The sequence below is a fragment of the Bifidobacterium saguini DSM 23967 genome (assembly GCF_000741715.1).
Lineage (GTDB): Bacteria > Actinomycetota > Actinomycetes > Actinomycetales > Bifidobacteriaceae > Bifidobacterium > Bifidobacterium saguini.
In genome coordinates, this window is sequence record NZ_JGZN01000003.1 from 57672 (window position 1) to 173014 (window position 115343).

Below are 115343 nucleotides of genomic sequence, written 5' to 3' on the forward strand. Positions count from 1 at the left end.
AGGAGAGGGGTTGGAATGGCTTCAGCTGATATCACTGCTGAACCTGTGAAGGCAGGCGAGGTGCGTGTGAACAAGCATAAGGCGGATTGGCGTGGATGGAAGTTCATGTGGCCGTTCGCAGTGGTGTTCATCTTCGTGTTCATCATTCCGATTGTGTACGCCATCTACATTTCGTTCTTCAAGAAGCAGATGATTGGCGGTACCAAGTTCGTTGGCCTGCAGAACTACCAGCGTCTGCTCGTTGATCAGCAGTTCTGGAGCTCGGTCGGCCGCGTGGCCCTGTTCACTGTGGTGCAGGTGCCGATCATGCTGTTCCTCGCGGCTGCAATGGCATTGGCCATCGATTCGATGAAGCTGCACGGCACGAAGTTCTTCCGCATCTCCACCTTCCTGCCTTACGCAGTGCCCGCCGTGGTCTCCACGTTGATCTGGGGCTTCGTATACGGCGCCAAGTACGGTCTGGTCGGCTCCTTCAACGACTTCTTCGGCACCAACATTGATGTGCTGAAGCCTTCCGTGCTGCTTGCCGCCATTGGCAACATCAACACTTGGGAGTTCACCGGCTACAACATGCTGATCTTCTACAGCTCGCTCTCCACGATCCCGCATTCCCTCTATGAGGCCGCCTCGATTGATGGCGCCTCCGAATGGCAGATCGTCAAGTCGATCAAGCTGCCGGAGTTGAAGGGCTCGCTGGCCATCACGGTGATCTTCTCGATCATCGGTTCGTTCCAGTTGTTCAACGAGCCGAGCATCCTGCAGAACATGGTGCCGGGCAACGCGATCACCACGTATTACACGCCGAACATGTACGCGTACAACCTGAGCTTCTCCGGCAACCAGTCGAACTACGCCGCGGCCCTGGCCATCGTCATGGCCGTGATCACTATGGCCATCGCCTACGCGGTCCAGCTCAACAGCATGAAGGAGCAGATGAAGTGATGCGCCGAATGCTGATTGATGAAATGACTGTGACTGTGATTGTGAAGGAGCGTGCGTGATGAGTGCAGCAACAAGTGCCCGCCTGACCGAGGCGGAATTGAGGCTCAGGAGAAGGCCGCCAAGAAGGCCGAGAAGGAACGCCAGAAGCGTATCGCCCGCGATGAGGCTGCTGAGCGCAAGCGCAGCGAGAAGGCCGGCTTCGCGAACGTCAACAATCCGCGCCGCTCCACCCTGATGACCATCCTGTGCGCCATCTTCGCGGTCTACTGCCTGTTCCCGTTCGTCTATCTGGCGATTAATGCCACCAAGACCCAGGCCGATTTCACCAGTACGTTCGGTCTCGGCTTCGGCAAGACTTTTGCCCTGTGGGATAACATCGTCACCGTCTTTACCTATCAGGGCGGTATCTTCGGCCGCTGGCTGATCAATACCCTGCTCTACGTGGTTGTCGGTGCAGGCGGTGCAACCCTGCTGGCCATCATGGGCGGCTATGCACTGGCCAAGTTCCGCTTCCCTGGCCGCAAGGCCGTGTTCGCGGTGATCATCGGCTCCATCTCTGTGCCGGGTATCGCTTTGGCTGTCCCGCAGTTCCTGTTGTTCGCCAAGCTCGGTCTCACCAACACTCCGTGGGCAATGATTATCCCGTCCTTGATTTCCCCGTTCGGCCTGTACTTGATGTGGATCTTCTCCGAGCAGGCCGTGCCGACCGAATTGCTTGAAGCCGCCCGCGTGGATGGTGCAAGTGAGTTCCGTACCTTCTGGACCATCAGCCTACCGCTGCTGGCTCCCGGTATCGTCACCACCGCCCTGTTCACTATCGTGGCAACGTGGAACAACTACTTCCTGCCGTTGATTATGTTGAAGGATGCTGATTGGTACCCGCTGACCATCGGTCTGAACCAGTGGAAGGATCAGGCATCCACCGCTGGTGGCCAGGCCATTCAGAACCTGGTGATCACGGGCTCCCTGATTACGATCATCCCGCTGGTCATCGCCTTCCTGTGCTTGCAGAAGTACTGGCAGTCCGGCCTCGCGGCAGGCGCAGTCAAGGAGTAAGACATGACTGAACACCGTCCATTCAACTGGCCGCAGCCACTTGCCGGCAAAAGCCCGCGCATCTGGTATGGCGGCGACTATAACCCTGACCAGTGGCCCGAGGAAGTCTGGGATGAAGACATCGAGCTGATGCAGAAGGCCGGAGTCAATCTGGTCTCCGTGGCCATCTTCTCCTGGGCCAAGCTTGAGCCGGAAGAGGGCGTCTACGATTTCGACTGGCTCGACCGCGTCATCGATAAGCTTGGCAAAGCCGGGATCGCCGTGGACCTCGCCACCGGTACCGCATCCCCGCCGATGTGGCTTACCCAAGCCCACCCGGAGATTCTGTGGGTGGACTACCGCGGTGACGTCTGCCAGCCGGGCGCCCGCCAGCATTGGCGTGCCACCAGCCCGGTCTTCTTGGATTACGCCTTGAACCTTTGCCGTAAGATGGCCGAGCATTACAAGGACAACCCATACGTCGTCTCCTGGCATGTGAGCAACGAATACGGCTGCCACAACCGTTTCGACTACTCCGAAGACGCCGAACGCGCCTTCCGGAAATGGTGCGAGAAGAAGTATGGCACCATCGATGCTGTCAATGACGCTTGGGGCACCGCCTTCTGGGCGCAGCGCATGAACAACTTCTCCGAGATCATCCCGCCGCGTTTCATCGGCGACGGCAACTTCATGAACCCGGGCAAGCTGCTCGACTGGAAGCGCTTCAGCTCCGACGCGCTGCTCGACTTCTACCGCGCCGAACGTGATGCGCTGCTTGAAATCACCCCTGGAAAGCCGCAGACCACCAATTTCATGGTGTCTGCCAGCGGCACAGGTCTTGACTACGACAAGTGGGGCTACGACGTCGACTTCGTTGCCAATGACCACTACTTCACTCCTGGCGAAGTGCACCTCGACGAGCTGGCCTACTCGGCCTCCCTGTGCGATGGCATTGCCCGCAAGAAGCCGTGGTTCCTGATGGAACACTCCACCTCGGCCGTCAACTGGCGTCCGGTTAACTACCGTGTAGAGCCCGGCGAGCTTGTACGTGACTCTCTGGCTCATCTGGCTATGGGTGCCGACGCTATCTGCTACTTCCAGTGGCGCCAATCCAAGGCCGGTGCCGAGAAGTGGCATTCCTCGATGGTGCCGCATGCGGGTCCTGACTCCCAGATTTTCCGCGATGTGTGTGAACTGGGTGCCGATCTGAACAAGCTGGCCGACGAAGGTCTGTTGGATACGACTCTGGTCAAGTCCAAAGTCGCAGTAGTCTTTGATTACGAGTCCCAGTGGGCTACGGAACATACCGCCACGCCTACACAGGAGGTACGCCATTGTACCGAACCGCTCGCATGGTTCCGTGCGCTTGCGGATAACGGTCTCACCGCAGATGTGGTGCCGGTTCGTGGACCCTGGGACGAGTATGAAGCCGTGGTGCTGCCAAGCCTGACCATTCTTTCCGAAGAAACCTCACGCCGAGTGCGCGAGTATGTGGCGAACGGCGGCAAGCTGTTCGTAACTTACTACACCGGTTTGGTGGACGAGAAGGATCACGTTTGGCTCGGCGGATACCCCGGTTCCATTCGAGACGTTGTGGGCGTTCGCGTGGAGGAATTTGCCGCTATGGGCAATGATTTCCCCGGTGCTATGGATCATCTGGATCTGACTAACGGCACAGTGGCGCATGATTTCGCCGATGTCATCACTTCCGTGGCTCCAACCGCTCATGTGGTGGCTTCCTTCAAGGCTGATAAGTGGACTGGCTTCGATGGTGCCCCTGCCATTACCGTCAACGAATATGGTGACGGCAAGGCGGCATACATCGGTGCCCGCTTGGGCCGTGAAGGCTTGGCCAAGTCTCTGCCAACCCTGCTGGAGGAGTTCGGCATCGATACGCCTGTGGAAGACGATCGCGGTGAAGTGCTGCGCGTCGAACGTGCTGATGCTGACGATGAGAACCACTTCGTGTTCCTGTTCAACCGCACGCATGATATTGCCGTGGTGGATGTGGAAGGCGAACCGCTGGTCGCATCGTTGGCTCAGGTCAACGAGTCCGAACATACGGCCGCCATCCAGCCGAATGGTGTGCTGGTGGTGAAGCTGTAAGGACTGTGCGTATGTGCAGCGCAAGCCTGCATATACCGTAAATCCTGTCTCCTGCTCAAAGACTGGGGTTGCTGGAACTATTTCCAGCAACCCCTTTTATGTTGCCCTGTATCCACCTGAGCGGAGGAAGGCCAACGTCTTAATGACACAAAATATCTGTAAGCCAATGGGAATACAGCTGTTGTAGTGATGCCTTGCCGGTAAAACATGCACTTGTAAGTAATCTGCAGGTGAAATATGTCGAGTTAAGGGTCAAAATCATTGATAACTAGGCGCAAAATGCCTGCAGTAGGTTGTAGGTAGTAAATGTTTACTAGAAAATATCGGTTATGTTTACGATAACACGCCGAGCGTAATTGTTTGCCAATGCTTGACTCCTGTGTATACTGATAAATGTTATCGCAATCATAGTTTTGGAAATGGCGAGAGGAGCCACTTCTCGAGGTTGAGGAGAATTCCAAGGAGTTTGAATCAATCAAAGACAATGATTGCGAACGACAAACATAGTTGAATCGTTCTGGACGATTCGAGGAAGGAGAACAGAACGATGAAGTTCACTACTGCTAAGAAGGCCATCGCTCTCACTGGCGCAGTCGCCATGCTGGCTTCCGTTGCTGCCTGCGGTTCTGACAGCGCTGGTTCTCAGCCTGAGCAGGAAAAGGATGTACAGGAAATTACCGTGTGGGCTTGGGAACCCACACTGACTCAGGTTGCTAAGGACTTCACGAAGAAGACCGGCATCAAGGTCGATCTGAAGAACGTCGGCACCAACACCAAGGAATACACTCAGCTTGATAACGCCATCGAGGCCGGCAACGGCGCTCCGGATGTGGCTCAGGTCGAATACTACGCCATCCCGCAGTACGCCATCAAGGGCAATCTGCTGGACATCACTGACAAGACCTCCGGCTACTCCGACTTCTACACTCCTGGCCCGTGGGCATCCGTGCAGTTCGGCGGCAAGGTTTACGGTCTGCCGATGGATTCCGGCCCAATGGCCTTCTTCTACAACAAGGAAGTCTTCGACAAGGCCGGCGTTGATGCCACCCAGATCAAGACTTGGGACGACTACTACGAGGCCGCCAAGAAGATTCACGCTCTGGGCGACAACTACTACATCACCTCCGATACCGGCGACGCTGGCTTCTATGATTCGATGACTTGGCTTGCTGGCGGTCAGCCGTTCAAGACCTCCTCCGATGGTTCCGAAGTGACCATCAACCTGACCGGTGACGAGAACGTGCAGAAGTTCAACGAGTTCTGGCAGAAGATGCTGGACGAGGGCCTGCTTGACACCAAGACCGCTGGCTGGTCCGAGGATTGGTTCAAGGGCATGGTCGACGGCACTATCGCCTCCCTGCTCACCGGTGCTTGGATGCCTGCAAACCTTGCTAACTCCGCTGCTGGCGGCGCTGGCAAGTGGCGTGTGACCCAGATGCCGACCGCTGACGGCTCCGCAACCAACTCCGAGAACGGTGGTTCTTCGCTGGCTGTGCTGTCTTCCTCCAAGAAGGCTGAAGCTGCCTACAAGTTCATCGAGTACGCTAACCACGGCGATGGCGTGGCCACCCGTGTGGCTGGCGGCGCATTCCCGGCAGACAAGGCTTCTATGGAATCCGATTCCTTCAAGAACGCCACCACTGTGAAGAACTCCGATGGCGAGGATGTGGACTACTTCGGTGGTCAGAAGTACAACGAGGTTCTTGCTCAGGCTGCTGAGAACGTCTCCTCCGACTACCAGTTCCTGCCGTTCGAAGTCAAGGCTCGCACCATCTTCGGCGACTATGTTGGCAAGTCCTACACCGGCAATCAGAAGCTCGCTGACGGTGTCGCTGCTTGGCAGAAGGCACTGCAGGATTACGGCAAGGATCAGGGCTTCACTGTGAAGTAAGCCTCACGGTTCCAGTCATAACTTCATAAACTGATTAGCAAAAGCCTCGGGTGCAAATGTGCTCGAGGCTTTTGCTTTTGCTGTATTGCTTATGTGCGATTGCGCAGAACGCGGCTGACACGCAGGCATACTAGTAGACTCAGCACTATGAGTTTGATTGACCGGCGAATCAGAAGGATAGCAACCGCAGCAGTGGCCGCCATCCTTTCCGTATCCCTCGCATCATGCGGGCAAGCCACCCAAGATAATCGCACTGAAATCACAGTGTGGAGCTGGGAGCCCAGCATGGGCAAGGTCATCAGCCGATTCGAGAAGGCCAATCCGGACATCAAAGTCAATTGGACCAACATTTCCGGCTACAACAATCTCAACACCGCCATCCAAGACGGTTACGGCACTCCAGACGTGGCGCAAATCGAATACTATGCACTGCCACAGTATGAGGTTTCCGGCCAGCTGCTGGACCTGACCGACCGCATCGGCTCCGATTACGCGAACTTCTTTACCCTCGGCACATGGTCTTCCGTACAACTCGCCGGCCGTACGTACGGTCTGCCGATGGATTCCGGTCCGATGGGATTCTTCTACAATCAGGATGTATTCGAGCAGGCCGGCGTTGACGCCACCCAAATCAAGACATGGGACGACTATTACGAGGCCGCCAAAAAGCTCAAGGACATTGGCGTATATATTGCAGCCGATGCCGGTGACGGCAGCTTCTACGATGCGATGATCTGGCTCGCTGGCGGCCAACCATTCCACACTTCCTCAGATGGTAAAACCGTGACCATCGACTTGGACCATGATGCAGGTGCGCAACGTTTCACTGCATTCTGGCAGAAGATGATCGATGAAGGTTTGGTAGACACCACTTCGGCTACATGGTCAAGCCGATGGAAAAGCCGCGTAGGCAACGGCACCATTGCCTCCGTATTCATGGGGGCATGGATGCCATCGATGTTGCTCTCCAATGTGCCAGGCGCGGCAGGTTTGTGGCGTGTGACCACTATGCCCACATATGATGGCAACCCAACTAATGCGGAAAGCGGCGGCTCAGCGCTCGCCGTGCTGCAGCTCACACGCAAACCGGATGCAGCATACCGGTTCGTGGATTTCGTCACCCATGACACACAAGGCATCAGCGCACGCGTGGCGGGCGGCGCGTTCCCCGCGGATTATGCGACGCTGAACTCCGAGGATTTCTTGGATAAAACCACCATTACCAATGAAAGCGGTATGGAAATCCCGTATTTTGGCGGGCAGAAGTTCAACCGTGTGCTTTCCGAGGCCGCCGAGGATGTATCTGTGGGATACCAGTATCTGCCGTTCGAAGTGTATGCGCGCAGTGATTTTGAAACCACGGTGGGCAAAGCATATAAATGGTCGAGCAGCTTCCAGGCATATCAGCGCAGGCAGGCCGCCATCGATCTGGGATGGAAGGATGAGGACGGCAATCCATTGCAGCCTTTGGAAGACCCGGGCAAAAAGGTGAGCCTTGAAGATGGCCTAACCCAATGGCAGAAAGATCTGAAGGAGTACGGCTTCAATCAAGGCTTCACCATTAAATAGCGGTCGCTAGCGCATATTGCGTGCGTAAATGTGCGCCATGCCCTTGAAAATCAAGTCCGGGTCGTACACATCGATGAGATCGGTGTCGTCGGCAAACACGCGGCCCAGGCCACCGGTGGCGATTACCTTGAAATCCTCGCCATCAAGCTCCTTGCGGAACTGGTTGATGGTACGCTCCACGCCACCCAAAAACGTGTAATACAGGCCTGCCTGCATGCAGGTCTTGGTATTTGTGCCCAGAATCGTAGACGGGCGGGTGATTTCCACTTCCGGCAGCTGTGCGGTATCTCCCCAGAGGGCCGCGGCGCCTGTGCGAATGCCGGTGGTGATCACACCGGAATCGATCACACCACGAGCATCCACATGCGTGAACGTGGTCGCCGTGCCGAAATCAGCCACCAGCACGGGGCCGCCGTATTCGTTATAGGCTCCAGCGCAATCGGCCAGAATGTCCGCGCCGAGCGACTTCGGATCATCCACGCGCACGTTCATACCGGTTTTGATGCCGGGGCCAATCACCATCGGCTCAATATCAAAGAATTTGATGATTGATGAGCGGAAGGAATGCATCACCTTCGGTACCACCGAGCAGATGATCACATCATCCACATCGCGCGGAGTGAAACCGCTCATTCTCAGGAATTCAGTCAAAAACAGACCATATTCATCCGACGTATGGTTCGCCTTGGACGTGATACGATACGTGCCCACGTTCGTGCGGCCCGTCTCACCGTCCAAAAAACCAATCACAATATTCGTATTGCCGATATCAACGGCGACCAGCATGATAACCCTCCAGCGTTGAGATGGATTTCATGGCCAATTCTACGCACCTTCTACGCACCCGCGCCTATGATTGAACTTCGGTGGTCGACCCGATTTAGGCGGCCAACCGATTGCAACGAATAATTACATCAAGGAATGACAGAGGAAGAACTATGTCTCAAGACAATGGTGTGCACGCTCAGGGCGGCGCAACCGGCGCAAATGGAGCAACCACGGATGCGAGCCTGGCTTCGCGCGCCAAAAATCCGAAGAAGAACGGCCCGAAATGGTGGCTGATTTCCCTCATCGCCGTCATCGTGGCAGTAGCCGTGGTGATCGGCGTAACTCTGGCGTACAGCAAGAAGGATGATTCCACGAACGCTTCCGCTGGCAACATGTATGCGGACACCGTGACCATCGGCCTCAAACTGGCCCCCACCAACCTTGACATCCGCAACACCGCGGGCTCCGCGCTCGACCAGGTGCTGATCGGCAACGTGTACGAAGGCATTGTGGCCCGCGACTCCAAGAACCAGGTAGCACCCGGCTTGGCCTCCAGCTGGGAGGAATCCAAGGACGGTCTGACCTACACTTTCCATCTCAACAAGAACATGGCCTTCTCCAACGGCGATAAGTTGGACGCTGAGGATGTGGCATGGTCCATCAACGAGCTCATCGACAAGCAATACCATGATGCCGACGCGCTCACCGCCTTGAGCAAGGTGGAAGCCAAGGATGCCGACACCGTGGTCATGACGCTCAAAACCCCGAACTCGAACCTGTTGTGGACTCTGACCGGCCGCGCCGGCTTGGTGTTCGACAAGGACGCCAAGTATGACCTGAAGACCCAGGCCGTGGGCTCCGGCCCGTACACTGTGGCCAAGTTCGTCGAGAACGATTCCATCACGCTGAAGGCCAACGAGAAGTACTGGGGCAAGAACAAGGCCAAGACGCCGACCATCGTCATCAAGTATCTGGCTGACGACAATGCCGCCGTGAATGCGCTGAAGTCCGGTGATGTGCAAGTGCTCGCCCCAATCACCGAAACCCTGGCCGGTCCGTTCAAGTCCGACTCGGCCAAGTACACGGTGAAAGCCGGCAACGGCACCGACAAGTATGTGCTCGGCTTTAATAACGCTTCCGGCTCCAAGCTCGCCGACAAGCGTATACGCCAAGCCATCCGCTACGCCATCAATCACAAGGAGATCATCGCCTCCCGTGGTGGCGCAGACAAGGCACTCGGTGGCCCGATTCCTTCCCTCGACCCCGGTTATGAGGATTTGACCAAGCTGTATCCGTACGATCAGGCCAAGGCCAAGTCGCTGATGGAGGAAGCCGGTTATTCCGAAAGCAATCCTCTGGAATTGAGCCTCACCTACGCCAACATCTACGGCACGGAAATCGGCGACCAGCTGCGCTCGCAGTTGAAGCCGATCGGCATCGATCTGAAGGTCAACGTGGTGGAATTCTCCACCTGGCTGCAGGATGTGTACACCAACCATGATTTCGACATTTCGTTGGTGGACCACAACGAAAGCCACGACTTCTACTCTTGGGCCGATCCGACCTACTACTTCGGCTACGACAACGCTGAAGTGCAGAAGCTCTACAACGAGGGTGTGGCCGCCACCACCGACAAGGAGCGTGACGCCAAGTTCGCCGAAGCCGCCAAGCTCATCTCCGAAGATGCGCCGGCTGACTGGCTGTTCAACTACCGCATCACTACGGTTACTGCCAAGGGAGTGAAGGGCTTCCCGTTCGACCTGAACCAGACCGTCCTGCCCCTCTACAACGTGACCTACTCGCTCGCTGAATTCAATCAGCAGTAGTGTTATTCCCCGGCTCCCCTCTTTGAGGGGAGCTGTCAGCTCAGCTGACTGAGGGGAGCCAAAGATGCTGGAGCAAAGGAGCTGCATATGCGATTTGTGATTCGCCGACTGCTGCTGTTTGTAGTGGCACTGTTCGGCATATCCGTGGTGGTGTTTGCGGCTTTGCGCATCTTGCCCGGTGATGTGGCATCCATCATGGCCGGTATCAATGCACCCGCCAGCCGCGTGGCACAATTGCGCGAACAGCTTGGCTTGAACCGGCCACTGATCGCGCAATACTTCGATTGGATGGGTGCGCTGGTTACCGGAGATTTTGGTACTTCGATTCTGACTGGCCGCTCCGTTACTTCCCTGATTGGTGCGCGTGCATCCATTACCTTCCCGCTGATTATTCTGGGACTGCTGATTGCAATGGCCATTGGACTGCCGCTCGGTTGTGCAGCAGTGTTGGCGCGTTCGCCTCGCGTGCGTGCGGCATTCCATGTACTAGCTATTATCGGCGGCTCTGTGCCCGCATTGTGGGGTGGCCTGCTGCTGATTCTACTGTTCGGCAAAGGCGTTGGGGTCGTCGGTATCCTTCCTTCGCAAGGCTTCCCGTTGGACGGCTGGGAGCAACCGGGCAGCGCGATAGTGTCGTTGATTCTGCCGGCGCTCACGGTCGGCATTATCGTCGGTGCTTCGCTGATGCGCTACACGCGCGCAGCACTTGGGGATTTGGCCAGTTCCGGCTATATCGATATGGCTCGTTCCTGCGGCATGACCCGCACCCAAGCGGTGCTCAATGTTGGCTTGCGTCTCGCTATGCCGCAGTTGGTGTCGGTCATCGGCTTGACGTTCGCATCCATGATCACCGGCGTCATGGTCATCGAAAACCTTTTCGCCCTGCCCGGTATCGGCAATGGTCTGGTCACTGACGTGGGCAATCGCGACCTAATTGCTGTGCAAAGTGAACTATTCCTGCTTGCCGCATTCTTCTTAGGGATAGGGCTGATTGTGGATGTGCTGCATCGTATTCTCGACCCGCGTTTGAAGAACGCCGGCAGCGTTGCGGAGGTGAACGCATGAGCAAACAGAGGCCTAACAAGCTGGGAATTATTGTGCGATCCATCTGGCAGCGTGGCGAGGGCAAATTCACGCTGATTGTACTCGCGCTTTGGTTGGCCGTGGCGCTGGTTTCGCTGGTCTGGACGCCGCAATCATTGTGGACCACTGATGGCTACCATGTGTGGGCCAAACCGTCTGCCGCGCACTGGCTTGGCACCGACGGCACAGGTGCCGACGTGTTCAGCTGGTTGATGGCTGGCTCGCGCACCAACCTGTTGATTGTGCTGCTCACTGTAGTGGTGTCCGCTCTGTGGGGATTACTGCTTGTCGCCGCAATGGTGGCGCGTAATTCTGCGCTCGCCAGCACGTCCGTCGTGGTAATTGACGCGCTGATTTCCATTCCGACCGTACTGATTGCGCTGATTCTTGCTGTGCCGATGGGTGCTTCCATTACTGTGATTGTGATTGCCTGTGGATTTGGTTATGGCCTCAATCTTGCCCGTGTGGCTCGCCCGGCTGCTCTGCTGGCTGCCCGTTCGGCCTATGTGGAATCAGCCCTGGCCAATGGTGCAAGTGGATGGCGAGTATTAATCAGCCATATCATCCCAAATATTCTGCCGGTGCTGGCCGTGCAGTTGTCACTCTCTGCGGGCACTGCGGTGCTGGCTGAATCCGGATTGACGTACCTTGGCATTGGCGTGCCTTCCGGCGTGCCAAGCTGGGGACATTCGCTTGCCACTTCAGTCAAGCTCATCAATGTATTTCCTTTGACCGTGCTTTGGCCGGGTCTGATTGTTACGGTGGTTGTTGTGGCGTTGAACGTGTTCGGTGACGTGTTGCGCGATGCCATCGATCCAGTGGCGAATCCAGCCTTGCGGCAGACGGCTAGCGTTGCCGAGAAAGAAGGCAAGTGATGAGCGTTACCGTAGAAGGCTTGAATATTGCCATCGGTAGTAAGCCGATTGTTGCTGATGTGGATTTGAACATTGCGGACGGTGAACGAGTAGGACTTATTGGCTCTTCCGGCTCCGGTAAATCCATGATTTCCAAGGCTATGCTGGGATTATTGCCGCTGAACGCCACGGTATCCGGTTCCATTACTTTAGGAGATGCTCAGGTTGTAGGCGCTCCCGAGCGTGAGCTTGCGGACTTGCGCGGCCGTTACGTGGGCACGGTATTTCAGAATCCAGCCGCTTCGCTGAATCCGGTGATGACGGTGGCTCAGCAGATGGGACTGCCGTTGAAGCTTCACTATGACCTCACTGAAGCCGAACGATCTGAGCGCGTGGCCGCAATGCTTGGCAAAGTCGGGCTTCAAGAAGAGGTTGCAGGCAAGTATCCGCATGAGCTTTCCGGTGGCCAGCAGCAGCGCGTTGGCATTGCCACGGCATTGATTACCTCACCGCGATTCATCATCGCCGATGAGCCGACTACCGCCTTGGACTCGATTACGCAACGTCAGATCGTTGATTTGCTGACCTCACTGGTGGATGATGCTGGCGCCTCGATGCTGTTCATCACCCATGATTTTTCCGTGCTCGCGCACGCCACCACGCGCTGCTATGTGCTGGAATCCGGGCGTATTGTGGATTCCGGAGCGACTGCCGACGTGCTGGCAAACCCGCAGACGCCCGAATCCAAGCGCCTGGTCTCCGCAGCCCGCAGCCTCACCCTCCGCAACACCAAGGAGGACCTCCATGAGTGATGAATTACTGCTTGCCGCGCGCAATATCAACGCATCCTTTGCGGATCGCAATATGCGTCGTGGACTGTTCGATTTCGGCCGTACGCCTCGCCGCCAAGTGCTCTTCGACGTCTCCGCGGAAGTCAAAGCGGGGGAGTGCTTGGCCGTTATTGGCGCCTCCGGTTCGGGCAAAACCACGCTGACTCGCATCATGCTTGGCCTTGCCGCCGCTGATTCCGGCCAGATCGAATACCGTGGCGCTGAAGTTCGTCACGGCTCGGAAGGTATGCGCACATTGCGAGCCGAATCCTCCATTGTGTTCCAAGACCCGTTCTCCTCGCTCGACCCTCGTTGGACTGTCGAACGCTCGGTCTCCGAACCTTTATGGCTGCGCCGCCGCGCGCTCGGATTTGCTGCCGACGAAGTCGAAGGCAAAACCGCACAAGCATTGGCCCGAGTCGGGCTCGACCCGCGTGAATTCATGGGCCGCTATCCATGCGATCTATCCGGAGGCCAAGCCCAGCGTGTAGCCATCGCCAGAGCCATCGTCAACGAACCGCGCCTGATTCTGGCTGATGAGCCGATGAGCGCCATCGATGTGGCCGCCCGCGTGCAAATCCTGGAAACCTTCCAGTCGATTCTTTCCGGCGAAGGTTCGCGAGCCATAGATTCAAACACTGGTCAGCCCATTAAACCGGCCATCATCATGGTTTCGCACGACCTTGGCGTAGTACAGCACATCGCCGATCGTATTCTCGTGCTGCACGAAGGCAAAGTAGTCGAATCCGGCACCGCCGAAACCGTGCTCAATAATCCCCAATCCGACTACACCCGCCAACTCATCGCCGCAGCCTCGCTATAGTCGGTGCTGTAGCTTGTGGGAGGCAACGTTAGTGAATGCATGGGTGATAGGGAAGTGTGCGGATGAGTGAACAGTCGGTTGCCCAAACGGATGCTCAGAAGGATTTGGCGGGCAAACCGATTGTTCCTCTGGTGCTCTCTCTGGCTGGCCCGGCGATTGTGGCACAGGCGGCGAATGCACTGTATACCATTGTCGACCGTCTGTTCATCGCGCATATTCCTGAAGTCGGTGATATGGCCATTGCGGGTATCGGCATCTGTTTTCCGGTGACCATTGCGGTGACTGCGTTCGCGTTGCTGATTGGTTCGGGCGGCGCGCCACTGGCTTCCATAGCATTGGGCAAAGGCGATGTACGAGGTGCCGAACGAATCCTCAGCACTAGTACCGCGACGCTGATTGCCATATCGCTTGCGTTGACCGTGCTGCTGGAGCTTACCAAAGAGCCGGTGTTGCGAGCGTTCGGTGCTAGCGACCACACGTTGCCATACGCTTCGGATTTTCTGAGCATCTATCTACTGGGTACGCTGTTCGTACAAATCACACTTGGCCTCAATACCTTTATTTCCGCGCAGGGCAAGGCAATGGTGGCGATGGCATCGGTGCTGATCGGCGCCGGTACGAGCCTGATTCTCGATCCAATCTTCATTTTCTGGCTTGATATGGGCGTGCGCGGCGCTGCAATGGCCAATGTGATTGCTCAGTTCCTGTCCGCAGCCTGGATCATCGCGTTCCTCGCTTCGCCGCGCAGTGCCATACGGTACCGATCAGTGCGGCTGACAATTAATCGAACCGTGTTGCCGGTGCTGGCGCTGGGCGCCTCGCCATTTGTGATGCAGCTGACCGAATGTGCGATCAACGTGGTGTTCAACAGTCAGCTTTCCCGGCTCGGTGGCGATGATTATGTGGCCGCCATGACCATCATCACCAGCATCATGCAGCTGATCTATGTGGTGAACAACGGGTTGCAACAAGGCTTGCAGCCTGTCATCAGCTACAACTATGGTGCTCGGAACTACGAACGTGTGAGATACGCGTATCGGTTGGGAATAGGGCTATTGCTCGTGGTGATGTCCGCTATGGTGACGGTAATTGCGATGGTTCCCGAAACGTTCGCGCGATTATTCACTGCCGATGCCAACATTATTGCCATTGCCGGCTCGATGATGCCGCTGTTCGTATGCGGCTGGGGAATATTCGGCATTCAATGCGGTGTGCAGTGCACGTTGGTCGGCTTGGGATTAGCAAAACCGTCGCTGTTTCTGGCCATTTTGCGCAAAATCATCCTGCTGATTCCGCTGGCATTTATCCTGCCGCAATTCATCGGTGTGGTGGGCGTCTTTGCCGCCGAGCCCATCTCGGATATCACCTCAGCATTGGTATCAGTATTTGTGTTCCGGCATGCTGTTGCGCGGGTTGTACCGCGGACTGGGGCTCTTAGTGAAGCAGCAAGTCAAGCGGCGTAAATGATCTCGGCTTTGCGGCACAACAGCGACTTGCCGCGTATGCACTGGCCCGCGATTTGATTCATTGCGAACTTGACTGCTGCTTGCTTTGGTTATATGGTTAGTTACATAAGTAACTAACTGATGAAGTGGTTGCTCTGCTATTTCCATGAGGTCAGCCGAGTGATATCGGTCAGACTGTTCCTACCATCGTTGATTCCAATGCCAAACCACAGTCGCAGGAGGTGAACCAAACCTTGCACTTCGATGATTCCAGTGGCGAGCCACTGTTCAGGCAAGTGGCCGACCAGCTGAACGAGGCCATTGTGCTGGGCCTCTATAAGGAAGGCGACCAAGTACCGAGTACCACTGAGATATCCACTACCTACCGTATCAATCCTGCCACCGTGCTTAAAGGCATGAACTTACTGGTTGAGCGAGGATTGCTGGAAAAGCGCCGCGGTCTGGGTATGTTCGTGGCTCCTGGTGCGGTGATGCGGGCGCGCGATGACAAGCGCGAGGAGTTTCTTTCTAACCAACTACCGCAATTCATTGCCGAAGCGCGGCGTCTGGGCTTCGGCCCCAAAGAACTCACCGAGCTGATTGAGAAGGAGTATGCATCATGAGCGCAAGTGAATACGCTACGGCTGCTGCGGATGCAGTCGCCGCTGTGAAGCTCACTATTACTGACTTGCACAAACGATACGGCTCAACTGTGGCATTGAATGGCGTGAATCTTACGCTACGGCCCGCGATTTACGGTCTCTTCGGGCGCAATGGAGCCGGCAAATCCACGTTGATGGGCATCATAGCCAATCGTCTACTGCCGGGCGGCGGTTCGATTGAGCTGGACGGTGCGAGCGTTTTCGAGAACGAAACTGCACAATCGCGCATCTACCTGCTCAATGAAACCGTGCCATTCATGGTGGGCGTTCGACTCAACACGATTTTCAAGCGAGAAGAACGGTACTATGGTGATTTCGACTGGGCGTTCAGCGCACGCATGCTCGCCAAATTTGGCATTATGCCGGGCAGCTTGTACGGCCAGCTTTCGCTTGGCCAGCGCATGATCGTGCGATTGGTAGCCGCCCTGTGCGTGCCGGTGGACGTGTTGCTGCTGGACGAGCCTGTGCTTGGATTAGATGCCGCCAATCGTGAATTGTTCTACAAGTTCCTGCTCGAATCGTTCAGCGAGCATCCGCGCATCATCGTACTTTCGACCCATATCATCAGCGAAATCGCGCACGTGGTGGAACGAGTCGCCATCCTCGACCAAGGCAGAATCATCGATGAATTCGGTGCCGAATCGGTGGGTTCGAGGGCAACCGTGCTGGTCGGCGAATCGGACCGTGTGAATATGGTTATCGCCAGTAATCAGTTGCAAATCATTGCTCGCGAGCAGATGGGGCATTTGGTTTCCGTCGTGGTTCGTGGACAGGTCGATACATCCGAATTGCCATCCGATGTGTCTGCCAACCGACTCGGGTTGCAGGAATACGTCATACGCGCCACATCGGCAACCGACATCCAGAAAGGTCAATGACATGACTGGCAAAACCCAAGGATTGAGCAGGCAGTTCCTTTTGACGTTGCGCCGATGCCTTACGGTATATGGCGTGGTGCTTGCGGTAGGGTTGCTACTGTTCGTGCCACTGTGCTATCAGTCGGTAATGCTCGGATATACCGGTTCGAGCGCGATTGTGTTTCCCGGAATCAACGATGTTGAGCTATATTTCCGCCCCATATTGTTATTCACGGCAATGGCATGGCAGTGGTTCTTCTTCGATTCGGCACTCTGCCACGGGGTTTCGCGTAAATCGTACATGAAAGCGACCGCGATCAGTGCCGCCGTGGTACCGCTGTTGCTATCGGTGCTCTATCTGATGGCTCGATTCGTGGTTATCGCAACAGGAACGGCGATTTGCTATGAGAAATCGGATGGATGCCGGATCACTGGCCCGTTCTATGCACATCTGTCCGAACAATTCATGTATGCGTGGGAACGCATGGATTGGAATCGGGCTCCTTCGATGTGGGAAGCACAATATTCTCCGGCCTTGCCGGCTGGGCCATTGTTTGTGGGACTGAAGTTCTTCTCGCTGATGCTTTCATATACGGCGATTGGTGCACTGATTGGTGCGGTGCTGGCTTGGCTGGCTCGCAGAGGAATCTGGGCAGTCTCCATCGGTGTTGTCGTGCTTTGGTATGCGGCGCAACAGTTGAGTTCTTCGCCCTCAATGCTGATATACATGCCCAAAATGCAGGTGATAAGCAATTTCTATGAACTAGGAACTGCCCAGAACCGATTGGTGCAGGCCATGTCTGGGCGCGTAGTCAGCTATACGGCTGATGGTGTGGAAATCGGCACCTATGTGGTGTGGATTCCACTCGCTGAATCGCTAGTGCTGTTCGTATTGTGCATGTGGATTATCTGGATGTTCACCAAACGCCGAGAAATCCACCCCGCACGCCAGCGCGGGTGATGAGAGTTGCGGCTCCCCTCTGTTCAAGAAGAGGGGAGCCGTTTCCGCAATATGAACGCCGGCGACACGCGCATGCCGCAACCTGTGCTATGGTGTGAGGCATGCAGATTTTCTCATGTTGTTGTCGCTAACCGACGCCCCTGGGCGCACGGTCAGTGACGCATAACTTGAGAACGAGCATTCATATCGCAGCAGGATGGCTGCGAATCTTTCCATAAACTTGAACCGCGGAAGTTGGCGCGGTGTGATGGTTCGCATCACAACACTGGAAACACAGAATTGCAGCATAACCCTTAGCGAATGAAGGGGTATGGATGCTCCAATCAACATAACGTCAATGTCCGCTCGTCCGGGAACGTCGGTTCACGAAAGCAACAGAACCGAATCGCTTACAACCTAACCCAGCAACCTAATAACAACCCCGTAAACTCTGGACCAAAGGACTTCACATGACCATCCACAACAGCCTCGCGGAACTCATCGGCAACACTCCGCTCGTCAAGCTGAACCATATTCCCCAGGCGGCTGGAGTCAAGGCCACCATCGCCGTCAAAGTCGAATACTTCAACCCGGGCGGCTCCTCCAAGGACCGCATCGCCGAGCGCATCATCGACGCGGCCGAGCGGTCGGGCCAGCTGAAGCCCGGCGGCGTCATCGTCGAGCCCACCTCCGGCAACACCGGCGTCGGACTGGCCCTCGTGGCCCAGCAGCGTGGCTACCGTACGATCTTCACCCTGCCGGACAAGGTCTCCGAGTCCAAGCGTGCAGTGCTGCGCGCCTACGGTGCCGAAGTCATTGTGACCCCCACTGATGCCGGCCCGGACGACCCGCGTTCCTACTACCAAGTGGCCGAGCGCCTCGCCAATGAAATCCCCGGCGGCTTCCGCCCGAACCAGTACGACAACCCGAACGGACCGGAAAGCCACTACTACACCACCGGCCCGGAAATCTGGGAAGCCACCGACCACAAAGTCACTCATTTCGTTGCCGGCATTGGCACCGGCGGCACTATCTCCGGTACAGGACGTTACCTCAAGGAAGCTTCGAACGGAGCGGTCAAGGTCATCGGCTCTGATCCGGAAGGCTCCATCTACTCCGCCGACTCGCTCGCCGACGTGCACCAGTACGACATCGAAGGCGTGGGGGAGGACTTCTACCCCAAGGCATTCGACCGCAACATCACCGATGACATCGTCAAAGTAGGCGATGCCGAAGCCTTCGAAATGACCCGCCGTCTGGCCGGCGAAGAAGCACTGCTCGTGGGCGGCTCCTCCGGTATGGCTGTCGCCAGCGCCATCAAGTACGCGCTCGCCAACGATCTCGACGAAAACCAGCTTGTTGTGGTGCTCGCACCGGATTCCGGCCGCAGCTACATGGAGAAGATCTTCAACGACGACTGGATGCGCGCCAACGGCTACGGCGACGTGGTGGACCGCACCACCAAGCCTTCCCTCGCCGAGCAGTACCTTGCTCAGGCTCCCTCTGATGAGGGAGCTGTCAGCGAAGCTGACTGAGGGAGAGACATGCGACGTAGTCGCATTAAAAAACATAATCAACCTTGCAATAACCCGATATCAATAACACCAATACCAACACACGCCGCACAAGCCGGCAGCTGTCGTACTCTCGAAGGCAGCACAATGGAAAGGAACATTACAACCATGTCCGCTGAATACAATGCCAAGTTCGCACAGAACGCCCTCGCCACCCGTGCCATCCACGCTGGCCAGGAGCCTGACCCCACCACCGGCGCTGTGGTGACACCGATTTTCGCTACCTCCACCTTCAAGCAGGATGGCGTTCTCGGCTTGCGCGGCGGCCATGACTACTCCCGCTCCATCAACCCCACCCGCACCAGCTTCGACGAGCAGCTGGCATCCGTGGAAGGTGCCAAGTACGCGCTGAGCTTCTCCTCCGGTCTTGCCGCCATCGACGTGTTGCTGCGCTCCACCATCAAGCCCGGCGACAACATCCTGCTCGGCAACGACGTGTACGGCGGCACCTACCGTCTGCTTTCCAAGGTGTTCGTGCCGTGGGGCGTGGGCCTTGACGTGGTGGACATCACCGACCTTGCCGCCGTGGAAGCCGCTCTGTCTTCCAAGCATTACGAGTACGTGTGGGTTGAAACCCCATCCAACCCGCTGCTCAACATCACTGATATCGCCGCTACTGCAGAAGTGGCGCACAAGTACGGCACCAAGGTTGCCGTGGACAACACCTTCGCATCCCCGGCCCTCCAACACCCGCTCGCCGATGGTGCCGACGTGGTGGTCTACTCCACCACCAAGTACATTGGCGGCCACTCCGACGTGGTCGGCGGTGCCGTGGTGTTGAACGACGAGGAGACCCGCGAAAAGGTGGCGTTCCTGCAGAATGCCGCCGGTGCTGTGCCCTCCCCGTTCGACTCCTGGCTGGACATCCGCGGCCTGAAGACCTTGGATCTGCGCGTCAAGCGCCATAGCGCCAACGCGCTGAAGGTGGCCGAATGGCTGGAATCTCAGCCGGCTGACGTGATTGAGCGCGTCTGGTACCCGGGTCTCGAATCCCATCCGGGCCACGAGATCGCCGCCCGCCAGATGCACGGCGGCTTTGGCGGCATTGTTTCCGTGCAGCTTGCTGCCGGTGCGGAAGCCGCCAAGCGCTTCGTGGACCACACTCAGATCTTCACGCTGGCCGAATCCCTGGGCGGTGTGGAAAGCCTCATCGAGGTGCCGGCAGCCATGACCCACGCTTCCGTTGCCGGTACCACCTTGCAGGTGCCCGCCAATCTGGTGCGCATCTCCGTGGGCATCGAAAACGCCGACGACCTCATCGCCGACCTCAAGCAGGCCCTCGAGCGCCTGTAATACTTTGTGACACAACGCGGCGCTGCATTCGATGCGCTATGGTGGGAGCCATGACGGCACAGGATGCAGCGCTCGCCGCGCTCAAACAGTATTACGGTTACGATTCATTCCGGCCCGGCCAGCAAGGCATTGTTGAAGCCTTGCTCGCCGGCCGTGATGTATTGGGTGTAATGCCCACGGGTGCCGGCAAATCCGTGTGCTATCAGATTCCTGCGGCCCTGCTGCCGGGTGTCACTTTAGTGATTTCGCCGCTGATTTCCCTCATGCGCGATCAGGTGGATGCTCTGAATGATATTGGTCTGCCGGCCGCATTCGTTAACACCACACAAGACATGGACGAGCAGGCTATGGTGCTTGCCCAAGCCGCTGCAGGGCAAATCAAACTGCTGTATGTGGCTCCGGAACGCTTGGAAACTGGGCGATTCCGCGATTTTGCCGCCCGTACGCCGATTTCCTTGATCGCAGTAGATGAAGCCCATTGCGTTTCCCAATGGGGGCAGGATTTCCGCTCTTCATATCTCGGGATTGGTGAATTCATCGCCGGGCTCCCCAAACGCCCGCCGATTGGCGCATTCACCGCCACCGCCACTGAAGATGTGCGGCGCGATATTATCCAACTGATTGGTCTACGCAATCCTGCGGTCACTGTGACCGGTTTCGACCGGCCGAACCTGTTCTTTGACGTAGTCAAGCTCGAAACCAAATACAAGGCCGCATGGGTGGCCTCTTATATTGCCGAGCATGCGGATGAGTCCGGCATCATCTACTGTGCTACGCGAAAGACCACCGAAGAAATCGCCAGAACCTTAAATGATATGGGTCATACGGCAGTCGCCTATCACGGCGGCATGGCCGCTGATGTGCGCGAACGTGCCCAGCGTGATTTCATCACCGACAAGGTGCCGGTGGTAGTGGCCACCAACGCGTTCGGTATGGGCATCGATAAATCCGATGTGCGCTTCGTTATCCATTACAATATGCCGGAATCCATCGAAGCCTACTATCAGGAGGCCGGCCGTGCCGGGCGAGACGGTGAGCCGAGCCGCTGCACGTTGCTGTGGAATGAATCGGATATTGTGACCCGTCGCCGTTTTTTGGACGATGACTACGAAAACGAGCGCATGACTCCCGAACGGCAGGAGAGGAATCGTCAGCGTAAACGGTATTTGCTGAATTCCATGATTGGTTATTGCCGCACCACCGACTGCCTGCATCGGTATATGACTCGGTATTTTGGTCAAGAGCTGGATCTGACTGCGCCTGATACTGCTAATAGCGGCAATGGCAAGTGCGGTGCATGCTCCAACTGTGAAAGCAAGTTCGATACCACGGATGTAACTCGCGTGGCGAAAGCCATCAGCCGTTGCGTACATGATGTGAATCAGCGCGTTGGCTCGGGCAAGATCGTCAAAATATTGCGCGGCTCTCAGGCTCAGGATTTGGCATGGCTGAATCCCGAACAGCTGCCTACATTTGGCATGCTGAAAGATGTCAATACCGCATTGATTCGCGATGTGCTGAATCAGATGGCCACAGACGGTTACCTCTCCATTGCCGAGGGGCGATTGCCCATTGTGCAATTCGGTGAGCATGCTGCGAAAACCGTTGCACCTGATTTCCATTACGAGATTAAGAAAGTGGACCACAAGCCAACACCTCACGCAGCGAATCGTGGCACATACGCTGGAGGAGCGGCCGATGGCAGTGCATCCGGCTCTGATACGCCTCTGAGCTCCTATGTGCCGGACGGTGATGCTGAAGCACTGTTCCAGAAGCTGCGTGAACTTCGCCGAACCATTGCGCAAGAGATCGGCAAACCGCCATATATCGTCTTTTCGGATAAGACGTTGCGTGATATGGCTGTGATTCGGCCGGTTACCAATGCGCAATTCCTGGCTGTGAACGGTGTGGGCGAGCATAAGCTTGAGCTCTACGGTAAGAGATTCATGGAAGTTGTTGCCGCGTTTAATGCTGGTAATGCGTAAGCACTCGTAATAAGCATCAATAACAAACGTCTATAGCGAGCCTGCAAGTCGCGCGCGCACAAGCCGTTATTGCTGGCTACGATGGTCAAACAGAGCAAGTGCAAACACAGTAGAAAGGTGAAGCATGGCAGAAGAAACTCAGGAAAAGCCTGTTGTCGAGTCGTTCCAGCTTGATCATACGAAGGTCAAGGCTCCATATGTGCGTTACATCGATACCGAAAAGGGTCCGCACGGCGATGTGATCTCCAATTACGATTTGCGCCTGACCCAGCCGAACAAGCAGGCTATTCCGACCGGTGGTCTGCATACCATCGAGCACACGATTGCCGTGCTGCTGCGCGAACGTATTCCGGGCTACATCGACTGCTCGCCGTTCGGCTGCCGTACCGGTTTCCACCTGCTGACCTGGGGTGAGCATCCCACTGAGGAAGTAGCCAAGGCGTTGAAGGAATCATTGGAATTCATTGCCTACAAGGCAACTTGGGATGATGTGCCGGCCACTACCGAGAAGAGCTGCGGCAACTACCGTGATCACAGCTTGTTCACCGCTAAGGAATGGGCGAAGCAGATTCTCGAGGAAGGCATCAGCTCCGATCCATTCGAACGCAAAGTTGTCTGATTGAATTTTCGCTTGTTAGCTGAGCGTCTTTGAGACAATCCCCGTCCACGCTATGACGTGGGCGGGGATTCCTATATCAACGTCATGATAGGTTTACCGTCAGTTCAACCATTCGTTTTTGCATGATGGGCAGTATGCGAACGGCACAGAAAAGAGGTAAGAGGTGACTCAGGCGAATATTGCGAATAAGGCGACGGGCCGCCGATTCCGCCGTGCCACAATGCACGACTTGCCTCAAATGCAAAAGATTTACGCACATGCGCGCGCACTCATGGCTGCGAATGGTAATCCTACGCAATGGGGTACGGAATTTCCACGCGAATCTGTGATTATCGATGACATTGCCAATCAGCGCACGATGCTGCTGGTCGATGTGCATAATGGTCGCGAACGGATTCTGGCCCAGTTCGCCCTCTGCCCGGGCGAAGACCCGACGTATGCTTCCATCGATGGCGCGTGGCTTGATAATGACACGTACGTGACCATTCACCGTATCGCCTCATCCGGTTTGGTGCGCCATGCCGCGCGCGACTGCATTACTTGGGCATTGAAGCATTACGGCAACGTGCGCGCCGATACGCACCCGAATAATAAGGCCATGCAGCATGTGTTGGAAACCGCAGGATTCGCCCGCTGCGGCCTGATTCAACTGTTGGATCGCCCCACGGATACCACCAGAATTGCCTATCAAAGACATGAATGGTAGTAATAAAGCCCCTCAAAATGAGGGGCTTTATTACTACCATTCAGCGATGCTGATTATTTGGTTGTCTCAGCTTCAGCGGCTTCGACATAATCATCGGTAACTTCAGGTTTGTTGTCATGCTCCAGCTTGGAGCGCTTGCGGCTGTAGCCGAAGTACACAATCAGACCCAAGCCGAACCAAATGGCGAATCGCACCCAAGTCTCCCAGTTCAAACCTGCAATCAGCACCAAGCAGAACACAATGGAGATAATCGGTGTGAACGGTACGAGCGGAGCCTTGAAACCGCGGTGCGCATCCGGCTGCGTCTTGCGCATCCACAGAATACCTGCGGACACAATAATGAATGCAGACAGTGTACCGATGTTCACCAGCTCGAACAGCACGTTAATGTTGATGAAACCACCGGCGATAGCGGTCAGAATGCCGAAGAACCAAGTGCCCTTGAACGGGGTGCGGTACTTCTCATGCACATGGCCGAAGAACTCCGGGAACAAGCCGTCGCGGCTCATGGCATAGCAGATGCGGGACTGGCCGTAGAGCTGCACGAGCATCACCGTGGTCATACCGATTAGAGCGCCGAGGTTCACGATCACGGCCAGCCAGTTCAGGCCGGTGGCCAGAATCACGCCGGCGACCGGAGCGTCGATGAAGTTGGCGAACTCCTTGTACGGCACCACACCGGTCATGATGAACGTCATCACAATGTAGAGCACCGTGGAAATAGCCAAGGAAAGCAGAATGCCCTTCGGCAGTGTCTTGTTCGGGTTCACGGTCTCCTCAGCGGAGGAAGAGACTGCATCGAAGCCGATGAAGCTGAAGAACACAATCGAAGCGGCGGGCACAATGCCATACGGCTGAGTGGAACCAGGCTGGAAGGTGTAAATGCCATACGGAGAGAACGGCTTCCAATTGGCCGGGTTCACAAACCATACGGTGCAGACGATGAACAGCACAATAATAATGAGCTTGATCATCACCATAATGTCGTTAGTGCGCTTAGTTTGATTGATACCGATGGACAACACCCAGGTAATCAGCAGCACAATCACGAAACCAGGCAGGTTGAAATACGTGGTGACGCCCGGAGTCGTGCCATAAGCGGCGGTCAATTCAACTGGCAGATGCAGGCCGAAGCCCTCGAGCAGTTTGTTGAAATAGCCAGACCAGCCGGCAGACACGGTGGCCGCCTGCAGAGCGTATTCCAAAATAAGATCCCAGCCAATGATGAAGGCGATGAGTTCGCCGAACGCCAGATAGGCATAGGAGTAAGCGGAACCGGAAACCGGTGCCATAGAAGCGAATTCGGCGTAGCACAGGCCTGCAAAACCGCAGCAGATAGCGGCAAGCAGGAACGAGACGGACAGTGCCGGGCCGGCGGTAAGCGCACCCTTACCGGTAAGCACGAAGATACCGGTACCGATGATCGCGCCGATGCCAAGCATCGTCAGATCAAACGTGTGCATAGTGCGCTTTAGAGGAGTGGATTCAGATACAAGCTGATCCACGCTTTTTTTGCGGAAGAGATCCATGTTCTTCTCTCATGAACTTGGTTTATGGGGCTAAACCGGACGGATTTCCGGGATCCCGGCACGCCTCAACGCCGGGAATCAAACAACGGGTCGCGTAATTGATTGGAATTATGCTTAAGAACCGTATAGTTCGGTAAGTCTACGCTGCACTTGCGGACAACAATGTTTCAAGTCCGCGATAAGGGCCGTTTATGTGTAACTTTTGGGTTACTTTTCGTTCAAAGTTTGCTGAAATGTGGCCTTACGCCCCACACGTCACATTGTCGCGCAAGAATAGGGACTCATGAGCATGAATGCAGCACCTGATATTAGTTTTTCCGGCGAGCAGGGCAAGGTCAATTATGCGGCCGCCCGTCGCCAATACCCCGCACAGGCCATTGTGGATTTGAAGGCCTTGCGAGACAACATGGCACATCTGGTTTCCGTGGTTGGCGGCCCGAACTCCGGTACTGCGGTGATGGGCGTGGTGAAGGCGGACGCATACGGCCACGGTCTGCTGCCCGCTGCTTTGGCTGCTTTGGCTGGCGGCGCCACTTGGCTGGGCACTGCGCAATCGCATGAAGCATTGCTGCTGCGCAAGCTGGGCATCGGACCTGACCGCTGCCATATTTTGACTTGGGTCTATAACGGCACTGAAGTTCCGTTCGATGAGCTGATTGCCGCCGATATTGATGTTTCCGTGGGCTCTCTGCCGGGCATTGATGCCGTGGCTGCCGCTGCTCGTAAGATGGGTAAGCCGGCTCGCGTGCATGTGAAGGTGGACTCCGGCTTTGGCCGCAATGGTTTCACTCCGGCTGGCTTTGAAGCGGCGCTCGCCAAACTGGTGCCGCTCGCGAAGGAAGGCGTGATCCAGATTATTGGCCAGTGGAGCCATTTGGCTGTGGCTGATTCGCCGGATGTGCCGGAGTTTGTGGCTTCTACTGATCGTCAGATTGAAACGTTCAAGGATTTCACCCGCCGTATGGAAGCCGCTGGCATTCCGCCGCAGATTCGCCATTTGGCCAATACCGCGGCCACATTGGATCGTCCGGAGATTCACTTCGAACTGACCCGCCCGGGCATTGGACTGTACGGTTATGAGCCGGACCCGGCTATGGGCACTCCGCGCGATTGGCATCTGACCCCGGCCATGCGCCTTCAGGCCCAGCTTGGCACCGTGAAGGATGTGGAAGCCGGCCACGGAATCTCCTATGGCCGCACTTATTTGACTCCGGACAATACTTCCACCGCCATCGTGCCGCTCGGCTACGCGGACGGTATTCACCGTTCGGCTTCCGGTTTTGATATGGAAGGCGCCAAGCATGTGGAGAAGGAAGGCGGCCCGGTGCGCATCATGACCACTCAGGGTCCGCGCCTGTTGCGCGTGTGCGGCCGCGTGTGCATGGACCAGTTCATTGTGGACTTGCACGGTTCCGCCGCTGAGCTTGGCGTACATGAGGGTGACACGGTGGAATTGTTCGGTCCTGGCCGCGGTGAGGACTTTGCCGAGCCGACCGCCGATGATTGGGCTCGCGCCGCCGACACCATCAGCTACGAGATCTTCACTTGCTTGAGGAACCGCATCCCGCGCCTCTACGAGCACGCCGCTGAGGTGTTGCCGCCTGAGGATTTGGCCAAGCTCGACGCTGCCACCTTGTTGTAAAGCGGTTGAGTCTGAGATTGGCTCCGGTGTAGGGGAATCTTCCTGAATTTTGGACACTGAGGTTCTGTCAGCGTCCAAAATTCGGGTAAACAACGGTAATCTCCCGAAATCTTTGTACTGAGTCCCTCTCAGTACAAGGATTTTGGGTAGTGTGGCCTATTCTCCCGAATTTCTTGTACTGACGGACTCTCAGTACAAGAATTTTGGGAGGTGTGGACTCGCTGCCCGAATAAGTTGCGCTCTGCGGTAGGGAAGATGCACTTAGCGGCGGTGGGGAGATGAATATAGACCGGTGATTGGAATAAAGGCCGGAAATGGGGTAAAGACCGGTGATAAATACAAGACAACGGTAAACACAAGGTAAATTACTCCTTTATATAGAGTTACTCGAGGTCTTCCGATATATTCGGAAGACCTCGTTGTGTTTTGCGGCCAACACTGCTATTGTTAGCGAGTGCTCACTAACAAGATGTGTGTAGTGATTGCGCGCCACGCCGGTGAGCGTTTCACATTTTGTGGTTAATTTCACGTAACCCCCTATGAGAGGGTGTCTCTTAATACCCCTTGCGATGTATGGGTAACCCTGCGTAAAAGGGGGTATATTCACATTTCTTGAGTCATTTTAGGGGGCTGTAAACCGCTATTTTAAGCCGTTACGATGCGTTTTGTATGAGGCCTTGAAGAGGTTGTGCATACCCGTTGAAGGGGTAAAACTTCGGGGCCCGCAAGAACGAGAACGCTGACGCATGAAAATGCGGGAAGAGAAGAGACGGCAATGCGGAAGATTGCGGATCTGCTGAACGCGGCGAAGAAGAGGACCAGTACAACCGTCAACCGGGCGACGGCTGCAATTGTTGCGCTCGCCATGCTGGGCACGGTTGCCGGCGTAAGCGCTACGGCTATGGCCCAAGACGAGAATGCCTCTGACGCTCAGACACAAACCACTCAAGCTCAGACCGTGGATGGTCAGGCTGCGGATGCCCAGAATGCTCAGACAACCGAAAATACGGATGCCAACGCGACACAGTCCGACGATTCGGCTGCTTCAAACACATCGACCGAGCAGGTCTCGAACACTGCGGCTGATACGCCGTCTGCACAGGCTGATGATGCATTCGACGCGCACACGGTGACTGGTTACTCTCCTACGAACATCACCACCGACCTGTTTGACTACTGGCTGACCGGTCAAAACGACCAAGACAACAATGACGATATTTCTTCTACGTTGAATGAAGGTATCAATGCCGGCCATCAGCTGAAGTTCCTGCGTAAGAGCTATGGCTCTGAAGGTGGTAATTTAGGCCGCAGCGCTAACAGCGGCAGCATGAATGCTTGGACCGGTAAAAGCTCCAACAATCAGGGCGGTCCGTTTGCTGGAATGGTTGAATCTGACCTTCAACCTAATGATGATGGTTATCCGCAATTGAAGGCTGGCCAGTATTACGAGGGCCAAGATACCAGGAATAACGGTAATCGACTGTCCACCGATACGGGTGCCACTACTTCGCAGGAGTCTTTGGCCTACCTGTTCAACAACTCCGCTGCCGACGGCAAGGCGGTGTACAGCAACGTCAAAGGACTGTTCCAAATCAATGATGATGGCTTGTACACCTATGACAGCCAGAAAAATTTTGCTAGCTACGATCAGACTTCCAATTCGTTCAAGCTGTATGACAGCGCTGCCGTGAATACCGATAACTCGGTGGCTGATCAGTCTAATGGCCAGTTCTTCCCGTTTAACACGGCTAATCAGGTGTTTAATACGCCGACTGACGGCCAAAAAACTTTGACAGCCAAGGATGGCTTATACTCCACTAACCAAGTAATGAATCATTACTTTGGTCTGCACATGCGTTCCGAATTCGTGCAGCCGACCGGTGGCAAGGTAAACGGCAAAGACATGGTCTTCAACTTCTCCGGCGATGACGATGTGTGGGTATTCATTGATGGCAAGCTTGTTGGCGATGTTGGTGGTATGCATGATCGTCTGCAGTTGAGCATCAACTTCGCCACGGGTATTGTTTCCGTGACCAATGGTGCAAGCTACGACGACTCTACTACGTGGTCTCAAGTCAACACCACGCTGCGAAAGGCGCTTGGCTTGAATTCCACCACCTTGGAGAACGATAGCGAACACACGCTTGACTTCTTCTACCTCGAACGAGGCAACGGCAATTCCAACTTGAAGCTCGAGACCAACCTTGCTACTCGCCCAGCTAATGAGCTCATTAAGGTGGACCAGACTGGTACCGCGATTCAAGGTGTTCACTTTGATTTGTATCAGGCAGATGCCAACTACAACAAGACCAGTGACACTCCAGTTGCCGATGGTACGACTGATCCCAATGGTCAGTTTGATTTCACCGAGAGTGGTTCCAACAAGCTGCTTTCTTTGAGTGAGCTGTACGGCAATGGTGCTCATCCGTATTACGTGGTTGAGGAAAATGCGGCGCCTAAGGGTTATCGCAAGGCGCAGCCTATGCAGTTGAAGCTGCAGACTGATGCCAAGGGCAATGTGTATGCCACGGCTGCCAATAAGTTCCAGACTGGAGCTATTGCATCGCCTCGTGTACAGACCACGATTACTGCCACCAGTATTACTGGTAAGGCTGAGGGCAAGGCGGACTCCACTTCTACGGCCGTTACGGATGACATGCTGAAGAACGGCAAGATTGTTGCTGTCCCGATGCGTTTTAATACGAGCACGTCCTGCCCTGATGGCAGCACCGGTAAGAACTGCTGGGTCGCAGTCACTGGCGATGCGGAAAACGGTTGGACCGAGGTCACGGATTCCAATGGCAATGTGTTGACGGGCTTCGCCAGCATTCTTGCTGCAGCTCAGCTTAACTACAAGAAGCATGGCGCTCTGTACAACACGTTTGCCAAGAACGAGAACGCTCAATGGTCCGTTGATGTGAACGATCTGCCCGGCGAAATCAATGAGTATTATTACGCCGCCACCAATAATGCAGACATCAACTATGCCATTGGCTACTTCTACATTCCAACGAGTTCCTTGCAAGGTGGTTCCAGCACTGCTGGAATGTACCACTTGGATAGTGAGAATTACGACCGCAAGTACGCGAGTGTGCTCCAAATTCCGAACATCAAGAACATTCTGGTAGTGCAGAAGACCGATGCGGATGGTCAGGTCATCAAGTCCGGTGACAAAACCACGGACGCTTCTGATGACGAAAAGGCAACGTTCGCGCTGTATGCCGATAACAATGGTCAGCCAGGAGATAAGCTTTCCGACAAGCAGACCACGGATCAAAATGTCGCTGATGGTCGTCTCGGCTTGGCCGGTGCGGTGAGCTTCCCGTCAGATAAGAATGATACGGCTTCTCTTCTGGAAACCGGTAAGACCTATTGGGTAAAGGAAACTGCTCACCCGAAGGGCTACCTCATCAATGATCACTGGATCAAGGTGATTGTGGATGACGCTGGCGTACACGCGGATGCCACTGGTTATGTCCAGAATGCCGATGGCTCTATGAGCCAGGTGAAGGCTGGAACCGACGATAACATCACGGTTAATGTCGGTCTGGGTACGTTGGTGCGAACCATGACGCAGTGGGCTGGCGATGGTGGCGACGATCCGTTGCAGTTCGTAAACGGTCTTAAGCAAACCGGTACGGAAAACAACGGTGCAATCACTTGGATCGATGCCGATACGAGCAGTGAGACCATCCGACACTTCCAATATGGTTATGGTGCCGATGCCGACGTGCCGCTGTTGAAGTACGGTTACTTCGCCCTCGATCGTGGCTGGAATAGGTACGCACATCAGACCCTGTTGGAGACCACTTTTGAATCGGAAGATGGATTCTCCGATGTCAAGGTGACGCCGTGCCCATCCAAGAGCACCACTCCTGACGGATGCAATGCTCCGGCTGATTTGCAGAATGCCTCGCCTCTCTTCACTGGTTCCACCATCATTCGTGTGGCCGATGAAACCACGGATGCTCACGCTCGTGTTGAGATGAACAAGAAGGTTGAAGGTGGCGACTGGTCCGGAGCGAATGGCAAGAACTTTACGTTCACGATGATTCGTACTGACAACGAATCTGGAGACGTGACGGTTCCTGGCAATAATGCGCCTCAAAAGCTGCTGAAGTGTGATGTGACCGGTCTTGATTGGTCATCTTGCGACACTGCCGATACCCAGAACAATACGGTCAAGAAGATCGCTGCTCATACGGTGGGTGCGATCAAGAAGGACAAGACTCAGACTGTTGGCTTGAATGCTGATGGCACTGCTACCGCTGGCGCTCTTCCGGAACTTAAGTTCACCGCTGCAGGTACTTACACGTTCTTGCTTAAGGAAGATACGGCCAACGCCGAGAAGAACTGGAAGTATGACACTTCGAGCGTGAACGGTGAAAACGGTTATTCCGTCAAGATCACGGTTACCAGGAACGACACTACCGGCGAGCTAACTGCGGTTATTACCTATGGAGATGCAACTGGCGAAGCCGTGAACGGCGTGATTGGTGCCGCTCCGACCTTCGTGAACCATTACATTGCTCCGGTTTCCGCACTGCCGCTGACTGGTGGTATGTCGGCTCGTAACTGGCTGATCTTCGGCGGGCTTGCTGTGGTTGCCGCTGCGGTGGCCGCGATGATCGTCAACGAGTATCGCAAGCGCAACGGGCTGATGCTCTGACCTGAATATCTGTGGTCTCTGGCTCCTCTCCCTGAGGGGAGCCGGCACCACAGGCGACTGAGGGGAGCGGCACACGCTTATCCCTCGCACAATCAAAGATTTGCGGATCGCGAAGGCGCATGGGAATGGGCCCGAGCCTCCGCGATTGCAAGAAAACACCTGCCGGTGGTCTCCTCTGCCGGCACAAGTAGTAAATAAGGAAGAGAGGATTTCTCATGAAGATGAGGAAGCTTTTCGCGGGTCTCGCCGCTGCGGCGACCCTGCTCGGTGGCCTGGCCATCAGCGCCACCACCGCTAACGCGGCTAATGGTGATGCTGTCACCGATAACGCCACTTTTACGTTCACCGCTGAGACTGCAGAGCAGCTGACTGGACGTAGCGTTACCGCATACAAGATTGGTGAGTATGTGCAGTATGGCACCGGCGACAATGCCGCCTATGCTGTGCAAACTGTTGCTGGCAATGCCGAGGCTGTTAAGACTGCTCTTGAGGCTGCTGGCCAGACGGATGTTACGGCTGATTATCTGGCTAATGCTCTTGCTGCTGGTTTCCTGGATAAGTCGGGCACTCGTGCATGGACTGATGGTACCACTCGTAAGTTTGCCAACAACCTTGCCGTAGCTACTTTGACTGGTGGAGAGCCCGTTACTTTGAGTGATGCTGCTCCAGTTGATGGTGGCACTGGCGATGGGGCTTACTCTGCAACCGTGGATCTTCCTGCAGGCATTTACCTGTTTGTGGACAATACTGCTGCCACCGGTGAAATCACCAAGGCTGTTCCAATGGTTGTTGCTTCCGGCACTGTCACGAACGGTGCTATCACCAGCCCGACTGCTGGCGCAACCGTGAACTTCAAGAACTCCAAGAACACCGACAAGACCAAGATTGCTGACAAGAACAGCGTCTCGGTTGGCGACACGATTGAATACACGCTGACCGGCAAGGTTGCTAACCCGGCACCCGCATCCTTCGAGTTCACCGATCGTCCGGGCACTGGCCTGACCGTCGCAGCAAACATTGCATTTACGGTTACCGCTGATGGTACTGCTGTACCTGCTGATGATTACACTGTCACTGGTCTTGATTCCGAGCTTGTAGGCGATGGTACGAAGACCTTCGCTGTTTCCATCAAGGCCGATAAGCTCGCTGATTATGCGGGTAAGACCATTGTGGTGAAGTACTCTGCAACTGTTAACAGCGCAGCCGCAAATCAGGATCAGGTTGTCAACGAACTGCAGGGCAACGATGGTACCTACAAGCAGACCACCGTCAGCCTCTTTGAGTTCTCCATCCACAAGACCGATGCTGCCGGTAACGCTCTGGAAGGTGCTGGCTTCACCCTGTACAACGAAGATGGCACTGCTGCTATCCAGCGTGATGGCAAGGATTACGTACTTTCTACCGATGCAAATGGTGATTTGACCTTCTCCGGCTTGGCTGCTGGTACGTACACGGTCAAGGAAACCTCGGTTCCGACCGGTTACCTGCAGAACAAGCCTGAGTTCAAGGTCACGATTGCCGAGAATGGTGGTGTGACTCTGGCACAGGGTGATGTTTGGGGTCTCGTTACCCTGAATGACAAGACCTTCACCGTCAAGAACGTCAAGTCCATCACTCAGCTGCCGTTGACTGGTGCTGCTGGCACTGCACTGTTCGCCGTTGTGGCACTGCTGCTGGCTGGCGCTGGCGTGACCGTGTTCACCAAGAGCCGCGGTACCAAGCGTGCACTGAACGCGTGATGCATAGCATGTAGCTTGTTTGTCACGAGCAAGATGCATGTGTAATAAGGAAAAGGACGCGTCAGCCAAATCGGTTGCGCGTCCTTTTCCGTATCGTAATTAATTTTGTTGCCTTTTTGAATTAATTGTCCTTGCATACTTAGGTTCGTTATAGATACCATCTAGATATCTAAACGATTGCAGTGCTTGGCTGACACAGCTATGCCAAGCGACGCATTCCGAACATATTTTCAATGTGATGCGAGTGAGTCGAACGGAGGCCGCTGTGGAAATCGGCGAGTTCACGAACGAGGAGATTGCTTATCTGCGTTCGTTGCCGGCTGTAGAACGCGTAACCAACGGGCGTATACGGTATACGGAGCAGTTTAAACGAGAATGTATCCGACGCTATCTGGCTGGCGAATCTCCTGCGCGTATTTTCCATGATTCTGGGCTGGATTCATCTTTGATAGGGTACAAGCGCATCGAACGTTGTATTGCTCGATGGCGTGCCCATTACGGTGATGAGGTGGCTGCTGAGCCTATCAATGCTGATGCTCACTCTCAAGTGGAAAGCTTTGTGGCTGACCGTACCAATGAACGTACGTTCACGCCGAAACTACGAGTACGTAACGGTAAACGGGATTTACGTGATCTTCTGATTGCACAACAGGTGCGTCGCATCGCCGAACTCGAGCACGATCTTGAAGAGACCAAGCATGAGCTCGAAGAGGTGCAGCATTTCCATCCCGTCGAAATCCACGATGCCGCTGGCGAAGAGACCGCACCCGGCGAGACCGAAAATTGGCCTGGGGGGGGGTATCCGATTAAGGCTTTTTTGCGGGATGTGGTGGAAATCTGGTTAGTTTCGTTCTTAACGTGTGTCCGGTTGCCCTCTATGCTGGGGTTATGGAAACAACACGGGATGGGGAACCGGTACTGGTTAACGAGGGGTACAGTGCTTTCGATGAGGAGCGTTGGGCTCCGGAACCTCCTAAATCCAAGTCGCGCACCGCTTTCGAACGCGATCGTGCGCGACTCATTCACTCGTCTGCGTTGCGGCGGCTCGGTGCCAAAAGTCAGATCCTGGTGGCCGGCACCGATGACTTCGCCCGCACGCGGCTCACTCATACGTTGGAAGTCGCTCAAATAGGTCGCCAAATTGGGGCATTGCTTGGCTGTGACCCGGATGTGGTCGATTGTGCGTGTCTTGCTCATGATCTCGGTCACCCGCCATTCGGACATAATGGCGAACGAGCCCTTGCTGAAATCGCAAAAAACATTGGCGGATTCGAGGGCAATGCGCAAACCATGCGCATCCTGACCCGTTTGGAGCCTAAAGTATTCCACCCGGATGGTCGCTCGGCTGGCGTGAACCTGACCCGTGCCGCGTTGGATGCGGCAGTCAAATATCCGTGGACTCTGGCAGAAGCCGATCAGCACCCGAAAGGGGAAAGGTCCAAGAAATTCTGCGTCTACCCAGATGATGAGCCTGTATTCCGTTGGCTGAAGCAGCGCGCTCCTAAGGCTGCTAAGCCGATGGAATGCCAAATCATGGATCTTTCCGATGACATTGCCTACTCGGTGCATGATGTGGAAGATTCCATCGCCACCGGTGCGTTCGATCCGATTGTATTGGCCGACCCGCAGATTCTCGACCATATTATTGAGCAGACGCGAGCCTGGTATGGCACGAAATGGGATGCCGATAAGCTACTCGCCGCATTCATGCGATTCCGCCGCGAACATGTGTTCCCCGCACACTTCAACGGGTCGCGGCAGGCTTTAGCGCAGCTGAAGAACATTACATCCGATTTGATTGGACGATTCTGCTGGTCGGTGGAAACCGCCACCAGAGACACGTATGGGAACGGTCCGTTGACGCGATATTCCGCCAATATCGTGATTCCCGAGGAAACCAATTACGAGATTGTGGCACTCAAAGGCATTGCCGTGTATTTCGTTATGGCACCGCGCGAACGCGAACCGTTCCATGAGGAAGAACTCAAAATCGTCGAAGACCTGATTGACGTGCTCATGGCTGATTCTCCAGCTCCCTCAGACGCCTTGGAAAGTCAATTCTTGGAAGACTGGAACGAATCCACCAATGACGACGAACGACTACGCGTCGCCGTCGATCAAGTAGCCTCCCTGACCGACGGCTCCGCCCTAGCCCTCCACTCCATTTTGTGCTGACATAACTTCTTTCATCAGGATTGAAAGCGGAGGGCAAAATTTTACCCTGTCCGTAATCAGGCGGTAGTCTAGAGAACTATGGTCGGGATGATTAAGAAAGAAGACGTTGAGAAGGTGCGCGCTGCCGCGGACCTATATGACATCGTATCCGCGACCGTAACGCTGAAGCCATCCGGCACTGGTACGTATGTAGGTTTGTGCCCCTTCCATGACGAGAAAACCGGCAGCTTCAATGTGCGCCCTTCGCTTGGCGTATGGCATTGCTTCGGCTGCGGTTTGGGCGGCGACGTATTTAAATACGTGGAGCAGTCCGAAAACATTGACTTCCGCGAAGCCGTGGAACTGCTTGCGGATAAATACCACATCGAACTGCATTACGAGAACAGCGGCAATGCCGCAAGCCGTCCGGACGGCACCGGCTCCAAACGTACGCGTCTGCTGGAAGCCTGCGAGGAAGCGCAGCGGTTCTTCGTCTCGCAGATCCTGACCCAGGAAGCATTGCCCGCGCGCAAGCTGCTCGGAGGCCGTAATTTCTCGCAAGCCGACTGCGAACGCTTCGGCTGCGGTTATGCGCCGCAAGGCTGGGATAATCTCGTACGCCATTTGGCGTCCAAAGGCTTTACACAAAAAGAGATCCTTGACGCCGGTCTGGCACGCCAAGGCCAGCGCGGTATCTACGACTACTTCCGCGGCCGTGTAACCTGGCCTATCCGCGATTCGACCGGCCGAACGCTCGGTTTCGGTGCCCGCAAACTCTATGAGGATGACCAGATCGCGGCGAAATACATTAATACGCCGGATACACAGCTGTACCGTAAAACCCAAGTGCTGTACGGCATTGATTTGGCCAAATCCGCGATTGTAAAAAAACGCCAAGTGGTGATTGTGGAAGGCTACACCGATGTGATGGCCATGCATTTGGCCGGCATCGACACCGCCATCGCCACCTGTGGTACCGCATTCGGTGCCGAACATGCCAAAATCGTGCGTCGCCTCATCGCCGATGATTCACTGGGTGCTGTGCAATTGGTTGGTCCGCTTAAGGTTAAGGACCAGCCGTTGAGCTCGCGCATCGTATTCACATTCGATGGCGATGCGGCCGGTCAGAAAGCCGCATTGCATGCATTCGGCTTGGACTCGGCATTCCTTTCCCAAACGTTCGTGGCCGTGGCCGATGACAATCTCGACCCTTGCGATTTGAGAATCGAACGAGGCAATGAGGCAGTGCGCTCGCTCATCGCCCATGCCAAGCCGCTCTACGATTTCGTGATTGATGCCGCCATTGCGCGCTTTGACCTGACGTATACGCCCGGCCAAGTGGGTGCAATGAAGGCGGTGGCACCGCTCGTGGCGCAAATCCGCGACCGTTCCCTTTGGGATGCATATGCACGTAAAGCCGCAGGACGCATAGGCGTGGATTTGGAAGTAATGCGCCGCGAAGTCATGACCGCACGCCGCCAAATGCATGTGCGCGACGAAGACGCGTACGCCGCCAAACGCCGCTTCCAAAACGAAGCCCCGCGTGTGGAACCGGGCACCAATCCATACGCCAACCCAGCTGCTCGCAAAGCATTGGAACGGCAAGATGCCAAGGAGCAAGCGTACTTCAAGATTGATGATGCCGTATTCATTGCCGAACAGCAGTTCATGGCCACGCTTATTCAAGTGCCGCGCGCCATTGACCGCACGATGTTCAGTCAACTGACGCTCGACCATTTCATGAGCCCGGTGTTCCGCACCCTATTCCAAGCGATTGCGGCAGCAGGAGGATTACCCTCCGATGACACTCCGCAAGGCCTGTGGATGCATAACCTCACTAAGGCCGGTGGCCCCATGCTCAATCAAGTAATCAATGAGCTGGCCGTTATGCCATTGCCATTGCCGGGAGATGACACAGGTAACGGAGCTCAGCCTCCGCAACCCAACGTGCCAGGCAATGCTGCGGCTGTGCAATTGCGCCCCGCCACCAAGGAAGAGCAGCGGTATGCCTCCGAGCTGCTCACTAGATTGTTGGACATGGGCTTCATGCGTCAGATTGGTTTGGCCAAACGCCGTATGGCCCAACTGCCGGACGGTGAAGAGAAGATTGCGCTGCTTGGGCAGATCACTCGTATGGAAACCGCGCGCAAGGATTTGCAAGCACAGGTATATGGCAATACCGTCGGATAATGAGTAATGCACATATGAACAATGGTTGTACACGTTGAAAATCAGTAGCGCGATTATTTCGCGCTACATCTTTCAGTGCTAAGCTCGAGCTCAACGTGAGTAATGTCACGGCGGTACAGAACGAAGGGGTTTTCCGAAGTATCTCGGAAATATTGAGAAGGGCGAATCACCGTGGAATCGCAGCAGCCACACAACGACAACAACCAACCATCCCAGCCATCCGGGCAATGGCAACAAGGTCCTGGGCAGAACACCGGCGCGAACCAGTGGCCGCAGCAAGGACAGTACAGCTCACAGGGCCAGTACGGTCAATACAACCAATATGGTCAGCAGCCGCCTCAACCTGCGCAGCCGCAATATCAACCAGTGCAATACGCGCAGCCACAGCAGCCGCAATATCCAGCACAGCCGCCATACCCCGCGCAACAGTACCCTCAGCAATACCAGCCCAACCCGGCACAGCAGCCCAACCCGCAACAGCCGCAAACCCAGTGGGCGCAGTCTCCTCAATACCCTCAACAACCTCAATACCCACAAGGGCAGCAGCCATACCAGCAGTATCAAGCCGCGCAGCCGGGGCAGCAACCGTACCGGCCACAGAATCCAAACCAGCAGACTAGCTATCCAACCCAAGCACAGCCCGGTGCTCGGAGCACTTCACACAAAGCCAAGCATCCTCAACGAAACAAGACAGGACAAGCTAAGCCCAAAGGCCAAAAGCGCAAGCCGAAATGGTGGGTCATTCTCATCGCCATCGTTGTGGCGTTGGCCTTGGTATTCGGCATCGCATCCGTTGCCGGATACTACATGCTGAAGGCGGACGGTGCCATCGACGGCATCATGGCCGACTCCACCATGCCCAACAAAGAGCAGGCCTATGCCGGCATGCCCAGCGATAAATACCAGTTCAAAGACCCCATTGCCGTAGATACCTATTATGAGTTCGAACTCATCATGAAGGATCCGGTCAAGATCAAAGACAGCGTCAAGTGGGGCGAGGCCCAGATGACGGGCGTTGATCTGAGCCTTGATGATTGTGTTCGCGTCTACCAGGATTCCTCATTCGGCGTGCCAGTGCCCACATCGACGATTGCCACCGAACCATTTAACGACAAAGAAGGCACGGGCACCATCACGGTGTCGGGCAACATGGATTTGCCGAAAGACATGCAGCACGGTGATTCCATCGGCAAGGAGCGCGGTTTCCTGCCTTCGGACGGTTATTACTACGTGCAATATGTGGGCGCGAACGGCAAGAAACTCTCCAAGCCCATCGTGCAGTTCTTCCGCGTCAAGGAACACACGGATATCACCCGCTTGCCGCAGGTGAACAATGTGACGCCGGTGGTGAACAAAGACGGTGGCGTCGATATTTCCTGGGACAAGGTCGATGGCGCGAAGTCGTACAACGTATATGCGTACATTCGATTCCAGGCGCGAGGTAACGAGGGCGACGAGAACTACTCGCCGGAGCACTTCAGCCTGGAGAAGATTGGATCGTCCAGCAAGACGCAGCTGTTGTCCGCCGACTACGACAAGCCCAAGGAATACAAGGATGATACGCTCGGCACTAGCGTGTTGAAGCAAAACATGGCATTCCAGTCGCTGGCTGTGGAAAGTCAGGATTACCTGAATCGATGCGAGAAGGACACGTCTGAATATTGTGCCGAAGCGTTGCAGGAAGCAGGCGGCGGTTGGGATGCCGAGTCGGCCGGCAAGCTGTACTTTGTGGTTACGGCAGTGGATAAGGATGGCCACGAAGGCCGTTGGCATGCTATTGACGCCAATAATCTGGTGCCCACCATACCCATCGGGCAGGCAACGCAGGCTCAGACCGATCAATGGTCTTACGGTCTGAAAGGTGTCTTTGGTGAAGACAACACCGTTGAGGAAGACATGCAGGCCTACGTGTACACGTTCGTGGAAATGGCGAACGGAGCCACTGTGGCTGTTCCCAGCGAATTCAGTGATTTGACGAGTAACGGCCGCAATGGCTGGAAATTCATTTACAGTGCTCCGGGAACTAAGATTAAGAACACTGGAAATTTGTATTACGAAGGCGACCTCACTCAGACCTTCAGCCAAATCACCAAGGCTGCCACGGATGCGCTGCCTAAGGCTGGTGGCGTCTTGGATCGGTTGAATTCGGTCGGCAAAACGGACTGGACCGGTTACGACAAGAAGAAGATTGATTCCGACACCAAGGAATCGCCGTTCTTCAGCTACGCGTCCACTGATTTCGGCAAATATCTGGCGAACAATATTCTCAATGGCCATGAAGTGATTGACATCACCAAGTATGCCAGCGACGAATATCAGACCAGCACGCAGGATGTGATGTCCGAGGTGATTTACCAGAATCCGTATATTGCCGTCGATTCGACGCGTGTGAGTTACACGGTTCGTAAGAATGGCGATAAGACCGTGATGTGGGTCAAGTATCCCGAGAATTACCAGCAGCGCCAGAAGGAAGTCGAGTCTTTGGTGAACTCCGTTAAGGGGCAGTTCCAGGGCTCCGACAGCGACAAGGCGGTTGCCATCGACCAGTACCTGGCTGGCAAGATGGAATATGACTATGACTCGATTAGCACGCTGGGAGACAAGAATACTTCCAAGAGTACGTTTGACAACAGCAATACTGATGTGCTGGAGAAGTATCCGAACGCATGGAGTGTGTACGGCATGGTTAGCGGCAAGGGCGTGTGCATGTCTTACGCCTACGCGTATCAGGTGCTGGCCAAGGCTGCGGGATTGGATAGCCGTGTGGTGGTCGGCTCCGTATCTGGAGCGAAGATATCTCACGCGTGGAACTACGTGCATATCAATGGTGAGTGGCTGCTCATCGATTCCACATGGGATGATACCGGCAGCACGGCCTACGACAAGTATCAGCTCAAGAAGCCGTCCGACGTGACCGACCATTTTGCCTTTGAGCAGGGCTGGACTTTGGCCTCCGAAGCTGGCAACTACAAGTAGGCAATAGATGCGGCGTTGTAATACTGATGTGCTGCAACGTACCGTCGCCTCGTAATGCGTCTCCTCTGCCCTCTGCAGAGGAGACGCATTTTTGATTCCTGCCGATGATGATGTTCTCAAAATTGAGAAAAAGTTCAGATTTGAAACATTCCCGCAATTATCATGTGGCCGAACGTTTTGTGCGCCGATGGCGCACAACAATCGCACATGAGAGGGAAGACATGACAACATTGCGCAATGCTGCCGCATGCGGCATAAGCATCGCGCTTGCAGCCGGCCTCTGCCTAGCAGGTCTGGCATCAAGCGCGCAAGCAGAAACAGCCTCCACTGTGGTTTCGCCAGCCGCCCAAGAAGACGGCGTGCGCAACTACGTGCTGAACCTGCCGGAAAACACGTCTGCAAATCAGCTTGCCGCAGTAGTGAACGCGGCCGAACAATTGGGCGCCAAGCCGCTTATGCAATATCCGCAGCTGCACGCCGTGTTCGTTCAGGCGCAAGCCAAAGATTTCGCACAGCAGGTTGCCGCCGCTTCTCAGAAAGCCGGCGTCACATTGGATTCGGTTGGAGCCACGCGTACCGCAGTCGTCACCGGCCAAGAGGATTTGTTCGGTGGCGATAGCAGCAATGACAGCTCCGGTGCGGACACTAGCGCTGATGTGAGCGCACAGTCGGAAGCAAAGCTGGAAAACGAGGAATCGCAGTCCTATAAGACCGCCAAGAATTCTGCGCAATCCAAGGATGCTGATGCTTCCGATACCGACAGCACGAATGCCAATGGGCCTACGGCATCCAGCGAATCGGATCCGGATGTGACGGAAGACAAGGCGTGGGGTGTTATTGCCACCGGTGCAAGCCAGGCATTGCCGGTTATCGAACATAATGTGAAGCTCGCTAAAACCGTGGTGGGCATCCTTGACTCCGGTGTGGACGACACCCACCCGGATATTGCGCCGAACTTCGATGCCGCCGATTCCGCCAACTGCAATGTGAACGGTATCCCGGATAATTCCTATGGCGCATGGCGCCCGACTTCGAACGCGCACGGCACGCATACCGCAGGCACTGTGGCCGCTGCGCACAACGGCATTGGCGTGGACGGTGTAGACCCGCAGGCCACCATCGCCGCAGTAAAGACCGGTAATGATGATGGTCTCCTGTACCCAGAGTATGTGACCTGTGCAATGGTGTGGGCTGCCGACCATCATTTCGCCGCCACCAACAACAGCTACAGTGTTGACCCGTGGCTGTACTGGGTGCCGAGCGATCCCACGCAGACCGCCGGCTATGAGATCATTCGCCGTGCGGTGGCATACGCCACTTCGCAGAACGTGGTGACCGTGGTGGCCGCCGGCAATGAAAACTCCGATCTGGACCACCCGACCACCGATTCCGAAAGCCCGTATGACGGCACCGCCATCCCGGACCGTGATGTGAGCAATGGTGTTCAGCTGCCATCCATGCTGCCCGGAACGGTAATCGTTTCCTCCAGTCGCAAGGCTTCCGTAACCAATCCGGGAGCCGGCATGTTCCCATTGACTCGCCCGGATGACCCGTATGGTTCCAACTACGGTAAGAAGACCATTACCGTGAACGCTCCTGGCGACCGTATTTATTCCACGACTCCGGTCACGCCGGTGGATTGGAATAAGGCTTCGTACGACACCTTCAGCGGCACTTCGATGGCCACGCCGCACGCTACCGGCGTGGTGGCGCTGATTCGTGGCATTCACCCTGATTTCACCGCCGCTCAGACGGTTGAATTGCTCAAGAAGCAGGCCGGTTACGATTACGATCTCATCGCACCGCCTACCGATGGTGCTGAATTCCGCGGTGCCGGCTTGGTGAACGCCTATGCTGCCGTGACCAAGGATCAGCCGCAGCCCAAGGTGCAAAGCGTGGAATACTCCACGGACGGCGGCAATACGTGGACTGCATTTGCTGATGGTACGCGACTGACCGGTACGGTTGAAGTGCGAGCCACGGTGGGCGGTTCGGTGTCCGCGGTTACGCTCAGCAGTGGAGACACCAAGGCGCAAGGTACTGCGGAAGCTGGCGAGCCGGTTACCGTGACGCTGAAGCTTGACTATTCGAAGCTGGCCAAGGATGCGGACAGTGAGCTCTCCATCGCCGCAGACGGCTTGAACTCTGCGCCTGATGCGGACGATGACATCAGCCAATCCGTGCATTTCGTGGCCGCAGCTGCCGATAAGGGTAACAGCGGCAACAAGCCGAGCGCTGGCACCGGGGATGCAAATAAGGATCATGCCAATACGGCAAAGCCTTCTGCCAAGAAGCCGGGCATGCCGCTGACCGGTAGCGATATCGCCGCTATTGCCGCGGCGGTCGCCGTGCTGGTGGTTGCCGGTGGTGTGGTGCTGGCGGTTCGTCGTCGTGCATGATACGGCAGATTAATGCCCTCGATGGCCGACTGATTGGTTGGCTGGCCAACTGATTGTCGGTGGTTTGAAGCGGGAATGTGCTGGGTATTGGCATATTCCCGCTTTTGCTATGCGGAAGCTGGCGGAATTGGATGGGTGAAGAGGTTGGCGATTGGCCCCATCCAAATTGGACTGGTTTGGTGGTGTGCTTATATGCGTGCCTAATAATGAGCGGGACGATAACGTTCACTTTCAAACGAAGGGGATACTCATGGCAGGCAATCGTGCGGAACTCAACCGAAACTTGGCTCAGATGCTCAAGGGCGGCGTCATTATGGATGTCACCACGCCCGAACAGGCGAAGATCGCCCAGGATGCAGGCGCTTGCGCGGTCATGGCGCTGGAACGTATTCCGGCCGATATTCGTGCAGCTGGCGGTGTTTCCCGTATGAGCGACCCGGCCATGATCAAGGGCATTCAGGAAGCCGTTTCCATTCCGGTTATGGCCAAGGTGCGTATCGGCCACATTGCCGAAGCCCGCATCCTGCAGGCCATTGATATCGATTACATCGACGAATCCGAGGTGCTCTCTCCTGCTGATGATGTTTACCACATCGATAAGAACCAGTTCGATGTGCCATTCGTGTGCGGTGCCAAAAACCTGGGCGAGGCGTTGCGTCGTATTGCTGAAGGTGCTGCCATGATTCGTACCAAGGGCGAGCCCGGCACTGGTGACGTGATTCAGGCCGTGCGCCACATGCGCACGATGAACAAGCAGATTCACGAGCTCGTCTCCCTGCGCGATGACGAAGTATACGAGGCGGCCAAGCAGCTCGCCGTGCCCTACGATTTGGCCAAGTACGTGCACGACAACGGCCGTCTGCCTGTAGTGAACTTTGCCGCCGGCGGTGTGGCCACCCCGGCCGATGCCGCACTGATGATGGAACTGGGCGCGGAAGGCGTGTTCGTAGGCTCCGGCATCTTCAAGTCCGGCGACCCGGCCAAGCGTGCCGCCGCCATCGTCAAGGCCACCGCCAACTGGCAGGATGCGGATCTGCTCGCCAAACTGTCCGAAAACCTTGGTGAAGCTATGGTCGGCATCAACGAAGACGAAATCCAGACCATCATGGCCGCCCGTGGAGAGTGACAATGGTTGTAGCTGTTGAATACATATCCAAAGAAGAATCAGATGATGCCGAATCCACTTCTCACGGCGTAACCGGCATTCTGGCTGTGCAAGGCGCATTCGCCGAGCATGCCGCCGTACTGGACAAGCTGGGGGCTCCGTGGAAACTACTGCGCTCGGCCGAGGATTTCGATGATTCCATTGACCGTGTGATTTTGCCGGGCGGAGAATCCACCACGCAAGGCAAGCTGCTGCGCTCCACTGGTCTATTTGAGAAAATCGACGCACACATCAAGGCCGGAAAACCAGTGTTCGGTACCTGCGCCGGCATGATTCTCTTGGCCAAAAAGCTCGATAACGACCCGAACGTGTATTTTGGCGCATTGGATGCCGTGGTGCGCCGTAATGCGTACGGTCGCCAACTTGGCAGTTTCGCCGCCACCGCGAATTTCGGGCAGCCGGGTTCACGGGATTATATTGCCGACTTCCCGCTGGTGTTCATTCGAGGCCCCTATGTGGTGTCCGTTGGTCCTGAAGCCTCCGTGGAAACCGAAGTGGACGGTCATGCGGTCGCTTTGCGCCAAGGCAAGATTCTTGCCACCGCGTTCCACCCGGAATTGACGGACGATACGCGCATCCACGAGCTGTTCCTCGCGCTGTAATCTCCCGCAGTGGAATAATTGCAGCTAATTGCAGCACGGTAGGGAAGGGGAGACGATTATGCAGTTGCAGCTCAACCGGCGCAGCAGCGTGCCGCTGTATAGGCAGCTGGCCGGTGAATTGCGTGAGCAAATCGTCTCCGGCGCTCTTGCGGAAGGCTACCGCTTACCTCCCGAACGCGAGCTTGCAAAACGGCTGGAAGTCAATCGCACCACAGTGTTGCAGGCATACCAGCAGCTCAAAGATGAAGGATTCATCGCATCCAAAGTCGGCAAAGGCACATTCGTATTGCCGCAAACGGTTACTGGCGATTTGCAGCCGGCGACGGATGATATCGAACCAACCATCATCCGCCCGCCGTGGTCCGTATTGTTCAGCGATTACTCCAACCGATTCACGTACCATGACATTGCTGTGGCGAATCGTGCGCAAAATGGTCAATCACTGATTGACTTCGCCACCGGTTCGCCAAACCCAGCTGATATTCCTGATGATCTGCTGCGCTCGGTGAGTTTGGAAGCATTCTCATCACACGAATTCGACGGTCAGCCGGAATCCCCGATTGAAGGATTCCCGGAACTGCGCGAACTATTGGCTGAACACATGCGCTCCCGAGGCGTGCATTGCAATGCACGCAATGTGATGGTGCTATCAGGTTCCGAACAAGGCATCGATCTGTGCGTGCGTGCATTCATCAACCCCGGTGACTGCGTACTCGTAGAACAATCCACGTTCTTCCCGGCTCTGCAAGCCTTCCGGTCAGCCGATGCTCGAATCGTGGGCGTACCCGTGGATGCATACGGTATGCGAACCGACCTATTGGAAGGCTACTGTGCCCGGTTCCATCCAAAATTCATCTACACAATCCCAACCTTCCAAAATCCGACTGGCTCAACAATGCCGGCAGCACGCCGCAAAGAACTCATCGATGTGGCGCGACGCTATCAGTGCCTCATCATCGAGGACGATGCATACGGGGAACTCTGGTATGGGGGAGCGGATGCAGCAAATGGTGATGTCAATCGCCCGGTGCCGGTGAAAGGTATGGAAAATGCAGGATACGTAATGTATCTCTCCACCTTCTCAAAAACCGTAACATCAGGATTGCGAACCGGATGGATTGTAGCGGACCCTCATGTGATCGGGCGATTGGCCGCCTTGCGCCGCATGGTCGATCAGCATACGAGCACATCATCGCAACGCATCTGTTTGGAACTGCTCAAAGAAGGACGCATCGCCGAGCATGTGAAAACATTGACGGTCGCTTATCGCAAGCGACGAGACATGGCGGTGGCGGCATTGAAACGCTATGCGACTGGCGGCATGACATGGAATGTACCGGAAGGCGGCTACTACATTTGGGTGACGTTGCCTGAAGGCGTGCGCTCGCTGGATGTACTTGACCGATGCCGTGCGAAAGGCGTCACGTTCATGCCAGGAAGCGTTTTTGATGTTGACGAAACGGATGATTCACATATCCGCTTGAATATGGTGCATCCGGATGCCGCTGATATTGAACACGGCATCCGGATGATTTGCGAATCGATTGCTCAGGCAAGCTGAGCGAGGAGAGTCGGCAGCTCGGCCATCGTGTCGATTACGGCGTCGGCGCCAGCATTGACGAACGCGTCGCGTGCGGCTGCGCGAGCTTTGGCCTTATCGGCATCAGACAATGCGTTGAACTCGTCCTCAGAGAGCGCCATTTGGGAGCTGCCCTCCGTCACGCCGATGGTGAAGACACCGGCATTCCTGCCTTCGCGAATATCGGAAAGCGTGTCTCCCACCTTGGCGGCCTTGCGCACATCAGTGACGCCCAACTTCTCAAGATTCCTGAACACCATGTAAGGGTACGGGCGGCCGAAACCGTTCGTACCGTCCGGGCTAATCCAGAAATCCGGAGCATAGCCATTCTCGGCGGCCTTCGGAACTACAATCTCCATCATCTTATCCGTGTAGCCAGTGGTGGAACCGATCTTGATGCCGGCTTCACGCAGTGCGGCGACCGCATCCACCACACCCGGCTTCGGGTCGGCGAAACCATCGAGAATGGAAAGCAGCTTCGGCTCAAAATGGCTGTAGACGGCATCCACATCCGCATCGGTGGGGGCTTCGCCATGCTCATCCTCCCAAGCGCGAGCAATGCGATTCATGTGCAGCATCGTATTGATATGGTCATGCTTCAGCATGCCCATCGGCTTGCGGGTCTCGGCCATCGTGGGCTCGATACCGAATTCCTTGAACGCCTCCTGGAAGGCACGGACCGGAGCAAAGCAGCCATAATCCACAGTGGTGCCGGCCCAATCAAAAATAACAGCTTCAAAACGGTTGGTCATGTGAGAATTCCTTTATCGTTGAATGCGGTATGTAAGGAAGGCTTGGTGATGTGGTGTGTGCTTTCCGACTGTAAGCAGCGCAGGCGTGTGCTAAGCTCTGCGAGCACGCGCCGGAGCGAGGCCAAACGGCCTTGAGTGTGTCGGGAAGCACACACCACATCACCAAACCGGCAATAGTCAGGCGGTGAGCTTGACGTTGGCGGGGGCGGCGGCTTTGATTGGTTCGCCGGCCTTGTCCATAGCGGCAATGGCTTCCGGCACGGAGTCGGAGCCGGTAGCGGCCTGAAGCAGGCCGCGCTCACCCATGTAGAGAGCCAGCAGCTCGGTCACTTTTTCAATATCATCGGTGTAGATTTCACCGATGTTGCCCAGGCGGAAGGTGTCTTCGTTGGTGAGCTTGCCCGGGTAGATGGCGTAACCGCGTTCCTTGATGAACTCGTACATGTCGTGGAAGTCGAACTTGGTGCCTTCCGGGTAGAGGAAGGTGGTGATGATCGGACCCTGATGGTCCTTGAGGAACACGCGGAAGCCAAGTGCCTTCATGCGGGCGATAAGTAGATGGTTGTTGAGCGTGTAGCGAGCGGAGCGGGCCGGAATGCCACCTTCGGCGAACATTTCATCGAGAGCCTTGGAGAAGGCGAGCACAACGTGGGTGGGGGAAGTGTAACGCCACTTGCCGTTGGCCTTCTCGAGGGTGTTCCACTGATCCCACAGGTCAAGGGAGAGGGAACGGGCCTTGCCCTTGGAGGCTTCCAGCTTGGCCTTGTTGCAGATGATGAAGCTGAAGCCGGGCACACCCTGAATGCACTTGTTGGCGGAGGAGACGAGGAAGTCGATGCCCCAGTCGGCCACCGGAATATCCACGCCGCCGAAGGAGCTCATGGCATCCACCATGAAAGTGCAGCCGTGCTTCTTGGCCACGGTGGCCACGGCCTGAATGTCGTTCAGCAGGCCGGAGGTGGTTTCGGAGTGAATCATCGAAACGTGGGTGATGGTCGGGTCGGCGGAAAGGTATTCCTCAACCTTGGCGGCGTCCGGGATTCGATCGTACGGTTCGGCGTACTGGGTGTAGGCGATGCCGGCGTGGTCGCAGATCTTGGCCTGACGGTCGCCGTAAGCGCCGTTGGTGCACAGCAGCACCTTCTCGTCCTTGCCGATTACGGAGGTCAGCACGCTTTCCACGCCGAAGGTGCCGGAGCCCTGCATGAGCACGGCGGTGTAATCGTTGGCGTTCACATGAGCGAGTTCGAGCAGCTGGCGGCGAATCTTCTGGGTGATCTGCTGGTAATCCTCATCCCAAGTGCAGTGGTCGAAGAGCATCTCTTCCTTGACCGTGCGGGTGGTGGTCAGCGGGCCGGGGGTCAGCAGCTTGTATTCGTTTGCCATTGGTGGATTTCCTTTCTTGGATTCTGCGGCCGAGTCTAATCAGCCATGTAGTGTCTGTAATCTTCTACGTAGTTTTATAAAGACAATCGGAGTGTCGTATGTAGTTCTGTATGTGATGAGTGTTGGCGCGTTTGGTTGGCATGTATGATGCCCGACACACTCAAGGCCGTTCGGCCTCGCTCCGGCGTGTGCCCGCGGAGCTTAGCACACGCCTTCGCTGCTTACGGTCGGGCATCACACATCCCAACCAAACGCTGCGCAATGCATGATTTGTAGAATCAAGACCTGTGATTATTCGCCTTGGGCGAGGCGCTTGCATTCGGACGAGAAGTCTTGGTGCTCTTGCAACAGGTCTACGGTCAGGGGCTTCGGGAAGGTCTTGGAGCGCTTGGAGGCGTTCGCCGGAGCTTTCTCGCCCTGGTAGAGCGGCGTCGGATAGGTCTTCAGCAGCTCCTTGCGTCCCTTGTCGATGATCACGCCGGCCATCTTCTGTGCCTTCGGGTTGGTCTTGGTGCCCTTATCGAGCACAGCCACCGATTCAGTCAGCGAGTAGTTGCCTTCCTCAGGGTCCACGTAATCGATCGGCAGGCCCTTCTTCTTATCGGCCACGGCCTGGTGGCGCAGGCCGAAACCGATTGCCACTTCGCCGGAACGCACGGCCTTCAACGGTCCTGAGCCGGACTGTTCAAGGTGCGGGCCCGCGTTGCGGTAGATGGAGGTCAGAATCTGCTTGCCTTCATCGCCGGTACCATAGGCGTCGGCGATGGCCTGAATCATCAGCCAACCGGTGGAGGAGCCTTCCATATCCGGCACGGAGATGAGACCCTTGTACTGTGGGTCGGCCAGATCCTTGAAGCTCTTCGGCTCGGGCACTCCGGCTTCCTTCAGCGCGGTGGTGTTCACGATGATCGCACCTTCTTGCGCAGTGGTGGGGGATCGGTAGGCGGGAGCCTTGGAATTCTCGGAGGTGCCGAGCAGCTTGGAGTGCACGTCGGTCAGATCGGCGAACATATGGTTGCGGTCCTGCGCAGAATCCACGTAGTAGGAGCTCATGGTGAGCATGTCCGCTTCGAGAGCCTTGCCTTCGGCGAGCATCTTGCCGCCGAGTTCGGAGGTGCCGAAGCTTTGGATGATGTACTGGTTCTTGAAACCGTTGTTATCCAGAGCATGCTGGAAGGCCACTACAGCCTCATCGTCGGCGTTTGTGTAAATCACCACTTGACCATTGGTGCTTGCGGTCGCCGTAGCACCGAAGCCGAAGCCGACCAGCAGTACGGCGAGCACCGCGGACAGCCCTGCAGTGAAGGCGTTGCGAGCCTTGCGGTTGCCGGAAGTCGGCAGCGGGAAGTCAGGCGTACCGTTGTGTGCGGCCTGTGCGGCAGCGGTCAGTCGCGTATCAGCGGCGACTGTGGAGCGAGCGGCGGCCAGCTGCGGGGTCTTTACTGTCGCGCGGGCGGCAGCCTTGGCACGCTCGGCAGAACGGTCGCGTGTGGCGAAGGCAATCACACCCTTGACCACCAGGTTGGTGACCAGAATCAGCAGCGAGAGCACGAACACATCATCGAACTTGGCGATGTGCTGCAGCGCGGAGATCTTCGTGGTGATTACCTGCGTGCGGGCGCCGGTCAGGAAGACCACTGCGGAAATCGTCACCATAGCGTTGACGAAGTAATAGCCGAAGACCTGCAGGATCGTGGGCCATGCGTTTGGTGTCACCACACGCACAATCGTCTTGATCCAGTTATCGCCCATGAGCTTGGCCGTGGTCTCCCAGCCGGCGTTCATCTTGGAGAGCGAATCCTTAATCATCTGGTATGGGGTGGCGAAGTAGTGGATGATGTTCGCAATAATCAGAATCCAGAACGTGTTCTGCAGCGAGGAGCCGGAGAAGGCGAACAGGAAGGCGATGCCGAGCACCATGCCAGGCACGGTGTTGATGATTGCGGAGATTGCGTCCACCGAGCGCTTCGCCCAGTTCGGCAACTTGGAGCGGGAGGTCACGAGACCCGCGGCGTAAGCGAACAGGCAGCCCACGATGGCGGTCATCACGGCCACGTACAGCGAGTTGGTGAACACTTGCGTCAGTTCGGAGTCGGTGAACATGTTCGTAATGTGCGAGAAGGTGGGCGCCACGTTGAACGGCCATTCGGTGACGAACGGAATCAGCAGAATCACGGCGAATACCGAGAGCGTGCACACCAGCACCACCACGGAAGCGATGCCGCACGCCCAATCACGGCGCTTGCCCTTCGGCAGTTCAACCTGGCTGATCTGCTTGTAACGGATGGCGAAACGCTCCAGCACGGTCATCAAAATGATGGAGATGATCGAAGGAATAAGCATGAACACGGCGATCACGGCACCACGGTTGAAGTTCGGGATGGAGCCGAGCATCTGGTTGAACAGGGTCATGGCCAGCACGTCGTACTCGCCGCCGACCGAGGTAGGAATGCCGTAGTCGGTGAATGCGAGGAAGAACGACTGGATGAACGCCACCGCCATCGTGCCGATCAACGGCCTCAGCACGGTGTTGAGGAACGTTGTCAGCGGCTTGTCTCCCATGATGTGCGAGACGATGATGAATTTCTTATCTACGAACTGGAAGCTGTTGTTGATCAGCAGGAAGCAGGTGGGCAGTGTGTAGATTACGTAGCCCATCAACAGGCCGTTGAAACCATAGATATCGAACAGCTGGTGCCCGAACAGGCGGGTGATCAGGCCCTGCTTGCCGAACGAGTAGATGATGGCGAAACCGTAGGTGATGGTCGGCAGCAGCATCGGCAGCTGAGCGAGCAGTGCCACGGCTTTCTTAAAACCAGCCGGCACATTCGTGCAGTTGATGGTGTAGGCCAACAGGAATGCGAGCAGCACGGCCACCAATGCGGAGGTGGCGGAAACGGCCAGTGAGTTAGTGATCGAGCGGGTGAACTCCGGGCGGGAGAGCACGGCCGCATAGTTGGAGAGCGTTGCGGCGCCGGAAGCCGTGGTGAAGGAGCGGATGATGACCAGCACCATCGGCACCACGAGGAACGCGGCGAAGCAGATGGCCACGATGGCCAGCAGCGTCCATAATTCAGTCTGCTTCGGCGTACGCGGGCGGCGCTCATAGTTGACGATTTCAGGGCGGATGTTAGGCAGCTGCTTGCCTGCCTGAATGGATTCGACGGACATGGCTCAGGCCTCCTGCCCTGCGAGCGCGTGAGCTTTTTCGTCGGCCTCGGCTTCGTTGAACAGCGAGTAGATGTTGTTGCGCTTCACCTCAAGCTGGTGCAGGATGAACTTCTTGACGAAGTCGCTCGCCGGATGTTCGATGATGTTCTCCGGCGTATCGAACTGGGCGATTTTGCCGTGGTTGATGATGAGCACCTTGTCGCTCATCGTGCAGGCTTCCTCGGGATCGTGCGTGACCATGATGGTGGTGAGCTTGTACTGGTCCACGATCTGCTTGATCTTGGCCTTGATGGATTCCTTGATCACGCCGTCCAATGCGGAGAGCGGCTCGTCGAGCAGCAGCAGCTTCGGCTTCATGACCAGTGTGCGGGCCAAAGCCACACGTTGCTTCTGACCACCGGACAGCTCGTCGATGTGTTTGTTCAAATGCTCTTCCAAACCGAGCAACTTGATAAGCTCCTTGATTTCCGCTTCGGAGGAGATGCCGGGGTTGTTGCGCAGACCATAGGTGATGTTCTCGTAAGCGGTGAGGTTCGGGAACAGGGCATAATCCTGGAACACGATGTTGAATCCGCGCTTCTCCATCGGCACCTGGGTCAGATCCTCGCCGTTGTACAAGATCTGGCCGCTGGTGGCATCGGTAATGCCAAGAATGATGTTGAGCAGCGTAGTTTTTCCGCCACCGGAGGGGCCAAGGATGGACATGATTTGGCCATCGCCCAAGGTGAGGCTGATGCCGTTCAACACATGAGTGTCACCGAACGATTTGGTGATGTTTTTCAGTTCGAGCATATTTCCCAACTTGCCTTCCGCAGCTCACTGCAGAATTGAATTTTTCCGGATATTCAACATTCAGTTATGCGCGGCCAAAACCGCTAGGTCGTACTTTCATAGTCCGGCAAAAGTGGGTGGCGTGAATCTTACATTGGGGAAAGCTCAAGGAAGTGACGGTGAACAGTAAGTAAAACTACATGTTTTACCCGTAGTCGCCGTAGTTTGTCGATAATTGCGTAGGTGCGCTGCCTCGAAAACGAATGAGCTGAGTTCTTGCCAACGGCCTTACTTCCAACAACATGCATATATCTGCAATTTGCTATCCGTTCACCCTGCTGTAAACAAGGCTCTAATAAAAAAGTCGGGAGCGCAGCCCAATCGCCAGTAAGGATAAGCGCCAATTTGCATAAAAAAGGTCGGAAAACAGCACGCCGAGACTACGTACTAGGCAAGGCGTTCCGATACTATTAACCACGTCAGAATGGCTTAAACACGGAGGATTCATGCGGCGCTGGCTGATCAAGCTGCTGAAGAACGAGACGATTCTGGTGGTCGCCGCAGTACTCGCACTCATCTCCTGTTTCATAGTTCCGCCAGATGCCGACTACAAGGGTTACATTCACGCCAGCACCATCAGCCAGCTCATCTGTCTGATGATTGTGGTGTGCGGATTCCAGCGCATCGGCGTCTTCCGTATCATCGGCTCGCGTCTGCTGGAGAAAACCAGCACAATGCGCGGCCTCGTCATCACACTGGTGTCGCTCACCTTCTTCTCCGCCATGCTCATCACCAATGATGTGGCGTTGGTGACATTCGTACCGTTCGCAGTAGCCGTGCTCATCATGGCCGGCCAGCAGGAGCGCACGATCTTAGTGGTCACGCTGATGACCATCGGCGCCAACGTGGGAAGTATGCTCACCCCGATCGGCAACGCGCACAACCTGTACTTAAAAGCCCTCACTGGCATGCCGACGCTGGAATTCATCGGCATCATGGCTCCATATTCCATCGTTGCCGCCATACTGCTGGTGATTGTGGCCAGCGTGGTATTCGGCAAGCAGCCGGTCGGCAATCTCGGCAACCTTGAAACCGGCGTACTGGCCCCTGAACGCAACAAGCATCAGCCTGACGAAATCCGCATCACCGGCTATGGAGCCGGCTACGGCGGCTGGCGAACCGTGGTCTACACGCTGCTGTTCGTGGTCTGCCTGCTCGCCGTCTCCGATGTGATTCCGCTGTGGGCCATGTGCGTGATTGTGATAGTTGTGTTCCTGTTCACCGACCGCCGCGTATTCCGCTACGTGGATTGGGGCCTGCCGCTCACCTTCTGCATGTTCTTCATCTTCATCGGCAACATGAAGCGCGTGCCTGAATTCTATGAACTGGCACGCTCACTGGTCGGCGGCCATCCGCTCGAAGTGGCCGTGGCTTCCAGCCAGGTAATCAGCAACGTACCGACTACAATTCTGCTTTCCGGCTTCTGCGACCAGTGGCGTGAACTGATCATCGGCACCAACTTGGGTGGTATGGGCACATTGATCGCTTCAATGGCTTCGCTGATTTCCTACAAGAACGTGGTACGTCAGTATCCCGATAGGAAAGGCCGTTATCTGGCCATCTACTCGGCAGTCAACGTACTGTTCCTCGTAGTACTCGTAGGCTTGAGCTGGATTATCGAATAGCGATGATTTGATTTACTGCCAGCGAGCGGTGACCACAGTCAGGCTGTAAGGCTTGATTTTCATTGCCATCAGCGAATTCGTGGCAGGCAAAGATACTTTGCGAAGCTCTGGAACAATAGCGCCCTGCGCCTCACCGCGATAGTCGATAGTGGTTTTGGCTTTCGGCGCGGCGGCCAGCGTCTCAATATCAAGGTGGACCGCACCCGTCCTATTGGAGCTGCTGCCCAATACCGCCAATCCGCGTTCGATTTCCAACGTCACATCCACGGCAGTGGCACCAGTGTTGACGATTTTGATATACCGATAGTTGCCAGGCTTGTTGCCGCCGGTCGCGCTCACATACAAGTGTTGCGCTTCCTCGGTCTTTTCCGTATCCACCCGATAGGTCAGCTCGCCCACATGCGTGGAAAACATGCGTTCCGCCTCATAGTTCAACGTGGGGTTCACATGCGCCGGATTGAATTCAATAAGATTCTGTGCCCAACCCTTCGCTGGAATATGAGCCAGTAGTGGAGCATAAGACGTCATCTCCACCACATCCGAATTGCGTTCGCAGCCAGTCAAAAACGCGGCCTCGCCAAGCGCCGACCTCCACGTATTCGCGCCTTGTTCGGTTTGTGGCTGGCCTGCAAAATACCCGTTCGCGGAGTATTCGCCAAAATACACGCCGGCACCGCAACGCGGGTAATGGTCAAAACGATAGGCTTGCGCTTCAAACCATTGTGCCGAATGATAGGAATGCTCATCCACGATGATTGCATCGCCGGTGGCGGAATCCTGCGCTCCCTTGCCGGTGGATGCCTCAGTGCGCGCATAATCCCATGTACGTTTCATTGCAGGCTGGAATGGGAAAAGACCAGCGCTCATCACGCACAGCATATGCGGGTAGCGTTCATGAATCGCTTCGCTGATACGCGTGAACTTCGCCACATAATCCGTGCCGAAATTCTCATTGCCCACGCCAATCATGTCCAAACCAAACGGTTCCGTATGCCCCATGTCTCGGCGAACCGCAGCCCACGGGCTCGTATCCGGGTTCCCATTGGCGAATTCAATCAAATCCAGATAATCCTGAACCACATTGTGCCGGAACGCTTCGGAATCAATATCCATATGCTTCGGATCGCGGCCGGGAGACTGGCATGCAATACCGGCAAACAACGTCGGCAGCGGCTTGGCACCCAAATCCTCGCATAGGCAGAAGTATTCATAAAAGCCGATTTGATAACTCTGGCAGTAGCTGGAACCATCCGGCATTTTGAACGACCACATGGAATACTGCGGGCGCCGAGCGGGAAGCGCGCCGATCGTATCCTTCCAACGATATTCATTGCCGGGAGTGACGCCTTCCACAATGCAGCCGCCGGGGAATCGCATAAAGGTTGGATGCAACGCCTGAATGGTTTCCACCAAATCACGCCGAAGCTTGCCATAGCGCCATTTCGGGTCTCCCGCGCCCCAATAATCGGCATCCATGAATTGCACTGTGTCCAGATCAAACATAACACCAGTGCGGATAGGGGTAGTAGGGGAGTCGGCGGCGGTCGGTGCATCATCGCTTGATGTGTAGTCATTGGGCACAGTATCGTCTCTGGGTGCCGGCTCAACGGCAATGCGCAAAATGCCATAGTCGGTCCCCATGCCGCGCACCTGGCTCTACAGTGCACCCAGCTGCTCTGCTCGCCAGCGTAATCCTTGGAATCCTCGGAATCATGGTGAGCCTTATTGCCGGAGTCAATGGAATGCGTGGCGACGCAATCAAATCGGGCGACTTCAGTCAGTGGATTGCCCTGCTCATCAATCACACTGACGTCCAGCACAGCGCGACCCAATACCGGGCGCAACTGGAAGTCAATGTCATAGGAATGCCCGTCAACAATGGAAAAAGCAGGCTCGTTGCCGTTGCTGCCGCCGCCGTTATAACCAAAGTTTTCAATGCAAACAAACTCGTCCGAACGAGCGGTGCCGACAGCATCGGTTTGACAGCTATATGCGGGAAGCGTGGCGCGCACGCGTGCGTACCGACTGTGTGCATGAATCGGAGGATCAGGGCAGTATGTGGCAAGTATCTGACCATGCTCGCCGCGAATTTCCGTGCCATAACTTTCAGCGGAACAGTTGATGAAATGCCAGAAGCGTAACGGGTCGGCTTCGGTACGCCAACGATCAGAGCCGGAAAATCTCCAAGTGTGATGGTCGAGATAGACGCCGTCGAAACTGTAATTATTCACCATATTGGCGTTCAGGCCACCATCGGCACTGTGATTGATATCTTCGAAAAAGACGCCGTACAGCCGCTCACTCGTACGATGAGTAGGGTCTGAGACCGTAATCCGAACCATGCCTCCAATTGTAGGTGCTGGCTGCGTGATGGCATGGCGAAGGTAAACGAAAATAGTTCGCTCACAGTTCATATTGCGGTTAATGCAAATCGGGGGTTTTCCACTTGCGAGCCGGTACGCTCGAAGGCAGTGAATAATTAATGATGGCGACGATCAGGAGCGGGCCTGTGCAATCCTCGGTGGGAATACGCGAGCGTATCGACCACGTATATCCAACATTACGTCCGGCCGAACGAGCTGTGGCGCAGTATATTCGCGATCACACGGATGAGGCTGCCGAACTCACAGTAGGACAGTTGGCTGATGTGGCGCATGTCAGTCAGCCCACGGTTATTCGTTTTTCTCGCAAACTTGGTTTCGGCGGTTACCGTGAATTGCGTTATGTGCTGCGGCATCCGACCGCCGCGCATGAGGTGACGTTCGATCCGCTGTCCGGGTTCGATTTGAATCCGTGGGACAGCGTTGACGAAATCCCATCAAAGGCTGCGGATGGTGCCAAGGCGCTGATTGATGAAATGCGCGGGGCATTGGATGCCAAAGCGTACCGTAAGGCGATTGAGATTATTGCCGAAGCGGGATTAATTGATATTTTCGGCGTGGAGAATTCGCTGACGCCGGCTATGGATCTGTTCACGAAGTTCGAGTATCTGGGGCTCACATGCCGCCTCAATACGGACGCTTACCTGCAGCAGATCGGTGCCGGACACCTGACTCATGGCGATGTTGCCATCGCATTCTCCCACTCCGGAAGCTCAGCGGATACGGTCAAGGCGCTTCGGTTGGCGAAGTCGCGTGGGGCGAAAACCATTGCGATCACCAACGCGATGGGGGCTCCCTTGGCCAGCTGGGCTGATGTAGTGCTTGTAACGGGCCGCGATTCGCATGCCATCTACGGCAATGCGATTTTCTCGCGTGTGGCCGATACCGCCCTCGTAGACATGCTCTACATGGGTGTGATTCTTTCCGATTACGGCCGTTTTTCCACCGCATTGGACGAATCCGGCCGCATGATTCGCGACCGTGTGTTCGAAGGATGATATTGGGGGGCGAGGCTGCGCGTCTCGGCTGGATAGTATGTTTGTCCGCTGATGCCCCTGTAGCTCAATGGATAGAGCCACGGCCTTCTAATCCGTCGGTTGCCCGTTCGAGTCGGGTCGGGGGCACATGTAAGGAAGACTGCGTTTCCGTTGGCTTGTTGCGAAGGAAACGCAGTCTTCTTGTTTTTTGTTGCACCTGGCGGACCTGTTGAACCGACACGCTCAACGCGCTCAGGGAACACCCCTAGGGGGTGCGATGACGGCGCTGCCGCTATAGACTTGCTGAAAGTCATCTGAAGAGAAGAGTTCCAAAAACAGTGGTGCAGCCCGCTCGCCAAAGGCGACGAACGAGAGAAGAAGGTGCCTATGGCGCAACATGATCTTCGCCCCATCATCGAGGTGCGCAACCTGCGCAAGGAATATCCGGTGGAAGATGAAACGGTGGTGGCTTTGGAGCGAGTGAATCTCACTATTCCCCAAGGGCAAATCTGCTGTATTTTCGGTGAATCAGGCTCCGGAAAATCCACATTATTGAACCAGCTTGCAGGCATGGAAAAGCCCACGCGCGGCGGAGTCAAAATCGGGGGAGTGCCAGTCAGCAAGCTGAACGAGCGCGAACTGGCCGCCTTTCGGCAGAAGCATATCGGCTTCGTGTTCCAGTCCTACAATCTGCTGCCGAACCTCACCGCATTGGAAAATGTGGCCATGCCGTTGATGTTCCGCGGTGTTTCCAAAGACCAACGTGAACGCACGGCGCGAGCCGTACTCAAACGCGTGGGCCTTGGCCATCGACTGAGTCACTATCCGAGGCAGATGTCTGGCGGTCAGCAGCAGCGCGTTGGCATTGCCCGCGCATTCGTCACCAAACCCGAAGTAGTGTTCGCCGACGAACCCACCGGCAATCTTGATTCCAAAACCAAAGCCGAGGTCATGGCAATGATCTGCTCATTCGCGCGCGATTTCAACCAAACCATCGTGCTCGTCACGCACGACCCGCAAATGGCCTCCTACGCTGACCGCATCGTCACATTATTGGATGGCAACATCGTCAGCGATCGAGCGAATCAGCCGGCCATCTCACCCTCAACTCCCGCTCCAACACCAACCCAACCATCCATAATCCGTCAACAGTCAACTATCTCAACCAATCAAGGAGCCTCGCGATGAACATCCACACCAACCCATCCGGTCAATCCGGTACTCACGCAGGCTTCCTTGCCGCACAATTCGCCGCACCCGCAGTGCGCCGCATGTGCGCCGCCGTGCTGGCCATGCTGATGGCTCTTGCATTCCTGTGCGCAGTAGAATTCGCACCAACCCACGCATTTGCCGATGATGGCGACGATTCCACAAGCGGCAGCACGGTGGCCGCTCCCGTGGCCGGTCCGGTGCCGAACATCATCGTGACCAACTTCACCTACGGCGGTGACTCCGTGGCAGCCGGCTCCAAATTCGATCTGGCGTTCACCTTCCAGAACAAAGGCCAGGTGGCGGTAACGAACATGGTGGTCACTGTGGACGGCGGCGAAAGCTTCGCCATCGCAGGCGGCACGAACACCTTCTACGTGGACGCGTTATGGGCCGGTTATTCGCTGACCCAAACCGTGCCGATGCAGGCGCTCGCTTCCGCAACGAGCGGTGCGCAGCCGGTGAGCATCAGCTTCAAATACGAGTACCTTGATTCCGGTTCACGCTCCTCCACACAGTCCGATATCAAGATTTCCGTGCCAATCAGCCAACCCGACCGATTCGAAGTGAGCGACCCGGTGCTTCCCGACCAGTCCATCGCCGGCCAGGAAACCACCATCACGATGGAATATGTGAACAAGGGCAAGGGTGATATTTCCAACGTGGAAGCCACGATGGAAGGCGAAGGGTTCGACGCCACCATGAAGAACCAGTACGTGGGCAATGTGGCTTCCGGCGCTACAGGCTCCATCGGGTACGCGTTCACACCGCAGGCTTCCGGCGAGCTGAACGCCACTATCAAAGTCACGTATGAGGATTCCGATGGTCAAAGTAAAACCAAGGAATTCCCGGTCAAGGTCAATGTGGAAGACGCTCCTGTGATGGACGGCACTGACATGGACAATATGGTTGTAGAACCTGCCGGCCCGGTGGTGCCCGTGTGGGCGTGGGCAGTTGGTGCCGTGGCTGTAGTGGTGCTGATCGTGGTGATTGTGCTGCTGGTGCGTCGTCATCGCAAGAAGAAATCAAAGAGCAAGCTCGACGAAGAATGGGACGATTGGGCAGAGGGAACTGCTAAGGGTGACTCGGCTGCTGACGCTGCTGCTACGCAGTCAGCTGCGGCATCAGACAATGCTGCTGTGCCGGCTGGTGCGTCACCGAATGATTCAGCACCGACCACCGTGCTGGAACCGGTTGCTGCAGTCGATTCCGCGGCAGCTATCGCCGCCGATTCCGCAACACATCGCAAGTAGGGAGCCGACCATGCGATTCGGCGACATCTTACGACTCTGCCGGCAGAACCTGTGGCGGCGCAAATCCCGCACGATTTTGACCGTGCTCGGTGTGATTGTGGGCTGCTGCTCGATTGTGCTCATGATTTCCCTCGGCCAAGGCATCAACGAGCAGAATGAGAAAATGCTCAAATCGATGGGCGATCTATCCATCGTCACCGTATACACCAATGGCGGATACGGCGGCATGATGATGGGCAGTGGTGCATCATCCTCATCCTCATCTCAGGACGTCAAACTCACCGATGAATCTGTGGAATCATTCCGCTCGGTTCCTGGAGTTGCCGGCGTGACTCCGGTGATGAACTACAACTACAATTCCAGCGCCAGAACCGGTGCCGGTGGACGATACCTCTACGATTACGTGCAGATCATGGGCATCGATATGTCGCAATTCGACCAGATGGGTTTCAAACTCAAAGATGGTTCGATGCCCATTCGTGACGGTGAAGTGCTCGCTGGCGAATGGCTTGCCTATGATTTCATGGACACGCTCAAAAACGGTGAGATGCGCGAAAGCTCACGTGGTGAAGGCTGCATGTGGAATAACGACACCGCCCAGTGCGAGCCGTATGAAGACGAGGATCCGTATTTCAAGCTCATTGGCACGCAGCTCACCTTGACCACCGGCGCCAATTACCAAGGTGATCCGTATACGCAAAACCTGTATGGCACTGGTGGCGGCTCGTCTAGTGCCGGTAATGCAAGTGAATCGCAGAATGTCACTGCGGATATGCGAATCACCGGTGTAACCGTTTCCGACTACAACAAGGGCTTCGCCACATCCGATGGCATTGTCATGGATTTGAAGTCATTGAAGGAACTCATCGCCAAAGTCGATCCGTCCGTGGCGAAGCAACGAACCACTAATTACGATCAGGTGCTGGTCAAAGCACAGGATATGGCTTCGGTGCCGGAAGTCGAATCACAGATCAAGGCGCTCGGTTATGAGACGTCCTCCTATGAGGACCTGCGTAAGTCGTTGGAAGAGCAATCCCGTGCAATCCAGCTGATTCTAGGCGGTATCGGCGCGGTGTCGCTCTTGGTGGCGGCTATCGGCATCGCCAATACGATGGTGATGTCGGTAACCGAGCGCACGCGCGAAATCGGCATTATGAAAGCGCTCGGCTGCTATGTGCGTGATATTCGCGTGATGTTCCTGACCGAAGCCGGTGCCATCGGATTCCTCGGTGGACTGATTGGCTGCATTATCAGCGCGATATTCTCGCTGGGCATCAACATAGCGGGCATGTCATATCTTGGCGGAGGCATGTCATCCAGTTCGGGCGGTGACGGTTCCAGCGGCTCCATATGGACGATGCTCTGGCAGGCGACGGTTGGTGGCGATGACGTGACCCGTTACTCAGTGATTCCGTGGTGGCTATATGCGTTTGCCATCCTGTTCGCCACACTGATTGGTCTGCTCTTCGGCTTCGGCCCAGCCAACAAGGCGGTGAAAATCCCGGCCCTAGACGCCATAAAAAACAGCGAGTGACGCGGTATCGGTGTTGTACCTGTTTCTTGGCTCCCTCCGATGAGGGAGCTCCCGGCGTAAGCCGGGTAAGGGAGAGAAGTCGCGTAAACGCTAGCCTCGCGAAGTAATATATCGGTCAAAGACCAATTCCATTTACCGGTTGACTGCACTCACAATGTTGTCTACGGTCAGGCCATAGCGCTTATTGAGCTCAGCCAGCGGCACGCGGTCGGTAAATTCCTTGGTAGCGCCGAAGTTCAGCACGCGCGGATTTAACGCAGATTCGCTGTGTTGCCAATGATTCGCGTAATAGGAGGTCACCTTTTCGCCCCAGCCGCCTTCAAGCTGACCATCTTCGAGCGTAATCACCAGCGCATGATTCTTGCGCAAGGATTCCAGCGCATCAGTATCCAACGAAGTGCATTGCCGCGGATCAATCACCGTGGCAGTAATACCATGCTCGGATTGCAATGCCGCCGCCGCTCGTTCCGCCAGCGGATACGTATTGCCCAAGCCGAGAATCGCCACCTGAGAGCCGGACTGGTTAATACGCCACGACAACATGTCAGAAAATACCGAGTCGACCGGCTGAGAGGCAGCGGTCTGTGCGCCGGTAATCGGACGCAGCGTTGCATCACGTTCAGCGGCCAGTACGCCCTCACCCGGCACACGAATCACCACTGAACCAGTGGGTGCATTCTCAGCATTAGCCGGCAAAGTAGCCCAAGCCAAATCATCCAAAAAATCACGGCCGGAAGTCGGCACCAGCATCGTCACCTGAGGAATATTGGCGAACATCGCCAGATCATAAGCGCCAGAATGCGTATTATCCGAACCGGAAAGCCCACCAAGAAAATCAAGCACTGTTACGCGCGAACGATTGAGGCTCATCTCCTGGAAGAACTGGTCGTAGGCGCGCTGGAAGAAGGATGCAGTCGTGGCAACCACAGGAGTGCCGCCAGCGCGAGCGATGCCGGCTGCAAACGCCACCGCATGCGATTCGGTAATACCAGTGTCTACATAATGCGCACCCGCGCGCTCGCGGAACTCATGCGTAATGCCATTGGAACCTGGAGTCGCCGGAGAAATCACCACCAAACCTGGCTCAGACGCAAAACGCGGCTCGAGCGCTGCCATAGCCATTTTGCCGTAATACTTGCGCGGATCCTCTGGCTTGCCGAGTGACGCATCAGGATTCTGCCAATGCGAAGCCTCGCACTGGCCCTCATGCGGCTCATGGTCGGAGAGATTGCAGTGATCGGAATGCCAGGGCTCATCGTGAAGCACATTATTGGTGGAAGGAATGCCTTCGGCCTTGTCCGTCGCAGTGGTGTGCTGGAGCTGTTGGTGAGCGGCATCGACGGTGTTGGTCTTGCCCTCGTAGCCCGCGCCCTTCAGCGTATGGATATGCACCACCACCGGGTGATCGATATCACGGACCTCTTCAAAAGCCTTGATCAGCGCGTCCACATCATTGCCGGCTTCAACATAGCGGTAATCTAATCCAAACGCATTGAAAATATTGGGCTGCGCAGTGCCGCCGGACGCACGCAGGCGGGCAAGCGGACCATACATGCCGCCGAAATCGCCTGCGATGGACATCTCGTTGTCGTTGAAAATAACAATGAGATTGCCGCCCTGCTCGGCCGCATTGTTCAATCCTTCAAAAGCCACGCCGGAGCTCAAAGAACCATCACCGATGACGGCCACCACATTGCCGATGCTGCTGGTGCCAGTGGCGCTTATTTCAGCGTTGCGTGTTTTGGCAATACCGCAAGCCAGCGAAATCGAAGTGCCGGTGTGGCCCAGTACGAACTGGTCATGCTCGCTTTCGGCTGGGTTGGTGAAGCCGGTGACATCATTGAAATGCTGCGGTTCGAGGTAGGAGAGGGCGCGGCCGGTCAGCATCTTATGCACATAGCTTTGATGGGAAACATCGAAGACAATACGGTCGTGCGGGGAGTCGAATACGCGATGCAATGCCACCGTGGCCTCCACCATGCCGAGATTGGAGCCGATATGGCCACCATGCGCATGGCCATAATTCAGCAGCGTGGTACGGATTTCGCGGCACAGCTCCTTGAGTTGAACTGCGGGCATGGCTTTAACGTCGGCAGGAGAAGTGATGTTGCGCAGGAGCGGGGCGTTGACTTCGATGTTTGCAGCGTTGGGTGTAACGACAGCGGCATAGGGGGTAGTGTTCATAGCGTCGGAATCGGCAGTATTAAGCCTTTGCCCAACATCTCGCTCATACCCTCGTGACTCCCCTCTCATAAAACTTCCGAATTCGACATGCTAGTGCCATGTGTGGCCGGACATGTGAGCCACACGGCAATACCCCCAACATCTCCGTATATTCATCAAATCAACCCCTTGTAGAGCAGATAGCATGCGAGTGCTTCCACATAAACCGTCCCAGTATGGAAGAATGAGTGCTAGCCGTATTGCAGCACATCATTCATAAGGAGCGAAGCCAATGAAGGCCGTATACGCATCCACCGTTAATAACGACGATCCGCTGAGCGCGCTCGCAGTGGGCGATCAACCAGCGCCAGCGCAGCGGCCGTATTGGTCCACTGTTTCGGTGCGAGCCGTGAGCGTGAACCATCATGATCTTTGGTCTTTGAAGGGTGTGGGGCTCGCCGCTGAGCAGACGCCGATGATTCTCGGCACCGATGCTGTGGGCGTTCTGGATGAAGACATTCCCGGTAAGCATGGGCTGAAAGCCGGCAGTGAAGTGGTACTGTACACATTCGTTGGGGCGGATGGGAATGGTGTAGCGCCAGGGGAGCGGCGTTCGATTCTCTCCGAGAAGTATCCAGGTACTATGGCCGAGAAAACCGCTGTGCCTTCGGCCAATGTGTTTGCCAAGCCTTCGAACCTAAGCGTTACCGAGGCGGCTGCGCTTGGAACTAGTTGGTTGACCGCATACTCGCTACTGTTCAATGCAGCCGGCATCAAGCCAGGTGACTCCGTTCTGATTCAAGGTGCGGGCGGAGGAGTGTCCACGGCGGCGGTTCAGCTCGCCCATGCTGCAGGCCTTGAGGTATTCGTGACTTCGCGCGATGCGGAGAAACGCGCCAAAGCTTTGGAACTGGGGGCGGATGCTGCGTTTGAATCCGGCGCACGTCTTCCTCGTAAAGTGGATGCGGTGATTGAATCCGTGGGCGCGGCCACATGGAGTCACTCGATTAAATCTGTGCGTCCTGGCGGCACCATCGCCATTTGTGGTGCCACCACCGGTGACCAGCCGGGCGCCGAATTGACGCGAATCTTCTTCCAGGACATTCGTGTACAAGGCAGCACAATGGGTTCAAGGGAAGATTTTGGCCGTCTGCTGCGATTTGTGGAACACAGTGATATCCATCCGGTAATCGATTCCGTCTTCGCCGGACTCGATGCAGTGCCTCAGGCCTTCGCTAAGCTAAACAGTGGCGATGTATTCGGCAAGGTGGTGATTGAACTTTAAGGGTCTCGCGGCGCATCGTCCGGAATTCCTTGCACTGAGTGACCGTCAGTGCAAAGAATTCCGGAAAACAGGCGTGATCTCCCGAATTTCTTGCACTGGGATGGTTAATCAACTAACGGATATCGACGAGTTGATAGGGGCATCAGCTCATAACGGACCGGGTGTCAATTCAATAGGTAACATTCGTCAACAAGTTTCTATGGCGGCAGTCAGATGAGTTTCATCGAACTTTAGGTACCTTGGCTGCACTCAGAATCATATCCAAGCGTTGGAGATCGGCAACATCCTCATAGAACAGGTGATTTACGCTCGTAACCCCTTCTTCTTTGAGATGCTGGTCGCGCCGTCTCTCATATTCGAGTTTTGCCTTGATACTGGCTCTATTGAGATTGCTGGCGTCTTTGTATTTGGCAACGCCATCATATTCGACAACAATGATCCGTCCGTCATGAAGTTTCCAGCAGAAATCAACACGATAGGGAGCATTTGGGTTATCCGGATTATTGAAATTGACCTGAAACAGAGGTCTTGCATACCTCAGTTGCATCATGTGTGCATACGCCCATGACTCACCTCCGTTTTCTCGTAAAGGATTTGCGTGCCGAAGTAGGGTCTTCACTGCTTGCTCATCGCAAACGCTTTGAAGCATCAAGGTTTCAACTTCAAGTTTGGTGGTGTGTTTGCAGCGCAGTGCCGAATCATAGATAGACAGAGCCCTGTCGAATGGTAACGTGGCGCAGTCAATGAGAGTGTGGGCTGGGGAAGTTACCGGAATGCCGCGATATAGGTAACACTTCATATTATTTGGCGCATATATACGGTGTAGACCTTTACTGTCGTGTTTGTTGGCTCCTCTGGTCGAGGCGATGTTTACCGTTCCGTCATGTAAGGTGTGGGAATGGTCGTACTGGTAGACGCAAGCGGCACTGAGACCGGTGAATATCCATTTGGGGTGAAGCTTTGCCAGTGCACGAATCATGTGCATGGATTGCTGCTCGAGGCTTAAGGCTGACCAGTACGAAGCAGCGGCAAACAGGTTCGGATATGGTGAGGTGACTTCACCGCACTGAACTCGTCGCCTTAGGGCGTGATACAGTTTTCCGCCATCGCCGATAGCGCAGCGTTGCTCTCGCTCTGCGGTTCGTAACAGTTTTTCCACTTCTTTGTGTGTTTTCATATATTGACGCTAAGACGGTTCGTTTGATGTGCGCAAGCCGAATCGGCCTATGTGGTTCTAGCTTGCCGAGTTATCCACATTGACAGTCGTAGTTGAACGATAAAAGTTGGGGTTTGGACGTGCTTTGGAGCTGTGAAAGGATATCAGGAAAACGATTGGCGCCAGATTGTCAATGACGTTGTAAATTCCGCGCAAGAAATTCGGATACAGAGCCTATCTCTCCCAAAATCCTTGCGTTGACTGTGCCTCAGTGCAAGAATTTCAGGATATTAGGGCTGTTTTCCCGAAATCTTTGCACTGAGAAGGGTTCAGTGCAAGGATTTTGGGAGATATGGGTTCCGTGCCCGAATTTCTTGCGCTGAAAGAACGCCGCAGGTGCCACCATGTGCCGATGCGAAATGCCCTAGTGGCGAGTTCGCAACAGGGGAGTCAGGGGAGTACAGTGAGGGCATATTCTCAATAACTAGGGAGTAAATGATAATGGCAAATGAAACCAAGCCCCAGGTCGCCGTGGTGATGGGCTCCTCCAGCGACTGGGAAACCATGAAGCGCGCCTGCGATATCCTCGACCAGTTTGGCGTGGCCTACCACAAGCAGGTCATTTCCGCACACCGCACGCCGGAACTTATGGCGGACTTCGCTCACAATGCTCGCAAGAACGGCCTTAAGGTCATCATCGCTGGTGCTGGTGGCGCTGCCCACCTGCCGGGCATGATTGCCGCTCAGACCACGTTGCCGGTGATTGGCGTGCCGGTCCGTTCCCACGCCTTGTCCGGCTGGGACTCCCTGCTCTCCATCGTGCAGATGCCGGGTGGCATCCCGGTGGCCACCACCGCTGTGGGCAACTCTGGTGCCACCAACGCCGGCCTGCTCGCCGTGCAGATGCTCTCCGCTTTCGATGAAACCCTGGCTCAGAAGCTTGAAGACTACCGCAACGAACTGAAGGAAAAGGTGGCCGAATCCAATGCCCAGCTTGTCTGAGGAAACTAACGGCCGCGTCTCCATGCTGATGCCGGGCTCCACCATCGGCATTATTGGCGGCGGTCAGCTTGGCCGTATGATGGCCCTGTCTGCTCGCTACATGGGATTCAAGGTCGGTGTGCTTGACCCCACGCCAAACTGCCCGACCGCTCAGGTGGCTGATTTCCAAATCACCGCTGAGTATGACGACAAAACCGCCATTCATGACCTCGCCGTCCAGTCCGACGTGCTCACCTACGAGTTCGAGAACGTGGACGCTGACGCCATTGATGAGGTGCGTGGCATTGCCGCCGCTCCGCAGGGCACTGATCTGCTGCGCGTGACTCAGCATCGCGTACATGAGAAGCAGTTCATCAACGATCACGGCACCGCCACTGCTCCGTGGCGCGCGGTCAACAACTTCGATGAGCTCGATGCCGCACTGGATGAAATTCACTACCCGGCCGTGCTGAAAACCGTCTCCGGTGGCTATGATGGCCACGGCCAGATGGTGCTGCGCTCTGATGCTGATTTGGAGAAGATTCGCGCCCGCGGAGATCGCGGCGGTGGCTTCCCACCGAGCATCTTGGAAGGCTTCGTAGACTTTGCGTTCGAGGCCTCGATTCTGGTCTCCGGCAACGGTAAGGACTATGTGACCTTCCCAATCGTGCGCAACGAGCATCGCAACAATATTCTGCACATGACCATCGCGCCGGCAAAGGTGAGTGAACATGTGGCGCGCGAGGCTCACGAACTGGCTATCCGCTTGGCCAAGGGCTTCGAGCTTGCCGGCACGCTCGCCATCGAACTGTTCATTACCAAGGACGATCAGGTTATCGTCAACGAGCTCGCCCCGCGCCCGCACAACTCCGGCCACTACACCATCGAGGCTTGCTCGATGGATCAGTTCGATGCGCACATCCGTGGCATCGCCGGTTGGCCTATGCCTGAGCCGAAGCTGCTGAGCCCGGCCGTAATGGTGAACGTGCTCGGCCAGCATGTGGAGCCTACGCGCGCGCTGATCGCCAGCCACCCGGAGTGGAACGTGCACGACTACGGCAAGGCCGAAGTGCGTCACGACCGCAAGATGGGTCACATTACCGTGCTTACCGATGATCCGGAACGCACGGTCGCCGACCTGGAGGCCACTGGTTGCTGGGATGACCTGAAGAAGAAGGCGTGACCTTATCGCATGGTTGAACATATCGAACGTCAAACCAAGCAAAAGGACGCCATCCGTGCGGCATTGGCCGATTGTGAGGAGTTCATCTCCGCTCAGGATCTGCACCGCAAGTTAGAGGATGAGGGCTCGAAAATCGGTTTAGCGACCGTATACCGCCAGCTGAATGCATTGGCGGATGCGGGCGCCGCGGACACGATCAGGCTCGATGGCCAACAGCTGTTCCGCTTGTGCGGCGATGATGGGCATCACCATCATCTGGTGTGCAAGAAGTGCGGTCGCACGGTGGAAATCGACCCGCCCAGCGAATCTTGGCTGCGCAAGGTGGCTGAGGGGCATGGTTTCACCGTGGAATCCCACACGCTGGAGGTATTCGGTTTGTGCCCGGAGTGCCAGAAGCCGTGATTGGTGATTGCTGCCCGAATATTTGATTGAAAGCCGGACTCTGCATCTGCAGGGGCCGGCTTTTGTGTACTACTGCGACACGCCAAAAAGAACTGAAAATGATAATGGTTCTCAATAGATGCTATAGTGCAATATGTCAACCGCGGTAATCACAAGGTAGAAGAGGAAACAACGGTATGACTGCATGGAAGAAGATCACGGCATTGGCTGCATCGGTATTGATGATTGCTGGATTGGCGGCATGTGGATCAGGTGATTCAAACACTGCTGAGTCAAACAGCGGCAAGCTTGAGGTTGTGGCATCCATCAACCAGTGGGGCTCCATAGCTGAAGATCTTGGTGGTGAATATGTCGAAGTCACCAACATCATGAGCAAAACCAATGTGGAAGCCCATGATTACGAGCCTACAAGCCGAGATGTGGCCAAGTTCCACTCCGCTCAGGTATCTATTGTGAACGGTGCTGATTACGATGCCTGGGCGGTGAAAGCTGCCGAATCAACCAACACTAATTTGGTTAATGTTGCCGATGCTGCAGGTATTGAAGACGGTGGGAACCCACACATCTGGTTCTCTGCCAAAGCTCGTTCCGCTGCTGCGGATGCCATCACCGCCGCCTATCAGGAAGCGGATTCAGCGCATAAGGCTGATTATGCCAAGCTCAACAAAGACTGGCATGCCAAGGCGGACAAGCTTGAAACCAAGCTTGAGGAAGCGTCTGCAAAAACCAAGAATCTGCCATACGCTGCGACCGAATCCGTGGCATGGTACTTGGCCGACGACCTCAAGATGAAAGATGCCACGCCGAAGGGCTACGCGCAGGCTTCCGCCAATGAGAGCGAACCAACGCCCACCGATATCAAGAAATTCCAGGATGCGCTGAAGTCTGGCGGCATCACCATGCTGGTGCTCAATACCCAGGAATCCAATTCGACTAACGAGCAGATCACGACTGCTGCGAACAGTGCTGGTGTGCCGATTGTGGAACTTACCGAGCAAATGCCTGCTGAATACAATGATTTGCTTGACTGGATGAGTGCGCTGGTCGACCAATTCACCGAAGCTGCAAAGTAAGTATTGAATCAAAGCTGCACCAAGCTCTGTGCTGTTTCTGTGCGGATATGAAAGCGAATACGGAGTCAATAGGCAGTGCGCTGGGAAAGCCATTGTGCATATTCGGGTGCCTTGGAAAAATCCAAGGCACCCTTTGCGTTAGGGTGAATAGTTAGGAAACAGTGAGGAAAACTGTGCCGCTATGGATTTTCCAAGGTTATGCGGCCACAATATGCCATTGGAAAAGTAACCGAGAAACTGTAGGCGAATGAGCGAGAACATTAGGAATACGAGTAGTAACACTGCGTCCAAGTTCCGTTGGAGGCTCTGGGAGAGTCGAGCTGAAGCGGACGAGGTCACGCCTAAGCATCCGCATAAGCCATTCCCCGGCTGGCTATACGGCATCTTGTTCGTTGTTTTTGACATTGTTGCCGTTGCCGCGCTTGAAATCGGCGTTTCCTCCAGTTCCACCCGTGTGCAGGTTTCCAGCCCCACGGTCGGATTCGGATTCGTCAGCAAGATGTGGACGGAAGGTAATTTCGTTTTCCTGCTCAACGTGATACTCGTTGGACTTTTGTATCTCATGCTGCTGATGCTGTTCAACCGATTCTGGACAGCAAGCATTGTGATTATGGGTGCTGGCATTATCGTTGCGGCGATTGAGCATTTCAAAGTGGAGATTCGTTATGAGGCGATTCTGCCTGCGGATCTTGGATTCCTCGGCTCCAACACCGGTAATATGCTCACGTTCATTCCGGCTGGTGCGCATGTGACCATTCTTGTGGCGCTTGGAGCATTCGCCGCACTATTGGCGTTCGTGTTGGTATTGCGCCATTTCGACGGACGCAAGGGGCGTATGATTCAGACCAAGAACATGAGTCTGAATCTCACGTCTCGCCTCATTCTGGTGCTGTTACCGTTGCTCGGTTTTGCGCTGTATTGCATGCAAGTGAGCACTACTGATTCCTGGGCCAACAAGCTTTCTCAAGGCATGGGCGATAAGCCGTCCATGTGGGATTCGGTCTATGATGCGCAACGTAACGGTCCGCTGGTGGCTTTTACCCGCCAGCTCAACCCGAAAGTCATGGAAAAGCCGGATAACTATTCCGAGGAAACCATGAAGGAGGTTGCGGCTCGATACACCAAGACGGCCAAGCAGATCAACGCCTCCCGCTCCAACAACCTCAACGATTCCACTGTGGTGTATGTGCTTTCCGAATCCTTCTCGGATCCGAGCCGAGTGCCGGGTCTTAAGGTCAATAAGGATTCGATGCCGAATATTCGCAAAATCAAGGAGAACACCACTTCGGGCCTTATGCTTTCCTCCGGTTATGGTGGCGGCACGGCGAACCTTGAATACATGGGGCTTTCCGGTCTGAGCATGGCTAATTTCGATTCTTCCTTGACCAGCCCATACCAGCAGCTGGTACCGAGCGCGCATTGGACACCGACCATTAACCAGATGTGGGGTGCGCCCGCCAATTCGCTCGGCTACCATCCGTATGAGTCCAGCATGTATTCGCGCGCCACGAACTATAAGAAGTTCGGTTTCTCACACTTCTATACGCTGACTGGCCCGGACGTGATCAAGTATCAGGACAAGATCGACGATTCGCCGTATGTTTCGGATAAGTCTTCGTATGATTCGGCGCTCGAGGGCATCAAGTCCGGCAAGTCGAACAAGTTCATCCAGATCATCACGATGCAGAACCACATGCCGTATCACGAGTGGTACAAGAACAACGACTACACTGCCGAATCCACCACGGGCACGCCTCTGGAAAAGGATGAGCAGGAGTCCATCGAAACCTATCAGAAGGGTGTGGAGATTACCGATCAGGCCACACAGGAATTCCTGGATGAGCTCGATGCGCTCGACAAGCCGGTCACCGTGGTGTTCTATGGCGACCACTTGCCTGGCATCTACTCTTCGGCTAGCGAAGACGAGAACAATTCGTTGGCCTTGCATTTGACCGACTACTTCATCTGGTCGAACAAGGCTTCCAGTTCGCAAGGCAATAAGACGGATGATGCCGCCTACTCTTCGCCGAACTTCTTCGTGGCTCAGGCCGCCGAGCATATGGATGCCAAGGTATCGCCGTATCTTGCATTCCTGACTGAAATGCACTCCAAGATTGCTGCTATGGAACCGCCAGTGGTCAATAAGATTCAGGGCTGGGACCGCATTCCTGAAGGGCAGAGTATTTATTTGGATCAGGAAGGCAATCCGATGAGTGAAGAGGACTTCGACGAGGAGACTAAGCAACTGCTTGCCGATTACAAGCTCATCCAGTATGACATCACCGCTGGCAAAAACTACCTCAAAGACACCAGCTTTATGACGTTGCCGTAAAGCAAACAACCCGGTGGGTTGTTTGTAGGCAACGTGGCGAGCCGATAGGCGAGTCAGCAGAATGCGGGCGTAGCCCGTCCGAAATTGCAGTACCGTTGCCGTAAAGCAAACAACCCGCCGAACCGTAAAGCGGACAGTCCGGTGGAACTATGGAATCATTGCAATAACAGTGGTTCCATAGTTTCATGCAGTCTTGAATGGTTGCTAAACTTGTTGCTATGAAACCATTTCAAACAATGCATAACAAAAGAATACAATGGTGTTGTAAATGGAAACAAGACGGCGCATGGCGTTATGTTTACGATGATAACAAAAAGCGTTGTATAGAAAAACAACTCGCACGAGTGGCAAAACTGGGCAATATCAGTGTCGATGAACCAGTAGTTAAGAAACCAGTACCGGTAAAAAAACCAGTACATACCATTGATTTTGTGTTTTATGAGCGGTTGGAATCAATGGATAAAAAGCATGAAATTAGTGAAAAACATTATAAGAACACTAACAACATGTATAAGAAACACATAAAACCATATTTATCAGATATGGATATCAGTGTTGATTCAAAAACTTTAAACAAGTATTTCAATGAATTAGAAACAACTGATAGCAATAAGAACAAGATTTATAAGTTATTACATGCACTATTTGAATATTCAATTAAGAACGGTTATATCCAGTTCAATCCTACAAACAGTGTTAACAAGCCAGCATATAATAACAAAACTCGTGCATTGGAAATAGATAAGACAAATCAGATAATACTAACATTAAAAGGTATCATCAATATGCTGTCTTACGAGCAATGTAAATACCATGAATACTACAACATGTTTTTATTGCTCACATTAGGATTAAGAGCCAGTGAGCTAATAGGATTAACACAAGAATCATTGAATTATGCTGATAGTAGTTTAACAGTATCAACACAATTAAGAAAAGAAAACGGCGCTTACTATTTGAAATTAGGAACAAAAGGTAAGCTAACAGATTTTCATTCAAGAACAATACCAATTGGCAGGCAGTACAAACAAGCAATACTTGATGAAACCAATAAACATAAAGACGCGGTTTCACTACCTGTTAAATTGAATGATGAATACATGAAAAATGAAACAAGGCATGCACTGTTCATTAAGAATAACAAACCGTTTGATTATAACAATCTAACTTACATATGGAAAAGAATACAAGATGAATACCATCGAATTATGCTACATGATGATACTAAACCAACATACATAAGATTGCATGCATTTAGACACATGGCAGCTACACAATTAGCAGAACAAGGCGAAAACATTCAAATAGCACAAGCAATCCTTGGACATATGAACCCGTCCATGACTGAATACTATACACACTTAACAGCATCAATGATGAAAGCAACGGCGGAACGATTTGAAAACAACATGCTACACGAAATGACAAGTTTGAACTATGGCATAGAACAAGCAATGAACATAGATACCATGTTAAACGAACAAAAAGGGGTCATAGAACGGCGTTCACACACTGACACGGCTAATGACATGGATTGATAAAGAAAAGGCCAGCATGGGCGCTTACAGGCTTTTTTGAAACGGCCGCGTAAAGGTCCATGCTGGTCCTACTGTTCTATGAATGATGAATGCTAACAACACTGTTAACCACTAACACATAATAATATATCTCTTATAGGAATAAAAGGTCTACCAACAGCGTCTTATTTTGTTGGCTTTTACACGCTTTCATTGATTGCAAATGAAACAGTTTATTTTTAATGGACGGCTCCGCCTTGTACCTCTACACGCCTGACTGATTTTAACAACCGTCCTACTTACAACCAACACATATACCACCATCGACCATCCGGCTGATTGTAAGCCCCCGCGTTTCAGATTACCACTAACAAGAACAGATATAAACAAACTATTCAATGTCAGTTTCTAACAGGCTGGTTCAAACGCTGTAATCATTGAGCTACTTTTAAGACAATCGTCCGCTTTTACAGGCATCCATTACAATTCTTGAACCATTCAAAATCCTACGCCTATCAGTTATACATGAGTTAGAAAATCATGCATACATCAATGACTTGCATTCAGTTTTCATGCTGATGTGAAAAAACAACCTGAACTTACTTTTATGGGATTTGTCAGGGATTCACCTATTAAACCTGTTCTATAAAACAAGAACTCCGGCGCACTCCACCATTGCTATGAAATTATACTAACAACTTAAAACAGGCCTCTTCAACAGCAGTCATAAACCACTATCTTAATCCGACCAGTCCAATTCAATGGACGCCGTTGTTTCAAGTTGTAATCAATAATATCACATTCAAACATATTTATGAAAATGAATTATCAGCAGGTTATCTATCAAACACTGTTTTTGGTTCAAAAATAGCACTATCAAAAGTTTACAACATTTGATAGATAGATAAAAGACAATATTTAATCAAAAAACACACGATTTTACAGAAAAATCTTTATTTTTTTCAAAAATATCAAAAATGTATGGATTTTGATTGATATTTAATAATTGAAACTTAAACACAACTTTAAAGGGGGTTTATATGAAATATGGATATATAAGAGTTTCAACTAACAAACAAACAAAATATGGTTATTCACTTGATTATCAAAAGGACGCCGTTATAAAGGCAGGCGCAGAACATGTTCTATCAGATGAATCAGTAAGCGGTAAAAACATGCAACGCCCCGGTTTCAACACATTACAGATTGCATTACACCCGGGGGACACCGTTATTGTTCACTCACTCGACCGTTTAGGTAGAAACTTTAAAGACATAGTGAACATAACTGATGATTGGAATAAAAGGGATATAACGCTCATAGCTCTTAAAGAGGGCGTTGACACCAGCACACAGGTTGGAATCACTTACTTACAAATCATGGCATCAATAGCCCAACTTGAACGACGCATGATCATTGAACGAACAGAAGCAGGCCGTAAAAAAGCCCATGAACAAGGTAAGACAACCAACCGCCCACCAACATGGACTGACAAGGACGCATTGAAAGCATTGGATTATAGAGAAAACAAGGATTTTGATATCTGTGATCTATGTATCAAGTTCAAAAAATCAGAAGCAACGATTTTCAGAATGCTACGCCGTGCAAGAGAAATCAAACATGAAAACACAACCAATGACAAAAAGGACAAACAAAAATGAGAAACAAAAAAAGAAAAGTCCACAAATGTAGACAAACCATCACAAATGGTAAGTGCAACACTGTTAGCTCAAACATTCAATGCTGACTATGAACTAATGCTAACAGCAATCGAGTACTACCCCAACCGAACAAAACCAACATGGCAGAAACTGATTTACGAGGGGGCTACAAACGGTTTAACAGCTAATCAAGTGTTAGAACAAATCATTACAAAAGGTCAACCAATGGGATTGATAAAGAGAAAATAAAAGGCGGTATGCATGAAAAAGATACTAACACTAACAATTGCATTCATTGCAACACTGACCGTGCTCACAACGGCGCTGTTCATAGAAACCAATCATGCCATTGCTAATGGCATATGCAATAACATAACTGATTGCAATGGTTTCTACTATGACTTGAACGGGGTCAGATACAACGCGGATGGAATGAAACAGATTGCAGATGATATCAGTAAGAATGGTAATAAAAGCCAATGGTATGAAACCATATTGAATAACAGTGGCGGTGGCAAAGTTCTTATAGATAACAAACAATACGATGTAGCAATGCCATATGGATTGAACACCGATGATAAAGCAAGCGACCCCAGTAAGAAAACAGCACTGACATTTGAAATATATTCATATTCAAACAATCCTGAACTGTTCGCAGTTGATACGACAAAAACAGCATTATCAACATGGCGTGATTCTGAATTAAGAAAGAAAGTCAACATCGAGGTTTTTAACAAACTACCAGTCGACTTACAAAAGAACATAATACCAACCGTTGGAATGAGAAACACAATATACCAATCAGCTAATTGCAACATGGTCGGCGTATATTGCAATCCACTTGAATCGGATATAAACAACACGGCAACCATTGACAAGATTCACATATCAACATATTCATACCAACAAGGTAAATACCTGGGCGGTTATTACATATTCAACATGTGATTATGGGAATAAAACTCACATCATGCCAGTTGAATAATGTAGCACAAAAAAATCATGCACAAGATTTATACGCACGATTAAAAACATGCTAACATTGAAAACAACTACGAACGAATAAACACAAGAGAACGGATTAAGTTATGTTAGAAAACAAACACTTAAATGATAATGAAAACGACCAGTACGATGATGTCATTCAAACCATCATTGACAATAATGAGGGATGGAATGATAGCATACCAGCTGATGAATCAGATTTGTCATGGTTTGAAACCAGTACCATCAAGGAACTAATGGAATGGATGAGTGATGAAATCAACATCTACTATGAAAACATTGATGAATATGATGAACCTGATGATGATGAATTAGAACAATACAAACAAGCCACTAAGTTTCTTGAAAATCTATATACAAGAATCAAAAACGAGCTTACAAACAATGTTCAAACATCCAATTATTATGGATTCAATGACAAAAAAGAGTTTGATGAATTAAGTCAAGTGATGGAATCTTACGACTGGATTACTATCAAATAGCTATATGGGATTCGACCTTTTCAGATGTCAACTATGATGTCAACTCGAATGTCATATTTGATGTCATTCACTGGTGATGTATGAATAAGTAAGAAACCGCTTTAAAAGTGGTTTCTTATTTTTATATCCACAAAAAAGCCAAACAAACAAACCAATAAATAGAATAGATGAATTACATAAACAGCAGTGAATAAAAATGCTAACAATGACAGGCATTGAACGCACTTATATTAACTACTGGATAGCTTTAAGAACGCAGCGGCGAAAAACGCCCTACCACTCTCGCAACTATTACATTCATCACCGTAATTTATGATGGTTGTGTTTGAATCGTGTGCTGAAAATGCTGGACGCGTGTCATTTTATCTTTTTCTTTTTTTCTTTTTTCAATTTATTGAAAACGGGTTGCAATAAAACCATGCACACATGATATTATAAAAGTAAGTGAAGGAATATATACTAACAACTTATAAGTTTCTCTATACAACAAACAGTTTCAGTAATTGATACCAACCCCCGGCGTTCAAACCGGGGGTTATTTCATACATGGTTCTAAAACACACAAAAAGGGGTCATAGAACGCCGTTCATGTAAAACAGGTATCATTTATCATGCTCAGGCTAACAGGGACAACAGCGGCTGTTTAATGAGTTTTAGATAAAACCGTGCAATGATTAACAGGGGGCATGCAATAAAACAATGCTCACATGATATTAAATAATTGTAATGACTTGTACCCCTAATCAAATCATTATGTATGTCTTATATTGGCTTGATATAATTAAAAACAAACAAAATGAAACCACGGCATCGACCACCGTGGTTTTGTTTTATCTGACATCAGATATTACAAATAATGTAAACTGAAAAGTCATAAATATTTCTTCTATGAATGAACCCCCGGTTTTAACGCCGGGGGTTCATTTTATGTATTCATGTATAGTAGCCCACAAACCCCGTTTTTCTTGATTTTCATCGGCGTGTTCACTTATATGCACTGATAAACCAGCTATAATAAACGACATCGATTTTAAGAACAAGAATGGTTGCTAAATATGGTTGCTACTTAAAACATCCTTGAAAACCGTTGGAATTATTGATAATCAAAATCCCGGTGGACTGTCCGTAGGTGAGGGGAGCGGCTGTGCCGCGACGGAAATCCATACGGATTTCGGTTTGTAGGCAACGTGGCGAGCCGTCACGAGAGTGCATAAACTCGCATATTGCTATCGTGTGGCACACGCCATAGAACGGCCTACAATAAAGCCATGAAGCGCGTCAATATCAACTCCGGTTGGCAATTCCGTTCCATAAGCAGTGCAGGCAAGGGTGCTTGGCAGTCCATCACGCTTCCGCATGACGCGATGATTCATGAGCCGCGCACCCCGCGCACAGGGAACGGCTACAATACTGGCTACTATCCAGGCGGCAGTTACGAATACCGCACTACGCTGGACTTAATCGACCTGCCGGCCGCATGCCTCATGGAATTCGAAGGCGTTTATCCAGGGGCCACGGTGCTGGTCAATAATGAGCCAGCCGGAGAACTCGCCTACGGTTATGGCGACTATTACCTCGATATCGCCGATCTCCTGCACACCGGTTCCAATACCGTCACCGTGCTCGTGGATAACTCCCATGTGCCGAATTCCCGCTGGTATTCCGGTTCCGGCATCTATCGTCCGGTATGGCTATGGATTGGGGAGCATACTGATGTGATTCGCCCGGATACTGTGCGCATTGACACTGTAGTGAGTGCGGGCGCAACGGCCAGCGCAACGGTAACTGTCAATCTCGATAATCCACCGATTCTCGGCCAATATCTCAACACGGCCATCATCGATGCCAATGGTGGTACGGTGGCTGAATTTCAAGATGATGCGGGCATCATTGACTCTGCGCAACTATGGTCGCCGGATTCGCCGACGTTATACACCGCACAGCTCACGCTTCATGATGCCGATGGCACGATTCTCGACACACATACGGAACGTTTTGGCATCCGTACATTAACCTGCGATGCTCAACATGGCTTATGCATCAATGGCAAACGCATCATCCTCAACGGTGGCTGCGTGCATCATGACAATGGTATTCTCGGCGCCGCAACCCTGCCGCAGGCCGAATACCGTCGCGCCAGAATCATGAAGAACCAAGGATTCAACGCCATTCGATCCGCCCATAATCCACTCTCCAAGGCCTTCCTTGACGCCTGCGATGAACTTGGTCTGCTGGTGATGGATGAAGCATTCGACATGTGGTGGATGCATAAAACCAGTTACGATTACGCCGGCTCTTTCCGGGAACATTACGCCGAGGATTTGGCTTCGATGGTGCGCAAAGACCGCAATCATCCCAGTGTAGTGCTGTATTCGATTGGCAATGAAATAGCGGATACCAAGTCGCCGCGTGCCGCTGATGCCGCACGCTCAATGTGCTCCATTATCCGAGGATTTGATTCAAACAGACCAATCATCGACTGCGTAAATCCAATCTCTCTGTCTTTGGCTGCTAAAACCCAGGCTGATATGGACCAGCATGACGCTGCAGTGGAAGGAGAGCCTGGCCTCAACACCACGCTCGAACATGCTTCCGGCCCGGCAATGCTCACGGTTGTGGACAAGCTGATGCCCGCGGCGCTCGCTACCAGCATTATGGATAGGCAAACCAACGCGGTATTCAACGAGGTTGATGTGGCCGGATTGAACTATTGCCGCCAAGGTCCTGAGTATTTCCACCGCAAGCATCCTGATCGTGTGTTTTGTGCCAGTGAAACCTACCCTCAGGAGATTGCCTACACTTGGCCTGATGCCAAACGATTGCCGTATTTGATTGGTGATTTTGTGTGGACCGGGTGGGATTACATTGGCGAAGCCTCGGTCAGTGCGTGGGCGTATTCCCATCCTGAGCCGTATGGTTGGATGCGCGAATACGGTCATCGTATGGCCATTCGCGGCCGCGCCACGGGCCCGTATCGTCGTTATCCGGGATTGCTGGGTGGCTCAGGCCTTATCGATATCACTGGCATGGCAACCAGCCAGATGCTGTATCGGCAGATTGTTACCGGGGTGCGGCGCGCGCCGGCCATCACCGTGCGGCCCATGCAGTTGCTCTATGGGGATGGCGCCACTCGTGCCGGGCGAACGTTGCGGTTCATCGAGCGTGGGCATGACGGCGTGGAAAGCTGGTCATGGAGCGGCTATGAGGGACGTGACGCGATAGTGCAAGTGTTTTCAGGCGGCAAAACCGTGCAGCTGACGCTCAATGGCAACGTGGTCGGCACCGCTCCGGTACGCCAGTGCATGGCTGAATTCCATGTGCCGTATGAGCCAGGGAAACTGGTTGCCACGGCTTATGATGCTCATGATCGCGCTATTTCCAGCAGTTCGCTGGTTTCCGCAAGTGCCGAAATGCAAGTCACCACGCAATTTGAGCATGCGTTCAACCCGTATCCGCAGGATGATTCGCGATGGGAGTCAAGCGAACTGATTTATGAGTCCATTGCTCTGACCGACGCTCATGGCATTGTGCATGCTACCGATGATCGCCGTATTACCGTACTGCCAGATGGCAGTGTGATAGTTGACGCGGCGGTATCGGATGATGCCGATGGTGTGAGCCGCCGACAGTTTGTTTCACATGATGTTTCACGCGACGATATGCCGGTAACGCAGGCCAGCCGTGAAAAGGATTTGGCTGCGGCGACAGAAGGCGTGCTTGCGCATACCTCATCTGCAGATGCCGAATTGCGGGAACTGCTGAGCCAGGCGGAACTTCTCGGTGTGGCCAGTGCTAATCCGATTACCGCGGATGCGCTCGCCGGCAATACATGCACTACGTACTTTGGCCGCGCTCAAGCCATTTGGCGTGTTCCTTCATACCTTGCCGGCTCTACGTTCTGAAAGAACGGTATGCTTATGTTTTCTGAATCCGTTACCCAGCTTAAGCATGCCTATGCGTCCGGCCGCACTCGGCCGCTGGCTTGGCGCCGTGCGCAATTGGATGCACTTCGACGCATGATTGCAAAGCATACGCAGGATTTCATTGCAGCTGAGACTGCCTGATCTTGGTAAGCCAGCTGCAGAAACCGTGCTGATGGAATTGAATCTGGTGTCGTCGGAGGCCAGATTCGTTCGCCATCGGCTGCGCAGTTGGACTGCTCGCCATCCTCAGCCTATGCCGTGGGCACTGCAGCCAGCAGCAGGATGGACTATCGCCGAACCGAAAGGCGTGGTGTTGATTATCGCGCCGTGGAATTATCCGGTGTTGCTGGCTCTTGAACCGCTTGCTGACGCATTGGCAGCGGGTAATGCTGTGTGCATTAAGCCTTCCGAACTTGCCCCGCATACATCACAATTGATTGCCAAGCTGGTTCCGCGATACTTGGACGGCGAAGCCATCACAGTTGTGGAAGGTGGCGCAGAGGAAACCGGCAGACTATTGGAATGCGAGTTCGACCACATCTTCTATACGGGTGGCGAACGAGTCGGCAAGATTGTCATGACTGCTGCAGCCAAGCATTTGACTCCGGTCACGTTGGAGCTTGGTGGCAAGTCGCCATGTTTCGTGGATAGTACTGTGAACCTGAACGTTGCTGCCCGGCGCATTGCATGGGGCAAGTTCTCCAACGCTGGCCAAACCTGTGTGGCTCCCGATTATGTGCTTGCCACTGCGGATATTGCGCAAGCGTTGGCGGAGCGAATTGCGCTGGCGGTAACCGAGTTCTATGGGGAAAATCCTGCAATGTCGCCTGATTATGGGCGGATTGTCAATGATCGTCATTTCGATCGATTGTGTGGTCTCATGTCGGATGGTCGTGTGGTATGCGGTGGAACGGCCGACCGGGAAGCACGGTATATTGCGCCGACCGTACTTTTGGGCACGCGGCCTGATGCGCCGGTGATGCAGGAGGAGATTTTTGGCCCGATTCTGCCGATCCTGGTGGTTGAAGATGTGGAATCCGCTATTCGGTTCATCAATGATCGTCCGCATCCACTGGCCGCATACGTGTTTTCAAACCGCCGTGCAGTTAGGCGTGCGTTTGAATGTCAAACGTCTTCCGGTGCTCTTGGTTATTCGTTGACGTTGGCGCAGTTGCTGTCCAGCCGATTACCGTTCGGTGGGGTAGGAGCCTCCGGTATGGGTGCCTATCATGGCAAAGCTGGTTTCGATACGATGAGTCATATCAAAACCGTGGTTTCCAAGCCGCAATTTCCGGATACGCTGCAGATGATTTATCCGCCATTGCATACAGTACGTACCGCGTTGATTACATTGCTGTCCAAGTTGAGCTGAAACCTGGGAAATAACAGCGAGGGGTTAATGAGCTGTGTGATACTCATTAACCCCTCGCTGTAGGAATTGGAATTATGCGTTGATGCTTACTTCAGCACGCGGTAATACTGCATGCCACTCATGACTGCGGTGACTCGTGTGCCGAGAGCCGGAGTCATGGCGTGAATCATCAGACCATTGCCGATATAGATGCCAGCGTGTGTCGAACTGATCATCAGATCACCAGGCTGCGGGTCGGACACCAGTGTGCCGGCAGAGCCTTGGCTGGCGGCAACGCGGGGGAGCGTGATGCCGAAATGAGCGAACACATAGGAAGTGAAGCCGGAGCAATCCCAGCCATCAGGAGTGGTTCCACCGTATACGTATGGGGAACCTTGGAACTGCAGTGCATACGCTACCAAATCAGAGGCGCTGCCGGACACCGGAACGTCGCTGGCGGCAATGCTGGTACGGCTGGAGCTGCGGCTGGCTGCTTCAGATGCGGCTTGTGATTGAGCTTGAGCTTCAGCGTCTTTTTCTGCCTGAGACTGGGTCTGCGGAACGTTCAGGGATTCAACATCGCCCCAGTTGCCGTCGCTTTCGGTGGCAACGGATTCAGTGCCTACCGAAATGTGGCGAGTGGTTTTGACTGCGGGGAATGCGCGGGCGGAGGTCGTGGTAACGGCTGCGGTATCTGCGGCGGTGGCCATAGGCACAATACCCAGCGGAAGAGCAAGAGCTGCGACAGAGGCGATAATGGCCGCAACTTTACGAGTACGGGTAGAGGGGGGGACTTCGTCATGAATACAGTAATTCCTTCCGAACAAACTGTCGTCAACTATAACTTTGCCCCTGTACCTATGTAGGCACAGGGGCATGCGTTGTGTTCGCTACCTCAGCTCGCTGAATGTGTGATGATGTGTGCGGTAGCAAGGCGCACCGAGGGAAGCGGTACAACGGTACCGCGACCGAGGAGCAACGCAGCAGATGCGTTGCTCCTCGGTCGCACATTCAGGTTCCTGAAGTAGCAGAAGTAGTGCAGCTGCAAGGCGCGTCGAGGAAGGCGTACAAAGGTACGTCGACGAGACTGCAACGCGGCAGATGTGCTGCTTCTGCTACTTCAGGGCTTTGAAGCCGATATCGTGGCGATAAAACAGTCCCCGCAGTTCCAGCTTGTCAATGATTGCGTAGACCTTATCCTGGGCGGACTTGATGTCTGGGGCGGAGGTTTCAACGAGGAGTACGCGGCCGGAGTTGGCGATGAGACCACCCTTGTCGTCGGAGGTGACGCCGGCGTAGTAAACGTGGGAATCCTCATCAACGTCGATTTCGGGAACGTGGGCGCCCTTGATGACGTTCTCCGGGTAACCCTTGGAGGCGATGACCACGCCGAGAGTGGCGTTGGACTCGTTCCAAGTGAACTCGGGGTTGCCGTTGTTGAGAATGGCGTTGATGCCGGCACCGAGGTCGGAGGTGAGCTTCGGGAGCACGACTTCGGTTTCCGGATCGCCGAAACGAGCGTTGAATTCGATGACCTTCGGGCCATCGGCGGTGGCGATCAGGCCGGCGTAAAGAATGCCGGTGAACGGAGTACCTTCCTCGGCCATGCCTTCGACGGTGGGGCGTACGATCTTTTCGATGGCTTCGTCGATCACGGACTGCGGAATCTGCGGAACCGGGCTGTAGGCGCCCATGCCACCGGTGTTCGGGCCTTCGTCGCCATCGTAGGCGCGCTTGTGGTCCTGAGAAATCGGCATTGGCCAGAATTCGGTGCCGTTGACGAAGCTCATCAGGGAGAATTCTTGACCCTCGAGGAAGTCTTCGATAACAACCTTGGCGCCAGCGGAGCCGAAGCGATGGTCGACGAAAATATCTTCCAGTGCGCGAATGGCGGTATGCAGGTCCATAGCCACGGTCACACCCTTGCCAGCTGCCAAACCATCGGCCTTGATAACAATCGGGGCACCATGATCGTTGACGTAGTCCTTGGCAAGCTCCAGGTCGCTGAAGGTCTGGTACTTAGCGGTCGGAATGTTGTGACGCTCCATGAGCTGCTTGGCGAAGTCCTTGGAGCCTTCGATCTGAGCAGCGGCCTTGTTCGGGCCGAATGCCTTGATGCCAGCTGCTGCGAAGTCGTCCACAAGACCTTCGATCAGCGGTACTTCAGGGCCAACGAACACCCAGTCATAATGGTTTTGCTGCACGAATTCGATGAGTGCGGCATGATTCGACTGGCTCAGGTGCGTGATATGAATACCGTCCTTGACCATGCCGGGGTTGCCCGGGGCCACGGTGACTTCATCGACGCTTGCACCCTTGAGCAGGGTGTATGCGATGGTGTGCTCGCGTGCACCGGAGCCGATGACGAGAACTTTCTGACCCATGATTGTCCTTTCCAATGAGTTGGCTCCCCTTCAATCAAGGGGAGCCAAGATACGAATTGCTGAGCGTTACTTAAGCGTGATCTGAGAACCGTCGGTATCCTTGGTGATCTGGCCGATGACGTAGCCGGTTTCACCGTTGGATTCGAGCAGTTTCAGGGTTTCGTCGGCGCGCTCTGCCGAAACGGCGAGCACCATGCCGATGCCCATGTTGAAGATGTTGTACATCTCCTTGTGATCGATTTCGCCGGCCTTCTCCAACACGTTGAAGATCGGCAGCACAGGCCAGGAGCCGAGGTTGATTTCGGCGGCGAGGCCGTCCGGAATCATGCGCGGCACGTTCTCGATGAAGCCGCCACCGGTGATGTGGGCCACGCCCTTGACCACGCCGGCCTTGAACAGCGGCGAGAGAGCCTTGACGTAAATCCTGGTCGGGGTGAGCAATACGTCGCCGAGCTTTTCGCCACCAAGTTCATCCAGTTCGGTGTCTACGGTGTAGCCGGCCTGCTCGAACAGGGCCTTACGCACCAGAGAGAAACCGTTGGAGTGCACGCCGGTGGAAGGCAGACCGATGAGCGTATCGCCTTCGGTGATGGTGGAGCCGTCCACAATAGCGGACTTTTCGGCTACACCCACGGAGAAGCCGGCCAGATCGTATTCGTCTTCGTCGTACATGCCCGGCATTTCAGCGGTTTCGCCGCCGACCAGTGCGGAGCCGGCCTGAACACAGCCATCGGCCACGCCGGCTACGACCTGCTCAAGTAGGGCCGGATCGTTCTTGCCGCAGGCGATGTAGTCGAGGAAGAACAGCGGTTCAGCACCCTGAGCGGCGATATCGTTGACGCACATGGCCACGCAATCGATGCCGATGGTGTTGTGCTTGCCAACCATCTTGGCCACCATGAGCTTGGTGCCCACGCCGTCAGTGCCGGAGATCAGCACCGGCTCCTTGTAACCCAGGGAAGCCAGATCGAACAGGCCTCCGAAGCCGCCGATGCCGCCCACCACACCGGGACGGTTGGTGCGAGCCACATGGGACTTGATGCGCTTGACGACTTCGTATCCGGCTTCAACGCTTACGCCGGCGTTCTCATATGCTTTTGGCATGAAAGGGCCTTTCTGATGCCCCTGGCTCCCCTTGTCAGGGGAGCTGGCTCGCGAAGCGAGACTGAGGGGTGGTCGTTATTGATTGAAATTTGAATGGTGTGCTGTTGCTGAGGATAGATGAAGAAAGCTGTCCTGATTATTCGTTTTCAGGCTGCACGGTGTTGTATTCGTTGCCAATGTACTTGCTCTTGTACAGAGCGAATTCAGGCAGGCGAACACGGTCTTCCGGAGTCAGCGACTTCAGGAAATCAGCCTCGTAATCATCAAGAGCGGTGGGGTAGTCGCCATTGAAGTAAGCCACGCACAGGCCTCCGTACGGGGCATCGGCGTTCAGGCCAATGGATTCCACCAAGCCGTCAAGCGAGAGGTATGCCAGGGAATCGGCGCCGATGTAGTCGCGGATTTCTTCCACGCTCATCTTGGCTGCGATAAGTTCCTTGGTGGTAGAGATATCGATGCCATAGAAGCAAGGGTACTTGAGCGGCGGGGAGCTGATGCGCATATGCACTTCGGCGGCACCGGCTTCCTTCAACAGTTGCACGATACGCTTGGAGGTGGTGCCGCGCACGATGGAGTCATCGATAACGATGACGCGCTTGCCCTTGACCACACCGCGTACAGCGGAAAGCTTCATACGCACACCCTGCTCACGCAGCTCCTGTGTGGGCTGGATGAAGGTGCGGGCCACATATTGATTCTTAATCAGACCCATCTCGTTCGGGAGCCCCGCAGCTTCCGCATAACCGGATGCGGCGGAAAGGGAGGAGTTCGGCACGCCGATGACCATATCGGCTTCGACCGGGGATTCTGCGGCGAGGCGTGCTCCCATGCGCTTACGAGCGGAGTGCACGTTGACGCCGTAGATGTTGGAATCGGGGCGTGCGAAGTAGATGTATTCCATCGAGCAGATGGCCAGCTGCGTGTTGTTGGTGTACTGCACGATCTTGTAGCCGTGATCGTTGACCACCACGATTTCGCCTGGGCGAATGTTGCGCACCAATTCGGCGCCGACCACGTCCAGTGCGCAGGTTTCGGAAGCGAGCACATAGGCGCCGTTCTTCATCTTGCCGAGGGAAAGCGGGCGGAAGCCGTTCGGATCGAGTGCGCCGATCATGGCGTCCTCGGTCATCAGCAGGTAGGCGAAACCGCCGTGCACAGTGTTGAGCGCTTCCTTGAGCTTGTCCATGAAGGTACGCTGCATCGAACGGCGAATCAAGTGCATCAGCACTTCGGTATCGGAGTTCGAGTGGAAGATAGCACCTTCGTCTTCGAGCTTGCGGCGTAGAGACGGGCAGTTCGTCAGATTGCCGTTGTGGCACAGGGCCACATCGCCATCATGGAAACGGAAGATGAACGGTTGGATGTTGTCCGTGGTGCCGGAACCGGCGGTGGCGTAACGCACATGACCAATGGCGCGATTGCCCTTCAGGCGTTCAATTTCACGCTCATCGCTGAACACCTGGGTAAGCAGGCCGAGTCCGCGATGGCCGGTGAGATGGCCGTTATCGTTGGAGACAATGCCGGCACCTTCCTGGCCGCGATGTTGCAGTGCGTGCAGGCCGAAATAGGTGAGTCGGGCGGCGTCGGGATGGCCCCATACGCCGAAGATGCCACATTCCTCATGAATGTCTTCGAGTTCAGCCGACAAGCCAAAGCTCCTTTTCAAGCAGGGGGATTCACTACCTGTTAACCCTACCAATCGGCGGCTACATCACCGTGTTTTCTTGCACGTTGCCTTGTAGAGACACTTATGGCAAGAACATCGAACAAATGTTCGACTACCTTGCTATGATAGGACCACTGCTGGCGGAAGGAGGTGCAGAGATGAATGATCAGCGTGGCCACGTGTATTTGGCCATTGATTTGAAATCCTTTTATGCCTCCGTGGAATGTGTGGCGCGCGGGCTTGACCCACTGACCACGCATCTGGTGGTGGCGGACGAAACGCGCACGGATAAGACCATTTGTCTAGCGGTCTCTCCTTCGCTGAAGGCATATGGCATTCCGGGGCGCCCACGTCTCTTTGAGGCCAAGCAGCGATTGGCCCAAATCAATATGGAACGGGCGATTCATGCTCCCGGCGGGCGGTTTGTGGGGGCGTCCTATCGCGCTCGCGAACTGGCCTTGGACCCAAGTCTCAAGGCCACTATGGTGATTGCGCCGCCGCGTATGGCGCATTATTTGGAAGTAAGCGGCCGAATTTACGGCATCTATCTGAGGTATGCCGCGCCTGAAGATATTCATGTCTATTCCATTGACGAGGTGTTCATTGATGCCACGCCATATTTGAAGACATTGGGCATGACGCCACATGAGATGGCCATGACCATAGTGAGGGACATTCTTGCCGAAACCGGCATCACGGCCACTGCTGGTATCGGCACCAATATGTATCTGGCCAAAGTGGCGATGGATATCGTGGCCAAACATATGCCCGCCGATAAAGATGGTGTGCGTGTTGTCGAACTGGATGAAATGTCATATAGGCGATTGCTGTGGGGGCATCGGCCGTTGAAGGATTTCTGGCGAGTGGGGCACGGTTATGCGCGCAAGCTCGAGAAAATCGGTCTGCTCACTATGGGGGATATCGCTCGATGCTCGTTGGGACGTGCTTCGGACTATTACAACGAAGATCTGCTCTACCGAATGTTCGGCGTGAACGCGGAACTGCTGATTGATCACGCGTGGGGTTGGGAGCCATGCACGATGGCGGATATCAAGGCCTATGAGCCGGAAGCGCACAGTACCAGTATCGGTCAGGTGCTTACCGGGCCTGCGGTCTGGCATACAGCCCGGCTGATTACCAAGGAGATGGCGGATGCGCTCGCGCTTGACTTGGTGGATAAAGGTGTGAAAACCAATCGCCTCACACTGGTTGTGGGGTATGACATTGGCAGTCTTGACGCTGATAAGCTCGACGATTGCGAAGATCGTGACATGCGCATTTTGGCGAAGCGGGCTGCAAAGGAATATCACGGGCCGGTGGCCTATGACCATTACGGGCGCAAAGTGCCTAAACCTGCAATGGGCTCTATCGGATTAGGCGATTACACGGCATCCACCGAACGTATTCGAAAAGCAATGGCATTGCTGTTCGAGCGTATTGCGGATCCATTGCTATTGGTGCGGCGCTTGACGGTGGTTGCCGATGACATAGCCACGCCGGCAGAACTTGCGGCAGGCAAACGGTATGAGCAGCTCGATTTGTTTGAGCAGGCGAAGTCGAATATTGAGGGCAGTGCGGGGTCAGTGGTGTGTTCAGAAGGAGATGCCTCAATGTCGATGTGTCTGAGTGATGAGCACGGTCGAGCTGAGAGCGATGAAACCATTGAACGCACGCTGCTTACAATCAAGCAGCGTTTTGGTAAAAATGCCGTCGTCAAGGCCATGAACATGGAAGAAGGCGCTACGGGCATGGAGCGTAACGGACAGATTGGAGGTCATCGCGCATGACATTACGAGAAACCCATGCGTATGACGACATCATCGGTTTGCCTCATCATGTGTCACGCAAGCATCCGCAGATGCCGCGAAGCAAACGCGCTGCACAGTTCATGCCGTTCGCGGCGCTGACCGGATATGAGCAGGTGCTCGATCGGACAGCCAAAAACGCCGCAACCGCCATTGCCAAGGCTGAGGCGCAAGGCGATAGCAATTTCGGCGCGTAGACCTCTATGCATGGGGCTTGCAATGCATGACTGCAATGTGGTGGTCTCATTGTTCATGTGCTCGTGGGGTCGGGTATGTTTCCCGCACCAGCTGCGAGAATGATTCGCTGGCGAGGCCGAGGAAGGCTCCGGTGATGAGCTCGACGGTAAAACCGGTGGGTAGCTCGCTGTCGTCGGCCAATGTAGCCATCAGTGTGCCGAATTTGTCGGGTTCGTTGTTCCATATTGTCGACATTTCATGCAGCGTCATGAGTTTGGCGAGTAGTTCCTTAAGCCGCGGTGAGGAAAGGAACTTGTTGAGTGTATCCGTGCGGTAATGCTTCATGACGGCATCGTTAGCATCTTGGAAAATCCACTGGCGCACAGCTTCGATTGAAGCACTGTCTAAACCGGTGTAAGCGCACGCTTGACTCATGTCAAAGGTGCGCTCATCGGTCTCACCGGTCAGGTACCCGACGTCCACGTCAAAGAAATCGGCAATCATCGCCATTGTTTCGTATTTGGGGAAGCCGATTTCTCCCGAAGCCGTGCGATTGCCGGTGTTTAGCCAGCGGCTGACATCTTTCTGGTGATATCTGGTCAAGTACTGCTTGTTGAGTTGACTAACAAAAGACAGCTGCGTCAACCCGCGTTCCTCCATGCATTGCTTGAGTCGTTCTCGCCAGATTGTTGCGTTCTGCCGATTTATATCATTCATGGTATATAAAAGCCTTCTTTTAGCGGTGTATTTATAACATATTATGTCATTGACATAATAACTTGCCGCCTTCACGATGGAACACAGAAGTGCAGAGTAGGGGTTCTTAACAAAACTCAGTACGTGACTGAGGCGCTACTGTCCCTCCTCTCATAGCGTCAGGAGGGTGCAAGTTGGATTCACGGTGGGCGCATAGCATGGGCGAGCTCAATGGTGGCTCGCCGCTTGTGCGTACGCCTGATTCTGTTCGCAATGCCTGGCACCTATTAGGTAGTCCCTTGCCTGTGTCATTCGGAGGGGACGAATGACACAGGCATTCACGCAACTGGCAACTGCCATCCTCCACGGTATGCGTGCGGTCGATGATGCCGCACGTGATATATCCGAAAAGCAATCGGACGAAACCTCCGATACGGGCAAAGGCGTAGATGCCAATTCCGCTGGTACCGGTTTGCAGCCACTGAAAGGAACTAATCATGACCATGTCTGATGCGCAGAATGGGGCAGAACCGACAGTTCAGCCTAATGGACGGGTGCTGATGACATTCAGCTTCGAAAATGATGGTCAGCATGTGTATGACGCAATGCGCAATATGCTGTCTTTTAGTGCCGAATTCATGATGAAATCTTGCGATGATGCGTCTCGGTCTATAACTTGTGCGGCGTATGACGGCGGCTGTGACCTTACTGCAGTAGTTTCCAATGAGGGAAATACGTCTACAGTGACTTTGTATGCAGCCGATCCTGACGATGGCTTGGCGCACAAGCATACAGAGCGATTCCGCAACGATTTGACGGCGCAATTACAGGTCAACTCACCAACATGGGCCGGCCCAACGCCGCAGCGGTTCGCATCCGCGTCTGTGCCAGTGCAGACGGCACAAGGAAGCTCCGGCAATATGAATGGCACAACAGGAGCGCGGAGCAAGCCGGGAATTGGAACGATGATTGTAGCTTGGTTTGCTGGCTTGGACCGTAAAGGGCGGACTACGTTGGCTTGGATAGCCGCTGGCGTGCTGTTTGTGCTGATTCTCATAGGCGTTGTTAGTTGCGGCATTGCCAGTGAACATGCACCGTTACCGGAAGGCATGTCTCGAATGCCCGAATCTGCCGCCACGTTCGAAGGGCAGAATTATGAGGATGTCGTCACACAGCTGAAGAATGCCGGATTCACCAATATTGAAACCAAAGCTCAGGAAGATCTCATTACCGGATGGATGACCAAAGAGGGCGAAGTGGACAAGATTTCAGTCGCCGGGGAAACCGATTTCTCCGCTTCGGAACAATTCAAGTCCGATGTGAAAATCGTCGTGACCTACCATGCCTTCCCCTCGGGCAACAGTTCCGGTGACAATACATCGTCGGATACTTCCAGCGGCAACGAAGAATCATCGCCTTCAACTGGCACTGACACTACTCAAACTGAGAACCCATCGGAAACCGATACACAATCCAGTGAATCTGCGGAGAGTGCTGGCATGACCGAACAGAACAATCCTGAATTTGCGGCTCTGCTTGCCGGTCCTGATATGGGTTCATCGGTAAGCGCATTCGCTACGAAATACGCAAATCACGTAATCGAATATGACGGTTACGTAGCTAGTGTGGCACCACATGGTAATTACAAAACTCGTTTCGATTACTTGATTCTTGCCGGAGATGACGATGCCAGTGCGCATGGTCCGAATTTCCAGTTCGCTGACGTGAATTATTCGGATTTGCATCTCAGTGCAAATGCTCCCGATACTTTCAGTTTGGGATTGAAAGTGCATGTCAAAGCGAAAGTGAAGTCATACGATTCCTCCACCGGCCTGTTCCAGTTGGAATCAGTGGCCATTTCCATGCGTTAGTTGCCACACGACGATCCAAGAATTTGCTTGGTAATGAGGGGCAAAAGGAGCGGAAGTGAAGAATTTCCATTTATATTCCGATGAAGCTGTGTTGCTGCAGACCAATAGCGCGAGGTGCACAAGCTTGGAGTCAGGTTCCACTGATGAACTGATTCTGACTAACCGGCGCATTATCCATCGGTGGAGCATCCCAAAGCTATTCTCCAAAAACATTGAACACGTTGATGAATACCCGCTGGACCGCATCAAAATTGTTGATGGCAAGGTTCAGGCACAATATTGGCGCAATGCCGCAAGCGAAAATGATCAGGAACTGCGATTGTTCCTACGCGATCAGGAATTGTTCTTTATTTTTTGGTCGGATAAGCCAAGAGAAGCTCGCAATGAGATTTTTCAATGGATGGATGCCATTAGTATGCAGTTGACAGGCGTTCCAGCGGACAAGCCTGCGGATTCAAGCGCTGCCAAAGCCATTCCTGGCGTTGCCTGGCTGGCCGACACCATCAAAGGCACAGTAGATACGGTACGTGAAACCTGGACTGGGCAGAGCGCCAAGCAGCCAGTACCTGTTGTGCGCAAACCTATCAATAAACAGTGCAAGGGATGCCACGCTCCGCTGTCTGGAATCCCAGGTCAGCTTGTGGTGTGCAAATACTGCGATACCAAACAGACGTTGTAAATACATAATTTTCTCAATCAAGGAAACATCATGGGCGTATTGAGAGCACTGGGCGATTCATTCTCGGGAACGCTCGCCGATCAGTGGAAAGACATCTTCACTGCAGGAAGATTTGATGAACACGTCGTAGTGGCACCGGGCGTGCTGCAGAGTACGAACCGTGGGCGGGGTGCGAATGTACGCGGATCCGAAGGCGTTATTACCAGCGGTTCGCTGATTTATGTACCGGAAAACACGGCAGCGTTTATTTTCAGTGGCTCCGGTATCGAAAATGTGATTTCTCAGCCGGGCACATACGAGTACCAGAATGGACAACAATCGATTTTCAATGGTGGCGGCATCGGTGAATCACTGTTCAGCCAAATGGGCGAGCGCCTCGGTTACGGTGGTATCAGCGGCGATTACAAGCGAATCGCATTCGTAAACTTGCGGGAAATTCGCGATATTAAATTCGGCACCCGCGGCCCACTGATGTATAACGACAAGTTTTATGGCACGGATTTGGAAATCTTCGCGTATGGGTCGTTCGCTATCAAAGTGATTGATCCAGTGCGTTTCGTTCGTAATTTTGTGCCGCCGAACGTTATGTCGTACACGTTTGATGATCCTGCTGCGCGCTCCCAAGTGCTTTCGGACTTTCTGCAGTCGTTTATTGTGGCTGTTAATTCGCTGTCTGCAGAATGCCGCATTTCGCAATTGCCGGCAAAAGCCAATGAAATAGCACAATGCGTTCATTCGGATCCGGCAAATGCTGGAACATGGCGTGAGCGTTTCGGATTTGACTGCGTCAAAGTCTCTATTGAAAACATTGAATTCTCGCCGGAATCGCGCGAGCTGGTCAAACAGTTCTCGTCCAATAAGATGAACGTCAAAGCATATGAGGGCGTTTCTGTTGAAGCTGGCAACATGGCGGCTCAGCAGAAGATCGCGCAGGGTATTCAAGACGGCGGTTTGGGCGAGATGGGCGGCATGCTATTCGGCATGAACATGGCGCAAGGTCTTGGGCCGGTGGGACAGATGCCGGGTACTCCTGGAGCTGGTGCTTGGCCGGGGCAGCCAACTGCCGCATCGGTAACGAATCCGTCTTCTGAGATTGCACCTGCTGAACCAGCTGCATCAGCGTCTGCTGTGAAACCGCAGGCTTTGTCGCTGGACGATCAACTGAATGCGGTGAAAAAGCTTAAGGAATTGCTGGACGCTGGCATTCTTTCTCAGGATGAGTTTGACGCCAAGAAGAAACAGATTCTTGGGTTGTGAGGTGAGTACAACGCAATAGGTTTGCGTCATATTGGTGCTCTGAGAGGATGATTGCAACAAACAAGTGCCGCGACCACGCGATGATTCGCTATGGTCGCGGCACTTGCTCTATGAGGGCTGTGGTAATCAATCAGCCCACGTGACGCTCGAAGCGGTGGAAGCCGGTGATTTTGTCGATTTCGGTCATGGCATCAGCCGGGATTTCGAAGCCCGAAGCCTTGATGTTGTTTTCCAGCTGGCTCGGCTTAGATGCGCCGGCGATGACGCAGCTGATTTCCGGATGCTGCAGAATCCAAGCCATTGACAGAATCGGCAGGTTCGTGCCGAGTTCATCGGCCACCTTGCGCAGCTGCTCGACCTTGTCGAGGTTTTCGTCGGTCAGCAGGTCGTTGATCTGATGGTCGGACTGCCAGGTTGCACGGGAGCCGGCCGGCAGCGGCTGACCCTTGCGGTACTTGCCGGTCAGCAGGCCCTGAGCCAGCGGGGAGAACGTGGTGATGCCGATGCCGAGCTTGCGGCAGGTGCCCATGATTTCATGCTCGATGTAGCGGTCGTTCAGGTTGTACTGCGGCTGCACCACGGTGATCGGGTACAGGTTGTAGCGGTCGATGATGCGCTGTGCCTCTTCAAGACGAGCGGAGCCCCATTCCTCGGAAACGCCGTAGTAGAGCACCTTGCCCTGAGCCACCAGATCGCTCATGGCGCGCAGGGTTTCGGTCAGATCGGTGGTCTCGTCGAAACGATGGCAGAAGTACATGTCCAGGTAATCAAGCTGCATGTTCTTCAGCGTCTGATCAATGCTCTCGAAGATGTGCTTGCGGGACAGGCCGCGGTCGTTCACGCCTTCGCCGGTGGGGAAGAAGACCTTGCTGGAGATGACCAGTTCCTTGCGTGGATATTCCTTTAGCACTTCGCCGAGGAATCGCTCTGCTGCACCACCTGAGTAGGCGTCGGCGCAGTCGAAGAAGTCGATGCCGTTATCGTACGCCAGCTTCACGGTTTGCTTGGCTACATCTTCGGCGGCGGTGCCCTTGAGGTCGGTGACCCAGCTGCCCAGTGCGACCTCACTGATTTTCAGACCGGACTTGCCAACGCTGCGATACTTCATTGTTGCTCCTTCGTTGTTGAGTACTTGCGCGGTGTGGTTTGCGGTGGCTCCCATACGCGCACATGCCATTTATCGATAATATCACGGTGTCTCCGTGAGCGCTAACAATTCATATTGAAACAGTTCAACCACACTTGAACGCAAGCTGACATGAGTTGGTCGCGCGTGTCGTGCCTGATATGGACATTGAACGCTATGGCAGCCCCGTGATTGTTATCTTGGTGTGCGGTTACGCCGATGAAAGGAACAATATGGCGGAAGCGGCGACGATAGCAGTGTTTTGCGTGGCACTGTTCGTCAGCGTCGGATTCGGATGGTCGATTATTCCAGCGTTGCTTATCGGCGTAGTGGTATTCACCGGTTACGGTTTGGCGCGAAAAGTTCCATTGAGTGACATAGCAAAGCAAGCTGCCGGTAGCATGCGCGCCGCTTCAACGGTACTAATTACATTCGTACTTATCGGTTTGCTGACTTCACTATGGCGAGCAAGCGGCACGATTGCCTATATCGTGGCTCATGCGGCGTCGGTTATTCACCCGATTACGGTGATTCCGCTCAGTTTTCTTTTATGTGCAGGCATGTCCGTGCTTACCGGATCATCATTCGCCAGCGCAGCCACAATGGGCACCATCTGCATGTCGCTCGGGCTGACCATGAACGCAAATCCAATCATGTTAGGAGGCGCGATTCTAGCAGGCGTGTATGTAGGCGATCGATGCTCACCTGTATCCACGAGTGCACTGCTCGTAGCCCAGCTCACGCACACTAATCTGTTCAACAATCTTGGACGCATGGTACGCACCGGTGCCGTACCATTTGTGATCAGTTGTCTGATTTATGTGGCGTTTGCGGTGCTGGATACGGTGTCCGGAACGCAATCATCAGGCTCCATTGGCAAGGCTGGCTCGTCAATAAACAGCTCGGCAAGTATTGCTGCGCTCTTTTCCTCGACCTTTCATCTCCATTGGGTAACAATCTTGCCGGCTGTAGCCGTAGTAGTGCTTGCGCTGATGCGAGTGGATGTTCGCCTCATCATGATTACCAGCATTGCCGTTTCGGCGGTGGTCTGTGTTGCATTGCAGGACATGGGAGTGGTCGATTTGCTGCACCTGCTGGTATTTGGATATCGTTCCAGTAATCCTCAGGTCGCCGTGCTGCTCAATGGCGGAGGCATGATTTCCATGTTTACCGTGATGGCCATCGTATGCATTTCCGCTGCCTATTCAGGCATTTTCGCGCAAACGCATATGTTGAATCATCTACAAGACGCGATATTGGCATTGTCGGAACACGTTGGAACGATTACGGCCACTGTTATTACGGCGGTGGGCGCAGCCATGCTGGCCTGCAACCAGACCTTGGCCATCATGCTCACGCATCAGCTCTGCGAAGGATTGTATCGTTCACCTCAGCAAGCCGTGCACAGTGGGAATCCCTCTGATGCCAAGCGCGCTGCGGCAGCCGATGCTGATCGTCGCTCTCGGTTGGCGCTCTCCATCGAGGATTCGGCCGTGGTAATTGCGCCGATGGTACCGTGGGCGATTGCCGGTGCCGTGCCATTGGCCACCATCAATGCGCCCACGTCCAGTCTTATCGCAGCTGTTTTTCTCTATGTACTGCCGCTGTCGCGCATTATCGAGGAACTATGCTCAAAGCATAGGTTGTTTATAGCTGCACGAACACGGTAGGAGAACCAGAAGGAAGATCAGCAGTGCGCGTAGGTGTGCCATCGTCATCAAGCTGGAATACGGTCACATTATTGGAAACCTCATTCGCTACCAGCAGTAGATTGCCGAGCGGTAGAATATGGCGCGGACGACTACCGACACAATCAATGCCGTGACCTTGCCAGCCTGGCCTTCCTGTCGGAGCCAAACGATGCAATTGCTCACCATCCCAGCCCAGTGCCACGATACGCTCCGAACCGCGGAGTCCAATATAGGTAATTCCTGCAATCTTGCTCGCCGCAGCATTGTCAGGTTGCAGCGAGCGCCAAGGCTCAAAAGCTAGTGAAGCCGCTTGGTCAGCCGGGTCTCCACCAAGCTCAACGGTTTGCAGCACTTGGATATCGATAGGCGTGTCTGCGTCGGCGGTAGGGCCAAGCAATGTGACCGTATTGCCCCACTCGCCGACTACTGCCACACGCCAGTCGTGTGCAGTAGTGCTGCCGGCTACCGGCAGAAGATGCATATCGCGCGGGCCGGTGCCAGGTGCTAGATGCACGGCACCATCGCGTACCAATTGGCCGGACTCCCAGTGATGCACATAAATACGGTCGGCACCCAGATCAGTGGAGAGCACGCGGCCATCAGGCAACGGAAGAATCCAATGTGCATGAGGTCCTTCCTGAGCAGGCAGCGGGCCACGGCCCTCTCCGGTCAGCACCTGCGCAGCCTCCAGCACCGCACCATCGGCGGCTATCGGATGCACACAGACATGACCGTCGGCGTAGCAGGCCACGATGAGATGCTTGTTACCTGAATCATCCGCGCAGATCACGGCATGGGTGGGGCTTGCTCCCAGTGTTGCGACGTGGGAAAGCTCGGTAAGGTGCACGTTGTTGCTGTTGCCCTGTTCAATGCGGAATGCGGCTACCTCATTGGTGTCTTCAAGCACGGCATAGAGCAGATTGCCGTCGCGCTCAATCCAGGTGGGGGAGGGTATGGCGGCCAGCACGCCCGCTTTGCGCAATGCAATCGAAGGAGCGTTATTGCCGTCGTTTGCTGCCGAAGCAAAAATCTCTAATGCCTCTATACCGGGGCAGTGCGAGCCGCGAATACTTCCAAAACCGCCAGTAAGCGTCGTTGCATAACCATTGTTGTTCATCGCAGTCGATTCAGTCATGATGCCTAATCTACTCATGTCAGCCCCGAATGTGTATTGGCTGCCTCAGATAATTGCCTGTCGACATAGAAGAACTACTAATATATGAGTAATTCTTGGTATTTAAGGCCTAAATCACTCATATATTAGTAGTTCAACGCAAGGTGTTCCCGCTGGAAAGCGCTGCGATAGGCGGCGATAAGGTCCGGCAGTCGCATCGAGGCATTGGCTGGGCTGGTGGAGGGCAGTTGAATCATGCCAATGGCGATGCCGGATTCGACAAGGTGCGGCTCGATAAGTTTGCGATAAAGCTGTGCGGCTTTCGCGCCGGTAGTGAAGATATGCGATATTGGTGCGTTGCGCAGAATCGGCACTAAATCATTGGGCACTGCATTGCGAATACTGGCATCGCTGGCGCCGGTGATATCGCAGGAGGCGATGACATCCCACAGTGCAATGCCGTGGCGCAAGGCGAATGCGCGGCGGGATTCAGCCGAATCGCCTGCACGATCGTTCAGGTTGGCGGGATCGGCGAATAGTGCTTCCATGACCGGCCAAAACCGATTGCGCGGATGCATGTAGTAGAACGCCGCTTCGCGGGACTTAGGGCTCGGCATTGACCCGAGAATCAGGATTCTCGATTCGCTATTCCACACTGGTCCGAATTCATGCTCCACATGGATGAACTGTTTAGCCGATGCTGCATTCATGTTGTCCATCCTAGCTATCGATATTGGATGGTATTTGCCGGTGAAGGTTCGACCACGAGATTTCTAGCGTTGTACCAAGTACATGGAAAAACGACTCTGGAAAGAGGCATGCTTCCCGCAGATTATCCCGTTAACGAATCCGATTCCATACTGGTTCGCCAAGCATCCGGTACTTATCTACCGGTACTCGTTATCGGAATATACGGTTCGACACATGAGTGGAACCGGGAGTTTTGTACACCTGCACAATCACACGCATTATTCGCTATTGGATGGTGCGTCTAGAATCCCTGATCTGGTGAATCGGGTAGCCGAACTTGGCATGCCGGCCGTTGGCATTACCGATCACGGCAATATGCACGGCGCGTACGAACTCTGGCGCACTGCTATAGACCGTGGCATCAAGCCGATCATCGGTATTGAAGCGTACATAACGCCGGAAACAGCGCGTCAGGATCCTATGCGCGTCAACTGGGATACGAACTGGAACCCTGATCTTGACGAGAAACATCGCCGCCGCAACCCGAACGACGTGTCTGGAGGCGGCTGGTATACGCATCTGACCATGTGGGCGGAAACCGACGAGGGGCTTTCCAGCCTCATCAAGGCATCCTCTATCGCAAATCTCGAAGGACGAGTGGCGAAATATCCGCGCATGGACAAGGATGTGCTTTCTCGATATTCGAGGGGCGTGATTGCCTCGTCGGGTTGTCCGTCGGGCATTGTTCAGACTCGTCTGCGGCTTGGTCAGTTCGACGAGGCGTTGCGTGCAGCGGGCGAGCTGCAAGATATCTTCGGCAAAGACAATTTCTTCATCGAGTTGATGAATCACGGTCTGGAGATTGAAAACCAGGTATCCAATGATTTGCTGATGATTGCGAGGAAACTGAAGGCGCCGTTGCTCGCCACAAATGATTCACATTACGTGCGTGCCGAAGACGCGAGTGCTCAGGACGCGATGTTGTGTATCAATTCGGGTGCGCGTCTGGCCGATCCAGACCGGTTCAAGTTCGCTGGTGCGGGCTACTACATCAAGTCGGCCGAAGAAATGAGCGAGTTATTTCGGGAATATCCTGAGGCCTGTGCCAATACATTGGCTATTGCCGAGCGCTGCAATGTCATGTTCGATGACAACGAAGACGGAGCGTTTATGCCGAGGTTCCCCTGCCCCGATGGTTGGGATGAAACCGGCCTGTTTTTGAAGAAGGTTGAAGAAGGCCTTGAACATCGCTATGACGGTAATCCGCCGTTGGAGGTGCTGAAGCAGGCGGATTACGAGTGTGGCGTAATCTGCCAGATGCAGTTCTGTGGTTATTTCCTGGTGGTGGCGGACTACATCAATTGGGCTAAAACGCACGGTGTAATGGTCGGCCCAGGTCGCGGCTCGGCCGCTGGTGCGATGGTGGCCTATGCACTGGGCATCACGGAGCTGGATCCGTTGAAACATGGATTGATCTTCGAACGTTTTCTGAACCCGGAACGTGTGAGTTTGCCTGATATTGATGTGGATTTCGACCCGGTCGGCCGTGCGAAGGTGCTTGAATACGTGGCTGACAAGTATGGGCATGACAAAGTGGCGCAATGTGTGATTTACGGCACGATTAAGACGAAACAGGCTCTGAAGGATTCGGCGCGCATCATGGGCTACGACTTTTCGGTGGGTGATGCAGCTACCAAGGCGTTGCCTCCGGCTGAAACAGGCGGCAAGGACATCAGCCTGCATGACATTTTCAATCCGAATGCGGAACGGTATGCTGAGGCACGCGAATACCGTGAACTGTACGATTCCAATCCGGATGTCAGGCGCATCACCGAGGAAGCTCAAGGAATCGAGGGGCTAATTCGTCAAACTGGCGTGCACGCTTGCGCCACCATCATGGGCAGCATTCCCATCACCGATGTCTCACCTTTGCTGGAACGCAAGGATGGCACTATCACCACTACGTTCGAATACCATACGTGTGAAACATTGGGCTTGGTCAAGATGGATTTCCTGGGTTTGTCCAATTTGACGGTCATTCGTGACACGCTCAGCAATATTGAGGCGAATGGTAAGCCGGCCATCGACTACACGAAGATTCCGTTAGACGACAAGCCGACCTATCAGCTGCTCTCTCGAGGAGACACACTCGGCGTATTCCAGCTCGATTCCGATGGCATACGGTCCTTGCTCAAAACTATGAAACCTACCTGCTTTAATGATGTCGCCGCGTTGATTGCCCTGTACCGGCCTGGCCCGATGGGCATGCGATCGCACACCATGTACGCGAGACGCAAGAACGGTCTGGAGCCAGTCGAACCCATTCACCCCGAACTGGATGAACCGTTGAGACAGGTGCTGGATGAAACGTACGGTCTGATTATTTATCAGGAGCAGGTGCAGTCCGCCGCTCGAATCTTGGCAGGCTATTCGCTTGGCAAAGCAGATGTGCTGCGTCGAGCGATGGGTAAAAAGAAACCTGAAGTACTGGCTCGCGAGAAAGTGCCGTTCTTTGCCGGTATGAAGGAACATGGTTATTCCGAGGAAGCAGCTGAAGCCATCTGGAGGATTCTGGTTCCGTTTTCTGAATATGCGTTCAACAAGGCGCATTCTGCTGCGTATGGCTTGATTTCCTACTGGAATGCCTACCTGAAGACTCACTACCCGGTGGAGTTCATAGCTGCTTTGCTGCAAGGCGCGGCCGCGAACAAGGATAAGACTGCCTTGTATCTCGGCGAAGCGCGCCGCATGGGCATCCAGGTGCTCTCCCCGGATATCAACGAGTCGGTTTATGAGTATTCCGCTGTAGGCAATGACATACGCTTCGGCCTCGGAGCAATCCGCAACGTAGGCAAGCAGGCCGTTGCCGAAATCATTGCCGAACGTGAAGGGCCACGCGGCCAATACAAGGATTTCATGGATTTCATCCGTCGTATTCCGTTGATGGTACTGAGCCGCCAGCTGATTGATTCCCTCATCAAGGCTGGTGCGTTTGATTCCACCGACTCCAGTCGTCGTGCTTTGAACGCTGTGAGCGATGCTGCTATTAATGTGATGATTCCAATCAAGCGCAAGCAGGAGCAAGGCCAGTTTGATCTGTTCTCCGATGATGAGGCTGGCGGGGTTGATGCTATGGGTGATGCTGGTATTACCGTGCCTGATGTAGAGGAGTGGGATAAGAAGATCAAGCTGAATTTCGAGCGTGAGATGCTTGGCCTGTATGTGTCCGATCATCCGCTTTCTGGTTTGCAGGCAGTGTTGGCTGGCTTGCGTGAGATGTCAATCACGCATTTGATTGATCGGGCTAAGACGATGCCTGATGATCAGCAGGTCACGCTTGCGGGTTTGATTACCGGTGTGGATCGGCGTATGTCGAAGAAGGGCAATCCGTGGGCGATCGTGACAATCGAGGATATGGAAAGCCGTATCCAGTGCATGTTCTTCGGTAAAGCGTATGAAGCTGCGGCCTCCGAGCTGGCTTTGGATTCCGTGGTACAGATTCGCGGCTATGTGGAATTGCGCGATGAGACTGTATCGCTACGTTCCACAGAGTTGCAAGTCCTTAACCTAGAGGATGGCAATACGCGCTCACTGACTATCATCTTGCCGTGGAACGCAGCCCATCGCGCGAACATGAACAGGCTCAGGCCAGTGCTGTTGAAATACCCGGGGCTCTGTGAAACTCAACTCGCTCTATTGGATGGGCAAGGCAATGCTCAGGTGCTCACACTTGGCGATCGGTTCCGTGTCAAACGAGACGCAGCGCTGTTCGCCGAACTCAAAAGTCTTTTCGGACCAAGATGCCTCGCTAACTGACTGCTGATTGTTTTTGCTGCCGATAGATGTTTCGTTACCCGCTGCAATGGAGAGAAGATAGAGGCCATAGTTTTTGCCAGATTGAAAGCAGCGGTCGTAGCTGACAAAGCCAATTTACAATAAAAATACTTGCAGAATCCTTTGATAACAGGTTGTGGTGAGGAGGCTCATAGCAGAGATGCCTAATACATATATCCGATCTTTGGCCGACATAAGCGAAGATGGCAGATACCGATATGAACTTAGTCGTACATGGGATGATGCGTTGCCATCCATCGCATTCATTTTGCTGAACCCATCGACTGCAGATGCATATACTGATGACCGTACAGTAGAGCATTGTGTTGCATATGCGAGGCGATGGGGATACGGGACCGTCAGCATGTACAACCTCTACGCGTATAGGACAACGTATCCTAAAGAACTTGAAGCACAAGGCTTTCCTATTGGACCCCAAAATGATGAAATCCTAAAATCTGTGGCCGCGAGTGGGATTCGTATCATTGTTGCATGGGGCAATAATGCTCCTGCCGAACGAATTAATGCGGTTATGGCAATCATCGGACGTCCTGTCGAATGCCTCGGAATCAACAAGAATGGAAGTCCTAAACACCCTTCACGTCTTTCTTACAACCTTCAGCCGCAAGCGTGGCCTTACTAGGCTGGATAAGCCAACAATGAAACAGCAATAGGGGAGGGGCTTCCGCATAAGTGGAAGACCCTCCCCTATTTACTCGCATCGACTGAATAGTCGTGATTGCTTACGCGGCGAAGTACTCCACGCCGGCTTCGAAGATCGGCTGGTACTTATCGCCGGGCACGTTCACGTACAGGCCGTTGCCGGAACGCTCGGAGTGACCCATCTTGCCGAACACGCGGCCGTCTGGGCTGGTGATGCCTTCGATGGCCAGGAGCGAACCGTTCGGGTTCACGTCGAGATCCATGCCGGGCACGCCCGCCTCATTCACGTACTGGGTGGCGATCTGGCCGTTAGCCTTGAGCTGAGACAGCACCTCGTCGGAGGCCACGAAACGGCCTTCGCCGTGGGAGATGGCCACGGTGTGCACATCGCCGACCGAGGTCTTGGACAGCCACGGAGACAGGTCAGAGGCCACGCGCGTACGCACCAGGCGGCTCTGGTGGCGGCCGATGGTGTTGAACGTCAGCGTCGGGCATTCGGCGGTCATCGGCACGATGTCGCCGAACGGCACCAGACCCAGCTTGATCAGCGCCTGGAAACCGTTGCAGATGCCGAGCATCAGGCCATCGCGGTTCTTCAGCAGGTCGCGCACCGCTTCGGTGACGGCCGGAGCGCGGAAGAACGCGGTGATGAACTTGGCGGAACCGTCCGGCTCATCACCACCGGAGAAACCGCCAGGGATCATCACGATCTGGCTCTTGTTGATTTCCTCAACCAGAGCGGCGGTGGATTCGGCCACAGCGGCCGGAGTCAGATTGTTGATCACCAGGGTATGAGCCTCGGCGCCAGCGCGCTCGAAAGCGGCAGCGGAATCATATTCGCAGTTGTTGCCAGGGAACACCGGAATAATGACGCGCGGCTTAGCCACACCAGTACCCGTGTACACGGTCTTCTTGATGCCAGCGGATTCAGTATGGAAATCAACGGTTTCCACAGTCTGATCCTTCTCAGCACCCTTAGAACGATACGGGAACACGGATTCGATGCCGCTCTCCCAAGCGTTTTGCAGTTCGTTCAGGAAGATGGTCTGGCCAGCTGCGGTGAACGCGTAGGACTCAGTGGTCACACCGATCTCGCCCACTTCAACTAGGTTGGAGACAGCCGGAATCTTCTCGTTATCCTTCAGCTCCACGATGAAGGAACCGTAAGCCGGAGTGAACAGATCATCCAGGCTGATGCCATCGTTCAGCGAGACGCCGATGCCATTGCCCACAGTCATCTTGAACAGAGCCTCAGCCGTGCCACCGTAACCCGGAGTGGAAACAGCCAGAGCAGTGTGGAAGTCGGTGAGCTCCTCAACCAGCGAGAATGCATCGAGCAGCGCATCCTTATCCGGAGTCAGGCCATCGGCCAGGTAACGCGGAGCAATACGCACGATGCGGTGGCCGGCACCCTTGAACTCAGGGGAGGTGGCGCGCTTCATGTTGCCCACGGCCACAGCGAAGGAAATCAGTGTCGGCGGCACATCCAGATTCTCGAAGGAACCGGACATGGAATCCTTACCGCCGATAGCGCCAGCACCGAGATCGACCTGAGCCATCAGAGCGCCAAGCACGGCAGCGGTGGGCTTGCCCCAACGTTCCGGCTCGTCACGCAGCTTCTCGAAGTACTCCTGGAAGCTCAGGTAAGCCTTCTCATGTTCGAAGCCAGCGGCGACCAGCTTGGCCAGTGACTCGACCACAGACAGGTAAGCACCAGTGAACTGGTTCTTCTCCATAATGTACGGGTTGAAGCCCCATGCCATAGCGGAAGCGGTGGTGGTTTCGCCGAACACCGGGAACTTGGCCACCATGGCCTCATTCGGGGTAAGCTGCTTGACGCCGCCGAACGGCATCAGCACAGTGCCGGCGCCGATGGTGGAATCGAAACGCTCGGACAGGCCCTTGTTGGAAGCCACGTTCAAATCGGTGACCAGGGCGTGCATGCGCTCAGACAGGGAACCGGTGGTCCAAGCGGACGGCACAGCGTAAGCCTGCTGGGCTTCCACGTGCACGATCTGATGCTTGGAAGCACCGTTGGAGGCCAGGAATTCGCGGGAAAGGTTGACGATTTCGTCGCCATTCCAGGTCATCACCATGCGAGGATCCTCGGTCACCGTGGCAATCACGGTAGCCTCAAGGTTCTCTTCACGGGCGTAGGAGAGGAACTCGTCCACATCCTCGGCGGCCACGTCCACAGCCATACGCTCCTGAGATTCGGAGATGGCCAATTCGGTGCCGTCCAGGCCCTCGTACTTCTTCGGCACGGTGTTCAAGTCCACGAACAGGCCGTCAGCCAGCTCGCCAACCGCCACAGACACGCCGCCAGCGCCGAAATCGTTGCAGCGCTTGATCAGACGGCATGCGTCGCCGCGGCGGAACAGGCGCTGCAGCTTGCGCTCCACAGGAGCGTTACCCTTCTGCACTTCAGCGCCATCAAGCTCCAGCGACTCCACATTGTGAGCCTTGGAAGCGCCGGTAGCGCCGCCGATGCCATCGCGGCCGGTACGGCCACCCAGCAGGATGATCTTGTCTCCCGGAGCCGGAGTCTCACGGCGCACATGGTCGGCCGGGGTAGCGGCAACCACAGCACCAACTTCCATGCGCTTGGCCACATAGCCCGGGTGATAGATTTCGTCAACCTGACCGGTAGCCAGACCAATCTGGTTGCCATAAGAGCTATAGCCAGCGGCGGCAGTGGTCACCAGCTTGCGCTGCGGCAGCTTGCCTTCCAGAGTCTCGGAAACCGGCACAGTCGGATCTGCAGCACCGGTCACGCGCATAGCCTGGTACACGTAGGAACGGCCGGACAGAGGATCGCGGATGCAGCCGCCGATGCAGGTAGCTGCGCCACCGAACGGTTCAATTTCGGTGGGGTGATTGTGAGTTTCGTTCTTGAACAGGAACAGCCAATCCTCGTCGTGGCCGTTCACATCAACCTTGACCTTAACGGTGCAGGCGTTGATTTCCTCAGACTCATCGAGACCAGTCAGGATGCCGTTCTTCTTCAGCCACTTGGCGCCAATGGTGCCCATATCCATCAGGCACACCGGCTTGGCATCGCGGCCCAGCTCGTGACGCATCTCAAGGTAACGCTCGAAAGCGGCCTTGACTACGGCATCATCGATGTTCACTTCATCCAGCTCAGTGCCGAACGTGGTGTGGCGGCAGTGATCAGACCAATAGGTGTCAATCACCTTGATTTCGGTGATAGTAGGCTCGCGGCCTTCCTCGGAGAAGTACTTCTGGCAGAACTCCAGATCGGCGAGATCCATGGCCAAGCCACGCTCATCGATGAACTTCTGACCAGCTTCAGCATCCATCTCGTTGAAGCCCTTGATGACTTCCACCTTGCCGGGCACCGGCACCTGAGTCTTCAGGGTTTCCTTGGTTTCCAGGCTGGCTTCGCGAGCTTCAACCGGGTTGATGACGTAGTGCTTAATGGTTTCCACGTCTGCATCGGTCAAGTCACCTTCGAGCGCGTACACCTTGGCGGAACGCACGGTCGGGCGCTCACCCTGGGAGATGAGTTGGATGCACTCTGCGGCGGAATCAGCGCGCTGATCGAACTGACCAGGAAGGAATTCGGTGGCGAACACCTTGGCGTTGCCGAAGTCAGGCAAATCGTAGGAGACGTTGTCCACCTGAGGTTCGCTGAACACGGTGGGCACGGTCTGGTTGAACAGGTCTTCGGAAATGCCTTCGGCATCGTAACGGTTCACGATGCGCAAATCTGAGAGCCCGCTTACGCCCAGAATGGTCTTCAGCTCGCCGGCGAGCTGCTGTGCCTCGACATCAAAGCCGGGCTTCTTCTCCACGTATACGCGGAAAACCATGGGAGTCCTTTCTTTTGATTAAAAACAAGTTTGGCTCCCCTCTGGAGGGGGAGCCAGATAATGTGCGAATTACTCAGGCGACTTCGATGCCTTCGGACTTGGCGAGCTCAGCCAAGCGGCCTTCAATCTCTTCGTAAGCCGGGATGATGGAACCCAGACCACGGCGGAACAGGTCCTTGTCAAGGTGCTCAACCTTGTCAGAGTGGTCGCGCTGATCCCACAGGCGGCAGGAATCCGGGGTGATTTCATCGGCCAGCAGCAGGGTGCCATCGGAAGCGCGGCCCATTTCGATCTTGAAGTCCACGAGCTTGACATCAATCTTGGCGAAGATATCAATCAAAGCCTCGTTAATCTTGCGGGCCAGTGGAGCGATCTCGGCGAGATCCTCACGGGTGCACACGCCCAGAGCCACCAGATCATCATCGTTCACGAACGGATCGTGCAGGTCATCGTTCTTCAGGAAATATTCGAGCACTGGCTCCTTGAGCGGCAGGCCTTCCTCAACTCCCAAACGAGAGCAGAAATGGCCGGCGGCAGTGTTACGCAGCACAATTTCCAGCGGGAACATGTCCATCTTGCGCACCAGCTGTGCAGTGTCGTTCACACGCTTGACGAGGTGGCTGTTGATGCCGCGAGCCTTGAGCAGATCGAAAATGATGGTGGTGATGAGATTGTTCAGACGGCCCTTGCCGGTGAAATCTTCTTTTTTCTCACCGTCGCCAGCGGTGGCGGTGTTCTTGTATTCGACCCACAGGATGTCGGGATCGTCGGTTGCGTACAGTTGCTTGGCCTTGCCCTCGTAGAGCTTTTCCAGCTTCTCCATAACTCGCCTTTCAGGAGTGGAATTCTGGGTGAACTAACGGTAAAAGGGTATCAACGATAGCTGACACTCTTGCAGTTACTACCGCACGGTAATGGTCAGTGCGTCGGCCACGTGGGCGGCTTTGGCACGAGCGTCGGCCTCATCATCTCCAATGGCTAGTGCAACCGCCATACGACGATGGCCGTGCACTTCAGGCTTGGCGAAGATACGCAAATCAGTGCCCGGCTCCACCAGAGCGCCAGCCACATTCGTGAATTCGGCCTCGCCGTCGCCCTCCACCACAATCGCATGGCTGGCGGCAACAGCGTCACTCGGAATCGACAATGCCACATGTTCAGCGGTAATCGGCAGGCCCAAAATCGCACGCGCATGCAATGCGAACTCACTCAACCGCTGAGAAGCCATCGTCACCATACCAGTGTCATGCGGTCGGGGAGAAACCTCGTTGAACAGCACCGAGCCATCAGTCAGCACAAACAGCTCCACGCCAAACACACCCCAGCCGGTTTCCCCAGCGGCCTGAGCGCGAGTCACCAAGCCTTCCACCGCGCCGCGCGCAATTAATTGAGCCTGAGCCAGCACCACATCAGCCGCAGTGGCCGGCTGCCAGGATTCACGATAATCACCAGATTCCTGACGCTGACCAATCGGCGCACATGTCACAATGCCAGCCGAAGAACTTACCGTCAGCACAGTTAGCTCATAATCCAGCGGAGCCAACGCCTCAACAATCACGCGAGACACATCGCCTTCATCGGCGGCACGACGGCCTTCCTGAGCCTCAACCCAAGCGGCATCAATCGCATCAGCCGAACGAACCACAGACTGACCATGGCCAGACGAGCTCATCACCGGCTTTACCACACACGGGTAACCCACAGCTTCAGCGCCCTCGCGCAGCTCTTCCACAGAACCAGCGAAACGATACGGTGTAGTCGGCAAACCAAGCTCCTCATGAGCCAGCACGCGCAACCGTTCGCGATCCATGCAAATTGCAGCAATCTCAGCGCTTGGCACTACCTGAGCGCCAGCTGCAGCCGCTCCGGCTAGCACGTCGGTGGCAATAGCCTCCACTTCCGGCACAATAATATCCGGCTTTATCTCATCGAACAGTGCCTGCAATTCATCAGCATTGGCCATATCCAACACGCGATACTCATGCGCCACCTGCTGAGCCGGAGCTCCGGCATAGGAGTCGCGGCGCACACCCAAGCGCCCAAGCGCATCAGCTCAATGGTGACTTCCTTGCCCAACTCGCCGGAACCCAAAAACAGTACGCGGGTGGCGTGCTTGCCCAGCGGAGTACCAAGCGGACGATGAGCGGCAAAGGAAACAAGAGAGTTGGCAACAGTATTCACAGCAGTCTCAGTCATACCCACATTGTGCCATGCCACACGAATTTTATTGCCTGTAACCTGCCATAAATACTGCATATAGACACGCCGTTGCACTGGCACAAGCAGTGCCGTACCTTATCAACTACCGGCCGATTTGTTCAGCGCGGTCGGGCCAACGTTTGAAGGGGAACACTTGCGAGGCAATGCGCTTGGAAGCTTCGCAAGTGGATGAACGAGGGGGATTGGACATGCCGGTGCAATACGAGGCACTGATTTCCAAACGAGCGGCCAATCTGCCGGGTAATCCCTTCGCCGAGGCAGATGCGAGAGTTGCGGCCGCTATCGCTCAAGGTCATGACGTTATTGACTTAAGCAAAGGCAATCCAGACGGGCAGCCTCCCGTGTTTGTTCAAGATGCACTTGCTGCCGCGGCGCATGACCCATCTGAATTCCGCTACCCTCCGTTTGATGGTTTGCCTCAGTATCTTGACGCTATCGCAGGCTGGTATGAGCGTGAGCATGGAGTCAATGTTGATTCTGCCGCCAACCTGCTCGCCACCTCCGGTTCATCAGTAGGCATTGCCACGGTGATTCAGGCGCTGATTGACCCAGGGGACACGGTGGTGGCGGTGGACCCATACTATCCGCAGTATGAAGGTTCCACAGCGGTTGCGGGCGGTCGATTCGAAACGATCCCAGCCAGTGAGTCACATGGTTTTCTGCCTGATTTGGAAGCAGTGGATTCGGCACTGTGGACGCGGGCCAAACTACTGATTTTGAATTACCCCAACAATCCGACTGGTGCCGACGCAACCCCTGAACTGTATGCAACTGCTGTGCGGCTGGCTCAGCAGTACGGGTTTATTGTGCTTAATGATTTTGCGTATGCAGGGCTTGAATTTGGCGGTGCGCGCTCGCTGAGTGTGTTGGAAACTCCGGGTGCTCTTGACGTGGCTTTGGAGTTGGGCTCACTTTCCAAAATGTATATGGTGGCTGGCTGGCGCGGTGGGTTCGTCGCCGGTAATGCTGATGTGCTGGCTGCGGTCAAGGCCGTGCACCGGCAGACTGCTGTGCTTGCCTCCAGTGTGATTCAGCATGCAGGAGCCTTGGCATTGAACTCCGACCAGTCCACGGTAGCGGAGCTGGCAGCGCAGTATCAGCATCGTTTCGAAGTAGTGCGCGATGGTCTCAGCGGTAGTGGTCTGGAAGTCAGCCAATCGCATGGTGGATTATTTGCGTGGGCGCGTGTGCCGGATGATGCCGGCGATTCGGATGCGTTTGTTGACTGGCTGCTTAAGAATGCCGGTGTGGCTCTGATTCCGGGTTCCTGCTTCGGCACAGTGGGCGATTATTGGGTTCGTATCAGTTTGCTAAGGCATACTGCTGAGCTGTATCAGGCTGTTTCGCGAATTCGTCGCGCATTGGAAACTTTGACTAAAAATTAGGCAATGCGCCTTGCAGCACACTATTTTTCGAATGTGTGCTAGCGTTTGCTCCCGCCACATGCCGGGCGATGTATGGACGTGGCTTAAGATGAGGCAATGCGTGAAAACGGGAGTGAAGAGAGCATTGACCGACCGCTGACTATCGCTTTGGTGGTGGATACGGTAGGAAATCAGGGCAACGGTACATCGAATTCCGCACTGCAGTGGGCCGCTGAACTTGAACGTCAGGGCCATCATGTGCGATTGGTGGGAGTCGGTGCTCCCGAATATCCCGCACGAGTGAACAAAGTGCCGCTAGTGTCTTGGGTGGCTTCCAAGCAGCTGATGCAGTTTGCGCAGCCGAGCGATACCTTGTTCCGTACTGCTTTCCAAGGCGTGGATGTGGTGCACATTTATATGCCGTTCAAATTCGGCAGGCATGCCGCTAAAGTCGCTCGCCAAATGGGTATTCCGGTGACTGCCGGGTTCCATTTGCAGCCTGAAAACGTGTTGTATTCCGCAGGTCCGTTGCGCCATATTCCAGGGGTTTCGAGCTTCTTGTACTGGCTGTTTAAGCATTGGCTGTACAGGCGCATTGACCATATTCATGTGCCTACTGAAATGACCGCCAGCTTGCTGCGTGCGCATGGGTACAAGGCCAAGCTGCATGTGATTTCTAATGGATACTCGCCAGCTTATAAGCCGTTGAAGTCGGTTGATCCTGCAGCTCCTACTCCAGTGCCATTCCGCATTATCGCCTCCGGCCGACTGGCTCGCGAAAAGGATCAGATCACGCTGATTAAAGCAATTTCCATGTCTCGCCATGCTGCGGATATTCAACTGGTGATTGCCGGAACTGGGCCGTTGCGCCGGTACCTGTCATTCCGTGCTGGGCGACGCTTGGCGCGTAAGGCAGATATTGGTTTCCATAAGCATGCCGAAATGCCGGAATTGCTGCGGTCAGGTGATTTGTTCGTGCACTGTTCGATTGCGGATATTGAATCCGTAAGCGTTATCGAAGCGATGGCCTGTGGCCTTGTGCCGGTGATTGCCGCTTCCGAATTGTCTGCGGCAAGCCAGTTTGCGTTGCTGGATGAGTCGCTGTTCCCCGTGCGTGATGCCGCTTTACTGGCGCGTCGCATCGACTGGTGGATTTCACATCAGCAAGAGCGCGCCGAGTGGAGCGCCAAATACGCTGAGAATACCAAAGCTCATTATTCTGTGGAGGCCTCGGTCCACAAGTTCGTGGACATGGAACGTGAGGCTATCAGGGAATAGCCTCACGTGATTGAGTGCTCAATGACCGTGGCGGTTGTAATGCACTGTATGCCGGACACGCTCCGGGCCGCTCAGGCCAAGTCTTTACGGTCCGGCACATAGTGCATTACAACCGCTACTCCGTTAGTGTCAATGTGTTATTGGTGCGCCTGTTTACAGCAGCTCGATAAGCTGATTGACCTCTTCTTCGGTGGTGGACCAGCTGGTGCAGATGCGCATCACGGTGTGGGTATCATCGGCCTTTTCGGTGAATCCAAGCTTCACATGCTGTGCCAAACGGTCGATGGTCGGCTGATCGAGAGTCACGAAAATCTGGTTAGTCGGGGCCTCGAAGGTGAGCTGGTAACCCTTGGCTTTCAATGCTTCACGGATACGGTCGGCGGCAACATTGGCATTGCGGGCGATGTTGAGGTAGAGGTTGTCGGTGAACAGTGCATCGAACTGTGCGCCCAGCACGAATCCCTTGGCCAGCAATGCGCCATGCTGCTTGATTTGCGTGAGGAAATGCTTCGGTGTGTTGTTCTTGGTGAACACCACGGCCTCACCGAACAGCGCACCAACCTTGGTGCCGCCGATGTAAAACACATCAGCAATGCGGGCCAGATCGGGCAGGGTCAGATTGCTGCCGGTGGCAGTCAGCGCATAGCCAAGGCGCGCTCCGTCCACAAACAGCGGCATGTCATACCGATGTGCGACTTTGGCTAGTGCCTCCAGCTCGGCTTTGCTATACATAGTGCCGTATTCGGTGCTTTGTGATACGTACACGCAGCCGGGGAAAACCATGTGCTCGTAATTGCCGTCCGCATAGAAGGTCTTGCAGAACTCATCAAGCTCATTCGCATCCATCTTGCCGTTGTGATGGGGGAGCGTGAGTACTTTGTGCCCGCTGAATTCAATAGCGCCGGCTTCATGCACGTTCGGATGGCCGGAAGTCACGGTGACTACGCCTGCGTAGACGGGAGTGATGGTGTCAATCACCACTTGATTGGTTTGCGTGCCACCAACCAGGAACCAAACGTCGGCGTCTGGGCAGTCGCAGGCTTCGCGAATCTTTGCCTTGGCCTGAGCAGTCAGTTCATCTGAGCCATAGCCGGAATACAGGTGTTCATTAGCCCGTACCACGGCATTGAGCACAGACGGGTGAGCGGCGCGGGAATAATCATTCTCAAAAGACAGCATTGCGAATCTTTCTTTTTGTGGCTCGTAAAGCAATAGCCTCGAGTCTACAACGCTGGTTTGTATGGCGCAGAAAACGAAAAACCCCTCCGACTTATCGGAGGGGTACTGGGGTGGCCAACGCGGCTCGAACGCGCGACCTTCTGAACCACAATCAGATGCTCTACCAACTGAGCTATGGCCACCATCGATGCACAATCACACAGTGCTTTTGCGCAACAGATGGATACTATACACGAGTTTCTCGTGCTGTGCGCATCGGCGTGTCGTGATGGGTGCTGTTGTTCGAAAAGCTCATTGTTGCAGCGATTTTTCACTGTTTGTTGCCTTTTCCGATGCGGATGAGTGCAGCCATGCCGCAGAGCGGGGATATGGGCTACCTCGACGTGAAAGGAAAGTTTGCGATGTTTCATGCGTGATACATCCGCATTGTTCAGGCAAATGTGACTACGCCCACAATGTGAACACTGTGTTTCGCCTACGTCTTTGCTGGCCTACTTTCGTACCTTGACATTTCCAAACGAGAGAGAGAAACACTATGGAAAAGGTTAAAGCGTTCGCCGATTGGCTGACCAAGTGGTTCACGGTCATCGTGATCGTGTGGGCCGTGTTTAACTACTTCGTGCCGCAGGCCAGCCTGTGGGGTAAGGCATACACCGGCTACATGCTGGGCATCGTGCTCTTCGGCATGGGCCTGACCCTGTCTCTGGATGACTTCAAGCGCATCCTCACCCAGCCGCTGATGGTTATCGTCGGCACCATCGCCCACTTCGTCATCATGCCGCTTATCGCTGTGCTGCTGTGCTGGATCTTCCGTCTCGATGGTGCTCTGGCCGTCGGCGTGATCCTCGTCGGCTGCTGCCCGTCCGGTACCTCCTCCAATGTGATGAGCTACCTGTCCCGTGGTGACGTGCTCTGGACGTTTCCATCGGCATCCTCTCCACCTGTGCGCTCCGTTCATGATCCCGCTGCTCATGCAGTGGCTGGCTTCCCAGTACGTCACTGTGCCGGTTGAGTCCCTGTTCCTCAACGCCGTCAAGGTGGTGCTCTTCCCGATCGCCCTGGGTGTGATCTGCCACATGATCTTTGGTAAGAAGATTGAAAAGGTCACTGTGGCTCTGCCTATCGTCTCTCAGGTCGCCATCCTCCTGATCATCGGCGTTGTGGTTGCCGCCAACGGCCCGAAGCTGTTCGTCGCTTCCTCCCTCATGGCTATCCCGGTGGTCATTCTGCACAACCTTTCCGGTTACGCTCTGGGCTTCGGCTTCTCCAAGCTGATGTACAAGATCTATCCGAAGGGCTTCCGTTACGCTCAGCAGAAGGCCATCACCTTCGAGGTTGGCATGCAGGACTCCGCTCTGGGCGCAACCCTGGCTCTGGCTTCCTTCGCTTCCAACCCAATCGCCGCTGTGCCGTCCACCTTCTTCTCCGTGTGGCACAACATCTCCGGTTCCATCCTTTCCAGCTGGTGGCGTAACCACGACGACAAGCACGAGATTCACTGGGATTCCGATAACGGTGAAAAGGGCTCCGCAAAGGGCGCTGACTCTGTGCATGCCTTCGATGCCGACAAGGCTGCTGCCAAGGTCGAGGCCTGATTCAGCATTGGTCTGAAACGGTAAAGCTGCACGCTTCAGACTGATTGATCTCTGAACCGCTCCTGCTTACTCCCGATTGATGTATCGGGCGTTTTGCAGGAGCGGTTTTGCTATACTGGGAACCGCGGAAAACATTGAAAAGAAACGGCGAGGATGCCGGTTCCGCAAGCGGTTTCCATAACAGAACAACCAACAGGCAACAGTAGTTAATTAGGTGATAGCTAGTTAAGTAATGGTGTTTCCCTCCTTGGCGGTGCCCCCGAGTGACATGGACTCCTCGGGGGCATCTGCTGTTTGGGGGAATTGTGGGGAAAGTTCATAATCCACACGGAGCTGGATGGTTGGGGTAACCGTTGTGAGACCGTAGGCTTGGCCGAACGGCCTTGAGTGTGTCGAACAACGGATACCTCAACCATCCAGTGGTCAATTGCGGATTGATCCGGCGCGTCGTTGTCTGGCCAATCCGTAATATAGATATTCGTGTGTGCCAACGGCATGCCTTATGTAACAGGTGTGCGCGCTGGGATATCCTTCAAGTCGATGATCGCACGCAGCAATGCGAACGCGGGAGGCGGGGAGGCCATCGGGCCGGTGGACTGGGCTAACTTTTGACTATTCGTCAGACGCGGATTTAATACGCGTGAGAGCGATTCAGTGAAAAGTGTGGGCGCAGTGCGGCGGTCACACGAAAGTAAGAGAAACCACTGAATCGGAGAATTCAAGTTGCCTACTATTGAACAGCTCGTCCGTAAGGGACGTCAGGCAAAGCCGAAGAAGTCCAAGACTTTGGCACTGAAGGGAAGCCCGCTGCGTCGTGGCGTGTGCACCCGTGTCTACACCACCACCCCGAAGAAGCCGAACTCGGCTCTGCGTAAGGTTGCCCGTGTGCGCCTGTCCTCCGGCATCGAAGTCACCGCCTACATTCCGGGCGAAGGCCACAACCTGCAGGAGCACTCCATCGTGCTCGTGCGCGGCGGCCGTGTGAAGGATCTGCCGGGTGTGCGTTACCACATCGTGCGTGGTGCACTCGAT

Annotated in this window: 78 protein-coding genes, 2 tRNA genes and 4 pseudogenes (1 of these 84 only partly in view); 62 read left to right on the forward strand and 22 right to left on the reverse strand. The window is 54.5% G+C overall.

Translation table 11 applies throughout. From position 1 onward, the window contains the following. Nucleotides 1-15 precede the first annotated feature (15 nt). The 5 genes from BISA_RS00360 (at nt 16) to BISA_RS00380 (ending at nt 7543) form a co-directional block, all read left to right on the forward strand. Complete coding sequence (locus BISA_RS00360; protein WP_033889540.1) at nt 16-942, forward strand: carbohydrate ABC transporter permease; 927 nt, start codon at nt 16-18, stop codon at nt 940-942. Nucleotides 943-993: 51 nt separating this feature from the next. Next, nucleotides 994-1998, forward strand: a complete 1005-nt coding sequence (locus tag BISA_RS00365) for a carbohydrate ABC transporter permease (protein WP_051917231.1) — start codon at nt 994-996, stop codon at nt 1996-1998. 3 nt (nt 1999-2001) lie between these two features. Next, a complete protein-coding gene (locus tag BISA_RS00370) occupies nt 2002-4083 on the forward strand; it encodes a beta-galactosidase (RefSeq protein ID WP_033889541.1) in 2082 nt (693 codons plus the stop codon). A gap of 547 nt (nt 4084-4630) precedes the next feature. Then, on the forward strand, nt 4631-5974 hold the full coding sequence (locus tag BISA_RS00375) for an ABC transporter substrate-binding protein (RefSeq protein WP_033889542.1): 1344 nt from the start codon (nt 4631-4633) through the stop codon (nt 5972-5974). A 147-nt stretch (nt 5975-6121) separates the two neighbouring features. Continuing rightward, nucleotides 6122-7543 (forward strand): ABC transporter substrate-binding protein, encoded by a 1422-nt coding sequence (locus BISA_RS00380; protein WP_033889543.1) that lies wholly within the window; start codon nt 6122-6124, stop codon nt 7541-7543. A 6-nt stretch (nt 7544-7549) separates the two neighbouring features. Here the strand turns inward: BISA_RS00380 and BISA_RS00385 are convergent, their stop codons facing one another. After that, nucleotides 7550-8329, reverse strand: coding sequence for a type III pantothenate kinase (locus BISA_RS00385; RefSeq protein WP_033889544.1), 780 nt, complete (start codon nt 8327-8329; stop codon nt 7550-7552). A gap of 152 nt (nt 8330-8481) precedes the next feature. Here BISA_RS00385 and BISA_RS00390 point away from each other — a divergent pair, with 152 nt between their 5' ends. The 14 genes from BISA_RS00390 to BISA_RS00455 all read left to right on the forward strand — a co-directional run bounded on the left by BISA_RS00390 (nt 8482) and on the right by BISA_RS00455 (nt 23808). Beyond that, nucleotides 8482-10137: an ABC transporter substrate-binding protein gene (locus BISA_RS00390; RefSeq protein ID WP_033889546.1), complete on the forward strand. Its 1656-nt coding sequence runs from the start codon at nt 8482-8484 to the stop codon at nt 10135-10137. An 87-nt stretch (nt 10138-10224) separates the two neighbouring features. Continuing rightward, complete coding sequence (locus tag BISA_RS00395; RefSeq protein WP_033889547.1) at nt 10225-11202, forward strand: ABC transporter permease; 978 nt, start codon at nt 10225-10227, stop codon at nt 11200-11202. Beyond that, entirely contained in the window at nt 11199-12095 is an 897-nt protein-coding gene (locus BISA_RS00400) for an ABC transporter permease (RefSeq protein ID WP_033889548.1), read from the forward strand. Before BISA_RS00395 ends, BISA_RS00400 begins: the two co-directional genes overlap by 4 nt. Then, a complete protein-coding gene (locus BISA_RS00405) occupies nt 12095-12886 on the forward strand; it encodes an ABC transporter ATP-binding protein (protein WP_033889550.1) in 792 nt (263 codons plus the stop codon). The genes BISA_RS00400 and BISA_RS00405 overlap by 1 nt, the downstream gene beginning before the upstream one ends. Next, nucleotides 12879-13727 (forward strand): ABC transporter ATP-binding protein, encoded by an 849-nt coding sequence (locus BISA_RS00410; protein WP_033889552.1) that lies wholly within the window; start codon nt 12879-12881, stop codon nt 13725-13727. Before BISA_RS00405 ends, BISA_RS00410 begins: the two co-directional genes overlap by 8 nt. Nucleotides 13728-13789: 62 nt before the next feature. After that, the gene (locus BISA_RS00415; RefSeq protein WP_051917232.1) at nt 13790-15190 is read left to right on the forward strand and encodes an MATE family efflux transporter; all 1401 of its coding nucleotides are present in this window, start codon (nt 13790-13792) and stop codon (nt 15188-15190) included. A 224-nt stretch (nt 15191-15414) separates the two neighbouring features. Then, complete coding sequence (locus tag BISA_RS00420; RefSeq protein WP_237746043.1) at nt 15415-15795, forward strand: GntR family transcriptional regulator; 381 nt, start codon at nt 15415-15417, stop codon at nt 15793-15795. Then, nucleotides 15792-16712 (forward strand): ATP-binding cassette domain-containing protein, encoded by a 921-nt coding sequence (locus BISA_RS00425; RefSeq protein ID WP_051917233.1) that lies wholly within the window; start codon nt 15792-15794, stop codon nt 16710-16712. Before BISA_RS00420 ends, BISA_RS00425 begins: the two co-directional genes overlap by 4 nt. Before the next feature lies 1 nt (nt 16713). Next, entirely contained in the window at nt 16714-17652 is a 939-nt protein-coding gene (locus tag BISA_RS00430) for a hypothetical protein (protein WP_033889554.1), read from the forward strand. A gap of 449 nt (nt 17653-18101) precedes the next feature. Further along, nucleotides 18102-19166 (forward strand): pyridoxal-phosphate dependent enzyme, encoded by a 1065-nt coding sequence (locus BISA_RS00435; RefSeq protein WP_033889555.1) that lies wholly within the window; start codon nt 18102-18104, stop codon nt 19164-19166. A 147-nt stretch (nt 19167-19313) separates the two neighbouring features. Beyond that, on the forward strand, nt 19314-20498 hold the full coding sequence (locus BISA_RS00440; RefSeq protein ID WP_033889556.1) for a cystathionine gamma-synthase: 1185 nt from the start codon (nt 19314-19316) through the stop codon (nt 20496-20498). Nucleotides 20499-20548: 50 nt separating this feature from the next. Next, nucleotides 20549-22483: a DNA helicase RecQ gene (recQ, locus tag BISA_RS00445; RefSeq protein ID WP_033889557.1), complete on the forward strand. Its 1935-nt coding sequence runs from the start codon at nt 20549-20551 to the stop codon at nt 22481-22483. A 124-nt stretch (nt 22484-22607) separates the two neighbouring features. After that, nucleotides 22608-23102 (forward strand): S-ribosylhomocysteine lyase, encoded by a 495-nt coding sequence (locus tag BISA_RS00450; protein ID WP_033889558.1) that lies wholly within the window; start codon nt 22608-22610, stop codon nt 23100-23102. A gap of 163 nt (nt 23103-23265) precedes the next feature. After that, a complete protein-coding gene (locus BISA_RS00455) occupies nt 23266-23808 on the forward strand; it encodes a GNAT family N-acetyltransferase (protein WP_033889560.1) in 543 nt (180 codons plus the stop codon). Nucleotides 23809-23861: 53 nt separating this feature from the next. On the opposite strand, the gene BISA_RS00460 is transcribed toward BISA_RS00455, so the two are convergent. Then, nucleotides 23862-25337, reverse strand: a complete 1476-nt coding sequence (locus BISA_RS00460) for an APC family permease (protein WP_051917234.1) — start codon at nt 25335-25337, stop codon at nt 23862-23864. Nucleotides 25338-25620: 283 nt separating this feature from the next. Between BISA_RS00460 and alr the strand changes: the two genes are divergently transcribed. The 10 genes from alr to pdxR all read left to right on the forward strand — a co-directional run bounded on the left by alr (nt 25621) and on the right by pdxR (nt 46434). Continuing rightward, nucleotides 25621-26979 carry an alanine racemase gene (gene alr / locus BISA_RS00465; protein ID WP_033889561.1) on the forward strand — a complete coding sequence of 453 codons (1359 nt, stop codon included), beginning with the start codon at nt 25621-25623 and terminating at the stop codon, nt 26977-26979. A 775-nt stretch (nt 26980-27754) separates the two neighbouring features. Then, complete coding sequence (locus BISA_RS00470) at nt 27755-31648, forward strand: SpaA isopeptide-forming pilin-related protein (RefSeq protein WP_033889562.1); 3894 nt, start codon at nt 27755-27757, stop codon at nt 31646-31648. A 215-nt stretch (nt 31649-31863) separates the two neighbouring features. Next, nucleotides 31864-33387, forward strand: coding sequence for a SpaH/EbpB family LPXTG-anchored major pilin (locus BISA_RS00475; RefSeq protein ID WP_033889563.1), 1524 nt, complete (start codon nt 31864-31866; stop codon nt 33385-33387). Between the two features lie 888 nt (nt 33388-34275). Beyond that, on the forward strand, nt 34276-35562 hold the full coding sequence (locus BISA_RS00480) for a deoxyguanosinetriphosphate triphosphohydrolase (protein WP_033889564.1): 1287 nt from the start codon (nt 34276-34278) through the stop codon (nt 35560-35562). A 78-nt stretch (nt 35563-35640) separates the two neighbouring features. Beyond that, on the forward strand, nt 35641-37731 hold the full coding sequence (gene dnaG, locus BISA_RS00485) for a DNA primase (protein WP_033889566.1): 2091 nt from the start codon (nt 35641-35643) through the stop codon (nt 37729-37731). Nucleotides 37732-37902: 171 nt separating this feature from the next. Then, nucleotides 37903-40707: a transglutaminase domain-containing protein gene (locus BISA_RS12115; RefSeq protein ID WP_051917235.1), complete on the forward strand. Its 2805-nt coding sequence runs from the start codon at nt 37903-37905 to the stop codon at nt 40705-40707. Between the two features lie 221 nt (nt 40708-40928). Then, nucleotides 40929-43106, forward strand: a complete 2178-nt coding sequence (locus BISA_RS00495; protein ID WP_051917236.1) for a S8 family serine peptidase — start codon at nt 40929-40931, stop codon at nt 43104-43106. 250 nt (nt 43107-43356) lie between these two features. Continuing rightward, the gene (pdxS, locus tag BISA_RS00500; RefSeq protein ID WP_033889567.1) at nt 43357-44232 is read left to right on the forward strand and encodes a pyridoxal 5'-phosphate synthase lyase subunit PdxS; all 876 of its coding nucleotides are present in this window, start codon (nt 43357-43359) and stop codon (nt 44230-44232) included. A 2-nt stretch (nt 44233-44234) separates the two neighbouring features. Then, entirely contained in the window at nt 44235-44873 is a 639-nt protein-coding gene (gene pdxT, locus BISA_RS00505; protein ID WP_033889568.1) for a pyridoxal 5'-phosphate synthase glutaminase subunit PdxT, read from the forward strand. Between the two features lie 58 nt (nt 44874-44931). Further along, nucleotides 44932-46434, forward strand: coding sequence for a MocR-like pyridoxine biosynthesis transcription factor PdxR (gene pdxR, locus BISA_RS00510; protein WP_033889570.1), 1503 nt, complete (start codon nt 44932-44934; stop codon nt 46432-46434). On the opposite strand, the gene phnX is transcribed toward pdxR, so the two are convergent. The 4 genes from phnX to BISA_RS00530 form a co-directional block, all read right to left on the reverse strand. Continuing rightward, nucleotides 46422-47204, reverse strand: a complete 783-nt coding sequence (phnX, locus tag BISA_RS00515; RefSeq protein ID WP_033889571.1) for a phosphonoacetaldehyde hydrolase — start codon at nt 47202-47204, stop codon at nt 46422-46424. The two genes, pdxR and phnX, sit on opposite strands and share 13 nt — an antisense overlap. 177 nt (nt 47205-47381) lie before the next feature. Next, nucleotides 47382-48590: a 2-aminoethylphosphonate--pyruvate transaminase gene (phnW, locus tag BISA_RS00520; RefSeq protein ID WP_081889938.1), complete on the reverse strand. Its 1209-nt coding sequence runs from the start codon at nt 48588-48590 to the stop codon at nt 47382-47384. A 291-nt stretch (nt 48591-48881) separates the two neighbouring features. Then, entirely contained in the window at nt 48882-51761 is a 2880-nt protein-coding gene (locus BISA_RS13250; RefSeq protein ID WP_202806941.1) for an extracellular solute-binding protein, read from the reverse strand. Between the two features lie 3 nt (nt 51762-51764). Continuing rightward, complete coding sequence (locus BISA_RS00530; RefSeq protein ID WP_051917237.1) at nt 51765-52553, reverse strand: ABC transporter ATP-binding protein; 789 nt, start codon at nt 52551-52553, stop codon at nt 51765-51767. A gap of 485 nt (nt 52554-53038) precedes the next feature. Here BISA_RS00530 and BISA_RS00535 point away from each other — a divergent pair, with 485 nt between their 5' ends. Next, a complete protein-coding gene (locus tag BISA_RS00535; RefSeq protein ID WP_033889572.1) occupies nt 53039-54217 on the forward strand; it encodes an anion transporter in 1179 nt (392 codons plus the stop codon). A 12-nt stretch (nt 54218-54229) separates the two neighbouring features. Here BISA_RS00535 and BISA_RS12725 read toward each other — a convergent pair. Next, a pseudogene (locus BISA_RS12725) lies at nt 54230-56451 on the reverse strand (alpha-L-arabinofuranosidase C-terminal domain-containing protein). Here BISA_RS12725 and BISA_RS13465 point away from each other — a divergent pair. The 6 genes from BISA_RS13465 (at nt 56410) to BISA_RS00565 (ending at nt 61571) form a co-directional block, all read left to right on the forward strand. After that, entirely contained in the window at nt 56410-56541 is a 132-nt protein-coding gene (locus tag BISA_RS13465) for a hypothetical protein (protein ID WP_272945241.1), read from the forward strand. The pseudogene BISA_RS12725 and the gene BISA_RS13465 sit on opposite strands and share 42 nt — an antisense overlap. 185 nt (nt 56542-56726) lie before the next feature. After that, nucleotides 56727-57596, forward strand: a complete 870-nt coding sequence (locus BISA_RS00545) for a MurR/RpiR family transcriptional regulator (protein ID WP_033889574.1) — start codon at nt 56727-56729, stop codon at nt 57594-57596. A 53-nt stretch (nt 57597-57649) separates the two neighbouring features. Continuing rightward, nucleotides 57650-57722 (forward strand) — tRNA-Arg (locus BISA_RS00550). A gap of 240 nt (nt 57723-57962) precedes the next feature. Continuing rightward, the gene (locus BISA_RS00555) at nt 57963-58763 is read left to right on the forward strand and encodes an ABC transporter ATP-binding protein (protein WP_033889575.1); all 801 of its coding nucleotides are present in this window, start codon (nt 57963-57965) and stop codon (nt 58761-58763) included. Between the two features lie 83 nt (nt 58764-58846). Continuing rightward, the gene (locus BISA_RS00560) at nt 58847-60037 is read left to right on the forward strand and encodes a COG1361 S-layer family protein (protein ID WP_051917268.1); all 1191 of its coding nucleotides are present in this window, start codon (nt 58847-58849) and stop codon (nt 60035-60037) included. A gap of 10 nt (nt 60038-60047) precedes the next feature. Then, the gene (locus BISA_RS00565; protein ID WP_033889577.1) at nt 60048-61571 is read left to right on the forward strand and encodes an ABC transporter permease; all 1524 of its coding nucleotides are present in this window, start codon (nt 60048-60050) and stop codon (nt 61569-61571) included. A gap of 132 nt (nt 61572-61703) precedes the next feature. On the opposite strand, the gene BISA_RS00570 is transcribed toward BISA_RS00565, so the two are convergent. Next, the gene (locus tag BISA_RS00570; protein ID WP_420308616.1) at nt 61704-63650 is read right to left on the reverse strand and encodes a 1-deoxy-D-xylulose-5-phosphate synthase; all 1947 of its coding nucleotides are present in this window, start codon (nt 63648-63650) and stop codon (nt 61704-61706) included. Between the two features lie 376 nt (nt 63651-64026). Here BISA_RS00570 and BISA_RS00575 point away from each other — a divergent pair, with 376 nt between their 5' ends. Then, nucleotides 64027-65019, forward strand: coding sequence for a zinc-binding dehydrogenase (locus BISA_RS00575; protein ID WP_033889578.1), 993 nt, complete (start codon nt 64027-64029; stop codon nt 65017-65019). Between the two features lie 220 nt (nt 65020-65239). Here BISA_RS00575 and BISA_RS00580 read toward each other — a convergent pair whose 3' ends face one another. Next, nucleotides 65240-66196, reverse strand: coding sequence for a hypothetical protein (locus BISA_RS00580; RefSeq protein ID WP_033889579.1), 957 nt, complete (start codon nt 66194-66196; stop codon nt 65240-65242). A 480-nt stretch (nt 66197-66676) separates the two neighbouring features. On the opposite strand from BISA_RS00580, the gene purE reads away from it, so the two are divergent. The 12 genes and pseudogenes from purE (at nt 66677) to BISA_RS11805 (ending at nt 82106) form a co-directional block, all read left to right on the forward strand. Next, nucleotides 66677-67177: a 5-(carboxyamino)imidazole ribonucleotide mutase gene (purE, locus tag BISA_RS00585; protein WP_033889581.1), complete on the forward strand. Its 501-nt coding sequence runs from the start codon at nt 66677-66679 to the stop codon at nt 67175-67177. After that, on the forward strand, nt 67161-68339 hold the full coding sequence (gene purK / locus BISA_RS00590; RefSeq protein ID WP_033889582.1) for a 5-(carboxyamino)imidazole ribonucleotide synthase: 1179 nt from the start codon (nt 67161-67163) through the stop codon (nt 68337-68339). Before purE ends, purK begins: the two co-directional genes overlap by 17 nt. A 9-nt stretch (nt 68340-68348) precedes the next feature. Further along, on the forward strand, nt 68349-68741 hold the full coding sequence (locus tag BISA_RS00595; RefSeq protein ID WP_033889583.1) for a Fur family transcriptional regulator: 393 nt from the start codon (nt 68349-68351) through the stop codon (nt 68739-68741). A 176-nt stretch (nt 68742-68917) separates the two neighbouring features. Beyond that, complete coding sequence (locus BISA_RS00600; protein WP_033889585.1) at nt 68918-69814, forward strand: metal ABC transporter solute-binding protein, Zn/Mn family; 897 nt, start codon at nt 68918-68920, stop codon at nt 69812-69814. Between the two features lie 247 nt (nt 69815-70061). Next, nucleotides 70062-72146, forward strand: a complete 2085-nt coding sequence (locus BISA_RS00605) for an LTA synthase family protein (protein WP_033889586.1) — start codon at nt 70062-70064, stop codon at nt 72144-72146. A 197-nt stretch (nt 72147-72343) separates the two neighbouring features. Next, nucleotides 72344-73684, forward strand: a complete 1341-nt coding sequence (locus BISA_RS00610; RefSeq protein ID WP_033889587.1) for a tyrosine-type recombinase/integrase — start codon at nt 72344-72346, stop codon at nt 73682-73684. A 1019-nt stretch (nt 73685-74703) separates the two neighbouring features. After that, nucleotides 74704-75324, forward strand: coding sequence for a recombinase family protein (locus tag BISA_RS00615; RefSeq protein ID WP_051917239.1), 621 nt, complete (start codon nt 74704-74706; stop codon nt 75322-75324). A 45-nt stretch (nt 75325-75369) separates the two neighbouring features. Continuing rightward, the gene (locus BISA_RS12735; protein ID WP_156099578.1) at nt 75370-75573 is read left to right on the forward strand and encodes a hypothetical protein; all 204 of its coding nucleotides are present in this window, start codon (nt 75370-75372) and stop codon (nt 75571-75573) included. Nucleotides 75574-75585: 12 nt separating this feature from the next. Next, nucleotides 75586-76272: a hypothetical protein gene (locus BISA_RS00620; RefSeq protein ID WP_033889588.1), complete on the forward strand. Its 687-nt coding sequence runs from the start codon at nt 75586-75588 to the stop codon at nt 76270-76272. 140 nt (nt 76273-76412) lie between these two features. Next, nucleotides 76413-76811 (forward strand): hypothetical protein, encoded by a 399-nt coding sequence (locus BISA_RS00625; RefSeq protein ID WP_033889589.1) that lies wholly within the window; start codon nt 76413-76415, stop codon nt 76809-76811. Between the two features lie 1268 nt (nt 76812-78079). After that, nucleotides 78080-80713 (forward strand): glycoside hydrolase family 2 protein, encoded by a 2634-nt coding sequence (locus BISA_RS12120; RefSeq protein WP_051917240.1) that lies wholly within the window; start codon nt 78080-78082, stop codon nt 80711-80713. 15 nt (nt 80714-80728) lie between these two features. Continuing rightward, a pseudogene (locus BISA_RS11805) lies at nt 80729-82106 on the forward strand (aldehyde dehydrogenase family protein). Between the two features lie 86 nt (nt 82107-82192). Here the strand turns inward: BISA_RS11805 and BISA_RS00640 are convergent. The 4 genes from BISA_RS00640 to purF all read right to left on the reverse strand — a co-directional run bounded on the left by BISA_RS00640 (nt 82193) and on the right by purF (nt 87221). Further along, the gene (locus BISA_RS00640) at nt 82193-82795 is read right to left on the reverse strand and encodes a C40 family peptidase (protein ID WP_051917241.1); all 603 of its coding nucleotides are present in this window, start codon (nt 82793-82795) and stop codon (nt 82193-82195) included. A 405-nt stretch (nt 82796-83200) separates the two neighbouring features. Beyond that, complete coding sequence (purD, locus tag BISA_RS00645) at nt 83201-84469, reverse strand: phosphoribosylamine--glycine ligase (protein ID WP_033889591.1); 1269 nt, start codon at nt 84467-84469, stop codon at nt 83201-83203. A 66-nt stretch (nt 84470-84535) separates the two neighbouring features. Next, on the reverse strand, nt 84536-85573 hold the full coding sequence (purM, locus tag BISA_RS00650) for a phosphoribosylformylglycinamidine cyclo-ligase (RefSeq protein ID WP_033889592.1): 1038 nt from the start codon (nt 85571-85573) through the stop codon (nt 84536-84538). A gap of 136 nt (nt 85574-85709) precedes the next feature. Then, nucleotides 85710-87221 carry an amidophosphoribosyltransferase gene (gene purF, locus BISA_RS00655; RefSeq protein WP_033889593.1) on the reverse strand — a complete coding sequence of 504 codons (1512 nt, stop codon included), beginning with the start codon at nt 87219-87221 and terminating at the stop codon, nt 85710-85712. A 176-nt stretch (nt 87222-87397) separates the two neighbouring features. On the opposite strand from purF, the gene BISA_RS00660 reads away from it, so the two are divergent. Together BISA_RS00660 and BISA_RS00665 are read left to right on the forward strand one after the other, a co-directional pair. Then, complete coding sequence (locus tag BISA_RS00660; RefSeq protein WP_033889594.1) at nt 87398-89026, forward strand: Y-family DNA polymerase; 1629 nt, start codon at nt 87398-87400, stop codon at nt 89024-89026. After that, complete coding sequence (locus BISA_RS00665) at nt 89023-89241, forward strand: hypothetical protein (RefSeq protein ID WP_033889595.1); 219 nt, start codon at nt 89023-89025, stop codon at nt 89239-89241. Before BISA_RS00660 ends, BISA_RS00665 begins: the two co-directional genes overlap by 4 nt. A gap of 46 nt (nt 89242-89287) precedes the next feature. On the opposite strand, the gene BISA_RS00670 is transcribed toward BISA_RS00665, so the two are convergent. Next, nucleotides 89288-90013 (reverse strand): helix-turn-helix domain-containing protein, encoded by a 726-nt coding sequence (locus tag BISA_RS00670; protein ID WP_237746045.1) that lies wholly within the window; start codon nt 90011-90013, stop codon nt 89288-89290. Between the two features lie 229 nt (nt 90014-90242). Here BISA_RS00670 and BISA_RS00675 point away from each other — a divergent pair, with 229 nt between their 5' ends. The 4 genes from BISA_RS00675 to BISA_RS00690 are packed head-to-tail and all read left to right on the forward strand — an operon-like array spanning nt 90243 to nt 93724. Next, nucleotides 90243-90428 carry a hypothetical protein gene (locus tag BISA_RS00675; RefSeq protein ID WP_033889597.1) on the forward strand — a complete coding sequence of 62 codons (186 nt, stop codon included), beginning with the start codon at nt 90243-90245 and terminating at the stop codon, nt 90426-90428. Then, nucleotides 90415-91788 carry a DUF4839 domain-containing protein gene (locus BISA_RS12125; protein WP_051917242.1) on the forward strand — a complete coding sequence of 458 codons (1374 nt, stop codon included), beginning with the start codon at nt 90415-90417 and terminating at the stop codon, nt 91786-91788. Before BISA_RS00675 ends, BISA_RS12125 begins: the two co-directional genes overlap by 14 nt. Nucleotides 91789-91843: 55 nt before the next feature. Beyond that, nucleotides 91844-92467 (forward strand): hypothetical protein, encoded by a 624-nt coding sequence (locus BISA_RS00685; RefSeq protein ID WP_033889598.1) that lies wholly within the window; start codon nt 91844-91846, stop codon nt 92465-92467. Nucleotides 92468-92497: 30 nt separating this feature from the next. Continuing rightward, nucleotides 92498-93724, forward strand: a complete 1227-nt coding sequence (locus BISA_RS00690; protein WP_033889599.1) for an SPFH domain-containing protein — start codon at nt 92498-92500, stop codon at nt 93722-93724. Between the two features lie 130 nt (nt 93725-93854). Here BISA_RS00690 and BISA_RS00695 read toward each other — a convergent pair whose 3' ends face one another. After that, nucleotides 93855-94832 (reverse strand): aldo/keto reductase family protein, encoded by a 978-nt coding sequence (locus BISA_RS00695; RefSeq protein WP_033889601.1) that lies wholly within the window; start codon nt 94830-94832, stop codon nt 93855-93857. A 251-nt stretch (nt 94833-95083) separates the two neighbouring features. Here BISA_RS00695 and BISA_RS00700 point away from each other — a divergent pair, with 251 nt between their 5' ends. Then, nucleotides 95084-96520 carry a Na+/H+ antiporter NhaC family protein gene (locus BISA_RS00700; RefSeq protein ID WP_033889773.1) on the forward strand — a complete coding sequence of 479 codons (1437 nt, stop codon included), beginning with the start codon at nt 95084-95086 and terminating at the stop codon, nt 96518-96520. On the opposite strand, the gene BISA_RS00705 is transcribed toward BISA_RS00700, so the two are convergent. After that, nucleotides 96498-97676, reverse strand: a complete 1179-nt coding sequence (locus tag BISA_RS00705; protein WP_237746047.1) for a lactonase family protein — start codon at nt 97674-97676, stop codon at nt 96498-96500. The genes BISA_RS00700 and BISA_RS00705 overlap by 23 nt on opposite strands. A 125-nt stretch (nt 97677-97801) precedes the next feature. Further along, nucleotides 97802-98365, reverse strand: coding sequence for a DNA-deoxyinosine glycosylase (locus BISA_RS00710; RefSeq protein ID WP_033889602.1), 564 nt, complete (start codon nt 98363-98365; stop codon nt 97802-97804). A 214-nt stretch (nt 98366-98579) separates the two neighbouring features. Between BISA_RS00710 and dnaE the strand changes: the two genes are divergently transcribed. Beyond that, entirely contained in the window at nt 98580-102161 is a 3582-nt protein-coding gene (gene dnaE / locus BISA_RS00715; protein ID WP_033889775.1) for a DNA polymerase III subunit alpha, read from the forward strand. A 178-nt stretch (nt 102162-102339) separates the two neighbouring features. Further along, on the forward strand, nt 102340-102822 hold the full coding sequence (locus BISA_RS13545) for a DUF1643 domain-containing protein (RefSeq protein ID WP_081889941.1): 483 nt from the start codon (nt 102340-102342) through the stop codon (nt 102820-102822). A gap of 100 nt (nt 102823-102922) precedes the next feature. Here BISA_RS13545 and BISA_RS00720 read toward each other — a convergent pair whose 3' ends face one another. The 3 genes and pseudogenes from BISA_RS00720 to purT all read right to left on the reverse strand — a co-directional run bounded on the left by BISA_RS00720 (nt 102923) and on the right by purT (nt 108871). Then, entirely contained in the window at nt 102923-106675 is a 3753-nt protein-coding gene (locus BISA_RS00720; protein ID WP_033889603.1) for a phosphoribosylformylglycinamidine synthase, read from the reverse strand. Nucleotides 106676-106748: 73 nt separating this feature from the next. Beyond that, nucleotides 106749-107498: a phosphoribosylaminoimidazolesuccinocarboxamide synthase gene (gene purC / locus BISA_RS00725; RefSeq protein ID WP_033889604.1), complete on the reverse strand. Its 750-nt coding sequence runs from the start codon at nt 107496-107498 to the stop codon at nt 106749-106751. Between the two features lie 78 nt (nt 107499-107576). Beyond that, a pseudogene (purT, locus tag BISA_RS11810) lies at nt 107577-108871 on the reverse strand (formate-dependent phosphoribosylglycinamide formyltransferase). Nucleotides 108872-109083: 212 nt separating this feature from the next. Between purT and BISA_RS00735 the strand changes: the two are divergent. Next, the gene (locus BISA_RS00735) at nt 109084-110280 is read left to right on the forward strand and encodes a pyridoxal phosphate-dependent aminotransferase (protein WP_051917269.1); all 1197 of its coding nucleotides are present in this window, start codon (nt 109084-109086) and stop codon (nt 110278-110280) included. A 96-nt stretch (nt 110281-110376) separates the two neighbouring features. After that, a complete protein-coding gene (locus tag BISA_RS00740) occupies nt 110377-111537 on the forward strand; it encodes a glycosyltransferase (protein ID WP_033889606.1) in 1161 nt (386 codons plus the stop codon). Between the two features lie 153 nt (nt 111538-111690). On the opposite strand, the gene BISA_RS00745 is transcribed toward BISA_RS00740, so the two are convergent. Continuing rightward, nucleotides 111691-112716: a threonine aldolase family protein gene (locus tag BISA_RS00745; protein WP_033889607.1), complete on the reverse strand. Its 1026-nt coding sequence runs from the start codon at nt 112714-112716 to the stop codon at nt 111691-111693. 106 nt (nt 112717-112822) lie between these two features. Continuing rightward, nucleotides 112823-112898, reverse strand: a tRNA-His gene (locus BISA_RS00750). Nucleotides 112899-113251: 353 nt separating this feature from the next. Between BISA_RS00750 and BISA_RS12740 the strand changes: the two are divergent. Further along, a pseudogene (locus BISA_RS12740) lies at nt 113252-114311 on the forward strand (bile acid:sodium symporter family protein). A gap of 723 nt (nt 114312-115034) precedes the next feature. After that, a protein-coding gene (gene rpsL, locus BISA_RS00760; RefSeq protein WP_003813881.1) for a 30S ribosomal protein S12 crosses the window boundary here: on the forward strand, nt 115035-115343 show its 5' portion. The gene runs 63 nt beyond the window's last position; only the first 309 of its 372 coding nucleotides appear in the window; its start codon is at nt 115035-115037; its stop codon lies off the right edge, out of view.

Bases quoted from the DNA above. Each gene is read 5' to 3' on its own strand.
- BISA_RS00595 (WP_033889583.1), top strand. From the start codon at position 68,349: ATGGTTGAACATATCGAACGTCAAACCAAGCAAAAGGACGCCATCCGT.
- BISA_RS00450 (WP_033889558.1), top strand. From the start codon at position 22,608: ATGGCAGAAGAAACTCAGGAAAAGCCTGTTGTCGAGTCGTTCCAGCTT.
- pdxS (WP_033889567.1), top strand. From the start codon at position 43,357: ATGGCAGGCAATCGTGCGGAACTCAACCGAAACTTGGCTCAGATGCTC.
- BISA_RS00560 (WP_051917268.1), top strand. From the start codon at position 58,847: ATGTGCGCCGCCGTGCTGGCCATGCTGATGGCTCTTGCATTCCTGTGC.
- BISA_RS00740 (WP_033889606.1), top strand. From the start codon at position 110,377: ATGCGTGAAAACGGGAGTGAAGAGAGCATTGACCGACCGCTGACTATC.
- phnW (WP_081889938.1), bottom strand. From the start codon at position 48,590: ATGGCAAACGAATACAAGCTGCTGACCCCCGGCCCGCTGACCACCACC.
- BISA_RS00425 (WP_051917233.1), top strand. From the start codon at position 15,792: ATGAGCGCAAGTGAATACGCTACGGCTGCTGCGGATGCAGTCGCCGCT.
- BISA_RS00430 (WP_033889554.1), top strand. From the start codon at position 16,714: ATGACTGGCAAAACCCAAGGATTGAGCAGGCAGTTCCTTTTGACGTTG.
- BISA_RS00415 (WP_051917232.1), top strand. From the start codon at position 13,790: ATGAGTGAACAGTCGGTTGCCCAAACGGATGCTCAGAAGGATTTGGCG.
- BISA_RS13545 (WP_081889941.1), top strand. From the start codon at position 102,340: ATGCCTAATACATATATCCGATCTTTGGCCGACATAAGCGAAGATGGC.
- BISA_RS00735 (WP_051917269.1), top strand. From the start codon at position 109,084: ATGCCGGTGCAATACGAGGCACTGATTTCCAAACGAGCGGCCAATCTG.
- BISA_RS00480 (WP_033889564.1), top strand. From the start codon at position 34,276: ATGGAAACAACACGGGATGGGGAACCGGTACTGGTTAACGAGGGGTAC.
- BISA_RS00675 (WP_033889597.1), top strand. From the start codon at position 90,243: ATGACACAGGCATTCACGCAACTGGCAACTGCCATCCTCCACGGTATG.
- BISA_RS00370 (WP_033889541.1), top strand. From the start codon at position 2,002: ATGACTGAACACCGTCCATTCAACTGGCCGCAGCCACTTGCCGGCAAA.
- BISA_RS00640 (WP_051917241.1), bottom strand. From the start codon at position 82,795: ATGGCCACCGCCGCAGATACCGCAGCCGTTACCACGACCTCCGCCCGC.
- BISA_RS00620 (WP_033889588.1), top strand. From the start codon at position 75,586: ATGAAAAAGATACTAACACTAACAATTGCATTCATTGCAACACTGACC.
- BISA_RS00495 (WP_051917236.1), top strand. From the start codon at position 40,929: ATGACAACATTGCGCAATGCTGCCGCATGCGGCATAAGCATCGCGCTT.
- BISA_RS00400 (WP_033889548.1), top strand. From the start codon at position 11,199: ATGAGCAAACAGAGGCCTAACAAGCTGGGAATTATTGTGCGATCCATC.
- pdxT (WP_033889568.1), top strand. From the start codon at position 44,235: ATGGTTGTAGCTGTTGAATACATATCCAAAGAAGAATCAGATGATGCC.
- BISA_RS00395 (WP_033889547.1), top strand. From the start codon at position 10,225: ATGCGATTTGTGATTCGCCGACTGCTGCTGTTTGTAGTGGCACTGTTC.
- purD (WP_033889591.1), bottom strand. From the start codon at position 84,469: ATGGGTCAGAAAGTTCTCGTCATCGGCTCCGGTGCACGCGAGCACACC.
- BISA_RS00705 (WP_237746047.1), bottom strand. From the start codon at position 97,676: ATGACTGAATCGACTGCGATGAACAACAATGGTTATGCAACGACGCTT.
- BISA_RS00390 (WP_033889546.1), top strand. From the start codon at position 8,482: ATGTCTCAAGACAATGGTGTGCACGCTCAGGGCGGCGCAACCGGCGCA.
- BISA_RS00555 (WP_033889575.1), top strand. From the start codon at position 57,963: ATGGCGCAACATGATCTTCGCCCCATCATCGAGGTGCGCAACCTGCGC.
- BISA_RS00575 (WP_033889578.1), top strand. From the start codon at position 64,027: ATGAAGGCCGTATACGCATCCACCGTTAATAACGACGATCCGCTGAGC.
- BISA_RS12735 (WP_156099578.1), top strand. From the start codon at position 75,370: ATGGTAAGTGCAACACTGTTAGCTCAAACATTCAATGCTGACTATGAA.
- BISA_RS00375 (WP_033889542.1), top strand. From the start codon at position 4,631: ATGAAGTTCACTACTGCTAAGAAGGCCATCGCTCTCACTGGCGCAGTC.
- BISA_RS00440 (WP_033889556.1), top strand. From the start codon at position 19,314: ATGTCCGCTGAATACAATGCCAAGTTCGCACAGAACGCCCTCGCCACC.
- BISA_RS00610 (WP_033889587.1), top strand. From the start codon at position 72,344: ATGGTTGCTAAACTTGTTGCTATGAAACCATTTCAAACAATGCATAAC.
- BISA_RS00600 (WP_033889585.1), top strand. From the start codon at position 68,918: ATGACTGCATGGAAGAAGATCACGGCATTGGCTGCATCGGTATTGATG.
- BISA_RS00535 (WP_033889572.1), top strand. From the start codon at position 53,039: ATGCGGCGCTGGCTGATCAAGCTGCTGAAGAACGAGACGATTCTGGTG.
- recQ (WP_033889557.1), top strand. From the start codon at position 20,549: ATGACGGCACAGGATGCAGCGCTCGCCGCGCTCAAACAGTATTACGGT.
- BISA_RS00530 (WP_051917237.1), bottom strand. From the start codon at position 52,553: ATGCTCGAACTGAAAAACATCACCAAATCGTTCGGTGACACTCATGTG.
- BISA_RS12120 (WP_051917240.1), top strand. From the start codon at position 78,080: ATGAAGCGCGTCAATATCAACTCCGGTTGGCAATTCCGTTCCATAAGC.
- BISA_RS00710 (WP_033889602.1), bottom strand. From the start codon at position 98,365: ATGAATGCAGCATCGGCTAAACAGTTCATCCATGTGGAGCATGAATTC.
- BISA_RS00660 (WP_033889594.1), top strand. From the start codon at position 87,398: ATGAATGATCAGCGTGGCCACGTGTATTTGGCCATTGATTTGAAATCC.
- BISA_RS00385 (WP_033889544.1), bottom strand. From the start codon at position 8,329: ATGCTGGTCGCCGTTGATATCGGCAATACGAATATTGTGATTGGTTTT.
- dnaE (WP_033889775.1), top strand. From the start codon at position 98,580: ATGAGTGGAACCGGGAGTTTTGTACACCTGCACAATCACACGCATTAT.
- BISA_RS12125 (WP_051917242.1), top strand. From the start codon at position 90,415: ATGACCATGTCTGATGCGCAGAATGGGGCAGAACCGACAGTTCAGCCT.
- BISA_RS00435 (WP_033889555.1), top strand. From the start codon at position 18,102: ATGACCATCCACAACAGCCTCGCGGAACTCATCGGCAACACTCCGCTC.
- BISA_RS13250 (WP_202806941.1), bottom strand. From the start codon at position 51,761: ATGTCCGTCGAATCCATTCAGGCAGGCAAGCAGCTGCCTAACATCCGC.
- BISA_RS00695 (WP_033889601.1), bottom strand. From the start codon at position 94,832: ATGAAGTATCGCAGCGTTGGCAAGTCCGGTCTGAAAATCAGTGAGGTC.
- BISA_RS00745 (WP_033889607.1), bottom strand. From the start codon at position 112,716: ATGCTGTCTTTTGAGAATGATTATTCCCGCGCCGCTCACCCGTCTGTG.
- BISA_RS00700 (WP_033889773.1), top strand. From the start codon at position 95,084: ATGGCGGAAGCGGCGACGATAGCAGTGTTTTGCGTGGCACTGTTCGTC.
- BISA_RS00605 (WP_033889586.1), top strand. From the start codon at position 70,062: ATGAGCGAGAACATTAGGAATACGAGTAGTAACACTGCGTCCAAGTTC.
- BISA_RS00570 (WP_420308616.1), bottom strand. From the start codon at position 63,650: ATGCCCGCAGTTCAACTCAAGGAGCTGTGCCGCGAAATCCGTACCACG.
- BISA_RS00690 (WP_033889599.1), top strand. From the start codon at position 92,498: ATGGGCGTATTGAGAGCACTGGGCGATTCATTCTCGGGAACGCTCGCC.
- BISA_RS13465 (WP_272945241.1), top strand. From the start codon at position 56,410: ATGGTCGAGATAGACGCCGTCGAAACTGTAATTATTCACCATATTGGC.
- BISA_RS00720 (WP_033889603.1), bottom strand. From the start codon at position 106,675: ATGGTTTTCCGCGTATACGTGGAGAAGAAGCCCGGCTTTGATGTCGAG.
- BISA_RS00625 (WP_033889589.1), top strand. From the start codon at position 76,413: ATGTTAGAAAACAAACACTTAAATGATAATGAAAACGACCAGTACGAT.
- BISA_RS00460 (WP_051917234.1), bottom strand. From the start codon at position 25,337: ATGGATCTCTTCCGCAAAAAAAGCGTGGATCAGCTTGTATCTGAATCC.
- phnX (WP_033889571.1), bottom strand. From the start codon at position 47,204: ATGACCAACCGTTTTGAAGCTGTTATTTTTGATTGGGCCGGCACCACT.
- purM (WP_033889592.1), bottom strand. From the start codon at position 85,573: ATGCCAAAAGCATATGAGAACGCCGGCGTAAGCGTTGAAGCCGGATAC.
- BISA_RS00470 (WP_033889562.1), top strand. From the start codon at position 27,755: ATGCGGAAGATTGCGGATCTGCTGAACGCGGCGAAGAAGAGGACCAGT.
- BISA_RS00405 (WP_033889550.1), top strand. From the start codon at position 12,095: ATGAGCGTTACCGTAGAAGGCTTGAATATTGCCATCGGTAGTAAGCCG.
- BISA_RS00360 (WP_033889540.1), top strand. From the start codon at position 16: ATGGCTTCAGCTGATATCACTGCTGAACCTGTGAAGGCAGGCGAGGTG.
- alr (WP_033889561.1), top strand. From the start codon at position 25,621: ATGAGCATGAATGCAGCACCTGATATTAGTTTTTCCGGCGAGCAGGGC.
- BISA_RS00475 (WP_033889563.1), top strand. From the start codon at position 31,864: ATGAAGATGAGGAAGCTTTTCGCGGGTCTCGCCGCTGCGGCGACCCTG.
- purK (WP_033889582.1), top strand. From the start codon at position 67,161: ATGCCCAGCTTGTCTGAGGAAACTAACGGCCGCGTCTCCATGCTGATG.
- purE (WP_033889581.1), top strand. From the start codon at position 66,677: ATGGCAAATGAAACCAAGCCCCAGGTCGCCGTGGTGATGGGCTCCTCC.
- BISA_RS00410 (WP_033889552.1), top strand. From the start codon at position 12,879: ATGAGTGATGAATTACTGCTTGCCGCGCGCAATATCAACGCATCCTTT.
- purC (WP_033889604.1), bottom strand. From the start codon at position 107,498: ATGGAGAAGCTGGAAAAGCTCTACGAGGGCAAGGCCAAGCAACTGTAC.
- BISA_RS00565 (WP_033889577.1), top strand. From the start codon at position 60,048: ATGCGATTCGGCGACATCTTACGACTCTGCCGGCAGAACCTGTGGCGG.
- BISA_RS00580 (WP_033889579.1), bottom strand. From the start codon at position 66,196: ATGAAAACACACAAAGAAGTGGAAAAACTGTTACGAACCGCAGAGCGA.
- pdxR (WP_033889570.1), top strand. From the start codon at position 44,932: ATGCAGTTGCAGCTCAACCGGCGCAGCAGCGTGCCGCTGTATAGGCAG.
- BISA_RS00615 (WP_051917239.1), top strand. From the start codon at position 74,704: ATGAAATATGGATATATAAGAGTTTCAACTAACAAACAAACAAAATAT.
- BISA_RS00665 (WP_033889595.1), top strand. From the start codon at position 89,023: ATGACATTACGAGAAACCCATGCGTATGACGACATCATCGGTTTGCCT.
- BISA_RS00380 (WP_033889543.1), top strand. From the start codon at position 6,122: ATGAGTTTGATTGACCGGCGAATCAGAAGGATAGCAACCGCAGCAGTG.
- dnaG (WP_033889566.1), top strand. From the start codon at position 35,641: ATGGTCGGGATGATTAAGAAAGAAGACGTTGAGAAGGTGCGCGCTGCC.